104 protein-coding genes (1 of these 104 only partly in view) are annotated in these 106,145 nt (G+C 58.8%); 81 read left to right on the top strand and 23 right to left on the bottom strand.

Annotated features, from left to right (window positions below; all coding sequences use genetic code 11):
- Positions 1–417 precede the first annotated feature (417 nt).
- From Q8N04_20650 to Q8N04_20585, 14 genes are all read left to right on the top strand, one after another.
- Positions 418–1,884: an oligosaccharide flippase family protein gene (locus Q8N04_20650; GenBank protein ID MDP3093090.1), complete on the top strand. Its 1,467-nt coding sequence runs from the start codon at positions 418–420 to the stop codon at positions 1,882–1,884.
- A 233-nt stretch (positions 1,885–2,117) separates the two neighbouring features.
- Positions 2,118–3,641: an alkaline phosphatase family protein gene (locus tag Q8N04_20645; protein MDP3093089.1), complete on the top strand. Its 1,524-nt coding sequence runs from the start codon at positions 2,118–2,120 to the stop codon at positions 3,639–3,641.
- 273 nt (positions 3,642–3,914) lie between these two features.
- Positions 3,915–5,087 (top strand): glycosyltransferase family 2 protein, encoded by a 1,173-nt coding sequence (locus tag Q8N04_20640; GenBank protein ID MDP3093088.1) that lies wholly within the window; start codon positions 3,915–3,917, stop codon positions 5,085–5,087.
- Between the two features lie 57 nt (positions 5,088–5,144).
- Positions 5,145–6,086, top strand: coding sequence for a glycosyltransferase (locus Q8N04_20635; GenBank protein ID MDP3093087.1), 942 nt, complete (start codon positions 5,145–5,147; stop codon positions 6,084–6,086).
- A 66-nt stretch (positions 6,087–6,152) separates the two neighbouring features.
- Complete coding sequence (locus Q8N04_20630; protein MDP3093086.1) at positions 6,153–7,256, top strand: Gfo/Idh/MocA family oxidoreductase; 1,104 nt, start codon at positions 6,153–6,155, stop codon at positions 7,254–7,256.
- Positions 7,253–7,660 carry a hypothetical protein gene (locus Q8N04_20625; GenBank protein ID MDP3093085.1) on the top strand — a complete coding sequence of 136 codons (408 nt, stop codon included), beginning with the start codon at positions 7,253–7,255 and terminating at the stop codon, positions 7,658–7,660. Before Q8N04_20630 ends, Q8N04_20625 begins: the two co-directional genes overlap by 4 nt.
- Before the next feature lie 23 nt (positions 7,661–7,683).
- The gene (locus Q8N04_20620) at positions 7,684–8,226 is read left to right on the top strand and encodes a glycosyltransferase (protein MDP3093084.1); all 543 of its coding nucleotides are present in this window, start codon (positions 7,684–7,686) and stop codon (positions 8,224–8,226) included.
- 73 nt (positions 8,227–8,299) lie between these two features.
- A complete protein-coding gene (locus Q8N04_20615; protein ID MDP3093083.1) occupies positions 8,300–9,199 on the top strand; it encodes a glycosyltransferase in 900 nt (299 codons plus the stop codon).
- 24 nt (positions 9,200–9,223) lie between these two features.
- Complete coding sequence (locus Q8N04_20610) at positions 9,224–10,201, top strand: glycosyltransferase (GenBank protein MDP3093082.1); 978 nt, start codon at positions 9,224–9,226, stop codon at positions 10,199–10,201.
- 59 nt (positions 10,202–10,260) lie between these two features.
- Positions 10,261–11,508 carry a glycosyltransferase family 4 protein gene (locus Q8N04_20605; GenBank protein MDP3093081.1) on the top strand — a complete coding sequence of 416 codons (1,248 nt, stop codon included), beginning with the start codon at positions 10,261–10,263 and terminating at the stop codon, positions 11,506–11,508.
- Between the two features lie 80 nt (positions 11,509–11,588).
- Positions 11,589–12,344, top strand: coding sequence for an FkbM family methyltransferase (locus Q8N04_20600; GenBank protein MDP3093080.1), 756 nt, complete (start codon positions 11,589–11,591; stop codon positions 12,342–12,344).
- Positions 12,341–13,705, top strand: coding sequence for a cytochrome P450 (locus Q8N04_20595; GenBank protein MDP3093079.1), 1,365 nt, complete (start codon positions 12,341–12,343; stop codon positions 13,703–13,705). The genes Q8N04_20600 and Q8N04_20595 overlap by 4 nt, the downstream gene beginning before the upstream one ends.
- A gap of 9 nt (positions 13,706–13,714) precedes the next feature.
- Positions 13,715–14,659: a glycosyltransferase family 2 protein gene (locus Q8N04_20590; GenBank protein MDP3093078.1), complete on the top strand. Its 945-nt coding sequence runs from the start codon at positions 13,715–13,717 to the stop codon at positions 14,657–14,659.
- Positions 14,660–14,717: 58 nt separating this feature from the next.
- Positions 14,718–16,277, top strand: a complete 1,560-nt coding sequence (locus Q8N04_20585) for a hypothetical protein (GenBank protein ID MDP3093077.1) — start codon at positions 14,718–14,720, stop codon at positions 16,275–16,277.
- 101 nt (positions 16,278–16,378) lie between these two features.
- Here the strand turns inward: Q8N04_20585 and Q8N04_20580 are convergent, their stop codons facing one another.
- On the bottom strand, positions 16,379–16,738 hold the full coding sequence (locus Q8N04_20580; GenBank protein ID MDP3093076.1) for a PilZ domain-containing protein: 360 nt from the start codon (positions 16,736–16,738) through the stop codon (positions 16,379–16,381).
- 105 nt (positions 16,739–16,843) lie between these two features.
- Here Q8N04_20580 and Q8N04_20575 point away from each other — a divergent pair, with 105 nt between their 5' ends.
- Positions 16,844–17,446, top strand: coding sequence for a hypothetical protein (locus Q8N04_20575; GenBank protein ID MDP3093075.1), 603 nt, complete (start codon positions 16,844–16,846; stop codon positions 17,444–17,446).
- A gap of 130 nt (positions 17,447–17,576) precedes the next feature.
- Here the strand turns inward: Q8N04_20575 and Q8N04_20570 are convergent, their stop codons facing one another.
- The 6 genes from Q8N04_20570 to Q8N04_20545 all read right to left on the bottom strand — a co-directional run bounded on the left by Q8N04_20570 (position 17,577) and on the right by Q8N04_20545 (position 22,741).
- The gene (locus Q8N04_20570) at positions 17,577–19,508 is read right to left on the bottom strand and encodes a M48 family metallopeptidase (protein MDP3093074.1); all 1,932 of its coding nucleotides are present in this window, start codon (positions 19,506–19,508) and stop codon (positions 17,577–17,579) included.
- 185 nt (positions 19,509–19,693) lie between these two features.
- The gene (locus Q8N04_20565; protein ID MDP3093073.1) at positions 19,694–20,092 is read right to left on the bottom strand and encodes a PilZ domain-containing protein; all 399 of its coding nucleotides are present in this window, start codon (positions 20,090–20,092) and stop codon (positions 19,694–19,696) included.
- A 64-nt stretch (positions 20,093–20,156) separates the two neighbouring features.
- On the bottom strand, positions 20,157–21,221 hold the full coding sequence (locus Q8N04_20560; protein ID MDP3093072.1) for an alpha/beta hydrolase: 1,065 nt from the start codon (positions 21,219–21,221) through the stop codon (positions 20,157–20,159).
- Positions 21,211–21,858, bottom strand: a complete 648-nt coding sequence (locus Q8N04_20555) for a glutathione S-transferase family protein (protein MDP3093071.1) — start codon at positions 21,856–21,858, stop codon at positions 21,211–21,213. The genes Q8N04_20560 and Q8N04_20555 overlap by 11 nt, the downstream gene beginning before the upstream one ends.
- A gap of 302 nt (positions 21,859–22,160) precedes the next feature.
- The gene (locus Q8N04_20550; protein MDP3093070.1) at positions 22,161–22,499 is read right to left on the bottom strand and encodes a type II toxin-antitoxin system PemK/MazF family toxin; all 339 of its coding nucleotides are present in this window, start codon (positions 22,497–22,499) and stop codon (positions 22,161–22,163) included.
- The gene (locus tag Q8N04_20545) at positions 22,490–22,741 is read right to left on the bottom strand and encodes an AbrB/MazE/SpoVT family DNA-binding domain-containing protein (protein ID MDP3093069.1); all 252 of its coding nucleotides are present in this window, start codon (positions 22,739–22,741) and stop codon (positions 22,490–22,492) included. The genes Q8N04_20550 and Q8N04_20545 overlap by 10 nt, the downstream gene beginning before the upstream one ends.
- A 108-nt stretch (positions 22,742–22,849) precedes the next feature.
- On the opposite strand from Q8N04_20545, the gene Q8N04_20540 reads away from it, so the two are divergent.
- The 3 genes from Q8N04_20540 to Q8N04_20530 all read left to right on the top strand — a co-directional run bounded on the left by Q8N04_20540 (position 22,850) and on the right by Q8N04_20530 (position 26,563).
- The gene (locus Q8N04_20540) at positions 22,850–24,859 is read left to right on the top strand and encodes a carbon starvation CstA family protein (protein MDP3093068.1); all 2,010 of its coding nucleotides are present in this window, start codon (positions 22,850–22,852) and stop codon (positions 24,857–24,859) included.
- A gap of 153 nt (positions 24,860–25,012) precedes the next feature.
- Positions 25,013–25,510, top strand: coding sequence for a YajQ family cyclic di-GMP-binding protein (locus Q8N04_20535; GenBank protein MDP3093067.1), 498 nt, complete (start codon positions 25,013–25,015; stop codon positions 25,508–25,510).
- A 24-nt stretch (positions 25,511–25,534) separates the two neighbouring features.
- Positions 25,535–26,563 carry a hypothetical protein gene (locus tag Q8N04_20530; GenBank protein ID MDP3093066.1) on the top strand — a complete coding sequence of 343 codons (1,029 nt, stop codon included), beginning with the start codon at positions 25,535–25,537 and terminating at the stop codon, positions 26,561–26,563.
- Positions 26,564–26,582: 19 nt separating this feature from the next.
- Here the strand turns inward: Q8N04_20530 and Q8N04_20525 are convergent, their stop codons facing one another.
- The gene (locus Q8N04_20525) at positions 26,583–27,377 is read right to left on the bottom strand and encodes a hypothetical protein (protein MDP3093065.1); all 795 of its coding nucleotides are present in this window, start codon (positions 27,375–27,377) and stop codon (positions 26,583–26,585) included.
- A 504-nt stretch (positions 27,378–27,881) separates the two neighbouring features.
- On the opposite strand from Q8N04_20525, the gene rsmH reads away from it, so the two are divergent.
- From rsmH to Q8N04_20420, 21 genes are all read left to right on the top strand, one after another.
- The gene (rsmH, locus tag Q8N04_20520) at positions 27,882–28,886 is read left to right on the top strand and encodes a 16S rRNA (cytosine(1402)-N(4))-methyltransferase RsmH (GenBank protein ID MDP3093064.1); all 1,005 of its coding nucleotides are present in this window, start codon (positions 27,882–27,884) and stop codon (positions 28,884–28,886) included.
- Positions 28,883–29,206, top strand: coding sequence for a cell division protein FtsL (gene ftsL / locus Q8N04_20515; protein ID MDP3093063.1), 324 nt, complete (start codon positions 28,883–28,885; stop codon positions 29,204–29,206). The genes rsmH and ftsL overlap by 4 nt, the downstream gene beginning before the upstream one ends.
- Positions 29,206–30,924, top strand: coding sequence for a penicillin-binding protein 2 (locus Q8N04_20510; protein ID MDP3093062.1), 1,719 nt, complete (start codon positions 29,206–29,208; stop codon positions 30,922–30,924). Before ftsL ends, Q8N04_20510 begins: the two co-directional genes overlap by 1 nt.
- 13 nt (positions 30,925–30,937) lie before the next feature.
- Positions 30,938–32,443, top strand: coding sequence for a UDP-N-acetylmuramoyl-L-alanyl-D-glutamate--2,6-diaminopimelate ligase (locus tag Q8N04_20505; GenBank protein ID MDP3093061.1), 1,506 nt, complete (start codon positions 30,938–30,940; stop codon positions 32,441–32,443).
- Positions 32,444–32,477: 34 nt separating this feature from the next.
- Complete coding sequence (murF, locus tag Q8N04_20500; GenBank protein ID MDP3093060.1) at positions 32,478–33,926, top strand: UDP-N-acetylmuramoyl-tripeptide--D-alanyl-D-alanine ligase; 1,449 nt, start codon at positions 32,478–32,480, stop codon at positions 33,924–33,926.
- A gap of 63 nt (positions 33,927–33,989) precedes the next feature.
- Complete coding sequence (mraY, locus tag Q8N04_20495; protein ID MDP3093059.1) at positions 33,990–35,066, top strand: phospho-N-acetylmuramoyl-pentapeptide-transferase; 1,077 nt, start codon at positions 33,990–33,992, stop codon at positions 35,064–35,066.
- Positions 35,067–35,080: 14 nt separating this feature from the next.
- The gene (gene murD / locus Q8N04_20490) at positions 35,081–36,490 is read left to right on the top strand and encodes a UDP-N-acetylmuramoyl-L-alanine--D-glutamate ligase (GenBank protein ID MDP3093058.1); all 1,410 of its coding nucleotides are present in this window, start codon (positions 35,081–35,083) and stop codon (positions 36,488–36,490) included.
- A 112-nt stretch (positions 36,491–36,602) separates the two neighbouring features.
- Positions 36,603–37,733 carry a putative lipid II flippase FtsW gene (gene ftsW / locus Q8N04_20485; GenBank protein MDP3093057.1) on the top strand — a complete coding sequence of 377 codons (1,131 nt, stop codon included), beginning with the start codon at positions 36,603–36,605 and terminating at the stop codon, positions 37,731–37,733.
- On the top strand, positions 37,730–38,851 hold the full coding sequence (gene murG, locus Q8N04_20480) for an undecaprenyldiphospho-muramoylpentapeptide beta-N-acetylglucosaminyltransferase (GenBank protein MDP3093056.1): 1,122 nt from the start codon (positions 37,730–37,732) through the stop codon (positions 38,849–38,851). The genes ftsW and murG overlap by 4 nt, the downstream gene beginning before the upstream one ends.
- A 67-nt stretch (positions 38,852–38,918) precedes the next feature.
- A complete protein-coding gene (gene murC, locus Q8N04_20475; protein MDP3093055.1) occupies positions 38,919–40,307 on the top strand; it encodes a UDP-N-acetylmuramate--L-alanine ligase in 1,389 nt (462 codons plus the stop codon).
- Between the two features lie 3 nt (positions 40,308–40,310).
- Positions 40,311–41,255 (top strand): UDP-N-acetylmuramate dehydrogenase, encoded by a 945-nt coding sequence (gene murB, locus Q8N04_20470; GenBank protein ID MDP3093054.1) that lies wholly within the window; start codon positions 40,311–40,313, stop codon positions 41,253–41,255.
- A gap of 12 nt (positions 41,256–41,267) precedes the next feature.
- The gene (locus tag Q8N04_20465) at positions 41,268–42,260 is read left to right on the top strand and encodes a D-alanine--D-alanine ligase (GenBank protein MDP3093053.1); all 993 of its coding nucleotides are present in this window, start codon (positions 41,268–41,270) and stop codon (positions 42,258–42,260) included.
- Complete coding sequence (locus Q8N04_20460; protein ID MDP3093052.1) at positions 42,257–43,132, top strand: FtsQ-type POTRA domain-containing protein; 876 nt, start codon at positions 42,257–42,259, stop codon at positions 43,130–43,132. Before Q8N04_20465 ends, Q8N04_20460 begins: the two co-directional genes overlap by 4 nt.
- Before the next feature lie 5 nt (positions 43,133–43,137).
- On the top strand, positions 43,138–44,370 hold the full coding sequence (ftsA, locus tag Q8N04_20455) for a cell division protein FtsA (GenBank protein MDP3093051.1): 1,233 nt from the start codon (positions 43,138–43,140) through the stop codon (positions 44,368–44,370).
- A 53-nt stretch (positions 44,371–44,423) separates the two neighbouring features.
- Entirely contained in the window at positions 44,424–45,626 is a 1,203-nt protein-coding gene (gene ftsZ, locus Q8N04_20450) for a cell division protein FtsZ (GenBank protein ID MDP3093050.1), read from the top strand.
- Positions 45,627–45,664: 38 nt separating this feature from the next.
- Positions 45,665–46,399 carry a peptidoglycan editing factor PgeF gene (gene pgeF, locus Q8N04_20445; protein ID MDP3093049.1) on the top strand — a complete coding sequence of 245 codons (735 nt, stop codon included), beginning with the start codon at positions 45,665–45,667 and terminating at the stop codon, positions 46,397–46,399.
- Between the two features lie 103 nt (positions 46,400–46,502).
- Positions 46,503–47,213 (top strand): YggS family pyridoxal phosphate-dependent enzyme, encoded by a 711-nt coding sequence (locus tag Q8N04_20440; protein MDP3093048.1) that lies wholly within the window; start codon positions 46,503–46,505, stop codon positions 47,211–47,213.
- The gene (gene proC / locus Q8N04_20435; protein MDP3093047.1) at positions 47,206–48,024 is read left to right on the top strand and encodes a pyrroline-5-carboxylate reductase; all 819 of its coding nucleotides are present in this window, start codon (positions 47,206–47,208) and stop codon (positions 48,022–48,024) included. Before Q8N04_20440 ends, proC begins: the two co-directional genes overlap by 8 nt.
- On the top strand, positions 48,024–48,320 hold the full coding sequence (locus Q8N04_20430) for a YggT family protein (protein MDP3093046.1): 297 nt from the start codon (positions 48,024–48,026) through the stop codon (positions 48,318–48,320). The genes proC and Q8N04_20430 overlap by 1 nt, the downstream gene beginning before the upstream one ends.
- Before the next feature lie 20 nt (positions 48,321–48,340).
- Positions 48,341–48,856: a DivIVA domain-containing protein gene (locus Q8N04_20425; protein ID MDP3093045.1), complete on the top strand. Its 516-nt coding sequence runs from the start codon at positions 48,341–48,343 to the stop codon at positions 48,854–48,856.
- Between the two features lie 112 nt (positions 48,857–48,968).
- On the top strand, positions 48,969–50,105 hold the full coding sequence (locus tag Q8N04_20420) for a serine hydrolase domain-containing protein (protein ID MDP3093044.1): 1,137 nt from the start codon (positions 48,969–48,971) through the stop codon (positions 50,103–50,105).
- Here the strand turns inward: Q8N04_20420 and Q8N04_20415 are convergent.
- Positions 50,102–50,419 carry a hypothetical protein gene (locus tag Q8N04_20415; GenBank protein ID MDP3093043.1) on the bottom strand — a complete coding sequence of 106 codons (318 nt, stop codon included), beginning with the start codon at positions 50,417–50,419 and terminating at the stop codon, positions 50,102–50,104. The genes Q8N04_20420 and Q8N04_20415 overlap by 4 nt on opposite strands.
- 145 nt (positions 50,420–50,564) lie before the next feature.
- On the opposite strand from Q8N04_20415, the gene Q8N04_20410 reads away from it, so the two are divergent.
- The 23 genes from Q8N04_20410 to Q8N04_20300 all read left to right on the top strand — a co-directional run bounded on the left by Q8N04_20410 (position 50,565) and on the right by Q8N04_20300 (position 69,800).
- A complete protein-coding gene (locus tag Q8N04_20410; GenBank protein MDP3093042.1) occupies positions 50,565–51,107 on the top strand; it encodes a CDP-alcohol phosphatidyltransferase family protein in 543 nt (180 codons plus the stop codon).
- 157 nt (positions 51,108–51,264) lie between these two features.
- A complete protein-coding gene (locus tag Q8N04_20405; GenBank protein ID MDP3093041.1) occupies positions 51,265–52,479 on the top strand; it encodes a type II secretion system F family protein in 1,215 nt (404 codons plus the stop codon).
- Between the two features lie 191 nt (positions 52,480–52,670).
- Complete coding sequence (locus Q8N04_20400; GenBank protein ID MDP3093040.1) at positions 52,671–54,362, top strand: ATP-binding protein; 1,692 nt, start codon at positions 52,671–52,673, stop codon at positions 54,360–54,362.
- Complete coding sequence (locus Q8N04_20395; GenBank protein MDP3093039.1) at positions 54,347–55,732, top strand: sigma-54 dependent transcriptional regulator; 1,386 nt, start codon at positions 54,347–54,349, stop codon at positions 55,730–55,732. Before Q8N04_20400 ends, Q8N04_20395 begins: the two co-directional genes overlap by 16 nt.
- Complete coding sequence (ispE, locus tag Q8N04_20390; GenBank protein MDP3093038.1) at positions 55,725–56,648, top strand: 4-(cytidine 5'-diphospho)-2-C-methyl-D-erythritol kinase; 924 nt, start codon at positions 55,725–55,727, stop codon at positions 56,646–56,648. Before Q8N04_20395 ends, ispE begins: the two co-directional genes overlap by 8 nt.
- 210 nt (positions 56,649–56,858) lie before the next feature.
- A complete protein-coding gene (locus Q8N04_20385) occupies positions 56,859–57,800 on the top strand; it encodes a ribose-phosphate pyrophosphokinase (protein ID MDP3093037.1) in 942 nt (313 codons plus the stop codon).
- 50 nt (positions 57,801–57,850) lie between these two features.
- Complete coding sequence (locus tag Q8N04_20380; protein ID MDP3093036.1) at positions 57,851–58,624, top strand: 50S ribosomal protein L25; 774 nt, start codon at positions 57,851–57,853, stop codon at positions 58,622–58,624.
- 2 nt (positions 58,625–58,626) lie between these two features.
- Positions 58,627–59,217 (top strand): aminoacyl-tRNA hydrolase, encoded by a 591-nt coding sequence (gene pth, locus Q8N04_20375; GenBank protein MDP3093035.1) that lies wholly within the window; start codon positions 58,627–58,629, stop codon positions 59,215–59,217.
- Between the two features lie 82 nt (positions 59,218–59,299).
- Positions 59,300–59,884, top strand: a complete 585-nt coding sequence (locus Q8N04_20370) for an acyloxyacyl hydrolase (protein ID MDP3093034.1) — start codon at positions 59,300–59,302, stop codon at positions 59,882–59,884.
- A 172-nt stretch (positions 59,885–60,056) separates the two neighbouring features.
- A complete protein-coding gene (gene rpsF / locus Q8N04_20365) occupies positions 60,057–60,404 on the top strand; it encodes a 30S ribosomal protein S6 (protein ID MDP3093033.1) in 348 nt (115 codons plus the stop codon).
- Positions 60,391–60,804, top strand: coding sequence for a single-stranded DNA-binding protein (locus tag Q8N04_20360; protein MDP3093032.1), 414 nt, complete (start codon positions 60,391–60,393; stop codon positions 60,802–60,804). Before rpsF ends, Q8N04_20360 begins: the two co-directional genes overlap by 14 nt.
- A gap of 23 nt (positions 60,805–60,827) precedes the next feature.
- Positions 60,828–61,106 (top strand): 30S ribosomal protein S18, encoded by a 279-nt coding sequence (gene rpsR, locus Q8N04_20355; GenBank protein ID MDP3093031.1) that lies wholly within the window; start codon positions 60,828–60,830, stop codon positions 61,104–61,106.
- A 5-nt stretch (positions 61,107–61,111) separates the two neighbouring features.
- Complete coding sequence (locus Q8N04_20350) at positions 61,112–61,744, top strand: DUF177 domain-containing protein (protein ID MDP3093030.1); 633 nt, start codon at positions 61,112–61,114, stop codon at positions 61,742–61,744.
- A gap of 49 nt (positions 61,745–61,793) precedes the next feature.
- Complete coding sequence (rpmF, locus tag Q8N04_20345; protein ID MDP3093029.1) at positions 61,794–61,979, top strand: 50S ribosomal protein L32; 186 nt, start codon at positions 61,794–61,796, stop codon at positions 61,977–61,979.
- 293 nt (positions 61,980–62,272) lie between these two features.
- Positions 62,273–63,295 carry a phosphate acyltransferase PlsX gene (gene plsX, locus Q8N04_20340; GenBank protein MDP3093028.1) on the top strand — a complete coding sequence of 341 codons (1,023 nt, stop codon included), beginning with the start codon at positions 62,273–62,275 and terminating at the stop codon, positions 63,293–63,295.
- Positions 63,292–64,266, top strand: coding sequence for a beta-ketoacyl-ACP synthase III (locus tag Q8N04_20335; protein MDP3093027.1), 975 nt, complete (start codon positions 63,292–63,294; stop codon positions 64,264–64,266). Before plsX ends, Q8N04_20335 begins: the two co-directional genes overlap by 4 nt.
- 80 nt (positions 64,267–64,346) lie before the next feature.
- Positions 64,347–65,288, top strand: coding sequence for an ACP S-malonyltransferase (gene fabD / locus Q8N04_20330; GenBank protein ID MDP3093026.1), 942 nt, complete (start codon positions 64,347–64,349; stop codon positions 65,286–65,288).
- A 77-nt stretch (positions 65,289–65,365) separates the two neighbouring features.
- Positions 65,366–66,109 carry a 3-oxoacyl-[acyl-carrier-protein] reductase gene (fabG, locus tag Q8N04_20325; GenBank protein ID MDP3093025.1) on the top strand — a complete coding sequence of 248 codons (744 nt, stop codon included), beginning with the start codon at positions 65,366–65,368 and terminating at the stop codon, positions 66,107–66,109.
- 92 nt (positions 66,110–66,201) lie between these two features.
- The gene (gene acpP / locus Q8N04_20320) at positions 66,202–66,435 is read left to right on the top strand and encodes an acyl carrier protein (protein MDP3093024.1); all 234 of its coding nucleotides are present in this window, start codon (positions 66,202–66,204) and stop codon (positions 66,433–66,435) included.
- Between the two features lie 9 nt (positions 66,436–66,444).
- Positions 66,445–67,695 (top strand): beta-ketoacyl-ACP synthase II, encoded by a 1,251-nt coding sequence (gene fabF, locus Q8N04_20315; protein ID MDP3093023.1) that lies wholly within the window; start codon positions 66,445–66,447, stop codon positions 67,693–67,695.
- A 13-nt stretch (positions 67,696–67,708) separates the two neighbouring features.
- Entirely contained in the window at positions 67,709–68,416 is a 708-nt protein-coding gene (gene rnc, locus Q8N04_20310; protein MDP3093022.1) for a ribonuclease III, read from the top strand.
- Positions 68,417–68,474: 58 nt separating this feature from the next.
- Entirely contained in the window at positions 68,475–69,083 is a 609-nt protein-coding gene (locus Q8N04_20305; protein ID MDP3093021.1) for a peptidylprolyl isomerase, read from the top strand.
- A 276-nt stretch (positions 69,084–69,359) separates the two neighbouring features.
- A complete protein-coding gene (locus Q8N04_20300) occupies positions 69,360–69,800 on the top strand; it encodes a PilZ domain-containing protein (GenBank protein MDP3093020.1) in 441 nt (146 codons plus the stop codon).
- On the opposite strand, the gene Q8N04_20295 is transcribed toward Q8N04_20300, so the two are convergent.
- Together Q8N04_20295 and Q8N04_20290 are read right to left on the bottom strand one after the other, a co-directional pair.
- Positions 69,733–70,437: a hypothetical protein gene (locus Q8N04_20295; GenBank protein MDP3093019.1), complete on the bottom strand. Its 705-nt coding sequence runs from the start codon at positions 70,435–70,437 to the stop codon at positions 69,733–69,735. The two genes, Q8N04_20300 and Q8N04_20295, sit on opposite strands and share 68 nt — an antisense overlap.
- Positions 70,434–71,450 carry a hypothetical protein gene (locus Q8N04_20290; protein MDP3093018.1) on the bottom strand — a complete coding sequence of 339 codons (1,017 nt, stop codon included), beginning with the start codon at positions 71,448–71,450 and terminating at the stop codon, positions 70,434–70,436. Before Q8N04_20290 ends, Q8N04_20295 begins: the two co-directional genes overlap by 4 nt.
- A 217-nt stretch (positions 71,451–71,667) precedes the next feature.
- Between Q8N04_20290 and folD the strand changes: the two genes are divergently transcribed.
- The 5 genes from folD (at position 71,668) to Q8N04_20265 (ending at position 76,124) form a co-directional block, all read left to right on the top strand.
- A complete protein-coding gene (gene folD, locus Q8N04_20285) occupies positions 71,668–72,531 on the top strand; it encodes a bifunctional methylenetetrahydrofolate dehydrogenase/methenyltetrahydrofolate cyclohydrolase FolD (GenBank protein ID MDP3093017.1) in 864 nt (287 codons plus the stop codon).
- Between the two features lie 182 nt (positions 72,532–72,713).
- Positions 72,714–73,601 carry a methylenetetrahydrofolate reductase gene (locus Q8N04_20280; protein MDP3093016.1) on the top strand — a complete coding sequence of 296 codons (888 nt, stop codon included), beginning with the start codon at positions 72,714–72,716 and terminating at the stop codon, positions 73,599–73,601.
- A complete protein-coding gene (panB, locus tag Q8N04_20275) occupies positions 73,601–74,389 on the top strand; it encodes a 3-methyl-2-oxobutanoate hydroxymethyltransferase (GenBank protein ID MDP3093015.1) in 789 nt (262 codons plus the stop codon). The genes Q8N04_20280 and panB overlap by 1 nt, the downstream gene beginning before the upstream one ends.
- Before the next feature lie 152 nt (positions 74,390–74,541).
- The gene (locus Q8N04_20270; protein ID MDP3093014.1) at positions 74,542–75,186 is read left to right on the top strand and encodes a hypothetical protein; all 645 of its coding nucleotides are present in this window, start codon (positions 74,542–74,544) and stop codon (positions 75,184–75,186) included.
- A 161-nt stretch (positions 75,187–75,347) separates the two neighbouring features.
- Positions 75,348–76,124, top strand: a complete 777-nt coding sequence (locus Q8N04_20265; GenBank protein MDP3093013.1) for a sterol desaturase family protein — start codon at positions 75,348–75,350, stop codon at positions 76,122–76,124.
- Between the two features lie 36 nt (positions 76,125–76,160).
- Here Q8N04_20265 and Q8N04_20260 read toward each other — a convergent pair whose 3' ends face one another.
- The 9 genes from Q8N04_20260 to Q8N04_20220 all read right to left on the bottom strand — a co-directional run bounded on the left by Q8N04_20260 (position 76,161) and on the right by Q8N04_20220 (position 87,836).
- Entirely contained in the window at positions 76,161–76,700 is a 540-nt protein-coding gene (locus tag Q8N04_20260) for a DUF309 domain-containing protein (GenBank protein ID MDP3093012.1), read from the bottom strand.
- Positions 76,681–77,553, bottom strand: a complete 873-nt coding sequence (locus Q8N04_20255) for a symmetrical bis(5'-nucleosyl)-tetraphosphatase (protein MDP3093011.1) — start codon at positions 77,551–77,553, stop codon at positions 76,681–76,683. Before Q8N04_20255 ends, Q8N04_20260 begins: the two co-directional genes overlap by 20 nt.
- A 43-nt stretch (positions 77,554–77,596) precedes the next feature.
- On the bottom strand, positions 77,597–79,003 hold the full coding sequence (locus tag Q8N04_20250; protein MDP3093010.1) for an EAL domain-containing protein: 1,407 nt from the start codon (positions 79,001–79,003) through the stop codon (positions 77,597–77,599).
- Between the two features lie 94 nt (positions 79,004–79,097).
- Positions 79,098–80,411, bottom strand: coding sequence for a transposase (locus Q8N04_20245; protein MDP3093009.1), 1,314 nt, complete (start codon positions 80,409–80,411; stop codon positions 79,098–79,100).
- 172 nt (positions 80,412–80,583) lie between these two features.
- Positions 80,584–81,363 (bottom strand): response regulator, encoded by a 780-nt coding sequence (locus Q8N04_20240; GenBank protein MDP3093008.1) that lies wholly within the window; start codon positions 81,361–81,363, stop codon positions 80,584–80,586.
- Positions 81,364–85,734, bottom strand: coding sequence for a PAS domain S-box protein (locus Q8N04_20235; GenBank protein MDP3093007.1), 4,371 nt, complete (start codon positions 85,732–85,734; stop codon positions 81,364–81,366).
- Between the two features lie 8 nt (positions 85,735–85,742).
- A complete protein-coding gene (locus tag Q8N04_20230) occupies positions 85,743–86,885 on the bottom strand; it encodes an FIST C-terminal domain-containing protein (protein MDP3093006.1) in 1,143 nt (380 codons plus the stop codon).
- 266 nt (positions 86,886–87,151) lie between these two features.
- Positions 87,152–87,568 carry a preQ(1) synthase gene (gene queF / locus Q8N04_20225; GenBank protein MDP3093005.1) on the bottom strand — a complete coding sequence of 139 codons (417 nt, stop codon included), beginning with the start codon at positions 87,566–87,568 and terminating at the stop codon, positions 87,152–87,154.
- Between the two features lie 19 nt (positions 87,569–87,587).
- Complete coding sequence (locus tag Q8N04_20220) at positions 87,588–87,836, bottom strand: methylenetetrahydrofolate reductase C-terminal domain-containing protein (GenBank protein MDP3093004.1); 249 nt, start codon at positions 87,834–87,836, stop codon at positions 87,588–87,590.
- A 414-nt stretch (positions 87,837–88,250) separates the two neighbouring features.
- Here Q8N04_20220 and Q8N04_20215 point away from each other — a divergent pair, with 414 nt between their 5' ends.
- The 5 genes from Q8N04_20215 to Q8N04_20195 are packed head-to-tail and all read left to right on the top strand — an operon-like array spanning position 88,251 to position 92,395.
- Positions 88,251–89,153, top strand: a complete 903-nt coding sequence (locus Q8N04_20215; GenBank protein ID MDP3093003.1) for a thiamine pyrophosphate-dependent enzyme — start codon at positions 88,251–88,253, stop codon at positions 89,151–89,153.
- Positions 89,154–89,178: 25 nt separating this feature from the next.
- Positions 89,179–89,898, top strand: a complete 720-nt coding sequence (locus Q8N04_20210; protein ID MDP3093002.1) for a 2-oxoacid:acceptor oxidoreductase family protein — start codon at positions 89,179–89,181, stop codon at positions 89,896–89,898.
- A 23-nt stretch (positions 89,899–89,921) separates the two neighbouring features.
- A complete protein-coding gene (locus tag Q8N04_20205; GenBank protein ID MDP3093001.1) occupies positions 89,922–90,242 on the top strand; it encodes a hypothetical protein in 321 nt (106 codons plus the stop codon).
- Between the two features lie 26 nt (positions 90,243–90,268).
- Positions 90,269–91,033 (top strand): carbon monoxide dehydrogenase beta subunit family protein, encoded by a 765-nt coding sequence (locus Q8N04_20200; GenBank protein MDP3093000.1) that lies wholly within the window; start codon positions 90,269–90,271, stop codon positions 91,031–91,033.
- Between the two features lie 39 nt (positions 91,034–91,072).
- Positions 91,073–92,395 carry a transketolase C-terminal domain-containing protein gene (locus Q8N04_20195; protein MDP3092999.1) on the top strand — a complete coding sequence of 441 codons (1,323 nt, stop codon included), beginning with the start codon at positions 91,073–91,075 and terminating at the stop codon, positions 92,393–92,395.
- A 99-nt stretch (positions 92,396–92,494) separates the two neighbouring features.
- Here the strand turns inward: Q8N04_20195 and Q8N04_20190 are convergent, their stop codons facing one another.
- Positions 92,495–92,743 (bottom strand): hypothetical protein, encoded by a 249-nt coding sequence (locus Q8N04_20190; protein ID MDP3092998.1) that lies wholly within the window; start codon positions 92,741–92,743, stop codon positions 92,495–92,497.
- Between the two features lie 132 nt (positions 92,744–92,875).
- Between Q8N04_20190 and Q8N04_20185 the strand changes: the two genes are divergently transcribed.
- Positions 92,876–94,003 carry a small ribosomal subunit Rsm22 family protein gene (locus Q8N04_20185; protein MDP3092997.1) on the top strand — a complete coding sequence of 376 codons (1,128 nt, stop codon included), beginning with the start codon at positions 92,876–92,878 and terminating at the stop codon, positions 94,001–94,003.
- Positions 94,004–94,012: 9 nt separating this feature from the next.
- Here the strand turns inward: Q8N04_20185 and Q8N04_20180 are convergent, their stop codons facing one another.
- The gene (locus tag Q8N04_20180; GenBank protein ID MDP3092996.1) at positions 94,013–94,186 is read right to left on the bottom strand and encodes a hypothetical protein; all 174 of its coding nucleotides are present in this window, start codon (positions 94,184–94,186) and stop codon (positions 94,013–94,015) included.
- Between the two features lie 37 nt (positions 94,187–94,223).
- A complete protein-coding gene (locus Q8N04_20175; GenBank protein MDP3092995.1) occupies positions 94,224–94,583 on the bottom strand; it encodes a hypothetical protein in 360 nt (119 codons plus the stop codon).
- A 183-nt stretch (positions 94,584–94,766) separates the two neighbouring features.
- Here Q8N04_20175 and Q8N04_20170 point away from each other — a divergent pair, with 183 nt between their 5' ends.
- From Q8N04_20170 to Q8N04_20135, 8 genes are all read left to right on the top strand, one after another.
- Positions 94,767–95,162, top strand: coding sequence for a dual specificity protein phosphatase (locus Q8N04_20170; GenBank protein ID MDP3092994.1), 396 nt, complete (start codon positions 94,767–94,769; stop codon positions 95,160–95,162).
- Between the two features lie 101 nt (positions 95,163–95,263).
- Complete coding sequence (gene mutM, locus Q8N04_20165) at positions 95,264–96,103, top strand: bifunctional DNA-formamidopyrimidine glycosylase/DNA-(apurinic or apyrimidinic site) lyase (protein MDP3092993.1); 840 nt, start codon at positions 95,264–95,266, stop codon at positions 96,101–96,103.
- 232 nt (positions 96,104–96,335) lie between these two features.
- Positions 96,336–97,532, top strand: a complete 1,197-nt coding sequence (locus Q8N04_20160; protein MDP3092992.1) for an ATP citrate lyase citrate-binding domain-containing protein — start codon at positions 96,336–96,338, stop codon at positions 97,530–97,532.
- A gap of 87 nt (positions 97,533–97,619) precedes the next feature.
- Positions 97,620–99,440 (top strand): citrate/2-methylcitrate synthase, encoded by a 1,821-nt coding sequence (locus tag Q8N04_20155; GenBank protein ID MDP3092991.1) that lies wholly within the window; start codon positions 97,620–97,622, stop codon positions 99,438–99,440.
- A gap of 89 nt (positions 99,441–99,529) precedes the next feature.
- A complete protein-coding gene (locus Q8N04_20150; protein ID MDP3092990.1) occupies positions 99,530–101,776 on the top strand; it encodes an aconitate hydratase in 2,247 nt (748 codons plus the stop codon).
- Between the two features lie 23 nt (positions 101,777–101,799).
- Positions 101,800–104,031, top strand: a complete 2,232-nt coding sequence (locus Q8N04_20145; protein ID MDP3092989.1) for an NADP-dependent isocitrate dehydrogenase — start codon at positions 101,800–101,802, stop codon at positions 104,029–104,031.
- An 88-nt stretch (positions 104,032–104,119) separates the two neighbouring features.
- Positions 104,120–104,830, top strand: coding sequence for a 2Fe-2S iron-sulfur cluster-binding protein (locus Q8N04_20140; GenBank protein ID MDP3092988.1), 711 nt, complete (start codon positions 104,120–104,122; stop codon positions 104,828–104,830).
- Positions 104,831–104,853: 23 nt separating this feature from the next.
- On the top strand, positions 104,854–106,145 hold the 5' portion of the coding sequence (locus Q8N04_20135; GenBank protein MDP3092987.1) for an FAD-binding protein. The gene runs 292 nt beyond the window's last position; 1,292 of the gene's 1,584 nt are visible here — the first part of the coding sequence; its start codon is at positions 104,854–104,856; its stop codon lies off the right edge, out of view.

Here is a 106,145-nt window from a genome sequence, read left to right as displayed (position 1 = left end):
TCCCCCCAAACCGATCACAATTCCACTCATTGGCACACGTATCGGCCACACCCTTCGGCGGCGGACCGAATCGCTGCTGGTCCTGCCGTGAATCTACGTCTTGTCACGCATGGTCAGCCATTACTCGGACAGGCTCCTAGCAGTGTCATATTGAAGGCATGCCTGTTTAACCGTACTGCGGCAATCACAATTCCTCGTTCCCTTCGTCCCTCTTTTGTAGGGGAAGAACGAGGGAAGAGGTATTGGTTACCCGCCATCTTGTTTCTATACTGATCCAAAGCCTCACGCAGTTCTGTTATCCCATGGGCGCCATTGGGCAAGCAGGCAGAGGAAGGGGGGCACGTCGGTGCCAGCAAGCTGAGCGGAGCCTGTTGAGGAGATAGAGGGTTCTAGGCGCATGATATCTGAAAGGGTGGAATGAGTTTACTGACAACGACTATGGGGCGTCGCATGATGGACGGGACCGCCAGAATATTTCTGGCGGAGTTGCTGTTTCCACTCACGGCCCTCATTACGACTGGCTTCTTGACGAGACAGCTTGGCCCTCAAGGCTATGGCTTGCTGGCCCTGACGCTGACCACGATCATTTGGATCGAAAGCGCGATGAACTCGTTCTTTACAAAAGCGACGATTAAGTTTGTCGGTGAAACGAGCGATTGGAAACCGGTCGGTGCCATGGTGATTCGTCTCAGTCTGAAGATTGGTATTGCAGCGATGATTCTTGTCTGGATTCTCGCTGCACCGCTCAGCGCGCTGTTCAAAGAGCCGGATTTGGCATTCTATCTCCGCCTGTGCGCGCTCGATATTCCCCTGTTATGCGTCGGACAAGCCTATCGAAATGTGTTGATCGGAAGAGGGAATTACCGAGCCGGCGCGGCGGCCAGAGCCGGACGCTGGCTGATCCGAATGGGGCTTGTGGTGGTCCTTGTCCAGGCAGGTTTCTCTATTACGGGAGCAGTGCTGGGGGTGATCGGTTCGTCGCTGGCAGAGCTTCTGCTCAGCCGCTGGTATCTCGGAGAAGGGATGTTCGTCAAGCAAGCTCCGGTGCCTCTCCCGATTCAGCGATACGGCGCGCTGTTGTTCCTGTCCTCGATCTGTCTCATCTTTTTCAACGGGATGGATCTGTTCATGCTCAAGATCCTCGGAGGAACCGCCACGCAGGCCGGCATCTATAGTGCGGCTCAAAGTCTCTCGCTCTTGCCCGGGTTGTTCTCCTGGACATTCTCCTCGCTGTTGCTGGCTACGTTGAGCCGGCAACTTGCGGATTGCCAGGGAGAAAGAGCCAGGGAACTCGCGCGTGATGCGATGCGTGTCACGATGTTCTTCCTGCCGGTTGCGGCAATCATCGCCGGCGCGGCTCCGGAGATCGTGCAAGTCGTGTTCGGCGCCGCATTTCTCCCCGCCGGCCCGCTGTTGGCGTTGCTGATTGTCGGAGCGGTCTCGAATGTGATGTTGATGGTGTCGATTACGATCATGACGGCTGCGGGATTACCGGCCAGAACGATCGTGTTTACTGCCCCGTTGGTCCTGGTGGCATTGGCCGGTCATCTCGTACTGATTCCCCGATTCGGACAGCAGGGTGCCGCTTTGGTGACTGTTGTGGTCTCCTCTCTTGGGGCGCTCGCAGCGGGGGTAGGTGTGTATGCCTTGTGGAAGGTGTGGCCGCCGGTTGGAACCGTGATCCGGAGTCTGGCGATCGGACTCGTCGTTGGGACGGCGTCGCTCTGGTGGCCGACTTCCGGGTTCCTCGTGTTTCCCAAGCTGGTGCTGCTCGGGATCATCAGCGTGCTCGGCTATTGGTGGATCGGGGAGTTTCGTCCTGGGGAAATTGCCGCAGTGCGGGCATTGTTGCTTCGGAAGACGGAACCCGTACAGCTCACTTGAGACTCTGCCCATCATGTGTCCGACCGCCAAGTCGGACGATTCCTGCTATTTGGACTGTGCCTCGGGTAGAACGGCGCGGGGCCCTCTACATTGGTAGGGTAGACGGTGTTCCCTTGAACCGCTTATGGTGGATGAGTTGAGAAGGCCAGGTTTCACGGCGTGCCGGGGTAAAGGCTTTTGTGGCAAGTGTAAGTCTTGAGCTGTTCCCAAGGTAAGCGACAGGAGATCAGAGTATGTCCGGACCGGCTCGAGTAGTCTGCATCACGCTCGATTCGGCCGAGCAGACCCTCCTTCGTCAATGGGGCAACCAGGGCCTGCTACCGCATTTTGGAAAACTCCTCAAGGCGTCCGTTTCTTCTGCGACGCGAAATCCTGAGATTATTTATAGCGGCACCCTATGGCCCAGTTTCAACACCGGTGTATGGCCTGGTCGGCATAATCACTACTGCTACCTGCAGCCAGACGGCTACGGCTTGCGGCGCTTTCTGCCGGAACATCTATCGGTGGATTCTATCTGGAACGCCATTGCGCAACAGGGGCATCGTATCGCCCTGATCGACGTGCCCGATGCGCGGCTTGCACGTACCTCACGAACACTACAGGTATCTTTCTGGGGCGAGCACGTAGTGAGGCACCCGCTTTCCTGTTGGCCTCCCTCTTTGGAGCGGGAGGTTAGGCAGGTTGCCGGCAAAGATCCTGTGGGTGCCTGCGATCTTTTTCGCCAGCGGCCACAAGAGCTTCGCCGATTCAAAGACGGGGTGATCGAGCGGGCCACACGTCGCACGGATCTTGCGCTCGCGGTACTCGCGCGGGGCCCCTGGGATCTGTTCGTGCTCAATTTCAGCGAAGCCCATTGCGCAGGGCATCAGCTCTGGGCCACCCGCGATCCGACACATCCACAATACCAGACTGCGTTACGGTCGGTTCTTGGAGAAGACCCCCTTCTTGACGTGTACCAGGCCATCGACCACGGCTTGGGCCGAATCGTCGACGCGCTGGGTCAAGACGCGTTTCTTCTGGTCCTGGCGACTCAAGGCATGGGACCGCGCTACGACGCGACCGCAGCCCTTGATTCCGTGTTGCGCCGTCTTGATGGCATCGACGTTCCGAAGGCCTCTCGGCCGATCGAGACCGTGAGAAAGCTGTGGCTCCAATTGCCTGGTATGGTCCGGGGACCATTTCGACGTGTCGCGGACTTGCTCTACGATGCCCCGCGTCAGCGTGAACGTGCAACGCGGAGATTTTTTGCCATTCCCACCCTCGGCAACTGCGGCGGAGTTCGGTTCAACCTCAGAGGGCGTGAGCCGAAGGGTCGTGTGGAGCCAGGACCGCCCTACGATGAATTGTGTGATTGGCTCGAGCGAGAACTCCTCGCGCTCGTCAACACGGCGACCGGGGCGCCGGCTGTGAAGCGCGTGCTCCGCGGTGATCTTCTTTTTGCAGGACCGTTTCGGGACCAGTTTCCCGATCTCGTGATCGAGTGGGACCACGAAGCCCCTATTCCGGCCGTTCGCTCACAACGTGTCGGTGAGCTTCTCGTCGAGTCTCCCAACCCTCGCACGGGGGATCACCGGCAGAAGGGCCTTGTTTTAGCGAGAAGTACAGATCTGGCGCCCCGCGCCCTTGAAAGCGACATAGCGATAGTCGATCTCGCTCCGACGTTGGCGGCACGCTTGGGGGTGGAGATCTCTGGAATCGACGGAAAACCGATTCTCGATTTTCTCCCGCAACACACGCATGAGCGTCCTCATGCATAAACTCGTAGTCGCGGTTGTGATCCCTGCATATAAGGCAGGCCGCTTCCTGAACAAAACGATCGAGAGAGTGTGCGCGAAGACGATTTTGCAGTGGGAAGACAGGATCGCGGGCGAGAGGGGGACGGATGCGCCGCCAGAGTGGTTGGCATCCACCGGTATCAGATATTGGCGAAGGCCAGAGTCATGGAGCATTGTCGAGCGTAACGTAGGCGGGACACCGGTCGCGCCGGCCAGACCGGTGCTGAACGGGCGAATATTGAAGCCGAGGCTTTGATGAGCATCGTTGCAGATGTTCTAATCGGTTTCTTGGTGCTCTTCTCTGTGCGTCGGCTGTTGTGGGTCATGGCTTCGTGGCTGCGTCGCCGCACCCCGAGTGAGGCGGGCCGTTGGCCTGAGGTGCTTATAGCCGTGCCATTTCGCAACGAGCAGGACTCGCTGCCTCGCTTGTTGTCGGGCCTTGATGCCCTATCCTACGATGCCGAACGGCTCTCGATCTGTCTCGTCGACGACGCCTCAACGGACGCCAGCACCGGTCTTGCTGTAGCGTGGGCCCGTGAACGGGCCAATGTCCGGCTTATTACTTTCGACGAGAATGTAGGCAAGGCCGAGGCGCTCAATCGTGCACTCGCTTCGGCTGCCGGCCGGCCTGAGGTAATAGTGGTGTACGACGCCGACCAGTGTCCCCGTTCCGACTCGCTGCGTCGACTGATAGAGCCGTTCGCCGATTCAAGGACTGAGGCGGTGTGTGGCTATCGACGGCCTGTGTTCCGCAAGATAAACGCAATCGTGGCGTACGGATGCTTAGAAGCGTGGACGCATCAACTGGTCAATCTCGCAGCCAAGGAGGCCCTGGGCCTGGACCCGCCCACGATGGGCGGGAACTGCGCGTATCGGCGACCTGCGCTCGAACGTATCGGCGGCTTCCCTGCCGGCTCTTTCAGTGAGGATATTGAGGTGTCGTTGGCTCTTGCAGGAAGCGGCGGAAGGACCCGCTTCGTCCGTGACGCCGTCGCCGATCATATCGTCGCTGACTCGCTCCAGCACTACCTCAATCAACGACTCCGCTGGAGCCGGGGACTCATGGCGTCCCGTCACCATGTGCGCGGACTCGAGGCCGCGTTCGTGGCGGCCGGCTACCTCGACCGCGTGGTTCTGTTACTGGTTGCCGCGTGCATCGGTGGCGGCTACATCAGCCCGTGGTGGCTCGTGGTCTACGCGGTCCCAGCATTGACTGCAGTGGTCACCGCAGTGGTAAAGGCTCACCCAGAGCCCCGGCTAGCGTGCACGGTATTTGCGGTCATTCCCGTGATGTTCATCGTTGATGTGCTCGTCAGTGCGGTGGCCGTGGTGCAGGGTATCACCCGGCGACGAATTCTGTGGATCGACCGGCGGAGTGCTGGCAGTAGCCCTGCTGGTAGCGCTGAGTCGCACGACCTCAGATGCTAAAGAGTACGGACACCAAAGGGGAGATTCGAACAGCATCGTTCTATGGAGGGACAATAAATGGATAAGAAGTTACCTAGCCTATCGGTCATTGTGGTCTCTGACTACGCGGCCGGCGAGGAGAAGTCGTGGGAAGACCTCCGGCGGGCGTTACAGGCATGGGCGGAGCAGGAGGGCGCGCCGGCCGAGGAGTTCATCCTCGTTGAGTCGTCGCGATTCGAGGGCCGGATTCCGAGCGACGTATTAGGGCTCGTCTCCAATATGAAGGTGCTCCATGTCGACGCCGAGTCTTCGTATGAATTGAAGAACCGGGCGGTGGAGGCAGCCTCCGGCGACTGGCTGGCCATTGTCGATGCCGACTGTATTCCGTCCCGGTCGTGGCTGCGGGTGCTCCGCGCCGCCATTGCCGAACATCCCGACACAGCGGCCGTCAGCGCCAGGACCTTGTACCCGGGCCGGTCACGCATGGAGCGGATACTGGGTCTGTTATCGCGGTCGTATCTTGATCCGGGGCGACGTGGTCCAACCCGTTTCATCTCCGGCAATGCGGCCGCTTTCAGACGCGACGTCTACCGTCGCCATCCACTTCCCGTTGGGATGGGCGCATTTGCATCCCGGATACAGTCGGAGGCATTTCTGCGGGACGGTGAGACGCTGTGGTTCGATCCGGAGTTGGTGGTGGTGCACGATTTCGAAGGATGGCCGATGGAGCGGGACATACGCCGCAATCACGGATACAGCACCGTCATCACGCGGCTGCGCGATGATCGGTTGCCGTATGCCCGGCTCATTCGTTTCGGGGTCCCGGCCATTCCGTTGATCGTGATAGGAAAGACCGTCGACAGCATCCGTGATTGTTTCCGGTGCTTTCGCCAGTACCACGTGAAACTGTACGAGTTACCGCTGGCTATGGCATTGACCGTGGTGACGCACGTTGCCGAAATTCCGGGGATGCTGGCCGCGTACCGTGGTCAATCCCTGGGGGAGACGGCGTACCGCTGACGCCGAGGTTGTCGGGTTTCTCTGTGGGCTGGGGAACAGCGCGCGGCAGTGGGCGGAGGGGGATGGATGAGGAGTGGCAAGCCTATCAATGTTGGATTAGTCGGCTGCGGCTGGTTTGCGCAGGCAGTGCACCTGCCGATCTTGAGACGTTTGCCGGGAGTGAAACTTGCCGCGCTCGCGGAGCCCGATCCAGATCGGCGGCGAGAAGCCAGCCGATGTGTTCCGGCGGCCGTGGCCTATGCCGATTATCGCGACCTGCTGAAGATGCGAGCCCTCGATGCGGTCATTGTGAGTGTGCCGACTGCGCTCCATGCTGAGGTGGCGATCGCAGCCATGCAAGAGGGGAAGCCTGTCTATCTCGAAAAGCCGATCGCGATAAGCGTGCTCGAGGCCGATCGCGTTATCCAGGCCTGGGGGAAAGCCGGCGTCGTAGGAGTGGTCGGATTCAATTATCGATTCAATCCACTCCATGAAGCGGCGCGGCGTCACATTGATGCGGGCCGCCTCGGACCACTGGTCGAAGTCCGTTCGGTGTTTTCAACCCCGCCTCGCGACATGCCTGCGTGGAAACGGGACCGTTCAACCGGTGGGGGCGTTTTGCTTGACCTGGCTTCCCATCATATCGATCTCGTTCGGTTCCTGTTTCAGCAGGAAATTCGAGCGGTGCAGGCTGACCTTTACTCCTGCCGAACGGACCAGGATACGGCCACCCTTGATTTTCAACTGATCGACGGGCTGAAGGTGCGGTCCAGTTTCTCTCTCTGCGCGTGCGATGAAGACCGATTCGAAATCGACGGACAGTTGGGGAGCGTCACAGTCGATCGATATCGGTCCCTGAGCGTCGAAATTACCGCACGAAATCGTCCGTCGACTCGTGTCGGACGCATCGCACACATCCTGACCTCCCCTTCTCAAGCGTACTATGCCTGGCAAAAATGGCGATCCCCCTGGAATGAGCCGTCGTACCGGCGCTCGTTGCAGGCCTTTGTTTCCGCTGTGCAAGGCCAGCAGGTCGCCTCTCCTGATTTGATGGACGGCTACCGCAGTCTGGAAGTGATCGAGGCTGCAGAAGAGTCTGCGCAGACGGGCCGGGTCGTGGATGTGACGTCCAGCCTGCATTCCGGATCCCTTGTCACAGAGCGGACGCCGACCAGTGGGGAAAGTCCATGAAGGATCACGGACCAGCTGCCGAACATAAGAGGGCGATCACCTTCTGTTATCGGGGCTTTACCGCCAATTTCAGGACACGCCATGTGGTGGCGTCGATCCTTGGACAGGCCGGACATGATGTGAAGCAGATTAAAGATGGACCGGCCGATCTCTCCGCGGATAGCGTGGTGTGGATCTGGGGAAATACCAATTGGTATCCGGGCCTCTATGCACAACTTGCGGCCATGCCTCAAGCGCAACGGCCGCTGGTCGTGCTGTGGCATGCAGAGCCTCTGCCGCCTCCCAGGGCCGCCGGGTTGCCCTGGCCGCGACTGAATTGGTGGGAAACGGCGAAGAGTGTGTGCTTCGCGATGCCAATGCAACGGATGTTTACACGAATTATCTCGTCTTGCGTCGTTGGGTGAAGCAGGGGGTTCCGGATGTGCTCGTGGCGGCTACATTGGGGCGCCGTGGGTTTCTCTCTGAGCGAGGCATTGCGGCTGACTGGGTGCCCCTGGGCTATGAGCCTTCATATGGTCGCGATTTGAGATTGTCCAGGGGCATCGATGTGTTGTTTCTTGGCGCCCAGGATGTTCCCCGACGGAATCGCCTCTTGCGCGGTTTGCGCAAGAATGGAATTCAGATAGAAGCCGTCGGCAGTTACGTTGATCCGCGCTGTTGGGGAGAAGAACGGACGAAATCGTTGAACCGGACGAAGATCATGCTCAACCTGGCCAGGACGCCGGGGGAGTTTCCCGACCTCCGGTTAATATTGGGGATGGCGAATAAGGCGCTCGTCATATCCGAACCGATCTACCGACCAGACCCGTTTGTGGCTGGGCACCATTTTGTGAGTGTCTCGATAGGCGAGATGCCGGAAGCGATTCGGTATTACCTGAATCACGACACGGAGCGAGCCGTAATCAACGAAAGGGCGCACCGACTGGTCACCCAGGAGCTTACGATGGAGATCGGTCAGCCGTATTCTTGACCTCATTTCAGCGCGAGTGAATCAACGCGCACTGGTCCATCGGTCGTGTGAACGAAGCGCCCTCTGAGACATCATGACGGAGTCTAAGGCCCCAAGCTTCTCGATCGTGATTCCGACCTATAGTCGGCCGGAGCAGCTTGCCGTCTGCCTACAGGCCTGTGCTCGCATCGAGTATCCACGCGACCGTGTTGAAGTGATTGTGGTGGATGATGGAGGGACCAAGCCTTTGGACGAGATTGTCGCTGGCTTCCACGGCAAGCTTACGCTCAAGCTTTTGCAGCAGGAGAACTCGGGCCCGGCGTCGGCACGCAATAGAGGAGCGTCTGAGGCCGCAGGGGAATTTCTTGCCTTTACGGACGACGACTGCGCCCCTGCTTCGGACTGGCTCAAAGCCTTGGGAAGAGAATGCGTTGCGTCCCCGGATTGTGCCGTTGGAGGGCGTACGGTCAACGCGCTCACGGGGAACGTGTACTCCACGGCCAGCCAACTTCTGATCTCCTATTTGCTTTCCTTCTACAACGCGAGTCCTCACGATGCGCGTTTTTTCCCGTCGGGCAATCTGGCGTTCCCGACCAAGCAGTTTCGCGCCGTCGGAGGATTTGACGTGACGTACCCGCGGGCTGCCGCTGAGGATCGCGAACTGTGCGATCGCTGGCTGCATCTTGGGCATCGAATGATCTATGCCTCGGAGGCTGTGGTCTACCATGCCCACGCTCTGACGTTTCGAACTTTTCTGCGTCAACACTTTCACTATGGACAGGGCGCGTTCTGCTTTCATCGGGTCCGCGCCAGACGGCTCCAGGATCGAGTCAAGGTTGAGCCGCTGATGTTTTATATCAACATGCTGCGTTACCCGTTTGTCAGCGCACAGGGAGTGCAGGCTCCACTCTTGATGCTGCTGCTCGTGGTGACGCAAGTTGCCAACGCGGCAGGATTCTTCTGGATGCGTCTGAAGGGTGCAGCAGGAGATTGAGCGAAATAACGAGAGGAGCTCAGCATGGTAGTTCAACAAGTTCCTGCGATGTCGGTCATTGTGATCTCTCCGGACTCCTATAGCACTGTCAGGAAGACGATTCGCCGCCTTCGGGCCCAGGGCGCCTGTCACCAACTGGAAATTGTGCTGGTTATTCCTTCGGCGCAAGGCGCGGCTATCGATTATGCGGAGCTCGATAGCTTCAGCGGGATCCATATTGTCGAAATCGGCGACATGACGTCGACCGCCCGGGCTCGAGCTGCCGGCGTACAGCGCGCCACTGCGCCGGTGGTCGCCTTTGTGGAGGACCACTCCTTTCCCGCAAAGGGATGGGCTGAAGCCCTGATCCAGGCGCATCGGAAGCCCTGGGCATCGGTCGGCCCCATGATGGCTAATGCCAATCCCAACAGCCTTGTCAGCTGGACCAACCTAATTATTGAATATGCCGAATGGATGGAACCGGTTTCTGCGGGGGTGAGGGAGCATTTGCCCGGGCATAACGGGACGTATAAACGGGACTTGCTCTTGGAGTATGGCGATCGTCTGGAAGCGATGTTGGAGGCCGAGAGTATCCTCCAATGGGATCTACAGGCGAAAGGGCATCAATTGTATCTCGAACCGGCGGCGAAGACCTATCACCAGAATTTTTCGGCCCCTTTTTCTTGGATTCCGTTACGTGTAGACGGCGGCCGGTTGTTTGCGGCTTCCCGTGCGCGGACGTGGTCACCATTACGACGTGTACTGTATGCCTTCAGCGCTCCGCTCATCCCGTTCGTCCGATTTCGTCGTATCGTGAGCGAACTGCGCCGGCCAGGCCGGGCGAGGCATCTGTTTCCCCGAGTGGTGCCCTTGCTGTTTGCGGGGCTGGTCGCGGATGGCGCCGGCGAAATGATCGGGTATGCCTGTGGGGGCGGGAATGCCATGAAACGGCTGTCCGACATGGAGTTCCATCGTGAACGATACCTCACGAAGCGCGACCGGTCGGCTGAGGTGGAAGCATGATCTTGATCGCACATGCGCTTTTCCCCTCGTAGCTTGCCTTTACTGGAAGGACCGTCTTCATGCGTTTTTGCATGGTGACTACATTTTATCCCCCCTATCACTTTGGCGGGGATGCCACGTTTGTGCAGGCACTGGCCCGCGCGTTGGTGGCGAGAGGACACCATGTCGAGGTGGTGCATTGCGAAGATGCCTACCGTCTGCAGAAGGAAGAAGCATCGGTCACACCGACCGAGAGCGACGACATCGTTGTTCACCGCCTGCACAGTCCATTGGGGTTGCTCTCTCCGCTCATCACTCAGCAGACCGGACGGCCAGGATTAAAATCCCACAAACTCCATGCGATCTTGGAGCGCGATTTCGACGTGGTGAATTTTCACAACATCTCGTTGGTCGGTGGTCCAGGAGTGTTGGGCATGAGCAAGGCACCGGTGAATCTCTATACGTTGCACGAACACTGGCTGCTCTGTCCGACGCACATCTTCTGGAAGAATCGGCAACGAGCATGCGATAGTCTGCAGTGTATTCGCTGCAGCATACGTTCCGGCATACCGCCACAACTCTGGCGTTATACCGGATTGATCGAGCGGAGCTTGGCGAAAGTTGATGCGCTCTTAGCGCCGAGCGAATACACGGCAGAACGTCACCGAGCAGCTGGATTTGAGGTGCCGATTCATCTCTTGCCTTTGTTCGCAAGCCTAGAACCCGGTTCTTCGGTCAACGACGCGCTGCCGTCACGACCCTATTTTCTCTATGTGGGCCGAGTGACGGCCTCAAAGGGCGTTGCGGTGTTGGTAGAGGACTTCTTGGCGCTCCGTGATTACGATCTCTTCATTGTGGGGGACGGAGACCTGCGTGTCGCACTCCAGAGGCAATACGCCGATTATCCTCACATCCGTTTCTTAGGTCCACTATTGCATAATCAACTGGCACCTCTGTACCGGAAGGCAACCGCACTCATTCTTCCTTCTCTCGCACCGGAATCATTCGGCCTTACCGTAATCGAAGCGTTTGCGCGCGGGACACCAGCCATCGTGCACGCAGCCGGTGGCAACCGTGAAGCGATCGGCAAAGCAGGAGGCGGGTATATCTATGAAAGCCGGACAGAGCTTCACCAGGCGATCTTGGCGATCGCGGCCGATCCGCAATTGCGCGAGAGACTCGGCGAATGTGCGCGCAAGGCATATGCGCAGCATTATTCCGAGACACGATATCTGGAACATTACCTTGGGCTTGTTGAGGACATCCGAAACAAGAAAGGGGTCGCTCAAAAAATAGCGACGCCGACTCAACGGCAAGAAGGAGTGTAGGGAAGGGGGCCGAACACCCTTGCATACCACGATGCCGGGTTCGGTCGCACACTCCAGAAGAACTGACGATGACGAAGCTCATGAAATTGGTTCGTTTGATGCGAGTGGTCCGAAATTGGTCCCGGACCCTCATGGACCATCTCCAGGTCACAACGGCTGACTATGTCTGCCATCTCCGTAACGGGATCAGTGTGGAGGTCAGAGGAGGCACAGATGATCGGCATGTCATCTTTGAAGTCTTTGTCGAACAAGTCTATCCAGTTGCCTTGTCGGGAGAGAAAGTTGTCGTCGATATCGGCGCGCACATCGGCTGCTTCACCGCGCTGGCTGCCGAGCGCGGTGCACGAGTTCTGAGCTTTGAGCCATTGCCGGCCAACTTTGCGATTCTGGAGCGCAACGTGCAGCGCAACAACATTCGCAACGTGCAGCTGTTTCAGTCGGCAGTCAGTAGCAAGCATGAAACACGAGCGTTGTATCTTCCCGATAACGATGCGCACACAGGTCGGAGCAGCCTCCAAGTAGCTCGAGCCGCCCGCCGTATCGAGGTGTCGTGCCTCCCTCTCGATGACGTCATTCGCGAGAATCACCTTCAGTGCATTGATCTTCTGAAAATCGATTGCGAGGGAGGAGAGTACGAAATCCTGTTCGCGGCCAGCATGGAGTCGCTCAAGATGGTTCAGTCGATTGTGATCGAGAATGAGCCGATCACATACCAGGCACAGGGTGGGGACAGGGAGAGTCTGATAAAGCATTTGCGCACAGCAGGATTTATTGTGGAGAGTCGCAACCACTACCTCTATGCTCGGAGGGAGCAATCTTTCGGTGTGAAGCCATGATGCAAAGCTCTTTCGATCATGCCCCAATGCCGAAGGGACCTGCCGGATATCCCTTGTTAGGCCACGCCCCTCAATTTCTTCGGGATCGGTTGGGCTTTCTTTTGCGGTGCGCGTGCGAGTACGGCGAGGTTGTCACACTCAACATCGGCGGCGAGACATGTTTGCTCACGAGCCCGGAAGACATCAAGCATGTCCTCGTGAACAATCCGGACAACTACGACAAGAGTCCTCGTCTAACAGGCCCCAAAGGCAAGCTGTTGTCGGGAGAAGGATTGCTGACCAGCGTTGGCGCGGCTCACCTGCGGCAGCGACGCATGCTGCAGCCGGTATTTTATCGGAGGGTGATCGAATCGTTCGCTGAAACGGTTACGAATACAACCGAGCAGATCCTCGCAGGCTGGGAAGACGGCTCCGAAATCGATATCAACCGAGAAATGTCGACATTGACTCAACGCGTCATCATTCGAACGTTATTCGGATTGGATTTCAAGGATGAGGCAGAACGGCTTGCCGACGCGGTGACGGCGCGGAGGCGCTATTTCGAACACGTCTTTTTTTCGATGGTTCCCTTCCCTGAGCACCTACCCCCGTGGAAACGTCACGACTATCGGAAGGCCATGAACTATATCGATGAGACCATTTATAGAGAGGCTCGCACGCGTCGCGAGGCCTCGGGGCCGGGGAGCGACATGCTCTCCATGCTGTTACGCGCCCGATACGACGATGGAATGGGCATGACTGATCGACAAATTCGTGACGAGGTGATGACATTCCTGATCGCCGGCTATGAAACGATAGCGGAAGCCTTGACGTGGACATGGTATCTGCTCTCCCAACATTCGGACGCAGAGGCGAAACTCCGAGCAGAGGTTCGTCACGTGCTATGTGGCCGCACACCTGGCGCAGCGGATCTGCCGCAGCTCCAATATACGGGGATGGTGCTGTCTGAATCGATACGGTTGTATCCTCCGACATGGATCTTTATTCGCATAGCGCGGCAAGCTGATGTGTTGCCGAGCGGTGCAGCCGTCCCCGCCGGATCAAAGCTCTATCTTTGCCCCTATGTGATGCACAGGCATCCTCGATACTTTCCCGACCCAGAACGGTTCGATCCGGGTCGATTCACTGACGTGGCGAAAAAGGAGCGGCCGCAATTCTCCTATTTCCCGTTCGGCGGCGGTGCACGCGTCTGCATTGGAGAGCATTTTGCCAAGATGGAAGGCATCTTGGTGTTGGCCATGATTGCGCAAAGATTCAAACTAGCCCTGGTGCCGGGTCAGACGATCGTGCCGGAGCCGAAGATGACCTTGCGGCCGAGGAGAGGGATTCGGATGCGATTATCCCGGCGTAGTCAGGAGTAGGAGATATGCGTGGGAAAGAATGAACCGATCGTGTCCGTTGTCATTCCGACTCTGAACAGGCCACACTTGGTTGCGCGAGCGGTGCGGAGTGCGTTGGCTCAGACCCTGAACGCGATCGAAGTGATCGTCGTCGTAGACGGTCCCGATGAGGCGACCGTACAGGCTCTAGATGCAATAGAAGATCCCAGATTAATAATTGAGCTGCTGTCTCGCAATCTGGGTCCTGCAGAGGCTCGCAACCAGGGAGTCGAAGTAGCTAGAGGCCGATGGATCGCTTCTCTCGACCACGACGACGAATGGCTCCCCAACAAGCTCGACATCCAACTACGCATCGCCCAGCAGTCCACGTTCCAAGATCCCATCATCGCGTGCCGTTTTCTCAAGCGGAGTGAAACGACCGATGTCGCGTTGCCCCGCAGATTGCCGGCGCCCGGTGAGCTCATGAGTGACTATCTGTTCCGCCGAACCCGTCTGTTCGGAGGAGAAGGGCTTGTGCAGACCTCTACGATCCTTACGACCAAACAGTTATTGCAGAAGGTCCCGTTTCGAGCAGAGTCGCGGCGGCACGACGACATGGACTGGCTCCTCCGAGCCAGCATGCGTGACGAAACCGCCGTGCTATTTGTCGCGGACCCCGAACCACTTGCCATTTGGCATCGGGAGGAGAAACTCCGGACAATCAGCAGTAGCAAGGACTGGCGGTTTTCATTTTCCTGGATACAGCAAAACCGTCACCTCATGACCTCCCGAGCCTACGCGTCGTTTTTGTTGACATGGGGCAGCGCCAATGCGATCGAGCAAGGGGACCGATCGGCGTTCTGGCCGCTCCTGAAGGAGGCGTTTCGACATGGGGCTCCCGGAACCCTCGATGGCATTGTGTTCGTAGGCATCTGGCTGATTCCTCAAGAGTGGCGACGGTGGGCAGCCATCTCCTTGACCTCTTCGCGAAACTGACTTGATGCTGCATCTGCTGAAAGGTTGAAGGCAACATGATTCTGAAGGAGGGTGATCAGTGACGTTTCCTCAACTGCTGCAGATGGTTGCTCCGGCCGACACCAAGGCGCCATCTCGTCTCGAGGCCTTGATCAAGGGGCTTTGGTTCGTGGCCTGTGCCAACGTCCTGGTCTTGTTTTTCGTTCAGGGGGGCTACGATATTGCCGTTGGTCCTGTTCATCTGCACGCCTCTTCCCTGAGGAACTGGCTTGCCCTCTGCCTGGCTCTCTCCTTAGGCAAGGCCTGGATGGAAGAGAGGCGTGGCGCCAGATCGGTGTTAGAAGGGTTGCAGGCTTCGCTCCTGCTTTTCATCGGGGCGTTGACCGTGTATTACTCTAACGGGCATACCTTCGAAACGGCCGATACCTTGCCTGCGCGTTTTCTTCCGGTCAGCATCCTCACGGACCGAGATTTTTATCTCGATGAGTATGCCGCTACCATCGAACAGTACGATGAACAATACTTTGTCCGGGTCATCAACGGACATCTGATATCGACTTATCCCCCATGGGGAGCCGTCCTGTCCGTGCCGGTATATATTATTCCCGTTCTCAAAGTGGGGACGAGGCTCGCCGCTGAGACGCTGTTCGATTTGGAGAAGCGGGCAGGCATGCTCATGGTAGCGCTATCGGTGTTTACCCTATTTATCGGGCTACGGCGGGTCACGACGCCGCGCGTGGCGTGGTTCATTGCCTTCGTCTATGCTTTTGGAACAAGCAGCTTGAGTCTTATTAGTCAAGCCTCGTGGCAGCACGGTCCGAGCCAGCTGTTTTTCTCGCTCACTCTGTACTGTCTGGTAAGGGGCAGGGAGACTCCGGCTCTTATTGCATGGGCCGGGCTGGCGCTTGGTTGGGCGGTTATCTGTCGCCCGTTGAATCTCGTCATGGCGCTTCCGATTGCACTCTATGTGCTCCATAAGCATCGGGAGCAATGCGTTGGGTTCTTGCTTGCCGGTATTCCTCCGCTGCTGCTGTTTCTGTGGTACAACGACGCGTATTTCGATTCGCCTGTCCGGACCGGATTTGGTGCGACCGTTGTCACTCCGGCTTCCCTCGTGGGGCGCCATCTTTCCTGGTTCAACACCCCCTTCCTCGAAGGGCTTGCGGGCGTGCTGTTTTCCCCGGCGCGTGGGTTGTTCATCTACTCCCCGATCTTTCTCTGTTCGCTGGCCGGGATGGCGTTGGCATGGAGAGAGCCGGGACAGGTGCTACTCAGGTATCTGAGCGTGGGGACTCTTTTGTTGCTCATCCCGGTCGCGACGCTTGGGAGTTGGTGGGGAGGACATGGGTATGGTCCGAGGCTTTTGGCGGATAGCGCCCCTTTCCTCTGTTTCTTGATGGTTCCCGCCCTGGAGCACATTCATCGGAGACGCTGGATCAAATATATGGTCGTAGGGTTGACGGGCGTTTCAATCGGGATGCATGCCATTGGGTTTGCCTATTCCGGCGATTGGGGTTCAGAGCGACTCGACTTCGATACGTATCCCGAACGGGTGTGGTACTGGCGGGAAAGTCCTCCGGTCCTGTTCGGCACACAACTTCTGGAGCAGGCGTGGCAGAAGGTTGCCATGCGGTTCTGAGGTGTTGTAGGTGCAACTGAGGTATCTACGAAGGATGTGAACGAACCGCTCGCTTGCCCACGACAAGGCAGCAGGGGGACCAAGCCGAAGACCAATAGTATCTAGCGCCGCTGCTTGATGGCCTGCATCCGTTCGAGCATCCGGTCCCACACAAATCCATGGAGCCGAAGATTGGCCGCACGCTCCACCTTGCTGAATCGCACTCCGATCCGCTGCTCATCGATCCACCGCACTTCCGCTTCTTCGATCGGGAGCGATTCCTTCTGATCCGGCAGAATCAGCCGCAGCAACAGGTTCGCTGTCTGGGGCAGAATCGTCGTACATTCGATCGTGCAGCCGAGCACCGAAAGATTGGTGAGGGTGCCTTCGCCGATCGCAGAGGTGCCGGCAAACATCACGGGATAGGCCGTTGGAAGGGGTAAGCGATAATGCGCACGCTGATAGGGTTTGGTCTGTTCCATGGCAGGGTGCAGTGTAGCCTGGTGTGAGGCGGAAAAAGTATCCCTCCTTTGAGGGGCTGCGGTTGCTGTTGCTGTTGAGCGGAGTCGGATCGGTCAGGGGGTGTTGTGAGCGGGTGTGTTCTGTCGATCCAGGAAATCCATCATGAGGCGGTGATGTTCGGGCGTGATGTCGACGACACGGCCGCCGCCGTGTCTCCCTGCGGCATGAGTCAGCTTGAGTGCGCAGTGAATCCGGCTCTCGGCTTCGAGCTGACACTCGATCTCGACCCGGTCTCCGGCCAGGAGCGGGAGATCGGCAGAAATCTGGAGGCCCTGCGCGGTGAGATCTACGAGGGTGCAGAGACTGGTGGCTCCGTTGCGATGCATGAGGCCCCGCCGGTTGACCAGGATGCGAACGTGCCGGCGTGGATCGGACATGAGCGGCCTTTCTTTTTGATCGATCAGTCATCCGATGCCGGGCGACTCAGCGGCGATCGGCGGGGGTGGGAGGAATGTTGGCGATCAGCCCGGATTTCTTCCAGCGCCAGTACTCCGACCACGATTGGAAAGGGAAGCAGCGTGATCAACATGACAACCATGAGGAAAGACATCGCCGGACTCCTTTCAGCGGACAGTCGATACCGGTTTCAGTGCAAGCCGGAGACCAGCGAGAGGATTGCCCAGCCTGACCGGCTGGAAGTGTCAGATTGCGGATGTTTTGAGGAATAGCGTCGAGCGAAGGGGGATATCGCTATGATGCTGGGCGGAGGGAATCAAGGATAAGTACGGCAAAACGGCGCTGCGCAGCAAGAATTTCCTCCACCTTTCGAGGGGGGGCAGACCAGCGAAGGCGCGGGAGCTATAAAGCGGTGGTGTGGGTGCTCAGGATGGCGGATTGAGGGATGGGTCTGAGAGTGCTAATCCACCGGTGTTTCATCAGCTGGTCGGCGATGAGGATGTAGGTGTCTTCCGGGAGCGTCAGTGTCGTGCGGAGCTTCTCCAAGAGAGCCTGATTGCTGCTTTCCGCGTGCAACTCGTACCAGGCGCGGTGCGGAATGATGACCAACGCATAGCAGGGGACGCGGGTCAGGACCTGCACCTTCTTGCGGACGAGGTAGGCCGCCTGGATATCGGGTCTCGATGCCAGTTGCCGGGCGATCCCCTCAATCACTTCAGCTGGCAGCCCGTGCGGCTCGAACGAGTCCCCGGGTTTGATCGTGCTGCGTTCGGCTTCGGCATCAAGGAGCTGCTGCCGTTGCCGCTGCGCCTTGACGCGGTAGCGCATGGACTCTTTATGGTTGCCCCGGCGTTCCAGGAAAGTGGAGGCCAGTTGGCAGGCTGGAATCACCGCCTCGCGATCCGCCGCCAGGGCCTTCTCCAAATACTGCAAACCGGCTTGATCGTCTTGCGCCAAGAGGAGGCGGCCCATCGCCAAGTTCGCCGCCGCGTGAGCGGGTGCCTTCGTGAGCAATTGCTGCAGCAACGGCAGTGCTGCGCGGTCGCTTTCGAGCGCTTCCATTTGGCACGCATATTCCCACAGCTCGTCGATCGAGAGCCCGACGGTCGCAGATTTGTCGCTTAAGGCCTGGCAGCGTGCCCGCGCTGCCGCCATTTCTTCGTGCTTCTGTTGCCATTCGTCCGCCACAGACTCCGCCCAGCTGCGGTCGAGGGCTTCGCGTGTCGCGGTGGCATGCGCGTCCAGATAATAGTTTGCGGCTGTGGCCTCGTGAGGGTCGCGCAGATGGGGAAAGTCGGTCGGCGGTTCGGGGGCATTCTGTTTTTCCGGAAGTCGATCTAATGCGGCCAGTCGATCGACCAAGGCCGGATGCGTGTCGGCATAGCCGGTCGTCTGCTGCATCGCTTCGTGCATCCACTTCTGAATGCTGTCGTGAGGCGTGACGCGCTGCAACACCGTGATGAGTTCATCGAGGTGGGAGGCGGGCGGTGCAGGGTTCGTGATGGTCCGGCGATTCAATGCGGGCCAATACCGTTCGTCCATCAGATGCGCGATGATCTGGAGCGATGCTAAGGCGTCTTTCATCGCGTGCGGGCCGACCAGCCGGGCTGCCTGACGATCGGCTTCGTACTCCTGCGCGCGGGCCAGGACGAACGAGTAAGCGTTGAAGAAGGGGGCATACCAGTCCAGGAACTTGGTAAAGAACACCGAGCCCCAATGATCGCGGGCGCGCAGCTCTTCCAGCAGGCGCGACCAGATTCTGCGGGTGCGATAGATCCACCCGGAGAAGCGCCCATGAGAGTGGCCGAGGTGGCCGAACTCATGCGCGAGCACGGCCCGGAACTGGGCCGGTGCCATGGCCAACATGAGGGGGAGGCCGAGCAGCAGATAGTTCTGATACCAGCCGAAAATGCCGAGGCGCGGTCGCTGTGCGACGGCGGCATTCAGGTCGTTCACGATGAGCACATGGTGAAACGGCGGCGTGCCCAACGCAGTCGTCAGTTTGTCGATCAGGAGGAACAGGCGCGGCGCGTCTTCCCGATACACCTCATAGCCCGTCGGTGGGGCAAGGCGCACCCAGAAGGCCCGCAGGATGATCGCCGCCAGCACTCCAAGACCGAACAGCAGCTTGATGGAGCTGAGATGGCTCGATCCTCCGTCTTTCAGTGAGAGAATCAGCCAGGCGCTGACGGCCAATGCCAGGCCCAGGACGGCCAGCACATAGGCATAGCCGAGAGCGGCGACCAGCGCGACCTTCAGTTTGTACGGTGTCGGATGTTTCTGGGCGTACGTCTCGAGACGGCGCACCAATTGCTCGAACTGTGTGTCGGACATTGTGATCGGAATTCCTCCTAAGGGTCGCAACCAGTTTATGAGAAGGTCGCATGATCGCCAAGGAGTTTGTCATTTATTGATGGCGGACTCTTGAAGGATGATCTGCCTGCGCTGGGATGCAGTGGGATCAGCATGTGGGAAGGGATGTGGTGTTTGGCCCGAGTGCCGGGCAGAGGCGCCCTAGGTTATGCGGAATAGTGTTCTTGCAGGTGGTCCCGCTGAAACCGCAGGATATGTTGGATCAACACTTCCCGGTCCTGTGAGGGCATCCTGACGAAGCGAGCGTGGAGGCGATAGGTCCCTCCCGGAAAGGGGATGGGATCGAGCCGCAATACTTCGGCGAAGGATGTGAAGAGGCCATGATCGGGCAGGCGAAGCGTGACCGCGAGGATGTCGTTGGGTTGATAGACCGTGGCGACCGTGACGCCGAAGCCGCCGCCGCTGATGTTGACGGATTGCTCGATGAGGGCACCCTCCGTCGTATCCGTTTCGGGCTGAATGCGGATGGGCAGGGTGACGGTAATTCGATAAAATTCGCGGCGATCTCTTCCTGACGGCGGCGAAGCCGGTGTATCTGAGGCCATGATGCAAGGGAGTATAGCAAAGTCGGTAGACCCGAGGGTGTCAAAATGCAGGCTGCCGTTCCGATCAACGTAAGGGCGTTGGGATGGATTCCTTCTGGATTTGAGAGGGTGTCTGAGAGGCGATCATCTGCCGAATGGCCTCACTGATGAGTTCAGGCTGGTCGAAGTTGATGAAGTGGCTGCTGCGGTCGGCGAAGATTTGGCGGCTGTTGGTGGAGAGTTTGGTGAGATCGGATTGGAATTTGAGCCACATCTTTCGAAAGTGTTTGGGGTCGACGTTTGATGGCATGTCGGGCCACCAGGTTGGTCCGGTCGCGGTGATGACGGTCAAGGGCAGGTTCCCGAGCGAACCGGCCATCCCGGTTTGCCCAGCGGTCCCCTCCAGTGCCGCACCTTCGTATGTCATCGTCTTGAAGTAGCGCGACTGCGTCCATCCGGCGCGGAGGAGCGGGCGGATGTCGGCAGGCACACCGGCTTCCTGGGCGGCAAAGAACGACGGCGCAAGATCCTGCGAGATCAACAGCCGGGTCAGGCCTAGGGCCGTCACCGCGCGGATGATCGGGAACATGGATTTTCCGGGTGAGACGAATCGCATGAACTCGACTTGGTCGAATTGCCGTTCATGCCCCGCATCCACCAGCACCATCCCGACGACATCGTTTGGGTGGGCCTGGCGATATAGCCGAGCGACGAACCCGCCGAGTGAATGGCCGACGAGCACATAGGGGCCGGAGATGCCGCCGTTCGTCAGCAACTGGTGAAGCTCATCGGCCATCCGTCTGCCGATGCGTGGCAGACGGCCAGTATCGCTCCAGCCGAATCCTGCCCGGTCATAGGAGCAGACCCGTGTGATTTTCGCGATCTCCGGCTGGACCTCTGCCCAATAGACCGACCAACCAGGACCCATGGCATCCAAGATCACGGTCGGGCTGCCTTCGCCGGTGCAGTAGAGGTGAAGTTTATATCCGCCGACGTCGATAAGCTGTCCGGGCGGTGGGTACTGCTTCCGGTCCTGCACCATGCCGACAATCTGATATCCCACGCCGATCAGCGCGAACAGCAGTAAGCCGATTGTAACGTGAAGCAGCTTCCGCAGGGGGCGGAAGCGGTGCCGACGTTTAGTGAGCATGTGTCATAGCGCGGTGCCAGCGGCGGAGGTGTTTCATGGCGGGGAGCTTGGTTTTGCCGTTGAAGAGATAGTTTTCGAGCACTCCGTAGAGATTGTAATCGACGAAGAGCGGCCGGTCAGCCAGGAGAAACGGCGAGGTCGCCAACACGTTGTCGATCGGCTCCAATAGATCGGCAAACTGCGCGCACAGAGGCCGGCGCTGAGCGGTCCATTCCCGGACGCAGCCCTTTCCGAACTTCCGCTCCTTGTGGCGGATGAGCATCGTGCGTTCGACCAGCGGGCGCTTCGGGATCACGTAGGTATCGTTCACCTTGAACCCCACCATCTCCAACTCCTGCTCGATGTAGCGCGAGAGAATGAGCTGCAGGCCGTCGAACTCCTTCGGAAAGAGGTTGAGCGTGAAGCGCCGATCGACATGCCGCGCGACCTCTTGCCCGAAATCGGTGGTATCGCAGAGGGCCCGCTTCCCATCGACAATGCAAGGCACGCTGTGCCCGCGCCCTTTCGTGGCGGTAATGATGGCGGCGCGATCGTGAAAGGGAATGTTGCGCAAGTGAAACGGAATCCCATTCCGTTCGAGCATCCGTCGCACCGTGATGGCGAACGGCGACCAGGGAAACTGAATCAGAGTGAGCATGGAGCCTATATGACGTAAGTGATGAGAAACTTCAAGATTGAGGCGGTTGTAGCAATGAATCGGAGATGCCAATCAGCCATCGCACGACAGGATATTACCTGCTTGAAGTGAAAGGAAATCAAATGGAGGGGGGCAGTGGCGGCGGCGTGCATCTATGTACTGGCCTTTTGCTTTTATGGCCGCTGGCTGGCCAGGCAGGCTGTTGAGCTGAATAGTCAACGTGTGACGCCGGCTGTGCGGATGAACCACGGGGTTGAGTATTCGCGTGGGCTTGAGAAGGGAGTGAAGGACGGATCAAACAATTACGGCGTGAACATTTCCTGCAGCACCGCGAGGACGGCAGTAAGGGTTCCGGGAGTGACACGACCAAGCCGCTTGACGAGGCGCTCGCTATCAACCGTGCGCAACTGGTCTGCCGCAACAAATCCGGAGCGGTCACGAAAGCGGCATCTCACTCGCCAGGGGTAGGCTTGCCCGCCGGTGGTCATCGGCGCGACGATCACTGTCCGTAGGTGTTGATTCAATTCATCGGGAGAAACGATCAGGCAGGGCCTTGTTTTTCTGATTTCATTGCCGCGGGTCGGATCGAGATCGATCAAATAGACCTCGCCGCGTGCCGGGGATGCGTGCTCTATCGCCACTTCCAATCTTCCTTATCGAATCGTGTGGCGGTCGGCGGGTCGAGGAGGGCGTCTTCTCCTTGCGTTCGCATGCGTCGGGCGGCATCGGCCCAGCCTGCTCTCGGTTGCGCCGACTTGGAGATCAGAATTCGACCCGGTTCCGCTTGGAGCTCGACTTCATCCTCAAGCTGGGCTTCTTGAAGCAAGGTCTTGGGGAGGCGGATTCCCTTTGAGTTGCCGATCCGGACAATATGAGCTTTCATGTCAATCTCCCGCTTTGAGGCTACATTGTAATCACATCGCCCACTGAAGGCAAATCCCGGACTAACTCTTGATTTACAAGCAGCGGACGGGTTGTTAGGATGCACCGCATGAAAGCGGCTGTAAATCTGCTCTGGGTGCTGCTCTCCGTCCTTGGAGCCGTGGCGTTGGCCCACGTGGTCGGTGTCATTAATCCCTACGAAAAGGTGAACGGGCTCTGGCTGGTCGTGGCGGCGGCGTGCATCTATGTGTTGGCCTATCGCTTTTATGGCCGGTGGCTGGCTAGACAAGTTGTTGAGCTGAACAATCAGCGCGTCACGCCGGCTGTGCGGATGAACGATGGGGTGAATTTTCATCCCACTAACAAAGTCGTACTCTTCGGCCATCACTTCGCGGCGATTGCCGGGGCGGGGCCGTTGCTGGGGCCGGTACTCGCGGCGCAGTTCGGGTTTCTCCCCGGCTTTCTCTGGCTGGTGATCGGCGCGGTGCTGGCCGGGGCGGTGCAGGATTTCATCATCCTCGTGGCCTCGATGCGGCGCAACGGCCGCTCGCTCCCGGAGATCGCGCACGATGAGCTCGGGTCCATCACCGGGACGGCGACGGCGGTGGCGGTGCTCTTTATTGTGGTGGTGGCGCTGGCAGGGCTGGGCTTCGCGGTAGTGAACGCGCTCTATCACAATGCCTGGGGCACGTTCACGATTGCGATGACGATTCCCATCGGCTTCATCATGGGGTTTTATCTCCAGAAGTTTCGCCCCGGCGCAGTCGCGGAAGTCTCGGTGATCGGCGTGGTGTTGCTGATCGCGGCGGTGCTGTTCGGACGCGTGGTTGGACAGTCGTCGTTTGCCGCGTGGTTTGAATTCGAACGGCCGACGCTGGTGTGGCTCTTGGCCGGCTATGGTATTCTTGCCTCGGTGTTGCCGGGCTGGATGTTGCTGGTGCCGCGCGGGTATCTCTCGACCTTTATGAAGCTCGGCGTGGTATTTCTCCTCGGTTTTGGCGTGATCCTCATGGCGCCGACGATCGAAATGCCGCGCGTCACGGTCTTCGCCGCTGGCGGCGGGCCGATTATTCCCGGCACGCTCTTCCCGTTTCTCTTCATTACGATTGCCTGCGGGGCGGTGTCGGGCTTTCACGCGCTGGTGTCCTCCGGTACGACGCCGAAGATGATCGAGCAGGAGTCGCAGGCGGTGGTGGGCTATGCGGCGATGCTGTTGGAGAGTTTCGTCGGCGTGATGGCGTTGATTGCGGCGTCGGTGCTGATTCCCGGCGACTATCTGGCGATTAATACGACGTTAAGCGCCGAGACCCTCTCGGCAATGGGGTTCGCTCCGTCGCGCATAGCGGAACTGTCGCAACTGGTCGAAGTCGATGTTGCCGGGCGGCCTGGCGGGGCGGTCTCACTCGCGGTGGGCATGGCGTCGATCTTTGCGGCGCTGCCCGGCATGGCGGGATTGATGGCCTATTGGTATCAGTTTGCCCTGGTGTTCGAAGCGCTGTTCATTCTGACGACGATCGATACGGGGACGCGCGTGGCGCGCTACCTGATTCAGGAAATGGCGGGGCGGGTCTATGCGCCGTTTCGCCGGATGAATTGGTGGCCCGGGATGCTACTGAGCAGTGCCTTCGTGGTCGGGTCCTGGTCGTATTTAATTGGGACAGGAAGTATCTCGACGATCTGGCCGATGTTCGGCGCGGCGAATCAATTGCTGGGGACGCTGGCGCTCTGTATCGGGACGACGGTGCTGATCAAGATGTGGAAGTCGCCCTATCTCTGGGTGACGGCGGTGCCGATGGTGTTCGTCGGTGTGGTGACGCTGGCCGGGTCCTATGAGATGTTCGGGATGTTTATGAAGAAGGCCGCGACGCTGGCGGCGGGGCAGGCGTTCGCGTTGTATCTCGACGCTGCGCTGGTCGCAGTGGTGGCCGTTCTGGGATTGATCGTCTTGAGCGACAGCCTGCGACAGTGGTATGGCTATGTGATCTTGAAGAAGCCGTTCACGAGCAGTGAAGTCATCGTTATGGCCGGTGGCGGATCGGTAGGGCGGGTGCAGACGGCAATTTCTGATGGTGAAAAGGATAAATGTTTCCGGCTGCCGCACGGTGGCGGATGCTGTTAGGGGGCAGCCTGGGCAAGCTCCCTTGCTCGCGCACCCCGCACGCAAGATCGATCGAAACATGAAATTATGGGCGGTGCTCGGTGCATGCGCGCAGTGGGAGCTTGCCCAGGCTGCCCCGTCTATTTAAGGTAGAAGTAGAAGAAGGAGGGGATCGTGGCGGATCAATTTTCGTTCGATGTAGTCTCTGAAGTGAATATGCAGGAGTTGCGGAACGTGGTCGATCAGGCGACGAAGGAAGTGAAGCAGCGGTTCGACTTCAAGGATTCCAAGACGGAGATCACGCTGAAGGAGAAAGAGAAGGAACTTGTTATTCTGTCGGATGACGAATACAAGCTGAATGCGGTGATCGACATTATCAAGACGAAGTGCACGAAGCGCGGCGTGTCGCTGAAGGCATTCGATTACGGCGCCATCGAGCCGGCGCTCAGCGGGACGGTGCGGCAGACGGCCAAGATCCAAAGCGGGATCGCGACCGAGAAGGCGAAGGAAATTACGAAGGCGGTCAAGGAGTCGAAGTTGAAAGTGCAGGTCCAGATTCAAGGCGAGCAGGTGCGGGTGCTCAGCAAGAGCAAGGACGATTTGCAGGCGACGATGACATTTTTGAAAGGCAAGGACTTTGGGATCGATCTGCAGTTTACGAATTATCGATAAGGAGATGGCGATCGCCTCCGTCTCATGAAGCGCCTGCTCTCTTTGCTCCTGCTCCTCGTTTCTCTCGTCGGCTGCAATCGCAGCGATCCCATTGTCGTGCTGCAGCTTCATCCTAAGAATCCTGACATCATCTACGTTGCAACGAACGACTACATCTACAAGAGCCGCGACGCCGGGCAGACCTGGACGAATCTGTCGAAGGGGATGAGTCATTCACGCGTGATCGCGATGGCGATCGATCCGGCCTATCCTGCGACGGTGTATGCGGGGACGAAAGGCGATGCGGTCTTCAAGAGCCACGATGGCGGGCAGCGGTGGGTATCGATGCGCTCCGGGCTGGATGACGCTACGATTACGTCGGTGGTGAACCAGTTCGTCTTCGATCCGGCCGACGATCAGCACATTTTCATCGCCACTACGATGGGTGTGTTTGAGACCAAGAACGGCGGCGAGAGCTGGTCAAAGAAGATGGAGGGGATGAAAGAAGTTCTGATGGTGGTGACGTTAGGCATGGATCCAACGCGTCCAGCCATTCTCTACGCGGGGACAAGCGGGGGTGTATACAAATCGATCGATCAAGCGGGGTATTGGGAAAAAGTGAACAATGGATTGGTGCCGGCGGACATGGTGAAGACGTCGCGGGCGCTGAATGTGACGTCGGTGCTGGTCGATCCCTACGAGCCGGATACCATCTATGCGGCAACGCTCGCGGGTCTCTACAAATCAACTGATGCGGCTGCTTCGTGGAAACGAATCGGGGAATCGCTGGCGGATCAGATGATCATTGCAATGGTGCTCGATCGAACGCGCAAAGGCGCGATCTATATTACAGGGCGTGATGGTGTGCATCGAAGTGAGGATGGTGGCGCGACGTGGAGAGCAATCAACAACGGACTTGCCACAACTAACATCAGGACGATCGCGCAGAGTCCGTCAGATTCAAAGCTGTTTTATGCGGGGACGAATGGGAGCGGCTTGTATCGGAGTAAGGACGCGGGCGAAACGTGGGAGTCGATGCCGCCGCTCTATGCAGGGAATGAGATGCGTCCGTGATTGAGTGACGGAGAGAAGGTCAGCGAGTAGTGCTGCGATTCTGCAGGCTCGATCCGACTGAGGACCCGCTGAGTGATGAACCGATAGACGTGTCGTTCAGGCTCGACCCAATTGTAGATTGTCCCAGGCTCGATCCGACGGTTGTGTCGCCGATGCTCGATCCTACCGTGGACTGCTGTAGGCTCGATCCGACCGCAGATTGCTCTGAATTCAAACGAGACTCTCCGATATCCGCTCCTGCGCGGCCTGTCGCGCCGATGTCAAAGCCGGTCGGTCCGCTGGCGCCGATATTCGCTCCGCTTCGAGGAGTTGCGCCGATGTCCGCTCCTTGCGATCCTCCTGCCCCGATGTCTGCGCCGGATTTCGGCGTTTTCCCGATGCTCGTACCTACTGATGAGCTGGATCCGATGCCGGGTCCAGTTTTAGGTCCGGCCGGCAGGGAGCGGGCCTGGAAGTCCTTCTGAATGGAATCTTCCATTTCTTGAATTCGGCGCGACTCCTTGGCCGCTGATTCGTAGTCGAGCTGGCCGAGTTGGTTTCGTGCATTTCCGATCGTCTCCAGTTTGGCGTGCAATCGCTTGAGATCTGCGCGCGCCTTGGCGACGGGCGGAAGCAGTTCCGCGATGGTCCACCCCCTGAGTTTCATGTGTTCACTGAAGAGGCCTGATTGGGCCATGCTCAGCAATTCATTGACGTCGTTGCCAAGTTCTTCGACTGATTGGAGTTCCGCCAAATCGGTCCGGCAGCACTCAAGAAACTGATTGTACTTCTGTAGGAAGATGGTGACTTCCTGTTGCAGGTTCTCGATCTTCATCTGACGCGCCGATTCTTGAGGCGGGCGGGTGTCCGATGCCGGCGGATCTTTCTTCTCTATCAATGGAACGCAGCCAGCGGTGCCTTTTGAGGCTCTTAACTGCTGATCGGCAGAGCTGTGTTCGCAAAATTCAAGAAGCGGCGCCGCGTCGGCGGAAGGAGCCGAAGCAAGGGGACCTGCGAGAAAAAGCAGTGCAACGAGAATAAGCGGGAAGTTGTTACGGATAATGAGGGTCATGAAAAGATTCTCACCTCAAGAGTCTTCATTGTCAACGAATCTGCGCCAATGGGAAGGCTGTCTTTAGCGATATCGAGTGATTGAGTCAGATGCCCTTTTCGTCGCGATAGATCAAATAATCTCCTGGGTTCGTGACGCGAGGGTATCCCCCGTCCCTAACCTTATGGAGATGCAGAGGGGGATACCCCCGATGTCTTCGCGGCAAATCAGCCATCCCCTCTGAAAATTCAAAAGAATTTCCATTCTCGCAATTGATCACCTAAGTCCATGAATTTGCTATTGACAAGGAGTTCAACGGGAGTATACTCGGCCCACAAGTGGGGGAAAGTGGATACAAGTGGTGAGTCTGAAATATCGAAAAGATCAAGGCATGCTCCTGTTTTTCCTGATGAAGTAACGGCTTGGCTCGTTACGGACCGTACGAAGACTTTTTTTGACGGTACGGTGGGATATGGTGGGCATAGTGAGCGGCTTCTTGAAAAGGCTGGAGATGATGCCGTTCTCATCGGAGTCGATCGAGATGAAGAGGCGCTCGCGTATTCCCGATCTCGACTTGCCGGGTTTGCTGGTCGTGCGCAGTTACTCAAGGGGGATTTTGTTGACATGAAGCAGTTGCTGCGAACTGTCGGCGTCCCAGCAGTTGACGGAGTTCTTTTCGATCTCGGAGTTTCTTCGCCTCAGCTCGACGATCCGAATCGAGGGTTCAGCTTTCATGGAGACGGGCCCCTCGATATGCGCATGGATCAATCGGCGGGTACGACGGCTGGAGAGTTAGTAAACTCGTTGCCCGAGTCTGAATTGGCGGATCTCATTTTTCAGTATGGCGAGGAGCGATTCTCCCGGCGTATTGCGCGTGCGATTGTTCGCGCTCGTGAACGGAACGCGCTGGCGTCGACGCAAGAGCTGACGACAGTCATTAAGGAATCCGTTCCTGCTGCGTATCGGCACGGGCGCATCCACTGTGCGACGAGAACGTTTCAAGCGCTTCGTATCGCGGTCAATCGCGAGCTGGATGTGCTTGAGCCGGCCATCCGCGATGCGGTCGATATGTTGAGGCCCGGCGGCCGTATCGCCGTCATCTCGTTTCATTCGCTAGAAGATCGGATCGTGAAGCATACGTTTCGTGCCTTGGCGGAGCGGCCTCACCCGCAAGTGGCGGTGTTAACAAAGAGGCCGCAAGTTCCTTCCGAAGCGGAATGCCGGGCGAATCCGCGCGCGCGAAGCGCCAAGTTGCGGGTCGCTGAGCGCCTGTCAAAGGAGTATGCCCAATGAAAATGCTGGCAGTGACGGCCGGGCTGTGCCTCGTGTTCGTCTTTGTGTGGGAGCGGGTGGATATGGTGCGCCTGGGCTACCAGGTTGAACGGCTGAAGCACGAGAAGGTGGTGTTGGAGCGCGAGCGTGATGAATTGAAGGTGAAATTCTCAGCGCTGAGTTCGCCCGACCGGATTGCAAAAGTCGCCACGGAAAAATTCGGGATGAGCTTACCTCAGCCTGGCCAGGTTGTGATGGTTCAATTTAAGGCGAAGGACTCGCCTGCATCCGCGGTGGAACTGCGGATTGCCAGGAACGATGTGTTGAACGGGAGGCGATAGTGACTGGTGCGCCGTCACGGGCCCGACGCTATGTATTGCTGCTGGTGATGCTCTGCGGATTTGCGGTGGTGCTGTTTCGGTTGGTGAGCCTGCAGGTATTGCAGGCTGCTGAGCTCACGGCCAAAGCGGACCGGCAACATCAGAAGACTGTGTCCTTAGAGGGGGCTCGAGGGACCGTTGTGGATCGTCATGGCAAGGTGCTCGCCATGAATATGGAAGTGCCCTCCGTGTTCGGCATCCCCACTGCGCTTGAAAGTCCCGCTAAAACGGCCCGGTCTCTCTCGCCGGTGCTGCATGTTCGAACCGATGAACTGGAAAAGAAGCTGCGGCAGGATCGCAGTTTCGTGTGGCTGGCTAGGAAGCTGGATCCCGAGCAGGGGCACCGTCTCGAGCATATGCCGATGGAGGGAATTGGGCTGGTGATGGAAGGCCGGCGATTCTATCCCAAGGGACCGCTGCTGGCCCATGTGTTGGGATTCGCCGGGATGGACGGGGAGGGGCTTGAGGGAATTGAGCGGCGGTATGAGTCGCAGCTCCATGGCGAGAAGCGAGTCGTGATTCTGCAACGAGACGCCATGGGCCGGACGGTGTTTCCGAAAGGCCAGGCCGAGCAAGTCCCTGCCGCCGGGCATAGTTTGGTCATTACGGTCGACGAAGTCATTCAGTACATCGCTGAGAAGGAAGTGGAGGAGGCAGTCACGAAGGCGCATGCCAAATCGGGTACCGTCATTGTGCTCGACCCTCAGACCGGCGCCGTGCTCGCGCTGGCGATCAGTCCGCGGTTTGATCCGAATGCCGTGGCTTCCCTGACCGCGGATCGCTGGAGAAATCGGGCGTTGACGGATACCTACGAGCCCGGTTCGACGATGAAAGCCCTTGTGGCGGCTGCGGCGCTTGAAGAGAAAGTGATGAAGCCGAGCACGATGCTCTACGGAGAAAATGGGCGGATGACGATTGCGAATACGGTCATCCATGACCACGAAAAGCTTGGCTGGATGACGTTTGCGCAGGTGATTCAGAAGTCGAGCAATATCGGTGCGGCAAAAACCGGGATGGCGCTGGGCGATCAGCGTCTCTACCGGTATCTACAGGCGTTCGGATTCGGACAGAAAACGGAGATCGATCTCCCTGGAGAAGTCGGCGGTATGGTCAAGCATCCCAGAGAGTGGGGGCGCCGGTCATTGGCGTCCATTTCTATGGGACAGGAAATCGGAGTCACGCCGATTCAAATGGTATCCGCCGTGGCGGCCTTGGCGAACGGCGGGGTGTTGATGAAGCCCTATGTCGTGTCTGAAGTCCGCGATGCGCAGGGGAAAGCCCTTCGGCAGATACTTCCGCAAGTGAAGCGCCGGGTGGTGTCTCCCGAAACAGCCCGGACCGTGACGTCGATTCTTGAGAGTGTTGTAACGGATGGGACCGGCGCCAAGGCCGCGATCCCGGGGTTCAGAGTGGCCGGGAAGACGGGTACGGCGCAGAAGATCGATCCGCGTACCGGCGCCTATTCGTCGACATTGTTTGTCGGATCTTTTGTCGGATTTGTTCCTGCGGACAATCCCCGATTGGCGATGATCGTGGTGATCGACGAACCGCAGGGGGAGTCCTGGGGCGGCACCGTGGCCGCGCCCGTCTTTCGACGAGTGGGCGAACAGGTGTTGAACTATCTCGGAGTCTCGTCGGACGAACCGGTCAAGCTGGCGATGGCGTCAAACCGTCGGTAGGTCGAGTAACAGGATGATGACCTTCGAAGAATTAGCGCAGTCACTCCGCGGGCAGGTCGATGTCCTCGAGCAGGCAGGGGACGTTCGTGTATCGCTGACCGCGATCACGGATGATTCCAGAGCCGTGCAGGCGGGAAGTCTGTTTGTCGCCGTGAAGGGCGAGCAGGTCGATGGTCACCGGTATATCTCTTCCGCTCTCACGAACGGAGCGGGGGCCGTGGTTATCCAAGAGACGATTCCAGGGATTGACCGCCCGTACCTTCGGGTGGCCGATTCGCGGAAGGCGCTGGGGCATTTGGGCAGCCGGTTCTATGGAGATCCGTCCGGACGGCTGCGGATGATCGGCATCACCGGAACGAATGGGAAAACGACGACATCGTACGTTTGCAAGTCCTTGCTGGAAGCGATTGGTGGACGGGTCGGTTTAATTGGAACGGTCGCCTATCAAATCGGGAGCGAAATTATTCCGGCGTCCCACACCACGCCGGGTGCGTTGGAGCTACAGCAGCTCTTGAAGCGGATGGTCGAGGGCGGATGCTCGGCGGCGGTGATGGAAGTGTCGTCGCATGCGCTGGCGCAGGATCGAGTGAGCGGGTGTGAGTATGACGTGGCCGTGTTTTCGAACCTGACCCAGGATCACCTCGATTTCCATAAGACGATGGAGAACTATTTTCAGGCCAAGCTCCGGCTCTTTACGGGACTGACCGGAACCAAGAAGCCGAACAAGCGGGCCATCGTCAACGGTGATGATTCCAGCGGCGCCCGCATCGCGTCCTTATGCGCGGTTCCGGTGTGGACGTACGGCATCAAGGGAAAGGCCGATCTCCGAGCAGAACAGGTGCAGCTCTCGCTGAACGGCACCACATTTATGGCGGCGACGCCCGCAGGAACTTTTCCGGTCGAAAGCCACCTGGTCGGGGAGCACAACGTCTACAACATGCTCGCCGCTATCGGCGTGGCGTTGCACGAAGGGGCCACGATCGACCAAGTGCGGCAGGCCGTCACCCGCGTCACCAATGTGCCTGGACGGTTCGAGCGGGTCATGGCCGGACAGTCGTTCACCGTTGTGGTGGATTATGCTCATACGGAAGACGCGCTGGTTCGGTTGCTGACGGCAGCGCAGGCACTGAAGGCCGGCCGGATCATCACGGTTTTTGGATGCGGGGGAGATCGCGATCGCGGGAAGCGACCCAAGATGGGGCGCGCTGCCGTCCAGCAGAGCGACATGGTCATTCTCACCTCGGACAACCCGCGCACGGAAAATCCCTTGGCGATTCTCGATGAAGTGGAAGTCGGTGTGCGGGAGGCGCTGCAACAGCGATCGCACGTGAAATATCAGAAAGTGGCTGATCGGCGCGAAGCGATCGCGACGGCCATACGGGCGGCTCAACCCGGCGACATGGTCCTCATCGCGGGGAAGGGGCACGAAGATTATCAGATTATCGGGACCAAGAAATTTCACTTCGATGATCGCGAAGTCGCTCGTGATGCGATCCGTGAGTTAACACATTGTGCCTGATTCGAATGGGGCTCTGTCACAGATTGGGATGCCCATGCCGCTCTTAACCGGCGAAGAACTTCGAGAAGTGATCAGCGTAAAAATGCTTTCGGGCGATGCGTCCCGTTGGGCGAAGCAGCGCATTCGACGGCTCAGTCTCGATTCGCGGGCGATCCGCGCCGGCGATCTCTTCATCGCCATTCGCGGCGACAAATTCGACGGACATGATTATGTGGCGATGGCTCTGTCCCGCGGGGCGGTCGGCGCCATCGTGCATGACAACTATGCGGTGCCCTCCGCGCTCTTGAAGGCCGGCTCAAAGTCGTCTTCCCCCTTCATTTTGGGCGTGCGGGATCCGTTGTTTGCCTATCAACAGCTGGCGACGCATCACCGAAGCCGGTTCGACATTCCGCTGGTGGCGGTGACGGGCAGCAACGGGAAGACCACCACGAAGGAAATGGTTGCGAGTGTGATGGGGCAGCGCTGGCGTGTCTTGAAGACCGAAAGTAATTTCAATAACCGGATCGGAGTTCCTCACACACTCTTGAGATTGACGGGCCGGCATGAAGCGGCCGTCATCGAAATGGGTGTCGATAACCTCGGGCAGACGACGCGCCTGTGTGAAATCGCCCGCCCGACCATCGGCATCATCACGAATATCGGGCCGGACCACCTGGAGTTTTTCGGCAGTATGGAAGGATCGGCGCAGGCGAAGGCGGAGTTGCTCGATCTGCTTCCTCCGGACGGAACAGCCATTCTGAACGCCGATGATCCGTATTTCGACTACCTGGCGGCGCGGGCTCAGTGTCGTGTGGTGTCGTTCGGCTATTCGCCGAAAGCCGATGTGCAGGCATTGCACGAAAAGTCGGACGGACGGGATGGGACGATTTTCCGGCTGCTCCTGCCGGGGAAGGTCCGGCACACCATCGTGCGAATCAAGGTGCAGGGCTCTCACAATGTGACCAATGCCTTGGCTGCCGCGGCTGTTGGAACGGTGCTCGGCGTATCCGGCGCCGTCATTGCGCAGGGGCTCTCCCGATTCCGTCCGGCCGCGATGCGGTCGCAGGTTGTCGTGAGCCACGGGATCCGCGTGATCAACGATTGCTATAACGCCAATCCCGCGTCGATGAAGGCGGCGGTGCAGCTGCTGGCTCAGTCAGGCGCGGGACGGAGGACCATTGCGGTATTGGGCGATATGCTGGAACTCGGCTCGGGCGCGATGCGGATGCACGAAGAGGTCGGCGCGTTTGTGGCGCAGCAGGGCATCTCGCAGTTGATCGCCTGCGGGACGTTGGGGCGCGGTCTGGCGGAAGGCGCGCGTCGGGCCGGGATGGAGCCGACGAACATTCTCGAACTGCCCGATGCAACCGCCGCCGCCGCGGAGGTCAAAGCCATGGCAGTTTCCGGTGATGTGGTGTTGGTCAAGGCGTCGCGCGGCATGAAGATGGAGCAGGTGGTCGGCGCGCTACAAGGCATGAAGCGGGTCTCGAAGAAGGCATCGTAACTACTCAGGGGCAGAAACGGACTCGGCGCTGCAAGCCCCCGGCGTCGGTATGACGGTCGTCTTATGCTGTATAACTGGCTATATCCACTCCACACCGAATTCTCGTTCCTGAACGTCTTTCGCTATCAAAGCTTCCGCATCATTTATGCGGCGGTCACGGCGTTTCTCATCGCGTTTATTCTGGCCCCGTGGCTCATCCGCAAGCTGCAAGAAATCAAGTTGGGCCAGCAGATCCGCGACGACGGGCCCAAGAGTCATCTGGTGAAGAGCGGGACCCCCACGATGGGCGGGATCCTCATTCTCTTTGCGGTGGTCCTCTCCACGCTGCTGTGGGCTGACATTACGAAACCGTATGTGTGGCTGGTCCTCGCGGCGATGGTGGGGTTCGGCGCGATCGGGTTTGCCGACGACTACCTCAAATTCATCAAGCGGCAATCGAAGGGACTGTCGGCGTCGCAGAAGTTTGCCGCGCAAGTCGCGATCGCTTCGGCGATTGCGCTCACGCTGTACTTTCTTCCCGGGTATACGACGAAGCTGAGTGTGCCGTTCTTCAAGAACTTCACCCCGGATCTGGGCTGGTTCTACATCGTCTTCGCCGTGCTCGTCATCGTGGGAAGTTCCAATGCCGTCAATCTGACCGACGGCCTCGACGGCCTCGCCATCGGCCCCGTGATGATTACCGCTTTGGCGTATACGATTGTAGCCTACGTTGCCGGGCACCGATTGATGTCGGACTACCTGCTGATTCCCCACATCGAAAACGCCGGTGAAATCGCCGTGTTTACGGCGGCTATTCTGGGGTCGAGTCTCGGTTTCCTCTGGTTCAACACCTATCCCGCGTCTGTGTTCATGGGCGATGTGGGGTCGCTTCCGCTCGGCGCCGCCCTCGGCACGGTCGCCGTCATCAGCAAGCATGAATTGTTGCTGCTGCTGGTCGGCGGCGTGTTCGTGATCGAAGCGGTGTCGGTCATTTTCCAAGTCGTGTCGTTTAAGTCGCGCGGGAAACGGATCTTCTTGATGGCCCCGATTCATCATCATTTTGAGATGAAGGGGTGGGAAGAACCGAAAGTCGTGGTCCGGCTTTGGATCATCGCTATCCTGTTGGCCTTATTGAGCCTCAGCACGTTGAAGTTGCGATAACGAGCGAGAGCGAGATGGTGAGCGAAGACGTCATGCAATTGAAGGGGACCAAAGTCACGGTGGTCGGATTGGCCCGCAGCGGCGTGGCCGCTGCGCGGCTCCTCCTGGCCGTCGGGGCCCACGTCACTGTGGCCGACCGAAAAGAGCGCAGTGAGCTGGGTGCGATTCTGGCGCAGTTGGATGCCGCTCGCGTGGACATTACGGTCGGTAGCGGGTATGAAGCGGCGCTGGAGTCGGCCGAACTCGTGGTCATCAGTCCCGGGGTGCCCTATCGCATGGAGGCGCTGGAACGCGTGCGGCGACGGGGCGTGAAAGTGATCAGCGAATTGGAATTGGCGTCGCGGTTTGTGTCAGTCCCGATGCTGGCCCTCACCGGGACGAACGGCAAGAGCACGACCGTGACACTGATCGGCAAGATGTTGCAGGACAGCGGAAAACGAGTCTTTGTCGGGGGCAATCTTGGCACGGCATTGAGCGAAGCGGCGATCCAAACGGTGCTGGCATCGCAGCAAGGATTACCCAGTCCGTTCGATGTGCTCGTGGTCGAAGTCTCCAGCTTTCAGTTGGAGACGGTTGAGCAATTTCACCCTTGGATTGCGGCGTTACTCAACATCACCGTGGATCACCAAGACCGCTATGCGTCGATCGACGAATATGTCGCCGCCAAGCAACGCATTTTCGAGTGCCAGAAACCGACCGATTATGCGCTCTTCAATCTGGACGATCTGCGAGTCGCGGCGCTCCGGCACAGCGTCAAAGCCCGGGTGCTGGGATTTACCAGACAATCGGCGCTGCCAGCAGATGTCACCGGCGGCACGTATCTGGAGGGCGATCGACTTGTCACGACAGTGACGGGTGCGCGGCAGGAGATCTGTCGACGGCAGGAGATCAAGATTATCGGCGATCACAACGTGGAGAACGCGATGGTGGCCGCCACCTATGCGCTGCTGAGCGGCGGCTCGCTTGAATCGGTCCGGCGAGTGTTGCAGGCCTTCCCGGGCCTGGAGCATGCCTTAGAAATTGTGCGGGACCGTCGCGGGGTCCGGTTCGTCAACGATTCCAAAGGGACGAACGTCGATGCCACGCTCAAAGCGATTGAAGGCATCGATCAACCCATTTGGCTGATTGCCGGAGGCCGCGACAAGGGCGGGGATTTTTCCCGACTCGCGCCGGCCATTCATCAACGGGTAAAGGGCCTGATCTTGATCGGAGAGGCGACGCCGTTGATCGCCCAGGCCATGGCCGGATTCCCTGCGATCAGCCGGGCGGCGTCATTGAAAGAGGCGGTGCAGGCGGCGGCCGACAGCGCCACCTCCGGCGGGGTCGTCCTGTTTTCGCCGGCCTGTGCCAGTTTCGACATGTTTGCGGATTATCAGGATCGGGGCCGGCAGTTTAAGGCCCTCGTGCAATCCTTGCCGGCCTAAGGGCGGCGAGTCAGAGGAGATTTGACGCTGAACGATGTCACAGAGAGCTGCAGGGACCCTGGCATTGCCGTGGCCCACCACGAGCCCCCGCGCCGCGAAGAAGCGGGTGCCGATGGACCACACGCTATTGATCGTCACGATGGTGCTGGCCTTGGTCGGCCTCGTGATGGTGTTCAGTGCGAGCGCGGTCGTCGCGGGGAACCGGTTCCACGACTCCGGCTACTTCCTCAAGCGGCAGCTGGCGTGGCTGACATTCGGATTTGTGCTGCTCCACGTCGCGTCGCGGGTCGACTATGTCTGGTGGAAGCGTCTGTCGGTGCCGCTGCTGGGTTTGATGGCGCTGTTGCTGGTGATGGTCTTGATCCCATCGCTCGGGGTCGCGGCGAAAGGAGCGAGGCGCTGGTTGCGTCTCGGACCCATTTCGATTCAGCCGGCCGAGATGGTCAAGCTCGTGGCGGTGATTTATCTGGCGGCCTATCTGACCAAGAAGGAAGACCGGATTACAAGCTTCTCCTCTGGCCTGCTGCCCGTGCTGTTCGTGATCGGCCTGTTGAGCGGACTGGTGCTGTTGGAGCCGGATCTTGGGACCGTGGTCGTGATCGGTCTCGTGACGATCGGACTGCTGTTTCTCGGCGGCGCGCAAGTGAAGCATCTGTTGGGGCTGGGACTGTGCGCGGTGCCGGTCGTTTTGGTGCTCGTCCTCGGCTCGAGTTACCGGCGGCAGCGGCTCCTGACGTTTCTGGCACCCTGGAAGGACGCGTCGAACGCCGGGTTTCAGATCACCCAGTCGTTTCTCGCCTTTGGCAGCGGCGGTCCCTTCGGAGTGGGGCTGGGCGAGGGGAAGCAGAAGCTGTTCTTTCTCCCCGAAGCGCATACGGACTTTGTGTTGGCCCTGGTCGGGGAAGAGTTGGGATTAGTGGGAACGGGCGCGATCATTCTGCTCTTTGCGTTGTTTGTCGTGCGAGGCTTTCAGATTGCCGCCAGAGCGCGGATGCCGTTCGGGCGCTATTTGGGCATCGGGATCACGCTGTTGATCGGTGGGCAGGCGCTGGTGAATGCGGCTGTGGCGACGGGGATGCTGCCGACCAAAGGATTGACCTTGCCCTTCGTGAGTTACGGCGGATCGTCCCTGGTCATCAGTCTGCTGGCGGTCGGGATCTTGTTGAATATCTCGAGGGATCGCCAAGCAGGGCCTCAGGAAAGTGCCGGGCGGGGCGGGCGCGGCAGGTCTGGTCACGGATGACGATCCTCATCGCCGCAGGAGGGACGGGCGGGCACTTGTATCCGGCGGTGGCGCTGGTCCGGGAGTTTCAGCGGCGCGATCCATCGACCACGATCATCTTTGTCGGCACGGCGAAAGGGATTGAAACCAAAGTGTTGGCGCATGAAGGGCTTCCACTCGAACTCATTACGGCGAAGCCGGTGATGGGAAAAGGATTGGGAGAAGCCTTGCGGGGATTGCTGTCCGTGCCGATCGGACTCTGGCAGTCGATGCGGCTGATTACCCGGTACCGGGCGGATCTCGTCATCGGCGTGGGCGGCTACACCAGCCCGACGATGTTAGTGGCGGCGGCGTTGAAGCGGGTTGCCCGGGTCATTCTGGAGCCGAATGCCTATCCGGGCATGGCCAATATTGCGGTCGGCCCTTGTGCCCAGCGTGTGTTCTTGGGGTTTGAATCCGCTGCCGAGAAATTTGCGAAAGACAAAGTTCGCGTGTTCGGTTCACCGATTCGGCAATCATTTCTGGATGCGATTACGACATCCACTTCGGTCACAGCAGGCCGGCAGCGGCTGTTGATTTTTGGCGGCAGTCAGGGGGCGAAGGCGATCAACAGCGCAGTCATCGATGGGCTGGCGACATTGGCGCAGACGCTTCCGCGGCTCTCCATCACGCACCAGACCGGAGAGGCTGACCATGCGAGGGTTGTTGAGGCCTACCGGCAGGCAGGCGTTGAGGCCGAGGTCGTCCCGTTTCTCTATGACATGCCGACCGTGTTGCGCGCGGCGGATCTGGTGGTGGCGCGTGCCGGGGCCATGACGATTGCAGAGGTGACGGCCTGCGGGAAGCCGGCGATTCTGATCCCGCTGCCGACGGCCATTTACGATCACCAGATGAAGAATGCGCGGGCGATGGAGGCGGCGGGGGGCGCGATGGTGCTGCCGCAGCCGGAGTTGACGGGGGCGCAGTTGGCCGGTTCCATCGCCGGGCTGCTGCAGCAACCGGATCGCCTACGCACGATGCAGGCGAAGAGTCGGGCTATGAGTCGAATCGATGCGGCCGAGAGGATCGTCCACGAATGCTATGCGCTCATGGGGGTGAATCATGACGTCCACCGGACTGTTGGAGCGACGGGAGTCTAATGCGGCAGCGACGCGAGAGCAGGCGCAGCGATCATCAACAGGATCACCAGGATTGAGGCGAACGGCCATGTTTCGAAAAACACAGCATATTCATCTAGTGGGAATCGGCGGGTCAGGGATGAGCGGGATCGCAGAGGTCTTGCTGACGATGGGATACAAAGTCAGCGGCTCCGATCTGCAAGCCTCGGAAACCACCAGGCGCCTGGAGGAACTCGGAGGCAAGATCGCGATCGGCCATCACGAAGCCAATATCGGAGAGGCGCAGGTGGTGGTGATTTCCTCCGCTGTGGCGGCGACCAATCCGGAAGTGCTGGCGGCCAAGGCCAAACAAGTGCCGGTGATTCCACGGGCTGAAATGCTGGCCGAGCTGATGCGGTTGAAATTCGGTGTCGCGATTGCCGGGGCGCATGGCAAGACGACGACGACATCGATGGTCGCGAATGTGCTGGCGTCCGGCGGATTGGATCCGACGATGGTGATCGGCGGCAAGGTGAATGCCCTCGGCAGCCACGCGCGGCTCGGTCGCGGCGAGTTGCTGGTGGCGGAAGCCGATGAGAGCGACGGTTCGTTTCTTCGATTGTCCCCGACGATCGTGGCGGTGACCAATCTGGATCGCGAGCACCTCGATCACTACGGGTCGATGGAAAAGATTTACGACAGCTTTCTGGAGTTCATTAACAAGATTCCCTTCTATGGATTGGCGGTGCTGTGCTCCGACGATGAGCGGCTGCACGCGCTCTTTCCCCGCATTGTGAAGCGCTATCACACCTATGGACTACAAGAACGTCCCGGGGTGGTGCCGGATTTCAAGGCGACGGATATCGTGCTGAAGCAATGGGGCGCCGAGTTTCGTGCGCATTTCCGCGGGAAAAACCTTGGGCCTTTCCGGCTGGCCGTCCCCGGCATGCATAACGTCTCCAACGCGCTGGTGGCGATTGCGATCGGGATCGAGCTGGAGGTGCCGGTCGACTTGATCCGCAAGGGGCTGGCGGCGTTTACCGGCGTGGAGCGGCGGTTTCATCTGCGTGGAGAAGCCAACGGCATCATGGTGGTGGACGACTATGGTCACCATCCCACCGAGGTCAAGGCTACACTGGCAGCGGCGAAACAGGGATGGGATCGGCGGCTGGTGGTGCTGTTCCAACCCCACCGGTACAGCCGGACGCGCGATCTGATCACGGAGTTCACGCATGCCTTCGATCAAGCCGATTTGCTGTTCATGACGGACATCTATGCGGCTGGGGAAGCGCCGATTCCGGGTGTGTCGGGCGCCGCGCTGGCTGACAGCATCAAGGCCGCCGGCCACCAGGGCGTCACCTTCGTCGAGAAGAAGGAAACGTTGCCCGATCAGGTGCTGCCGCATTTGCAGCCGGGCGATCTGGTCGTGACGTTAGGTGCCGGTGATATCTGGAAAGCCGGGACGGGATTGCTCGCACGATTGGCTCCCAATACGTAGGCCATGGCTCGGCAAGGACGGACAGATGCACAGACCGGTCGTCGGACAAGCAGTCAGCGTCGATTGGAAGCCGCGGTCGAGGGTATTCGGGGGGCGGTGTCGTTCAATGCCCCGCTCAAGGACTACACGTCGTTCCGTATCGGGGGGCCGGCTGATGTCCTGGTCGAACCGGTTGATGTCGATGATGTGGCCCGTCTGGTCCGTCAAACCAAGGCGCAGAAGCTTCCGTTGTTTGTAGTGGGCGGGACGAATCTTCTCATTCGAGACAAGGGGATCAGAGGCGTGGTCGTTCATCTCGGCAAGCTCCGAACGATTAGAGAAGAAGCGGGAGCGGTCCTGTATGCCGAAGGAGGCGTGGGGATGCCGACGCTGATCGGGTACGCCATCCGGCATTCGCTGGCGGGGCTGGAATGGGCCGCCGGTATCCCCGGCACGGTGGCCGGGTGTGTCGTCATGAATGCCGGAACCAGGTTGGGCGAAATGAAAGACTCGGTCAAGGCCGTACGGCTCGTGAATCGCAAGGGCGAGGTTATCGATATCCCGGCGTCGGAGATTCCCTTTGCCTATCGCCGGGCCGCGTTGCCGGTCGGCATTGTCGTGGGCGTGTGGGTGCAGTTGAAGGCGGGTGTACGGGCGGAAGTCGAAAAGGTCGTGAAAGACTATCTGCACTATCGGCGCGATACGCAGCCGCTGGCGCTGCCGAGTGCCGGCTGTGTGTTCAAGAATCCTCCCAAGGACTCGGCCGGGCGGGTTATCGACTTGGCCGGGCTCAAAGGCGCCCAGGTCGGCGATGCGCAGGTATCGGAAAAGCATGCGAACTTCATCGTGAATCAGGGGCAGGCCAGCGCCAAGGATGTACTGACGCTGATCCGGAAAGTCCGAGCGGCGGTGGCGCGGAGGACCGGGGTGAAGTTGGAGTTGGAACTCAAGGTCGTGGGACAGGCCTAGGACAGGAGCGTGATGGCAGACCGACGTGTGCTGACAGATAAGCGGATCGGAGTCTTGATGGGCGGACAATCGTCCGAGCGAGAAGTCTCGCTGCGTACCGGGCAGGCGGTTCACCAGTCGCTTCTCCGCCGGGGCTATCACGCCATTGCGATTGATGTGGGCCCGAATCTGTTTCGTGATGTGACGGAGAACAAGATCGAGCTGGCGTTCCTGTCTCTGCATGGCCCGGGCGGCGAGGATGGAACGATCCAGGGATTTCTAGAGACGCTCGGAATTCCCTACACGGGGTCCGGCGTGCAGGCGAGCGCGATGGGTATGCACAAAGTCGCCACGAAAACGCTGGCGGTGTCGGCAAAAGTGCCGGTTCCGGCCGGGACGCAGATACGGCGCGGTGAACAGCCGTCGCTGGCCATGGTGCTGAAGGCGACAAAGCTGAAATTGCCGGTGGTGGTGAAGCCGGCCTCGCAGGGATCCACGATCGGCGTGTCGATTGTCCGGAAGCCCGCGCAGTGGAAAGAGGCGCTCGCCCTGGCCCATCGCTACGATCCGGATGCGATGGTCGAGGCCTACATTCCTGGACATGAAACGACGGTCTCGATCTTGGGCGGGGCGTCCGGTGTGCTGACGGTCCTGCCGGTGGTGGAAATTGTGGCGCCCGAAGGGTTCTACGATTTTTCAGCGAAGTATCAAAAGGGTAAGACGCAATACCTCTGCCCCGCTCCCCTTCCCGCGAAGATCACCAAGCAGATTACTGAGTTGGCGCGGCGAACATACGAGGCGTTGGGTTGCGAAGGGGCGGCCCGAGTGGATTTTAGAATCACCCCTCGCGGGAAGCCCTACATGTTGGAGATCAACACGGTGCCGGGCATGACGGAGACCAGCCTGTTGCCGATGGCGGCGGGCCAAGCCGGCATCGATTACGACAGTTTGGTCGAACGCATATTGCAATCGGCGTTGGACCGGGCCGACCGAATGGCGCGCGCCGAAAAAGGATTGTCAGCATGAAGCGTTGGACGATCGCTCGACGCGCCGCGCAACGTCAGGCCGGACCGCGGCTGAATCAGTGGAAAGGCACTCGTTCGAGCCAGGTGGAGGCCAAAGATCGCGTGGCGCGGCGCGCGCAGGTGGCGGCGAAAGGCCGGCAGCTCATTCGATGGAGCGCGATCGGTATCGGAGTGGTTCTTGCGGGGTGGGGATTGGTCGTCGGGGTCCAGCGCTCCGGCCCGGTGCTTCAGCGCCTTCTGGAAATCAAGGCGGTCACCGTTGAAGGAGTGCATCAGATCGGGAAGCAGGAGTTGGTGGATCGGTTGGCGCTCAAGCCCGGAACCCCGCTCCACCACATCGTGACGACGGCCATGAAGGAGCGGGTGGAGTCTCATCCATGGGTGAAGGAAGCGGTGGTGACCCGGGTGCCATTTCACGAACTGCGCATTTCTGTGGTGGAGCGCAAACCGGCGGCCATCGTGCACGCCGGTTCAGAGAATTTCTTGAGCGACGAAGATGGGCATGTGTTGGCGCGATTGGGACAGGACGACAACGCGATGTTTCCGATGGTGACAGGTCTGGATTCACGGGAACTGTTGCGCGGCGATGCGGATGTGCGCCACGCGGTGAAGTCCGGAGTCGAACTGGCCAGATTGGTCGGACAGAGTATCGACGGGCGTTTGCAGGTGAACGCAGCGAATCCTGCCAACCTGGTGGCCTCCGTTCGGGGGGTCCAATTTCAATTCGGTGACGAGGCGGTGAGCGATCAATGGGAGCGATTTCAACGGATCAAGCCTTCGCTGAAGACAGTGATGTTTGACGGCCACGGGCGGGGCGGGAATGAAATCGATCTACGATACGAGAATCGTGTGATTGTGCGAGAGAGGGGGTGATCGCGGTGCCAAAACGAGATCAAATCCTTGTCGGCTTGGATATCGGAACCACCAAGATCTGCGCGATCGTCGCGGAGATTACGGATGGCGGAATGTTGAACATCATCGGTGTCGGGGCCAGTCCCTCCCGCGGGTTACGCAAAGGGGTGGTGGTCGATATCGAGAGTACGGTGGAGTCGATCAAGAAGGCGGTCGAAGAAGCCGAACTCATGGCGGCGGTCCAGATCAACTCGGTCTACACCGGCATCGCCGGCAGCCATATCTCGGCGGAGAACTGCAAAGGCGTCGTGGCGCTGAAGAAGGCCGAAGTGACGCGTGAGGATATTCATCGAGCGATCGAAAGCGCCCGGACGTTGGCGGTGATTCCGCACGAACGGCGCATTCTGCATGTCTTGCCGCGCGAGTACATGGTCGACGGACAGGAAGGCGTCCGCGAGCCGCTCGGGCTCTCCGGAAACCGGCTCGAGGTCAATGTGCACGTGATTACCGGTGCGGTGACCTCCGCGCAAAACATCATCAAGAGTGTCAATCGCGCCGGGCTTGATGTGGTGGACATCATTCTGCAGCCGTTGGCTTCCAGCGAAGCGGTATTGAGTCAGGAAGAGCGCGATCTGGGTGTGGCCATGGTGGATCTCGGTGGCGGGACCACCGATCTGGCCATTTTCCTCGACGGCAGTATCCGGCATTCGGCGGTGCTCCCGATCGGCGGACAGAATTTGACGAAGGATCTGGCGATCGGCCTGCTGACGTCTCAAACCGAGGCCGAGAAAATCAAGATGCAGTATGGCATTGCCCGGACGGACCTGGTGACTGGGCACGAGACGGTCGAAGTGCCGTCGGTAGGCGATCGTCCGGCCCGGACCTTCTCCCGTCGGGATATTGCCGAGATACTCGAACCGCGCGTGGAAGAAATGTTCGAGCTGGTTCGGCGCGAGATCGCACGGGCCGGCTACGAAGGCATCCTGGGTGCCGGGGTCGTTTTGACCGGCGGCACATCGTTGCTCGAAGGGATGCCGGATGCGGCGGAAAAGGTGTTGAATTTACCGGCGCGTCGTGGGACGCCGTCGGGCGTCGGTGGACTCAGAGACATTGTGAGCAACCCCGGTCATGCGACCGGCGTCGGACTCTTGTTGCATGCGAGAAAGCACGCGGATGAATTGGAGACGGCGGGGCTCCGGAACGGAGGACCCTGGGCGAAGATGTTTGGATGGACGAAACGGGTGTTGGAGGTGTTCTAACTTTCGCGCGCGGCATGGTGCCGCTCGGCGATCACAGGTGAGGAGGTGCCGCAATGTTCTCATTTCAGGAAGATGCACTGTTACCGGTCAGGATCAAGGTCGTCGGAGTCGGCGGGGCTGGTTGCAACGCGGTGAATACGATGATCGGGTCGGGGCTCGCCCGGGTCGATTTCATCGCCGCGAATACCGATCTGCAAGCGCTCGACCGGTCGCTGGCACCGTACAAGATTCAATTGGGTCCTGAACGGACTCGCGGGCTCGGGGCCGGTGCCCGCCCGGAAATCGGCAAGGATGCGGCACTCGAGAGCAAAGATCATATCCGGGAATGTCTCGAAGGTGCAGATATGGTGTTTGTTACCGCTGGGATGGGCGGCGGGACCGGCACCGGCGCGGCCCCAATCGTGGCCAGCATTGCACGGGAGCAAGGCATTCTCACCGTGGGCGTGGTGACCAAGCCCTTTCAATATGAAGGACAGCGTCGCCACAAACATGCGGAAGAAGGTATTCGGGATCTTCGCCGCCATGTGGACACGCTCCTCGTGATTCCGAATCAGCGCCTGCTGGGGATTGTCGACAAGTCGACGCCTTTGCTCGAAGCCTTCAAAGTCGCCGACGATGTGTTGCGCCAGGCGATTCAAGGCATCGCCGATGTGATCACGACCACCGGTCACGTGAACGTCGACTTTGCCGATGTGCGAACGATCATGTCGCATACGGGCCGCGCCGTCATGGGCATGGGGATCGCGCGGGGAACCAATCGCGCGATCGAAGCCGCGCAACGGGCGATCTGCAGCCCGCTGCTCGAAGAAGGCAGTGTGCAGGGGGCGCGTGGCGTCCTCCTGAACATCACGGGTGGTCCGAATATGACGCTGCATGAAATTGAAGAGGCGGCTTCCATCATTCAGCAAACGGCCGATTCAGATGCCAATATCATTGTCGGCCAAGTGATCAATCCCGACATGGGCGATGATCTGGTGGTGACGGTGATCGCTACGGGCTTTGAATGTGAAGAGGAGATGGCCTCGATGACGGCGAGCGTCGAGCAGACGTCGGCCCGTGCCGCGAAGCCGGTGCAGCCGGTCTTGGCCGGTGTGGGCGTGAGCGCCGCAATGGGGATGACCGAACGGCCGATGAAAGATCTGGATCGCCCTACCTTCCTTCGCCAACGGAACGATGCCCGTGAGGCCATCGATCGGGCGTTGGTGGCGGAAGATGAATGGGATGTCCCCACGTTTCTCCGGAAGCAGGTGAACTAAGTACGAGAGTCGCTCTCGGCCGCGAGGGGATGAGACGCATGGGACGAGCATCGGTGATTACGGTGCCGGCATTTGCTTCTGCGAGAAGCGGTGTCCGGCACTTCTTTGGCACAAGGGCGCATGCCGAAAATCTGCGTTTGGGGACCGGTGCCCCGATACGTGCGCCCGGTGTTCCGGCGCCTTGGATTTTGTCGGTGAAGCAGGTGCATGGGACGGACGCGCTCGTCGTCGATCGGCCGTTGACCGATGCCGACCGGTTTGACGGCGGGTGGGATGCCCTGGTGACGGATCAGCCCGGGACGATGGTGGCGGTGCGCACCGCTGACTGCGTCCCCGTGCTGGTGCACGATGCGCGTCGGCGGGTGGTGGCCGCGATCCATGCCGGATGGCGCGGGGCCGTCGCGGGGATTGTGCCCAAGACCCTGATGCTTATGCAGACGCGATTCGGGGCAGAGCTCGGCCAGCTGCATGTCAGTATCGGCCCCTCTGCCGGTGTCTGCTGCTATGAGGTGGACGAACCGGTGCTGAACGAGGTTCGGGAGCGATTTGTTTGGTGGGAAACGGTTTTGCGTGATCATCGCGAGGGCAAAGCGCGCCTCGACTTAAAGGCGTTGATCAGGCGGCAAGTGCAGGATTGCGGGATTGGCGGCGGACAGGTCACGAGCGTGAACGTGTGTACGATTTGTCATGAAGATCTCTTTTTCTCGTACCGTCGCGAAGGCAAGGTAATCGGGACCATGGTGAGCGCGATTGGCTTGTCGGCCACGCAGTAAGAGGTGCGTGCGAGAACCCCTGCCAATTCCCGAGCGCTTCCGTTAGAATGTCGGAAGCAGCATCGATTTTTCGAGTCCAGGACTTTTGCCGGCGTAGCAATGTATGGAGCGGGTTGCCGATGATTCCCTTGCCCGACGCGTGCAGCAGATTCTGGACCGTATACGGAGCGCTGCGGAACGGGCTGGCAGATCACCGGACACCGTCCGGCTGGTGGCGGCGACCAAGACGGTTCCGGCGGAGCGGATCAGAGAGGGACTTGGTGCCGGGCTCACCCTCTTGGGGGAGAATCGGATGCAGGAGGCGCTTGCAAAGGTTGCGCTCCTCCGGGACCTGTCACCCTGCTGGCATTTTATCGGCCAGTTGCAGCGGCGGAAGGTGCGCGACGCGATCGGCATCTTTGAGCTGATTCATTCGGTCGATTCCGTGGAATTGGCCCAAGAGATCAACCGGCGAGCCGGCGCCGCCGGCGTGAAGCAGGCGGTGCTTTTGGAAGTGAACATAGCCGGCGAAGCGAGCAAGGCCGGCTTTTTGCCGCCGGTGCTGATGCAGGACTTGAGTCTTCTCGGCGACTTGCCGCATCTCGGGATTCAAGGGCTGATGACGATACCGCCTCCGACGGAACAGCCGGAAGCGGCGCGGCCCTATTTTCGAGATCTTCGCGAGCTCGGGGCGCGCATCGCCGCAAAGAATATTTCGTCTATGACGATGCAGGATTTTTCCATGGGCATGTCGCATGACTTTGAGATCGCTATCGAAGAGGGTGCGACGATGGTGCGCGTAGGCACGGCGATTTTTGGAGCGCGCCATGTCTAAGACGCGCATTCATGAAAAGATTGCCTTTATCGGCGGCGGCCAGATGGCCGAAGCGCTGATTGCCGGGCTCGTCGCGACCCATTGCTGCGAGCCGGATCAGATCTGGGCCACCGATCCTGTCGCGGAGCGCTGTGATACGCTGAAGCGCCTGCATGGTGTTCGTGTGGGTCGTTCGAATCGTGAGGCGGCGGCCTGGGCGGGAATTATTGTGCTGGCCGTCAAGCCGCAGATTCTCGACGGGGTCATGAGCGACATTGCCGAGGAGGTGAAGCGGGCGCTCACGATCTCAGTGGCCGCCGGGATTCCGATCCAGGCGATCACGAAAGCCGGCGGGACAGGAACCAGAGTGGTGCGAGCCATGCCGAACACTCCTGCCATGGTGCAGGAAGGGATGACGGCTCTGGCCCTCGGACCTGGCGTCTCTGAATCGGACGCCGGAACGGCGCGCGCAATATTTGAATCGGTCGGGAAAGTTGTGACGGTTGAAGAGCGGTTGATGGATGCAGTCACGGGACTCAGCGGCAGCGGCCCGGCCTACGTCTTTCTGGCCATCGAAGCGATGGCGGATGGGGGCGTGAAGATGGGATTGCCCCGTGCGACGGCGGAGATGCTGGCTGCGCAAACCGTTCTAGGTGCGGCAAAGATGGTGATTGAGACCGGGGAGCATCCCGCTCGACTCAAGGACAAGGTGGCGTCTCCGGGCGGAACGACGATTGCCGGTCTGCATCGTCTGGAAGTCGGCGGGATGCGCGCGACGCTTATCGATGCCATCGAGGCGGCGACGAAACGATCTCAGGAGCTCGGACGCTGATGTTTGTGTTTCGGAATGTGCTGTTGGGGACCGCCACGGTGCTGGATTATGTGCTGTGGCTGTATATGTGGATCATCATCGCTCGGGCCTTGATCTCCTGGGTCAACCCCGATCCGTGGAATCCGATTGTCCAATTTCTTGATCGTGCAACTGAACCGGTGCTCGCGCCCATTCGCCGCTGGATGGGATGGCGCATGGGCATTGACCTCTCGCCAATTATCGCCATTCTGATTTTGACGTTTCTGCAGTTCGCTGTGGTGCAGTCATTAAAAGATCTGGCGTTGCGGATGAACTGACTCAACGAACGGGGGCATTTATGAAGATCACACCACTCGACATTCAACAGATGGTGTTCCGTACGAAGCTCCGTGGCTATGATCGTGAGGAGGTCAACCGGTTTCTCGAGGAGCTGGCCCAAACCGTGGAATCGTTGAATCGCGACAATGCGATACTGCGGGAGCGGTTGGCCATGACGGAACAGCAAGTGTCCGAATTGAAACGAACCGAGACGACACTGTCGAACACCCTTGTGGCGGCGCAATCGCTGGCCGATGACGTCAAGCGCAGCGCCAACCGCGATGCGGAGTTGATCGTCAAGGAAGCGGAGCTGAAGGCCGGCGAAGTCATTCGTCAGGCGCGGGTGGAGCTGGGCGAGACGCAACGGGATCTGTCCCAATTGCAGAAACAGCGGCTGCTTATGGTCGAGCGGATGCGGGCCACACTCCATACGTTTGAGCGCATGTTGGATGTCGAGTCGGCCGAGGCCTATCAGGATAGTGGTGTCGTTCCTGAAGAGAAGATGGAAGGGGAGTCAAGTCCGACTCGTTCCTGATCTCTTCGGCTGCGTGGTGGCGTTGACTCGTTTCTGCTTCCGGTCGCCTGGTCAGGTACGGTGATGCCGTAATCACCGCGGGTTCATCATCTTCGTGAGTCAATCGCCCACCATGCCGAATGTTCCTCTCATTCAGGCGGCACTTGAGCAGGCCGTCACGGACGGAGTGTTTCCCGGGGCCGTGCTGGCTGTGCGCTATGGCGGCGGCCAGGCCGATATGTTTACCGCTGGGCTCGTGTCGACTCTTGACGCCGCTCGAGCCGTTCAGCCGGCGACGGTCTATGATCTGGCCTCGCTCACGAAGCCGTTGTCTACGGTAACGGGTTTGGTGATGCTCATCCAAGCCGGACGATGTGAGCTGCATGATCGGGTTGAATCGATACTCCCGGAGCTGGCTGGCAGTCCAATCGGCACGGCGTCGCTCTGGCATCTGTTGACGCATAGTTCGGGGCTTCCTGGTTGGCGAGGGTATTATGAGCGACTGAGTCCGACGGCCTCCATCCCCGCGACAGAAGAACGGCGCGGTCGCTCGCGTCTCGGGCTCATGAAGCTGATCCGGGACGAAGCCCTGATCTATCAGCGAGGGGCGCGAAGCCTCTACAGTGATCTGGGATTTATGCTTCTGGGAATGGTCGTGGAGCGGTGCAGCGGCGCTCCGCCCCAGGAATTCTTTCGTGACCGGATCGCTTCTCTGGCAGAAACATCGCAGATGGGATTTGTGCCGGCGGAATGGGCAGATGACTTTCTTCAATGCGCCCGTCGACGTGGGGGTGAGGTTGCGCCCACTGAACACGATGTCTGGAGGGGGCGACTATTATGCGGCGAAGTTCACGATGAAAATGCGGCGTCTCTTGGCGGTGTTGCCGGGCATGCGGGTCTCTTCGGAACGGCAGCGGCGGTGTTGGCCGTGGCAGGGGCCTGGCTGCAGGCCTATCATCGACGGTCGTCCGTTCTTGATGCGCTGCTTGTCAAAGAGTTTACCGGTCGACAGACGGCCGTGCCCGGGACGAGCTGGGCGTTGGGGTGGGATACTCCGTCGTTTCCGTCGTCGGCGGGGAGACTTCTATCCGAGGTTTCTTTTGGCCACTTAGGATATACGGGGACGTCGGTGTGGATTGATCCGCGTCATGAGCTGGAGATCGTCTTGTTGTCCAATCGGGTGCACCCGACCAGGAAGAATGAGCGGATTAAAGCGTTTCGACCGCTGATCCACGAGCTGGTCTATCGGGAATATATAGGGTGTGATTAGGCGGGGTCGGGATAGTCGATCCACGTTTCTTTTTCAGCAAGGTAGCGGGTGCCTCTGAAGTTGGCTCTCGTGCGCAAGCGTACAAACCCCATTCCCTGAAGCTTCTCAACCACCTCGCGCACGGCGACTCCGATCGTTGAGTGTGACCCGCCTTGGACGATGAGGGCTTCGTACATGATTTTCCCTGAATACCCGGCGCCGGTTCGACTCACCAGAAGGGCGCGACTAAAATAGCGATCGCTTGGATCCACGCCTTCCAGCTGATGTTTCTCAACCAGTCCTTCTTTCTTCATCATCAAGGGCAACGCGCTCATCAATTCCTCCACAGATTCCGTATTGAGACAGCGAGGGCAGATTATAGGCGGCTGGCTGCGCCACTGCAACCGCGTTGACAACCCCAAAATCCCCTCACTAAGATGGCGACCGGTAGTCCATCAGACGGAGGTTCTGCGCGGCCGCATGAACATACCTAATAGTCTGACGATCTTGCGGATCCTCCTGATCCCCGTGTTCGTGGGGTTCATGACCTATCGGCAGTATGGGTATGCGCTGGCGGCCTTACTCTGCGCCGGTCTCACCGACGCATTGGATGGACTGGTCGCGCGCTTGACCAATCAGCAGACCAAGTTGGGGGAAATTCTCGATCCATTAGCTGACAAGCTCCTGCTTACGTCGGCCTTTCTCACGCTCTCCATCCTGCACCTCGTGCCATCATGGGTTGTGATCCTGGTGGTGAGCAGGGATCTCATCTTGATGTTGGGGACAGTCGTCGCCCATGTGACGAATATTGCCATCGACATCACGCCGACGATCTTGGGCAAAGGTACGACCTTGTGCCAGCTGACCTATGTCGTGCTGGTGATTGCCATGATCTGGCGGGGAATGAAGATCGGTGCGTTGTTCCCGTTATTACTGGTCATGGTGGCGTTTACCTTAGGCTCCGGGCTGCACTACTTGTATCGAGGGTATCGACGAACCCACTTGAACGGTTCTGTCGGCTGACGCACTGATGAGGGCCATCCAACTCGCTCCCATCGCTCTCAGGCCGCATAGATAATGCATTTGTTTTGACAGGTTTTTGCCCCCCCAGTAGACTCACCACGTAGATACACGTTTGTTCCCTAACCGGCTCAGGGAGCCACAACAGGATTACACGCCTATGGCTACGTTTGCATACGTTGGACGAAGCAAGTCTGGTGCGGTCAAGAAGGGCGAGCTTGTGGCCAAGAGCCGCGATGAGGCTGTCGACCAGCTCCGGAAGCAAAGCGTGGTGGTGACCAGCCTTGAGGAGAAGGGGTCGAAAGAAGGGTTCAAGCTGAGCTTCGGCAACGGAATGACGGAAAAGGATCTCGTCGTTTTCACCCGGCAGTTTGGAACGATGATCAACGCGGGTCTGCCCTTGATCCAATGCTTGGAGATCCTCTCGACACAGTCGGAAAATGCGGCGCTTCGAAAAGCCGTTGGTGAAATCAAGGGGTCAGTTGAAGGCGGCTCGACCTTTTCCGATGCGTTGCGTCGGCATCCGAAAATCTTCGACGATCTCTACTGCAACATGGTGAACGCCGGTGAAGTCGGTGGATTGCTGGATACCATTCTCGCGCGTCTCTCCAAGCACATCGAAAAGGCGATGAAGCTGAAATCCCAGATTAAGAGCGCCATGGTCTATCCGGCAGCTATTTGCGGTATTGCTGCGATTGTCATCACGGTATTGATGATCTGGGTCATTCCCGTCTTTGAAAAGATGTTCAAGGAAATGTCTGGCGGGAAGATGGCCTTGCCAGGGCCTACTCAGCTCGTCATCGACATGAGTAACTTTGCGCAAGGGAATTGGTACATTATTCTTGGTGCGATCGTCGGCGGCGTGATCGCGTTCAAGAAGTACTACGCGACTCCTCAGGGCAGGTTAATGGTCGATAAGATTGTTCTGAGGTTGCCGGTGTTCGGCGACTTGATTCGAAAGGCGTCGGTTGCCAAGTTTACGCGGACACTGGGCACGCTGATTACGAGCGGAGTACCCCTGCTAGAGGCCTTGTCGATTTGTGCCAAGACGGCCGGGAATAAAGTCATCGAAAACGTGCTGATGGATGCACGCGTCAGCATCAGCGGAGGGAAGACGATTTCTGAGCCGCTGGCCAAGAGCGAGGCGTTTCCCAAGATGGTGACCCACATGATTGCCGTCGGCGAATCCACCGGTGCGCTCGACAATATGCTCGGGAAAATCGCCGATTTTTATGAGGACGAAGTCGATGCGGCGGTGACGAATCTGACGGCGTTACTCGAGCCGATGATGATGGTGTTTCTCGGCGTCACGGTCGGCTTCATCGTCATCGCGATGTACCTGCCGATCTTCACGATGGCGTCGGCGATTGGGTAAAGGTGCTTTCGAACGGACCGTGTGACCTAGGTGATTCAGCAGACGTCGGCGAATAGCGTGCCGACGTCTGCCGATCTGACCATGTTGGCATACCGGTTTTTCGTCAGTGCTGAATTCCATGCGGAACGGTTTCCCATCCCCTTTCTTAAGGCTTCTCTGAGCGGTTTTCTCTCCTAGGTTCCGGAGTCTCTGTGGCCGAAATCAAAGCAAGAATCCAATGGCTAATCGGCCTGAGAGTCCTCGTTGTGACTCTCCTGCTCGGGCTTTCTCTCACGTTCCAAGTCACGAGAGGGGAACAGGTCGAGACGTTCTATAGCCTGATCGTGTTCACCTACGCGATCACCATTGGGTATGCCCTCGCTCTTCGTTTTGTGACCACCACTGAGGGGTTGGTCCAACTAGCCTGGGTGCAGATCGGCATCGACTTCCTACTCGAAACAGTCTTGATCGCAAGAACCGGCGGGATCGAGAGCCCGTTTTTGGTGCTGTATGTGATCTCGGTTACGTTGGCGAGCCTGGTGCCTCGCCGGAAGGTCGGCCTCCTGACCGCCAGCCTGTGCGTCATCCTCTTCGGCCTCCTGACTAATCTTCAATTATATGGGCTCACTGAAGCCTGGGGTTGGTTGCCCAGGACACGTCTGAGTGCGCCGGAAACGCTTCAGACGTTTGGGGTTCACAGTCTGGCGTTCTTGGTGGTGGGCTTCTTGAGTGGCCTTCTGACAGAACAGCTTCAACGTGCGGATCATTCGCTCAAGGAAAAAGAGCAGGGACTCAGCCGTCTTCAGGCTTTTCATGAAAACATCATTCACAGCATCAGTAGCGGCGTATTTACTGCTGATGAGGAGGGGCGAATCACCTCCTTTAACCCTGCCGCACAGGAAGCCACCGGACATAATCTCGCGCAAGTTCAAGGGCGCCCCTGGCGAGACGTGTTTAACTGGCATCCGGATCGATCTCTGGATGTGCCGGACGAAGGGGCTGCACATATGCGGTTCGAAGTGGAGTGTACGCGCGCGGACGGGAGTCGCTTAATGCTGGGGATGACGCTGTCGCCACTCCAGGAACGTGGAAAGACGACAGGGATGGTCGGCGTCTTCAAAGACTTGACGCAGATTCGGGATCTTGAAGAGGAAATGCGCCGGAAAGATTGGCTTGCCAGTCTGGGCGAAATGTCGGCCGGGATGGCCCACGAGATCCGCAACCCGCTCGGCGCGTTGGCTGGGGCGATGCAAATGTTGCGGAAGGATCTTCATGCGGATGAGACGAGCCAGCGGCTGATGGACATCGCGATTCGGGAGGCGACGCGACTCGATACAATCATCACGGAGTTTCTCCAGTATGCACGGCCTCCGGCTTTGAATCTGGCCGAGCATGATTTGAACAAACTCCTTGCCGAGACCCTTGATCTGGTACAACATGAAGCTCGGACGAGAGCGAATATTCGGATTGAAGCCAAGCCGTCTCGTGAGGCGTTGGCCGGGCAGGTGGATCAGGATCAGTTGAAGCAGGTGTTCTGGAATCTTGCCACGAATGCGTTTGATGCCATGCCGAAGGGCGGACAATTGACGATCGCGACCAGCTGCAGAGCCATCGATGTTGGCGGGCGTAAAGGAGAGGTCATCGAGATTTCTTTCCAAGATACCGGCGAAGGGATCTCGAAGAAGAATCTCGACAACATCTTTCTTCCGTTCTTTACGACCAAAAAACAGGGGTCAGGATTGGGTCTTGCGGCGGTTCATCGGATTGTCGATTTGCATGGGGGGTGGATCAAAGTTGAGAGCAAAGAGCATGAGGGGTCTCGATTTGTGGTGTGCTTGCCCCGCTCGGCCGATGTCGGCGTGAGGCTCTGGCATGAAGGTAGGGAGCCATGGAAAAGATCTTAGTCGTTGACGATGAGCAGAGTTTGCGGGAAGTGTTGAGCATCATGCTCAAGCGGGCGGGGTATGCCGTCACGGCGGTGTCGGATGGTGAAGAGGCGATTGAACAGTTGCAGAAAGAAATTTTCGATCTCGTGATTACCGACCTGCGGATGCCCAAAGTGGATGGAATGGAAGTGCTCCGGGCCGTCAAGTCCGCCTCGCCAGAAACTGTGGTCCTGATCATTACGGCCTTTGCCACGGCGGACTCGGCCGTTGAGGCGATGAAGCAGGGCGCGTACGACTATCTTACGAAGCCGTTCCAGGTTGATGAAGTGCAATTGATCATCCGGAATGCACTCGAGAAACGGCGGTTGACGACAGAGAACATCTTGTTGAAGCGCGAGATGGCGAGTCAGTCGTCCTTTGCCCAGTTGGTGGGACAGAGTGAGGCGATGCAGAAGGTGTTCGATGTGGTGAAGAAAGTCGCCGACTCAAAGAGCAATGTGTTGATTTGCGGAGAGAGCGGGACCGGCAAAGAACTCGTCGCTCGGGCGATCCACTACAATAGTGCGCGGAGCCCCTTGCCGTTTGTGGCCGTGAATTGCAGTGCGGTGCCCGAAACGCTCTTGGAGAGCGAGTTATTCGGGCATATGAAGGGCTCGTTCACGGGTGCCATTTCCAACAAAGCCGGGCTGTTCGAAGTCGCGAACGGAGGCACGATTTTCTTGGATGAGATCGGGGACACGACGCCGACGATCCAGGTGAAGTTATTGCGGGTGATTCAGGAACGCGAATTTCGTCGAGTCGGCGGGACGCAGGATATTAAGGTCGATGTGCGCATCGTGGCTGCGACGAATAAAGATCTTGAGAAGGCCGTGGCGGATGGCTCCTTCCGTGAAGATCTGTACTACCGTTTGGATGTCATTCCGATCCGTCTCCCACCGCTTCGACTGCGTTCCGGTGATATTCCGCTGCTCGTCACGCATTTTCTCACGCGGTTTTCCAAGGAAAGCGGGAAACCGATGCCGACGATCAGCCCTGAGGCAATGCAAGTACTGTTAGGGCATGAGTGGCGTGGCAATGTGCGAGAGCTGGAAAACTTGATTGAGCGAGTGGTCGCATTCTCAACCGGGGGCCCAGTGACGGACGCTGACATGCGTGGATGGCTTCACCGGACAGTATCGCCCCAACAACAGGGCGGGGTCCCGACCGAACTGCCGGAAGATGGGTTAGACCTTGAGGGAATGATCAATGGCCTTGAGAAGGACCTCCTGCTGAAGGCGTTGGAGCGGACCCAGTGGGTGAAAAAGAAAGCGGCCAGATTGCTCCGGCTCAACACCCGATCATTCCGCTACCGGCTCGAGAAGTATGCTATAAAGGGAGGCCGTGACTAGACCGCACGAAGATTCGCCCAATCCCCCTCGATCCGCCGTTACCGTATTCGCTCCAGCCAAGGTTAATCTGATCCTGCGGGTGCTCGATCGCCGTCCGGACGGGTTTCACAATGTGTGGAGCCTCATGCAGACGGTTGGACTTGAAGACGTCGTCACCATTCGCCTGGCTCCGCAGCACACGGAGATTCGGTTAGAGTGCGACAGTCATTCGCTTAGCGTCGATCAGACCAACCTTGTCTATCGTGCCGCGGCAGCGGTGCTCGTGCAATTGCAGCGAAAGATCGGTCTCGACATCCAGATGGCAAAGCGCATTCCAATGGGCGCTGGCCTTGGTGGCGGGAGCAGCGATGCGGCGGCAACCATTCTTGGAATCGATCGACTTCTGAACGTCGGCTGGTCAGCAGCCCGGATGGCGGAAATCGGTCAAGAGCTTGGAAGCGATGTCCCGTTCTTCTTTCATGCGCCGACTGCAGTCGTTGTTGGTCGAGGCGAGCAGGTCAGGGCGATTCACCTGGCCGATGCCCGTTGGGCCGTGCTCGTAAATCCCGGCTTCCCCGTGGAAACGAAATGGGCCTATCAGCAACTGTCTGCAACGCGGCAAGGGGTGGCCCCGCTTTCCGATCGATGCACCCAGCTTGCGTCACAGAGCCGGACTGCATGGGAGGATGTGATCAGCCTGGCTTCAAACGATTTCGAAGGCCCGGTGTTCGCGACGCATCCTGTTCTTCATCAGATCAAGCGGGACTTGTTGAGCCGGGGCGCTCAGCTGGCCTTGTTGTCCGGCAGCGGTGCGACGGTGTTCGGGATATTCCAGGACGAGGCCGGCGCTCGCCGGGCGGCTGCGTACTTTCACGGGCGGCGGGAATTGAAGACATTTGTGGCGCAGACCAGTTCTGGAAAACTGCGAGTCGAGTGAGCGCCTTCCGATTTGCCGGCAATCGGTTGACAAATCCGAGGCCTTTCCGATACAGTCCGCCACTTGGTTGGCTTCTTCCGCAGCGAGCCGTGAGCAAGGTAGCAGAGCCTCTGCACTCTGCCGACGTCCGCCGGTAAGTCAATTCACCCAAGAATTTTCAAGAATTCAGTTACTTAATAGTAAGAGATTGGATCGTTTGAGAAGTCGGTGATGAACAGAGAACTGAAAATATTCTCTGGGAACGCTAATCCTGCGCTTGCCCATGAGATTTGCACCTACCTCGGGCAAAAGCTCGGGGCGGCCACCGTCTCTTCCTTTAGTGACGGCGAGATCCGGGTCAAAGTCGATGAAAATGTGCGCGGCGCTGACATCTTTGTCGTGCAGTCGACTTGTCAGCCTGTGAACGATTCACTTCTGGAGCTGTTGATCATCATCGACGCGCTGAAACGTTCGTCGGCGAACCGGATCACAGCGGTTATTCCCTACTTTGGTTATGGGCGGCAGGATCGGAAGGATCAACCGCGCGTGCCGATTTCGGCGAAGCTGGTGGCCGATTTGATCAGTACCGCGGGTGCCGATCGTGTCTTGACGATGGACCTCCATGCGGGGCAGATTCAGGGGTTTTTCAACGTGCCGGTCGATCACTTGTATGCATTGCCGGTGCTCTTGGATTACATCACCAAGAAGAAGATCAATGACTTAGTTGTGGTGTCGCCGGACGCCGGCGGGGTCGAGCGTGCGCGGGCTTTTGCCAAGCGGCTGCAGGCCAATCTCGCCATTATCGATAAACGCCGTGAAGGCCCGAATCAAGCGCAGATCATGAATATCATCGGCGATGTGCAGGGAAAGAGCGTGATGCTCCTGGACGATATGATCGACACGGCCGGAACCATTGTACAGGGCGCCCAGGCGTGCGCCGACAAAGGGGCGCGGGAAGTGTGGGCCGCCTGTACGCACGCGGTCTTGTCAGGGCCGGCGTTGGAGCGGATCACGAAGTCCTGTCTGTCGCAGGTGGTAGTGACCAATACCATTCCCTTGCGCGGGAAAGAGCAAGCTTGTCCCAAGTTGCATCAACTTTCGGTCGCGCCGTTATTGGGCGAGGCCATTCGGCGTATTCACGAAGACGAATCAGTCAGCTCATTATTTGCCTGAGTCCTTGAATCGCGGGGACCAGATCGACGTAGGAGAGACGGAGGAGCATCATGAAATTTGATTTAGCAGTGACCGTACGGGAGCAATCGGGGAAGGGTATCGCGCGCCAGCTACGACGGAGCGGCAAGATCCCCGCGGTGCTCTATGGGCAGGGAGAATGTGTGCTTCTCACGGTCAACCCCGATGAACTGGTGAAGATTCTCAAGGCGCAAGCCGGCAGCACGGTGCTCGTGTCATTGACCGTAGACGGCGCCAAGACTAAGGCGAGTCGCACGGCATTGTTGCGTGATTATCAGGTGGATCCCATTACCGGCAGTGTGTTGCATGCCGATTTGTTTGAAATCTCCATGGACAAGCCGATTCGCGTGAAAGTGCCGGTGCACGTCACCGGCGGCATTCCTGTCGGCGTAAAAGAAGGCGGCGTGTTGCATAATAATGCCCGTGAACTCCATATCGAATGTTTGCCGGCGGTGCTGCCGGACCAGATCGACGTGGATGCGTCTTCACTCGGAATCAGCCAAGGCATTCACCTGAAGGATGTGGCGCGGCGCGAGGGTATCCGATTCCTCGACGACGAAGATCTGATGATTGTAAGTGTCGCGGCGCCGATCTCCGATGCCAAGCTGGAAGCACTGCTGACTGGTGGCGCAGGCGCAGCGGCGTCCGAGCCGGAAGTTGTGGCGAAGGGCAAGGAAGCAGGCGAAGGCGGAGAGCCTGCGAAGGCGGGCGCGGCCGCAGCCGGAGATGCCAAAGGTGGCGACAAGAAAGCCGCCGGTAAGGATGCTCCGAAAGCTGAAAAGAAGGAACCTGAAAAGAAGAAGTAGCGGTGCATCTCCTCGTCGGACTGGGCAACCCAGGCAAAGCCTACGCCCGGACCCGTCACAACGTCGGTATGTGGGCCATCGAGCGGGCGGCTGCTCGATGGTCTATCCGTCTCGCCTCCCGCGGTACTGCTCAACGAGGATCCGGTCGGCTTGGGTCGGAGTTCATCGAACTCGCCGGCTTGTTGGACTGGATGAATCTCACGGGGCCTCCCCTCAAAGGTTTGCTGCGCGAGTTCAAGATCAAGCCGGACAACTTGATCCTCATTCACGATGATCTCGATTTAGAGCCCGGTCGACTGCGCATCAAGCAAGGCGGCGGGGCCGGTGGGCATAACGGGATTAAATCGGTGATCGAGGCGCTTGGGACTCCCCAGTTTATCCGGGTCAAAATCGGAATCGGTCGGCCCGCTCCTGGCATGGATGCCGCGGACTATGTTCTTCAGCCGGTGACGCAGGAGGAGGCGGCGGTTTTTACGCCATGCCTAGAACGAGCCGTTGACGCAATGGAGTGCCTGATCCACCGAGGTCTTTCCACGGCCATGAATCAATTCAATATTCGTGAGAAGGCGCCGCAAAGCGAAGAAGGGGCATAGACTGCATCGGGCGGATATGAGCTTCATGACGAGGTAGTAGTGCTCGAGCAGTAAGCCAGCATGATGGATGTGGGGTTCTTCCATGCGTAGATGTATGTGCGTGACCGTCCTGGTGCTGATGGGGCTGATATTTGTTCAGGTTGGAATTGCCGGGCCGGCTCAAGCCGGAGATTTTGCCTTCGAGTCGATCCGACTCAGGGGCGGGTTCAGCGGCGGCTCCCCGCTTGGGCGAGAGCGACAGAGTGATTTCCAGCAGGCAGACCTTGCGGCGACAGTTCGACTTCCTTGGGAGAAGGAGCTTGGCGGAGGCTGGATACTCGGCACGAGGATGCTTGCATCGATCGGCATGCTACGCGGGGCCAACGAAACTAATGGGATCATGACAATCGTGCCGCTTGATATTGTCTTGGGGCGCAAGGATGGACTGATAGCGATCGACGTCGGAGGGGGAGGGGCCCTGCTCAGCGATTATAAATTCGGCCGGCAGAATTTCGGCGGAGCCGGTCAATTCATCTGGACGTTCGGCATAACCAGCCGCGTGGCTGGACCGCTCGGAATCGGCTATCACTTTCAGCATTATTCGGATGCTACGCTCTATGGGCAAGACAGCCGCGGGGTCGATCTCCATCTCATCGAGCTGATCTATTGGTTTGATCGACGAGACTAGGCGGTCGTAATCTCTGTGCTATGGCGCAATCGGAGTGATCCTGAGCATCACTCATTCAATTGACAGCCTCTTTGCCGCTGTGATACCGTCCACCGTTCTTTACGCCTCATATAGAGGCACCTACACCTCGCTCCGGACCGGATCCGGGGCCTTTGTCCAGGAGGATTGCTGCATGGAGCTGTACGAGTCTCTGTTCATTATTCGTCCGTCCGTCTCCGACGAGGAGACCAATACCCTCATCGATAAGATGAAAGCCGTGGCCGATAAGACCGGCGCGCAATTCATCAAGGCCGAGAATTGGGGCAAGAAGAAGCTTGCCTACGAAGTGCGGCATGAGCGGAAAGGCACCTATGCCTATTTCTACTTTCGCGCCCCCAACACGACGGTCGGCGAGCTCGAGCGGGCCTACCGTTTGGAAGACAACATCCTCAAGTTCTTGACCGTCCATCTTGAAAAAGAATTAGTTCCGCCGCGTCCGTTGGAGGCCTCAGCGCAGGAGACCGACGGTGGCCGGATTTAATAAAGTCATCCTCATGGGCAATCTCACGCGGAATCCCGAGCTCCGGTATACGCCGAGCGGGACTCCGGTCGCGAGCTTCGGACTGGCGGTGAGCCGACGGTTCAAGCAGGGTGAAGAGCTGAAAGAGGAAGTCTGTTTTGTAGACATCGTGGTGTTCGGCAAGCAGGCGGAACATTGCGGACAGTATTTGAGCAAGGGCAACGGGGCGATCATTGAAGGGCGGCTCCAGCAACGCCGCTGGGAAACGGAAGACGGGCAGAAGCGCAGCAAGCACGAGGTCGTGGCCCAGAGCGTGACCTTCATGCCGAAGCGCCAGGATGGCGGCGGGACGAGCGGCGGACCGGGCGGTGAGCCGCCGATTCATGACGAACCCAGCTATGAGTTTGACGAACAGCATTGATTAGGACGAACGAGGAGGCAGTGATGGAACGAACGGGTGGCGGTGCAGGCGGTGGTGATCGCCGTGACGGTAACGGGGGCGGCGGGCGGTTGTTTCAACGGCGTCGGCCGTGCCGGTTTTGCCTGGAAAAGGCCCCGATTGATTTTAAGGATGCCGGGTTGCTTAGGAATTTTCTCACCGAGCGTGGACGAATCGTTCCGCGCCGGATCTCCGGGAACTGCATGCGGCATCAGCGTGAATTGACGATTTCGATCAAGCGCGCCCGGCATATCGCGATCATCAGCTTTGCCGAGGAGCGATAGCGCGCGTGAGTCAGCGTGACGCGATACAGGCGTGGGGAGCCGGCGTGTCGCCGGAGATCATGATGGATCTGCTCACTCCGCATCTTGCAGATATCACCGCCGACGGGTTGTCGCTGACGGGTGACGTGACCGCCGAGGAGCTGGGACTGACCGAAGCAGACACGCAGCTCGAAGGCGCGCTGGCTGTCGGATTGGATTTGACTCAGGTGGAGCGCACGATTTGTGTGACCGGAGTGGTGGAAGGGACGGCCATCCGGGAATGTGTGCGGTGCTCGGCTCATTTTTCTGAGCCGTTGGCGTTTGCGCTCCGCGTGGTGTACGAACCGGAACCGAAGGCGGTGTCGCCGGCGGCCAAGCGGGTCGATCACCGCAAGAAGGCGGTCGAGCCGGTAGACGTCGAGCCGGACGAGACGGATGACGAGATTTATCATTACGCGGGAGATCACTTGGAGCTCGCGCCGATGCTGCGAGAGCAAGTGATTTTGTCGAACCCGATGCATCCGTTGTGCAAAGTAGATTGTGCCGGGTTGTGCCAGCATTGTGGAAAGAATTTGAACGAGGGGCGGTGTGCCTGCCCGGATGAGGCGCCGACCAATCCGTTTCAAGTATTGAAGAGCTTGAAGACTGAACAGAAGTGACGTCGGGGGCCCGATCTCTCGGCGGTCTTGAACGTGGGAAGGAGTTGCCATGCCTAATCCGAAACATAAACATTCTCGCGCACGCCGCGACAAGCGACGCACACAAAAGCTGCGGATGACCCCTCCGGGGATGTCCGTATGTCCGCAGTGTCACGAGCTGAAGCTGCCGCATTACACTTGTTTGAACTGTGGGACATACAAGGGGAAGGCAGTTATTCAGGTCGAAGAGTCCTAGCAGGATCGAGAACAGCTGCGCCGAGGCCTCTTGGCCTCGGCTCTTTTCGTTCCGGTTGTGCATTTCGTGCGTCTGCGCTAAGCTCTCGGCTCATCGGGGGCAATCACGGGTGCCACGCGTGTTCAGTCACCTATTCCAATCTCGAGCACATGATTCCGCATGAAGATCGCACGTGCTGTGATCGTGCGAGACCATGGCCCCGCGCCTCTGGTGCTGCCCATCGCACAACAGGGCCCAGTGCGAGTGCTCAGCTGGCGTCGTCCGTTCACCCATTTTCGAGTACGTGACTCCCTATGAAGATTGCGCTTGATGCGATGGGGGGGGACCATGGTCCCGCACCCTGTATCGAGGGCGCCATGCAGGCCGCCAAAGAACTCGACGTCGAGGTCATTCTCGTCGGCGACGAGGCGGTCTTGAAGCGCGAATGCGCGCGCCTTGGTGCCACCGACCCTCGCCTCTCCATTCGGCATGCCCCTCAGGTCGTCGAAATGCATGAATCGCCGGCGACCGTGGCGCGCAAAAAGCGGGATTCGTCGATCTGGATCGCCACAGAGTTGGTCAAGCACGGAGAGGCCAGTGCCGTGGTCAGTCCGGGCAACACCGGTGCGAGCATGGTGTCGTCATTCTTCGTGTTGGGTTTGACCAAAGGTGTCGAGCGCCCGGCCATTGCGACCAGCTTGCCGACGTTGACGGGCGAGGCCATCATGCTGGACGTCGGCGCCAACGTCGACTGCTCGGCGAAACATCTCGAACAATTTGCCCTGATGGGGAACGAATACGGAAAGCATCTGTTTCGCAAGCCCAATCCACGCGTCGGCCTCCTGAGTATCGGTGAGGAAGACAGCAAGGGCAATGAAGTCACCAAAGAAGCCTTCAAGCTATTGAAGGCCAGCTCGTTGAACTTCATCGGCAACGTCGAGGGGCGTGAGGTCTATAGCGGAACGGCTGACGTCGTTGTCTGCGACGGGTTTATCGGGAATGTCGCGCTGAAAATTTCCGAGGGCGTGGCTGAAACCATCAAGAAGCTCCTGATCAAAGAAATTTCCGGTTCGTGGCTGGGCCGGCTGGCCTATCCGCTGATCGCGGGGCCGCTCCTCAATCTGAAACGCAAGATCGACTATGCGGAGTTCGGCGGCGCGCCGTTGCTCGGAGTCAACGGGATCACCATCATTTGCCACGGCCGCTCCTCGGCGAAAGCCATTAAGAATGCCATCCGTCGGGGCAAAGGGATGGCTGAAGGGCGTGTGCACGAACTGATTCAACGGGATATCGAAGAGAGTATTGCCAGTCCATCGCCTGCGGAGCCCTCTGCATGAAATCCCGTATCACGGGAACCGGGTCGTATGCCCCGTCTCGAGTCATGACCAATACGGAGCTCGAACGTATGGTGGCGACGTCCGATGACTGGATTCGCGAACGAACGGGAATTCGCGAACGCCATATTGCGGCATCCGGGGAAGCCTGCTCGGACCTCGCGGTTCAGGCCGGGCGGCGTGCGCTGGATGCAGCTGGTCTCGCGGCATCCGATCTCGATTTGATTCTGGTTGCCACCTGTACCGGCGACTACCCGTTGCCGGCGACTGCGTGTCTGGTGCAGCATCAACTGGGTGCGACGAAGGCGGCGGCCTGCGACCTGTCGGCGGCCTGCTGCGGATTTGTCTACGCCTTGTCGGTGGCGGATGCGTATGTACGAACCGGAATGCGGCATGTCTTGGTGATCGGTTCCGAGGTGATGTCGGCGATTACCGATTGGAGTGACCGGAATACCTGCATCCTGTTTGGTGATGGGGCGGGCGCCGCGGTGGTCAGCGCGAGCGACGATGAACGGGGGATACTCTCGACACATTTGCGGTCAGACGGGAGCCTCTGTGAGTTGATCACCGTGCCGGCCGGCGGGTCGCGTACGCCACTCTCCGAGCAGGTAATAGCCGAGCGGGCCCACTTCATCAAGATGAAGGGGAATGAGACCTTCAAAGTCGCCGTGCGGACGCTGGAGGAAATCGCCCGGGAGACGCTGGCCGCAAACCAGCTTCAGGTCGAAGATCTGGATCTCTATGTGCCGCATCAAGCCAATATGCGGATTCTCAAGGCCGTGATGGAACGGCTCGGTCTTCCTCTTGAGAAGGTGATGGTGAATCTTGAACGCTATGGGAATACGTCGGCGGCCTCGATTCCAATCGCCCTGGACGAGGCGGTTCGAGCAGGGCGGGTCCAGGAAGGGTCGCTCGTTATGTTAGGCGCATTTGGAGCCGGGTTGACCTGGGCCTCGGCGTTGATCCGATGGTAATGGCTGTGAGTCGACACGCAGCCGTCCCGCACAACTTTTCCCGTTGACATTCCACGTCATTTCTAAGATATCTACCCCCCATGAATTCAGGCATCGGATTGGTGTTCCCAGGACAAGGGTCGCAGTCGGTCGGCATGGGCAAAGCGCTTTGTGAAGCCCATCCTAGACTGAAGCAGGTCTATGACGAGGCGTCGTCCGTCCTCGGCTATGACAGTGCGGCGCTCTGCTTCGAAGGGCCGGCTGAACGATTGAATCTTACGGAGCATACGCAACCGGCCTTGCTGGTGAGCAGCATCGCGGCCCTCAAGACATTGGACTCGGTGGGTCTGAAGCCGGTGGCGGTGGCTGGGCACAGTCTTGGTGAATATTCGGCGTTGGTGGCTGCGGGCGGTGTGTCCTTTCGCGATGCCGTCGGGCTCGTGCAGAAACGCGGGCGTTATATGTCTGAAGCGGTACCACCGGGCACCGGCCAGGTGGCCGCGCTACTCGGATTGACACCGGATGTGGTTCGTGAGGTTTGCCGTGAAGCCTCCTCGGTCGGCGTAGTCGCAGCGGCCAACTTCAATTCGCCATGGCAGGTGGTCATTGCCGGAGAAAAAGCCGCCGTTGAACGAGCGATTGAACTGGCCAAAGCCAAAGGTTGCAAAAAGGCGATCCCATTGCCGGTGAGCGTCCCGGTCCATACGCCGTTGATGCAGGTGGCGGCTGACCGGTTGTCGAAAGATCTGGCGGTCGTGCAATGGACTGACTTGGCCACTCCGCTCATTAATAATGCCGAAGCCAAACCCATCAGCCGGGCCGCTGAGATTCAGCCGTCGCTCGTTCGCCAACTGCCGTCGTCGGTATTGTGGGAAGACTCGGTGCAGGCGATGGCGAAGATGGGTGTGACGACATTTATTGAAGTGGGGCCCGGGACGGTGTTGACGGGCCTGATCAAACGTATTCTTCCGGATGCGAAATTATTGAACGTCCATGATCCGAAATCGTTGGATGCGACACTGCAAAGCTTGAAAGGAAGCTGACAGGTTTACAGGAGCCACGCTGACACGGGGTTTGTGCCTCCTGTCAGGGTGCGTACTTGTCAGCTGAAAGGAATTCGATGTCATTGCAAGGACGAGTGGCGATAGTAACCGGGGCGGCACAGGGCATCGGTCGGGCGATTGCGGAAACGCTGGCGCACGCGGGGGCGGATATCGTCGTCGCGGATCTGGACCCCAGCCGGTCGCAAGAGACCGTCAAGGCGATCGAGGCGTTGGGCCGGAAAGTGCTCAACGTCAAAGTGAACGTGGCCGATGCGAATGATACCAAGGCCATGGCCGAGCAGGTCATGAAGGCGTGGGGCAAGATCGACATCCTGGTCAACAATGCCGGGATCACGCGCGACGGGCTGTTGCTTCGAATGAAAGAAGAAGATTGGAACCTGGTCCTCCAAGTCAATTTGAACGGCACGTTTAATTGTACCAAGGCGGTCTTGCAGCCGATGACCAAGCAGCGGTATGGTCGCATCGTGAATATTGCCTCGATCGTGGGTGTGATGGGGAACGCCGGTCAGGCAAATTACGCCGCGTCGAAAGCGGCCGTGATCGGCTTCACCAAGACGGTCGGGCGGGAATATGCCACGCGCAATGTCACCGTCAACGCGGTGGCGCCGGGGTTCATCGATACGGCGATGACACATGGGTTGTCGGACGACGTGAAGGAAACATTGCAGAAACAAATTCCGTTGGGACGACTGGGGACGCCGGCCGACATCGCGGCGGCGGTCCGCTTTCTTGTGTCCGATGAAGCGGCGTATATTACCGGTCATGTTTTGCATGTGAATGGCGGTATGTTAATGGTATAGATGGTCCCCAAGGTCTGGGAATAACCAGCGGCAGCATATCCCCATGTTGCCGCAGAGGGTCAGTCACGTTGGGGAAGGAGGTAGGCAGATCGATGGCAACTGTTGATGAGCGCGTAAAAAAGATTATTGCCGAGCAGCTCGGCGTTGAGGAAGATGAAGTGGTTCCCGAAGCCTCCTTCGTCGAAGACTTAGGCGCCGACTCGCTCGACACCGTCGAGTTGGTGATGGCGCTCGAAGAGGAATTCGAAATCGAAATTCCCGACGAGGATGCCGAGAAGATCCTCACGGTCGGGAAAGCGTTGGACTACATCAAGGAAAAGTCATAAGCAGGACGTATGGCTGAGCGATCGACCCGGCGCATCGTCGTGACAGGATTGGGCCTGGTCACACCTCTTGGGACCGGGGTGGACAAGACCTGGGCCGCGCTCTGTGCCGGGCAGTCCGGCATCGGGCGAATCACCAAATTCGATCCGGCTGCCTATGACGCCCAGATCGCCGGTGAAGTGCGCGATTTCGATCCGGCTCAATTCATCGAAAAAAAAGAAATCAAGAAGATGGATACGTTCATCCACTATGCCGTGGGCGCCGCCCAATTGGCCGTGGATGACGCAGGATTGAAAGTGGCTCCGGAAGAAGCCACGAAAGTCGGCGTCTATATCGGGTCCGGTATCGGCGGTCTGGGTGCGATCGAACACTACCACGATGTGCTCAAAGAAAAGGGTCCCGGTCGGGTGTCGCCGTTCTTCATTCCCATGACCATTATCAATCTGGCCTCGGGCCAGGTGGCGATTCGCATCGGCGCCAAGGGACCGAATTCCTGCGCGGTGACGGCTTGTGCGACCGGCAACCATTGCATCGGCGATGCGTTCCGCCTGATTCAGCATGGGGATGCCGATGTCATGGTTGCCGGTGGCGCGGAGGCGGCGATCACGCCGCTGGGTGTGGCAGGGTTTGCCGCAGCGAAGGCGCTCTCGTTTCGCAACGATGAACCGACCAGGGCCAGCCGGCCGTTCGACAAAGACCGCGATGGGTTCGTGCTGGGTGAGGGCGCCGGGGTCGTCGTTCTGGAAGAACTCGAGCACGCGCGTCGCCGGGGCGTCCGGATTTACGCGGAGGTGATCGGGTATGGCATGAACAGCGATGCCTACCACATTACCGCGCCGCCCGAAGAAGGCGAAGGCGCGGTGCGCTGCATGGAACTGGCGTTGAAGGATGCCGGAATCGCCAAAGACCAGATCGGCTATATCAATGCGCACGGGACCTCCACGATGGCCGATGCTATTGAGACACGCGCCATCAAGCAGGTCTTCGGCCAGCAGGCCTACAAGATCCCTGTCAGTTCGACGAAGTCGATGACGGGACATTTGCTCGGCGCCGCCGGAGGCATTGAAGCCGTCTTCAGTATTCTGGCGCTCCATCACGGCCTGTTGCCCCCCACGATCAATCTGGAAAACCCCGATCCCGCATGCGATCTCGATTATGTGCCCAATACAGCCAGGGCCGTACCGATCAAGGCGGCGCTCTCGAACTCGTTCGGGTTCGGCGGTGTGAATGCCTGTCTGATTTTCAGGCGCCTAGAGGCCTAGCGCAGTTGCGCCTATGACACCGGCTTCTCCAGCCGATCCAGTTCCATCTATCCCCCACTATCGGTTCAAGAATCCCGGTGTGCTCGCGGAAGCGTTGACGCACAAGTCTCATGTCAATGAGCGGAAGGGAGCGACGCGAACCCATAACGAGCGCCTGGAGTTTCTCGGCGATGCTGTGCTCTCGCTGATCATCAGCGACCACCTGGCGCAGCTCTATCCGCAGCTGAGCGAAGGCGCGCTCTCTAAACTGAAGGCGAATTTGGTGAGCGAATCATCGCTGGCCCAGGCGGCCCGCCGAATGAATCTCGGTGCCATATTGCGGCTGGGGCGAGGAGAAGAACTTTCGAAGGGACGAGAAAAGCCGTCCCTGTTGGCGGATGCCTTGGAGGCCGTGATTGCGGCGGTCTACCTTGACGGGGGGTTGGAGGCGAGCCGAGTCTTTACCTTGGGAGTGCTGGGAGACGAGCTGCGTCAGGCCGAAGCCCATCAAACGACGCCGGGGGAGGAAGATTACAAAACGCGACTCCAGGAATGGTGCCAGAAACAATTCGATCAGTTGCCGCACTACGTGACTGTTCGGGAGTCCGGGCCGGATCATTTAAAACACTTCGAGGTTGAAGTGCGGGTCAACGAGCTGGTGGCGGGTACCGGACGGGGTCTGAGCAAGAAAGAAGCGGAACAGATGGCTGCCCGTTGTGCGCTTGATCAGATCGAGTCTTGAAGCCGGACGCGATGGTCGTTATAGTCAGCGCAGCGGGCCCTACGGTCAAGGGAGGACGATGATGCAGAGAAGATTGAGCTGGGTGATGGGATGTGCCGTGTTGGCGGTGTGTATTCCCTTCTTATTCGGGGCGGGCGTCAGTGATGCCGTGGATAAAGCGCCGGCTCCAAAAGTTGAAGCGCCCAAGGGGCCACGGGCGATCATCAAAACGAAATTTGGTGAGATTGAGCTGAAACTATTTCCCGAACTGGCCCCCAAGCACGTCGAGAATTTTATCAAGCTGGCCAAAGAAGGGTTCTATAACGGCACAATTTTTCATCGGGTCATACCGGGGTTCATGATCCAAGGCGGCGATCCCAATACCAAGGACTCGCTCAAGAAGGATTCATATGGGCAGGGCGGTCCCGGGTATACCGTCAAACAGGAATTCAGCGATACCCCCCACAAGCGGGGCATTGTTTCGATGGCGCGGGCGAACGACCCTGATACGGCGGGGTCACAGTTCTTCATCGTAGTCGAGGATTCCCGGTTTCTCGATCGCAAGTACACGGTCTTCGGTGAAGTCACCAAAGGAATTGGCGTAGCCGATAAGATTGTGAGCTTGCCGAGAAACGATCGCGACTTGCCGAACGACCGGATTGAAATGACCGTCACGATCGTCGAGTAGAGAGAGCCTCGTCCCATATCATCGGATGAATCGAGAGGGCCCTTCCCGTTTCAGGCGAGAAGGGCCCGTTCTTTTCCGCTTGGCCTGAGGCTGAGGCCTCGTCCTGACCAGGCCTCACTTTATGGACTCCCGACACCTTAAAAATATGAGAAAGGCCGTTGATGTGGCCTAATCCCCTACCTTTGGTGGGGGCCTTTTGTGGGATTTCCCCGAGAGTGAGTCCAAGGTATGCTCACCCTATCGAAACCGAGAAGGGGGCTACCGAGGAGGCATTCCGTGAAAAACCCATCAACACGTCGCATGTACCGGCGAGTCGAGCGCGAGTGCCATGCCTGTATTCTGACGTCCAGCGCCATCCATCGCTGCACGGTGCGTGACCTTTCGTTGAGCGGGTTTCGAGTCAAACGGGAAGGCGAGGCGCCGCTGTCTCAGCACATGGCCGTCATGCTTCGCGTGTGGCTGCCAGGCCTCTCGGAACCGATCGATATCGATCAAGCGATGGTGCGGTGGGATCGGGGGAATGAGTTCGGTGTGGAGATCCAGTCCATTTCAAACGGATCGGACTTCCAGCTTGCAGGATTTATTGCGCGCGCATTGCAATCGTCAATCGGCTGCGATGCGGCCTCCAGTCAAGCGGCAGGGTCACGGCTTAGTGCTGGTGATGCTGGCAATCCGGGCCGTGGGTATGAGACTCAGCCGCGGTCGGCGGAGGCATGAACGATTGGCCTGGCAGCACGATGTGGCCCGGCTCGTGTTTCTTTTGTAAGTTCGAGGCAATCTCGGGATGATAGGCCGTGACATACCCGATCAGGCCTCCGAGAAAGCGGCGTGATTGAAAATCTTTCCCGGAAAATTCCGATACGAACTTGATGGCTCGATCGAGGATTTCCGGCGCGTTGGATGAGTCGGCAATCTGCTTGGGGTTTTGCTTCTTAAACGCGTCATATTCTTTAATCAGATGTTCGGCAAAGACGGGCATGGGGGCCGCCGGTACGTGCAGGGGGCTAAGCGTCCGGCGCAGTCCTTGAATCGCGGCGACGACTTCCGCATCCTGTCCATCACGCCGTCCCTGGAAGAAACTCACCGTAATGACTTCAATGAGATTGAAGAGCGAGATGGCCTGTTGCCCGCCGAATTCACCGAGCTCCCGATAGAATTCCCGTCGCACCGGCATGAATTGCTCGCCGAGCCGCTTTTGCTGGTAGTCGCTGCCGGTATCGAGATAGGCGCAGTCGGAGGGACAGGTCACACGGACCAGGCGATGCTCCCCGCAACACTGGCTGCAGATGAGTCCGCTGAGGCCCGGGCAGACGCGTTTGCCCTTGCGTTGCTTGCAGTAGGCGCATTGGCTCATTTAGTTGCGGCTCCTTCCTTGGAGGGCTGCGGGGGCCCTGCTGCGCCAAACCCATAGTCAGCGAGGGTACGACGGTTGTCACGGCTCTTGCCGTCCGAGGGAGCCTCCAGCCCGTTGATCTCCGCCGCGTGGGCATAGTGATAGGGGACCAGAATCAAATTATTGGCCCGGTCGATGCTGATATCGGCCGGGGAGAGGAGATACTCGGCAATCACCTGGAAGCGTTGGTCCCGGGTCATGCGCCAAATCTTTCCCCTGGAAAAATCCGAGACGTACATATTGCCCCACCGGTCGAAATCGACCCCGCTCAAATTTTGAAAGCGGCCGGTGAAAAATCCATTCGACTCCAGTTCGGAGAGCTGGCCGTCCGGCGTAATGTCGAAAATCTTGCCTTTCTCCCAACTCACGGCGATGAGATGGCCGGTTCGCGGATGGATGGCAATCCCGGATGGACCCGCGAGGCGCTCGTCGTGAAGGAGCAGACTCACACGATGACCGGCCGCTTGCTCGATCCGGTAGATCGTGTTGTTGGATTGGTCGGATACGTAGAGCATGCCGTTGGGGCCGGCCGTCACATCGGTCAAGGAGACGAGGCCCTTTGCGGGCAGCGGGGGAAAGCTGACGACGACGAGGGACTTGCCAGTCGACTTGTCGAATCCCTTCAACTGATCGAGATCGGCCACGTACAGAGTCTGATCGACGATGGCCAGGCCTTTGGGGGCATGCAGCATGACATCGACGATGCCGCCTTGGATGAACTTGAGGTTGAGGACTTTCCCCTCAGCGTCCACCTTCGTGATGAAGCCGTTATTATCCCGCGCGTCCGGCTCCCCATGCACATTGGAGATGAAGAATTCTTTGCCCTGTTGGTCGCCGACGAAGCTATTCGGCCCTTCCAATCCGGTAATCTGGGCCGCGTAGAGGAGATTCGACGATCCTAGGAGGACACACGATGCCAGTGTCGCCCTCAAGAGGGGGCCGCGAAAATTGTCGGTGGATGATCGGATGTTCAAGCTTGATTAATCAGTGTGAAGACCGAGGTGCATCGTAGCGAACGGGCGAAGAGACTGTCAAGGAATGTCAGTGAAGGGTCACGAGTCAGGGGGCATCGGAGTCTCGCCGGCCCCCTCACTCCTCACCCCTGACCGGTTTGGAGCGTTGACTTGGATAAAAATGCCCTGCTAAGGTGCCTACGGTTTTGAAGGCCAACCGCTTGAATTCAGGGAGGGAATGGTGGGAGCACGACTCATTGACGGGAAGGCACTGGCGCAGCAAGTTCGCGACCAGCTAACAATTGAATCCGCGGCAGTCCTGGCAAAGACCGGGACCAAGCCGGGTCTCGCTACCATTTTGGTCGGTGATGACCCCGCGTCGCATCAGTATGTGAAGAGCAAGCAGAAAGCCTGCGATGCGGCAGGCATCTATATCGACGACCACAAGTTACCGGCCAGCACGACGCAAGCAGAGTTGTTGTCTTTGATTGAGAAGATGAACGCAGATTCCAGGATTCACGGAATCTTAGTGCAGCTCCCGCTTCCCAAGCACATCGACAGCCGGGTCGTGCTGGAAGCGGTCTCGCCGGACAAGGATGCCGATGGATTCCACCCGTATAACTTCGGTCGGTTGGTTGAAGGGAATCCGGTCTTTGAAGCCTGCACTCCCAAAGGCGTGATCAAGATGATCGAGTCTACCGGTGTCGGCATTGAAGGCAAGCGCGCGGTGGTATTGGGTCGCAGTAACATCGTGGGAAAGCCGTTGGCGCTCATGCTGTTGCAGCGCAACGCGACCGTGACGATTTGCCATTCCAAGACCAAGGATTTGCCCGCAGTCTGCCGTGAGGCGGACCTCTTGCTGGTCGCGATCGGGAAAGCCAAATTTGTCACGGCCGACATGGTGAAAGAAGGCGCGGTCGTGATCGACGTCGGGACCAATCGGTGGACGGACGGAAAGCTCTGCGGCGATGTCGATTTCGAACCGGTGAGCCAAAAGGCGGGCTGGATCAGTCCCGTGCCCGGTGGCGTCGGTCCCATGACGATCGCCATGTTGCTTGCGAACACGGTGGAGTCAGCGAAGCGGATGGCGGGGATGTTGTAGGAGCCCGGAGGCTCTCTTGCTCGCTGCCCGTGCACGACTCGGGTGAAGCGGAGACTTGGCGACGCGGGGATGGGCGGGTGGAATTGGCTGTGCTCGGTCAATGCGCGCAGTGAAGAGCCTCCCGTCCTCCTACAACAAGGTAAGGGATGAAGTAGGGGTGTGGATAAGGGTGAGGGAGATGCATGAGTAAAGAACCGCGGCGGTTGAGCGAGGTCCTGAGTAGCGGGCAGTTTGCCGTGACGATCGAGTACAACCCGCCGAAGGGCACCAACATCTCGAAGGTGCTGGAGAGTGCCAAAGGATTGGTCGGGCGTGTGCACGGCGTCAATGTGACCGACAATACGGCGGCCGTCGTGCGCGCCGGGTCGCTGCCGGTCTGCCGGTTGCTCTATGAATTGGGCCATGATCCGGTGATGCAGCTGACCTGTCGCGACCGGAACCGGATTGCCATGCAGTCCGACCTCATGGGCGCCCATATGCTCGGCATCCGCAACATCCTTTGTCTGACCGGCGACTATCCGACCGTCGGCGACCACAAAGAAGCCAAGCCGGTCTACGATCTCGATTCCGTGCAGGTCATGCAGCTGGTGCAGGGCCTCAATGGCGGCCGCGACATGGCCGGCAATAAGTTAGACGGCTCGACGGCGTTCACCATCGGCGCAGCCGTGACGCCGGAGGCTGATCCGGTCGGGCCGATGCTGGCGAAGTTCGAAGTGAAGGTCAAAGCCGGAGCCCAGTTCTTTCAAACTCAGGCGATCTATAACCCCGATCTTTTCGCGAGCTTCATGACAGCCGTGCGGCCCTATAAGGTGAAAGTCCTGGCCGGCATTCTGCTGTTGCGGAACCACAAGATGGCCGAATTCATGAACGCCAACATTCCCGGTGTGTCGGTCCCGCAGGAGATGATCGATGAATTGAAGGCCGCCGGCGACAAGGCGGAAGATGTGGGTGTGGAGATCGCGGTGCGCACCATCAATGCGGTGCGCGCACATTGCGACGGCGTCCACATTATGGCGATCAAGGGCACGCACCGTCTCGCAGATATCATTACCAAGGCCCAGCTCGGCTGATGACGATCCCCGAATTTCAACAACACAAGCGCCAGGAGAAGAAGCTCATCGTCGTGACCGCGTACGATGCGCTCTTCACCCGTATTGTGGAGCAGGCCGGCATCAGTGCCATTCTAGTCGGAGATTCGCTGGGCGTGGTCGTACAGGGGCAGGCCAATACGCTGTCCGTCACCATGGAGGACATGCTGTACCACACCAAGCTGGTGGCCCGCGCGGCGCAACAGGCCCTGGTGATCGGCGACATGCCCTTCATGTCCTATCAAACGAGTAAAGAAGATGCGTTGCGGAATGCCGGACGTTTGATTCAGGCGGGTGCGCATGCGGTGAAGCTCGAAGGGGGGCAGGCGATGGCCGGCCGGGTCGAGGCGATGACCGCGGTGGGCATTCCCGTGATGGGGCATATCGGCATGACCCCGCAGTCGGTGAACCAATACGGCGGCTATAAGGTGCAGGGAAAGGCCAAGGATCGGGCGAAGGAGTTGTTGGCCGATGCGAAGGCGTTGGAAGCGGCCGGCGCATTCGGGATTGTCCTGGAAGCCATTCCGGCGCCGCTGGCGAAAAGCATCACGGCGGAGTTGTCCATCCCCACGATCGGGATCGGAGCCGGTCCGCATTGTGACGGGCAAGTACTGGTGCTCTACGATCTGCTTGGTCTCTTCGATGATTTCGTCCCTAAATTCGTCAAGCCGTATGCCCATCTGAAGACCGATGCGCTGCAGGCACTACGGCGGTTTAAGGAAGAAGTCGAACTCGGGAAGTTCCCCAGCGACGCCGAGTCCTATCACTGAGTCTTCTGTTCGGAGTGTGGTCATACAGTTCTCCCGATTACCGGCCAGGTCCTGTCGTCTTCGATCAGTCCACGCGAGGCCGAATCGTTGCCGTCTGATTCTGCTGACCCGTGCGGGCGCAGGGCGGCTGACCGATTCGATTGGAGTGAGGCATGACTCCTGACGAACTCCTGAAAGAAGGGCACGCACTCGCGAGGCCGTGCGTCCATCTGACTCGTCACGGAAGCGATTACTGCGGGGTCTGGGGCGGGATGGGAGTCGTTCCCCTGCGGGACGCACGATTCCGCCACTGGCTTTCGGTAGCCTGTCGGGCCGTGCCCGGAGAGCATGGATTGACCGGCTGTATCAGCGTCTATACCAATCAGGAAGACCGGGCGACAGGGCTGGTCCTCGTCAATCGGCAGGCCACGCTCCCGCCGATCCCGGACGGGATTAAGCTGTATGCGCAACCGGCCACATGCTTCCCCCCGCTGGACGCGATCTTTCGGTATGGGTCTGCAGCGGTTCAAGCCTGGCTGCGTGCGAATCAATGGCTGCCGGAATGGGGCTATAGCCCGCAGTTCAGAGACCATCCGATCACGGCGTTGTGCGCCTCGGCGTATCAGGAGCAATTGGATTTAAAGGGTCGCGCGATCGATGCGGTCCTGGGCGGCTGGCCCATGCCCTGGCGAGTCGGAGACTGGGAAGAGCGCCCTGATCGCCAGTTGCTCCTCTGGACCTGGCAAAACTCTCCGCCGTGGATAGAGCTGTGGCACGATCGCGGGCAGCTCCGTGTGGTCCAGCGCGTCGTGGAATAAGACGGTCTACTCGTTTCCCCTCACACATCCGACAGCGGAGAGCCTGCCGGTGGAGCGGCCAGGGCGTTTGGTGGAAGAGGTGCTCTCTCGAAAGAGGGGGAGGACGGTCTGAAGTAAGTCTGATACAGTGGCCCCTTATGACTGGAGGGGGGGCTGTCCGGATGGAATGGGTCGAGTGGTTGCTCAGCTGGGAATTCCGTCAATTCGTTCTTGACCACGGACTATTTGTACCCGTCCTTTTCTTGGCGAGGCTTGTCGGGGTGACGGCGATCGAACTGATCGCGCCGGCCCGGACGATTTCGTACCGTTCAGTGATGGCGTACGACCTCATCGGCTGTACGCTCGTCGGTTTCATCCTCGTGCCCGCCGCCGAGTTTCTCAGTGCCCGGGCCGCGCTTCGAGTGCATGTTCCTGAAGCCATCATGGCGTTACCGATAGCAGCGACCTTCTCCCTCTACTTTCTTGTCGGCGACTTCGGCGCGTATTGGATGCATCGGTTCATGCATCTTACGGCGGTTTGGCGCATCCATAAATGGCACCATTCGCCGATCACGATGTACTGGCTGGCGGGGTATCGAGCGTCATTTCCTCAGCAGATCTTGTTCAACCTCCCGTGGATCTTTGCGTATTCAGTGTTTGGACTGGCGCCCTGGTGGATCTGGCTGGTCGTGCTTTCCTCTCACATGTTGCTCAACGACTGGATGCATATGAATGTGTCCTGGCGATCGAATTGGATGGAATGGATCTTCGTCACGCCCCGCTATCATCACATACACCATAGCGAAGATCCGGCGCACCAGCATGCCAATTTCGGCGTGACGTTTTCAGTGTGGGATCGATTGTTCGGTACGTACGTGAATCCGGAGGAGATCAAGAAGCCCGTCTCGTTTGGAATCGGGGAAGAGGTCCCGCTCGTCCGGCTTGTGGCAGGTGTGTGACAAGGGTATTGGTTCGCGCACAAGATGACGAGTGTGCTACGCCCGGGTCGGACGATCGCGGACGGATTCTAACGTTACCAACAACGCATCAGATGAACCGGGAACCCCTGCGTCCTCAAGTCTGGTTCGCAGTTCTGCGAGGTCGATTCCCATATAGCGATCAGGTAAACCCGCAATGAGGCGAAGGCTCTTTTCCCGAAGGCTACTCGCAGCAGCCTCATGCTTGGTGAAATGTTTCAGATTCGCCGCTGCCAGTTGAATCAGCGCTTGGAAGAACCGTCCCTGTTCGGTCGTTCGTCCCACCGCATGCCAGAACCCTTCAAAGACCTCATGGCATTCCCACCCGTACGCGAAATTGTATAAATCGATTCCAAAGCGATAGTCCTTGGACTGGGACCAGTCGTCTGGTCGGCAGGGCGTTGGCCTCGGCTCGGGACATCCAAACGAATGGCCCTGGGGGTGCCGTCGCGGATGAGGATTGGTCCCTGGAACGAACCGATAGGCGGGGAAGGGGCTGGATGAGTAGCGCGGCCAATCCGGGTTGGCGGGGGAGGGCTCAACTCCGGCCGCGATCATCTGCATACTCCACCTGGAACACCTGCCGGTCTTCCAGTCGAATCGCCGTCAATTGCCGGCCCCACACACAGCCGCTGTCCAACCCCAAAAGATTTATCTCAATGTGCAAGCCGAGCGCGGCCCAGTGGCCGAAGAGAATGGTGTGATCGCTGCTCCGCCGGTTCGGAATGCGGAACCAGGGAAGGTGTCCGTGAGGGGCGTCGCTTGGAGGGCCGGAGAATCCGGACAAGGCGCCTTCCGGGGTGCAGGTGCGCAGCCGGGTGAGGGCCCGTGTGATGGCTGCCAAGCGTTCATAGCCGGTCAATGACGCATTCCACTGTGGGGTAGGTCCGTGAAAGAGAGCCTCAAGGAATGATCGCGATTCCGGTCCGGCCAGGGTGCGTTCGACTTCCCGGGCCAGGCTCCCGGCATCGTCGACCGACCATTGCGGCAGGAGGCCGGCATGAACCATGACATAGGCGCCTTCGTGATGGTGCAACGGTTGTCGCTTGAGCCAATCGATGAGCTCGGTGCGATCGTCGGCGGCAAGGATGTCTTGGATCGTGTCTTTCGGCCGCAAGGCGACGATCCCTTCCGATACGGCCAGCAAGAACAAATCGTGATTGCCGAGGACGACCTGGACGGAGGGGCCGAGCTGTTTGAGGTAGCGCAGGACGCGAAGAGAATCCGGGCCGCGATTGACCAGATCGCCGACGCACCAGAGGCGGTCTACGGAAGGATCAAACCGGATGAGTTCGAGCAAGCGCTCCAGGGAGCGCGCGCAGCCTTGGATGTCGCCGATTGCGTAGGTGGCCATCGTGTAGAAAAGGAAAGACGATGGTGCGAGGGTATCGCGCGCCGCATTCAAATACAAGCCGGCTTATGCCAGGCGTGAGAACGTCACGCGCGGCGTGGTTCTACGCGGCGCGCCGCTCGTGGTCGCTCTTCGCGCGGAGGTCGCGGATCAGCTGCTCGACACGGTCGGCCGGCAGGGGATGGCTGAAGAAGTAGCCTTGAATGGCGTCGCATCCCTGATCGCGCAGGATGTCGAGCTGCGGCTGGGTTTCGACCCCTTCGGCCAGCACGCGAAGCTTCAATCCATGGGCCATGGCGATGATGGCAATGGCGATCGCGGCCTGTTCGGATTCTGACGCGAGATCCTTGACGAAGGCCCGGTCGATCTTGATGGTGTCGATGGGGAAGCGCTTGAGATAGGCCAGCGAGGAATAGCCGGTGCCGAAGTCATCAATTGACAGGCTGAATCCCATGGTTTTGAGTTGCTGAAAGACCACGACCGCGTTTTCTGCATCGTGCATCGCGGTGCTTTCCGTCAGCTCCAGTTCCAAACGAGCGGGATTGGCCCCGGTCTCACGAACAATCGTGCGAATCGACTCCACGAGATTCGCTTGCTGAAACTGGACCCCCGACAGGTTGACCGCGATGGAAACTTCGCCGAGGCCGTAGGCCCCCCAGGCGACCTGCTGCGCGCAGGCGGTGCGCAACACCCATTGTCCGATTTGGTCGATCAACCCGACCTCTTCGGCCAGTGGAATAAACGTCATGGGAGACACCATGCCTCGTTCCGGGTGCTGCCAGCGGATGAGGGCTTCGACGCCGACGATCTCCCATCGGCGAATGTCGACCTGGGGCTGGTAATGCAGCACAAATTCGCTTCGCTCCAAAGCTTGGCGAAGATCCGATTCCAGACTCAGCCGTTCTGCCAAGGCCACATTCATCGACTGGGAATAGAACTGATAGGTGTTCCGTCCCTGCGCTTGCGCCGCATGGACGGCCGCGTCCGCGTTGCGGAGCAGCGTGTCGACTTCCTCACCATCCTGTCCGAGCAGCGCAATCCCGATGCTGGCGGTCACCACCACCTGACGGCCATCGATCTGGTAAGGGGCATTGAGGGATTCCAGGATCCGCTGGGTCACTTTCGCGGCGCTCTGTGCCGAAGCCAGATGGGTCAGGAGCACGGTGAATTCGTCCCCGCCCAGTCGGGAGAGTGTGATGGGCTCCTGATCGTCGTGGCGTGACACCGAGTCGGACTGTCGCACGCAATGGAGCAGCCGTTCGGCCACTTCGCGGAGAATCGTATCTCCGCATTTCGGGCCGAGGGTATCGTTGATGCGTTGAAACCGGTCAAGATTGACGAGGAGAATGGCGCCTTGTGTCTCGTGGCGTTTCTGAGTGGCCAGAGCCTGAGTCACGCGATCCTGGAACAGTTGGCGATTGGGCAACTGGGTGAGGCGGTCGTAGTTCGACAGGAAGTGAATCTGGGCCTCGGCTTTTTTCTGATCGGTGAGCCTGTTGCTCAAACCCATGATCGAGCTGTCTGGTGCCCAGCACGGGCTTCCTGGTGTGCCAAGCCGGGTCTCTTCTTGCTGAGACCGTGAGGGAGTGGAGCTTTCGAGAGGGTCATCCCCCTGCCTTCTTTCCCCTTCCCCGGCCACACCGCTGTGGGGCGCGGCCCGTGCGTCGACTGATCCAGCCCGCCTTTCCGTTTCGCCAGAGCTTCAGCAGATTATGCGTGGCACCGAGCAGTTTCCACTCGCTGGCACAGGCGGCCGTGCCGCGGCGCATAAATCCGTCACAGCCCCGGGCACTCTTGATCTGTCCGAACACTGGGTCCACGGTCTGGCCGCGCTTCTTGTAGAGGCGGCGGCCGTGCTTCGTCAGCAACGTGCGCTCCATGCGGTCGCGGGCCGTCAGCCCCTTCGGATAGCGGCCGCGTGGCGGCGGCTGCTCCCGCAGCGCCTTGCGCTGTTTCCAGTCCTTGTTTGTGGCAATCAACAGGGCGGGCCCGTTCGGATCTGCCTCCATCAGATGGGCCTCGCTGCAATAGCCCGCATCGGCCAGGGCCGTCCCGACCGCTTGCGGATACGCGATGGCCGTGAGATTCGCCTGCGCCCGTTCCAGCATCGGGTGCAATTGCTTGATGTCCTTCTCCTCCTGCGTCACCTCGGCCGCCACGATGATCTGGTCCTCCGTCACCACCGCTTGGGCGTTGTAGCCTTGGACGTACCCGGCCTGCGTCTTCATGATGCGGCTATCCGGATCTGTCACATTGGCCTTGGCGTCGCGGTCCGCGGCCGCCGCGGCCGCCTTCGGTTTGCGGCCTCGCTTCTTCTGCCCAGTGGCGGCCTCTTCGGCCTGCCGCGTCTCGATCTTGGCCTGCTGCTGCTCGGTGGCCGTGGCCGCCTCCTGCGTCAACCGCTCCTGGCACGCGTGCAACCGAGCCAGCCGGCTCTTCCGATCCCGCAAGTCCTCCGGCAGTTCGTCGCCGCACCGCTCCGGGCCATACGGCCGATCCTCAGCCGCATCCGTGGCCTGGGCCTCGGTCAGCATCCGGGAGACCTCTGCGGTGATCGTCTCGACCGTCCGATTCGACGCCAGCGCCGCGTTGGCCTTGATCTTCGTGCCGTCCAACGCCACCACCCCCACCTGCACCAGCCCCGCCTCCGCACAGAGCCGGAGCACCTGCGTAAACAGCTTAGCCAGTTCGATCTCGTGGGTCTGCCGGAATCGGGCTATCGTCGTGTGATCGGGGACCTGATTGGCCGTGATCACTCGAAAGGCCACATCCCGCTGGCACAGCCGCTCGATCCGTCGACTCGACCGCTCCCCCAGGCAGTACGCATAGAGCAACAGCGCCACCCTCATGGCCGGCTCGTACGCCGCCGGTCCCCAGCCATCTGCTCGATAGGTCCGGGTCATGGCCGTCAAGTTCATCTGGGCCACCGCGTCCAGGATGAACCACGCCAGATCGCCTTCCGGCAGCCAGTCCTACAACGCAGGGGGCATCAGATAGAGTTGGTCGCGCTCACCCGGCAAAAAGTGGTGGCCCATCGTGTCACCCTCTAGGAGGTCCTGGGCGCCTACTATACATAGTATTACCTAGGTGTCAAGGGGTTTGTGCAACAGGCTCGGTAATATCCTGAATCGTGCCGACGATGCTGGTCGCGGCGCCGCCTTGTTCGAAGGCCACTTCGGCATAGTGATGGACGACGCGCACGTCTCCGGTGGGCATGTGGACCCGATGATCCTGGCGGAAGGGGGCTCCGGTGGCGATGGCTTGACGGATGCCGGACTCGACCGCCGGTCGATCAGTTTCGTAAATATGACCGAGGAATTCCTCAACCGACAGCGCCGTGGAATAGGGATCCGCGTTGATGCCCAGAATGCGGAACGTTTGGGTGGAGGCGATAAACCGGTTCGTCGACAAGTTCCATTTCCAGTTGCCCAGGCGGGCGATCCGTTGGGCTTCGGCCAGACTCATCTCGCGTTCCAGAAGCTCTTCCACGGCCTGGCTGGCGCGCAGCATATAGCGGACCCGATGGCTGAGCACGAGGGCGTTCCAAGGCTTCGTCACAAAGTCGGTTGCGCCCGCGTCGTAGGCGGTGGCGATGGACTTCACATCGTCGAGGCCGGTCATGATGAGGATGGGTACAGAAGCCCCTCCGGGCAGCTTGCGGAGTGCCGCGCAGGTCGCGAACCCATCCATCCCCGGCATGACGACGTCCAAAAGGATGATGTCGGGTGTTTCCCGCTGAAAGGCCTCGAGGGCTTCCTGTCCTGTCGCGGCATCCTCGACCCGGCATCCGGCTTGTTCCAGCGCTTCCCGCGCAAGCACACGCAATGTGATGTCATCGTCAACGATCAGGGCCAGTGGGGTGGAATTCATTTACGCCGCTCTCCTCTGTCGTTCACCTTCAAAGATGTCGCAGGTTGCGGTAAAGGTCTGTTGTAACTGTCTGCCCAGCCGTTCGGCTTCGGTCCAGGCTAAGGTTTGCTCTCGTGCGCCGGTTTCCAACTGTTTACAGAGGTCCGCGACCTGCCAGGCTCCGAGCGTCGCACTGCGCGATTTCAAACTATGGGCGGTGTCCCGCAGGGAGGCGAAGTTCTTTCCTTGCGTTGCCGCTAGTATCTTATCGACCAATCCCTGCGAATCCTTGAGATAGAGGCCGATGACTTTGGCCAGCAGGTCAGGCGGTCCGGGACGTTGGAGGCTGGTGATGCTGTCCCAACTCTTTGGATCTACGGGAGATTCATTGGTTTGAGGGGCCGGGGCCGCTGGCGGAGCGGCTGATGCCTGAGCGGCATCCACCTGAGTCGGTTGTGACGGAGATGGCAGCCACCGGTGGATCACGGTCCGCAACTGTTCGATGGTGAAGGGTTTACTGAGGTAGTCGTCCATGCCAGCCGCCAGGCAGAGTTCCCGATCCCCCTGCAGGGCATGGGCCGTAAGGGCCACGATCGGAATTCTTGTGCCGGTATTCTGCTCCTGTCGACGGATCGCGCGGGTCGCTGCAAATCCGTCCATCTCCGGCATCTGGCAATCCATGAGGATCACCGAGAAGGACTGGCTCGCAAGCAACTCGATGGCCTGTCGTCCGTTTTCAACGGCTGTGGCGGTACATCCCAGCACCTCCAGCATGCCCAGGGTCACTTCTTGATTCACGGCGTTGTCCTCCGCGAGGAGGATCGAGCCTTGAGGCTTGGCAGGGGTCCGCTCTTCCTGCTCAGGATGGTGACTGAATGAGGAGACCTGGACGGTCTGTCCGGAGAGGGCCCGGTAAAGGTCGGAAGGTCTCACGGGCTTCGTGAGGGTGGCCGCGATCAGCCCGGTGTGGTCTTCCGCCGCGTCCACACGTTCGACCGGCGTCATGAGGATCACGCGGGGGTGATGGTGGCGGAGCGTGTCACGGAGAGCGCGAACGGTGTCGAGTCCGTTTATGCCGGGCATATCGAGATCGAGCACGACCGTGTCGTAGGGGAGACCGTCCTCCAAGGCATTGGCGAGGAGCTGCACCGCCGCCGTGCCTGATTCGGCGACGGTGGAGGTGATTCCCCAGCGGCGCAGCTGGCGGTCCAGCGTGAGGCGAGCCGTCGGACTGTCGTCTACGACCAGGACGCGCTGGTTCGGCAATGCCTGTTTCGAATCCAGCGCACCGGTGCTGCCCAGGTGAGAATGGGCGAGATGCACGGTAAATAAGAAGGTGGCTCCCGATCCCATCTGACTCTCGGCCCAGATTTCACCTCCCATGAACGCGACGAGCTGTTTGGCAATGGCGAGACCGAGTCCGGTGCCGCCGTATTTTCTCGTCGTGGATCCGTCGGCTTGTGAAAACGGCTGGAAAATGTTGCGCAAGGCGTCGGGGGTGATGCCGATCCCGGAGTCTTTGACCGAGAAGCAGAGGACCGATTGGTCTTCCCCCTCTGCAATACTGACGATACTCACGACCACTTCCCCTTGAGCGGTGAACTTAATGGCATTGCCGATCAGATTGATCAGGATCTGGCGGAGTCGAGCCGGGTCGCCTTTGACAAAAGCGGGGACGCTGTCGGCCACATCGGCAATGAGTTCCAGATGCTTCTGATGCGCGGGGGCCGCAAACAATTCGAGCACGTCGTCGACCAGGATGCGCAGGTGGAAATCGGTGTGTTCCAATTCCAGTTTCCCCGCTTCGATCTTCGAAAAGTCGAGAATGTCGTTGATGATATCCAGGAGCGAGTTGCCGGATCGTATGATGGTGTTCGTCAGGCGCTGTTGCTTGGGGCTCAAGGGGGTTTGCCCCAAGAGCGCCGCCAGTCCGAGGACGCCGTTCATGGGGGTCCGGATCTCGTGGCTCATGTTCGCGAGGAATTGCGATTTGGCCACGCTCGCGGCCTCCGCGGCTTCTTTGGCGGTGATCAACTCTCGTTCGACAATTTTGAGCGAGGTAATGTCTGAGGCGATCCCTAAGAATGAGGTGATGTGTCCTTCTGCATCTCGAAGAGCGGTGACGTTCAGCAGGACCGTCAGGCGAGTGCCGTCTTTCCGGATGTAGGTCCACTCATGCTCATTGGGCAGACCTCGCCGGCTTTTTTCGACGAAGACATCGAAGCCCGGTTCGATCGGGACGCCGAGTTCCGCCGAGAAGAGATGCGCGCGCGCCGACACCTCCTCCGGATCGTGGAAGACCGCGAGTGTCTGTTTCCCGATGAGTTCGTCTGTGCGATAGCCGAGTAACGATTCAGCCGCAGGATTGAAGAGGCGAATGATCCCATCGGGCGTGGTGGAAATGATGGCGTGGCCGGCGTTGTCCAGCATGGCTTTTTGAAAGGTGGATAGCTCTTGGAGTGCCGCCTCTGCTCGCTTGCGCTCACTGATATCGGCGATGAACGCGGTAAACGTGAAGCCTGCATCAATCCGGAGCGCGGTCACGGCCAATTCGGCAGGGAATTCCGCGCCATCCCGCCGAAGGGCCATGACTTCAATGCGCTGGTCGAGAATGGGCCCCGCGCCTGTGCGAAGGAAAGTCTCGATGCCTGTGTGATGAGCTGCGCGGAATCGGAGTGGAATGATCGTGTCTGCCAAATTCCGCCCGCAGGCCTCAGCGGCAGACCATCCAAAGATCGCCTCGGCTCGGGGATTCCACTCCACGATGGATCCGCGGTCATTGATCGTGACGACGGCAGCGAGGGCCGAGTTGATGATCATCCTTGTCCGGGCCTCGCTTTTTCGCAAGGCCTCTTCCGCACGCTTCTGCACGGTTACATCGCGGACGGTGGCTTGCAGACTGGTCTGGCCGTGCAAGGTGACGCGTGTGAGTAAGACGGTCGCCGGGAAGTCGGGCCCGTCGATTTTCTTATGGGTCCATTCAAAGAAGTGAGAACCCTTCTGCAGGGCTTGCATGATCATCTTCGGAGCTTTGCTCCCGGACGGTTCGCTGTCCGGTTGGACAGGGGGCGAGACGTCCCAGGGGCCGAGCGTGGCGAAATGTTCGATGCTCCGGGCTCCGAACAGCGCGACCGTGGCCGGGTTACAGGCGGAGAATTTCCAGTCCGGCGGGGAGAGGATCATGATCGCGTCTTGCGATGATTCGAACAGGCCGCGATATTTCTCTTCGTTGTCACGGAGGGCCTGCTCCGCGTTGCGGCGGTCCGAGGCTTCCAAAACGAGCGAGACGGTGTTGGCGACCGAGGTGGCGAACTGTTGTTCTTCCGCAGTCCAGACTCTGGCCGGTCCGATATGTTCGTGGCAGATGACGCCGACCATCTTCCCTTCCGACCGGATCGGGACATCCAGCATAGAGGTAATGCCGAGCGGAATGAGATAGCTGGCGGCGAATTCCGATGTCTTGGGATCGGTCTGGGCCTGGTTGGCGACAATGACATCTTCCGTTGCCAGCTCCGCAAAGTATCGGGGGAAGCCGGTGGCGGGCAGTTCCGCTCCGTTTGAATAGGTCTCGGTCGCCTGCTCGAACAGGTCGGCGCAGCGAATGGCTGAGTGCGCGTCGGTGAAAAACCAGACGCTGGCGCGAGCCACGCGCAGACTCTGCGAGGCGACCCGCGTAATGACGTGGAAGGCGTCGGAGAGTTCTCCGCGATAGAGGTCGCTATTCGTGGCTAGTTCCAGCAGCCCGGCCTGCACCCGTCGGAGCAGCGCTGCGCTCTCTGTCCGTTGTTCTTCCGCCTGTTTCTGGGCGGTGATATTCCGGAACACCAGCACGGCACCGTTCACGACGCCGTCGGTTGAGATGGGCGTGACGACGAGCGAGATCGGCATCATCTGGCCGTCGCCCCGCAAGAGAATGCCATCATCGGTGCGGAAGGGAATGCCTTGTTCGAGCGGCGGAATCGACGTGTCCGTGATGAGGCATTCGTGGCTGAACTCTTCGGGGCCCGGCGAGAGAAAGTGGTACACCGGCTGGCCTGCCAGATTCGCCAGAGGCTCGCCGAGCAACTCTTCGGCCAGCGGATTCATGAGGACGATCTTCCACTGCACATCGACGACGCAGAGCCCGTCGCCGAGCGAGTGGAGGACGGCTTCGAGTTTGTTCCGCTCCTCTGCCAACTCTGTTTCTCCGGACCGCCGGAGGTCTTCGTACAACCCCTGCATCTCCCGAGAGGTGACGTCGAGGGATTGTTCCAGCAGGGCTCTGCCTTGATCGTTTTCGACATAGCTTTGACTGACGCGATCCAGCATAGCCTGCCAGCCTGCCGGGTCCGTCGGGCAAGTTGCCGGGTCGAGGCCCAGTCGCTTCAGTTGTCGTTGCAGCAGTGGATGCATCGTCAGCCTCAGGCGGCCTCTGAAATCGTGGTCAGGGTCATGGTCTGATTGTGGAGATCGCATTGTCCCGTGCTGTAGGGCGAGATCTCGCCATAGGAATAGAATCCGATCTGTGCCGCGCCTTTAGGCAACACATCGAAGGCTGCTTCGACTTCTTCTTCGGTCCGTTCACCCAGCACGAGGCGCCGTCCGACGCAGCTGATGGCAATCGACAGCATCGGCGAAGGCTCCGTGTTCGGGGCGGCCGCCGCAGTGGCCGCGTCGGAGGCGCCTTGAATCAACCGGTCGAAATTGGCGCGCATAAACTGGGCGTAGGCTCCCTCCGGCATATCGCCCGCAAACGTCAGGGATTGAGCGCCCTCGTCGACGGCGAGGATCGTGCGGACCAGCCGTTTGGCGTCTTGCTGCGTCTGCCGGATCGCGAGGGGAAAAAGGAGCGCGGTGCCCGGCAGTCCATTCGCGAGTTCACCCAGGTAGTCTTTGTAGAGTTGGAGCGCCGGCTTCTGGTTCAACTCAAAGAGCACGTTTCCTTTGGAACGGGTGATGAGCCGTTCCGGTCCGAAGAGATCCCATCCGCCTTTGGATCCGTGGGTGAGCCGGATCGCGGAGCCATAGAGCCCGACTGCTGTGACATGACCAGCGACCGGAAGTCCGTCTTTAATGACCCAGGTCCGCTTAAACCGGTCGCCGTCGCCCGCCAAGCCTCCCGAGACCACCACCTGTGCCGGGAGTACTGCGTTCAGTCCGCGGATCAGTTCACTGCCGTTGACGCCCAGTCCGTCGGAGAGCACCAGGACGCCGCGGAGCGCGGGATCCATCAATTGATGTGCAAGCGCCTGTGCCGCTTCGAAGGAATGGCCTGGATCGGTAACCTGAGCCGACGCAGTACGGACGGTGGTGGAGTCGAACTCTACGAGTCCGACGACCAGGGTATCGTCCTGAACTTGCGTGCCGAAAATTTCCCCTGAGCTGGAGCAGCCGATGGCCGCGGCGCCGGCGTAGGCGGTCAGGACTGTTTGGATGGGGCCCGGAGCGTCCATCAAGTGCGAAGGGCCGAAGAGAATAACGAGTGTCCGCGCAGGATCCTTGAGAGGATGGCTCGCGATTGGAGTGTGATGAGATGCTGGATACGTACACGTCGAGAGTTTCATGCTGCCTCCTGTGAGAATCCCAATCTCTTTGGCTGAGCCATGCTGTCTCAAAATTCCCGGGCTCGTTGCGCAACGGCCAGAGTTCTAGATAAATGGCGGCACCCGGCAGTCGGGCACACGCATCCCTTCAAGCAGTGTATCGGTGGGTAGTGACAGTCGCTTGAGGACTGGTTGAGTTAGAAAATGAAGAAAACGAAACGGAACTTGGGTGAATCTGTAGAAACTACGGAAGTGGAGGGAGGATTATTTGTGAGAGTGGGCTGCGGCTAGGGGTATTTCGCTTCGATCTTGCTTGAGAGTCCCCCACGCGCGGTGAATCCGCCGGTGACTGTAGCCCAGACGGGTCGGCAGGACTTCACGACATCTTGGAGAATCCGATTGACGGCGTTCTCGTAGAAAATGCCGAGGTTGCGGTAGGCGTGGATATACATCTTGAGTGACTTGAGTTCGAGGCAGGCTTTGTTGGGCATGTAGTGGATGGTGACGGTGCCGAAATCGGGCAGGTTGGTCTTGGGGCAGATCGCGGTGTATTCTGGGATCTCGATCGTGATCTCGTAGCCCTTATACTGATTGGGGAAGGTTTCAATGTCGGGGAGCGCCGCGGTAATGCCGCTTTTCGCATGCCGTTCGTTGTACCCCAACTTCGTTGTTTTCGAGTTGCTTCGCGCCGCTTCACGTTTCACGAGTCACGCCTCACGTCTTTTAGAGTTGTTTCATCCAATCGGTCTGCCCGATTTTCTCGAGTTCAATAAACATCGACACCCAGGGGCATTTCATTTCCGGATAGACTTCGCAGAGGCCGCCTTTGCGCACGCCCCCGCAGGGGCCATGGGCCATGAACTTCGGGCATTCGGCCTTGAGCGTGTGATCCGGGATGGGAGGGCGCTTGTGCACACCGCCGACATGGGCTCCCGCGTCGTCTTCGCCGGGAATCAAAACTCGATTTGGCATAGTCCGTCAGTCTAACCGGATTGGCGGTGATCGGCAATCGTCAGGAGAAAATTCCCCCGGGAAGTTTCCACTGTATCCCAGAAACGGGTTCTCCTGGGGGTTCTTGTTGGGGCGAATGGCCTATCCGGTCTGCCTGGGCCTAGGCCTTCTTTCGGATGTCGTGGGCCTTCTGAGAAGTTGCGTTGAATATCAGGCCGTTATAGTATTTTCACAGTGCTGGCAGTTGAGGGGCTGATCGGAATATATAATTGACAGTCTTTTTTCAGCTTTGCTAGGATGCCGTGGCGCAATTGATAGATCAGACTCGGTTGTGTGTTGTCCATCCTCATCGTCCTACAGGGTTTATTCGTCTCTCGCGATTGAGTTGAACCATACGCAACGGTTGCCGTTGCAGTGACATAAGGGAGGTGCCTGATGAGTCTCGATTATGTGAAGTTTACAAACGGCTTTGAGAAGTTCATGCCGAAAGAATATCGGGATATGGTCGAACATGGTCCGTTCGGCAAGAAGGTTTCCGTCTCCCAGATGGGAAGTTTCAAGGAAATTTTAGAAGAGCATCCGATGTGCGCCGGCTGTGCGATGACCTTGTTCATCCGCCTGGCCATGATCGCCGTGCCGAATCCTGAAGATACGATCATGGTGGGTACTGCCGGATGCGGTCGTTTGGCGATTTCGCAGGCCGCGATCCCTTTCGTGTACGGCAACTACGGCGACCAGAATGGTGTGGCCAGCGGGTTGTCTCGCGGTCTCCGCCTCCGGTTCGGCGATAAGCCGAAGGATGTGGTCGTGATGGCCGGCGACGGCGGCACGGCCGACATCGGATTCCAGCAAGTGTTGCACTCCTGGTTCCGCAAGGAACGATTCACCACGATCATGTTGGATAACGAAGTCTACGGAAATACCGGCGGTCAGGAAAGCGGTATGACGAGCCGTGGCGCGGTATTGAAGATGGCCCCCTTGGGCAAGAAGTTCGAGAAGATGGATATGCTGCAGATGGCGAGGGTGGCCGGATGCGCCTATGTCGCCACCGTCGTCCCGAACAATCCCCGCCGTGTCGAGAGCGTCATCAAGAAAGCCGTGCTGATCGCCCGTGAAGTGGGCTCTGCTTACATTCAGGCCTACACCTCCTGCAACATTGAGTATGCGATTCCGACCGACAAGGTCATGGAAGACGCCAAGACCGTTGAAAACGATCGGTATCAGTTCACGGAGTATGTCAGCGAAGAAGCGAAGCAGTACTTGGCTGAGCGTTATGGCTATAAGGAATTTCTTCCGAAGCCGGCCGCTCCCGCAGCCGCTATTCCCAACAAAGCATAAGCCTGACCGGTAAGGAGGATTGCCCATGGCAAAGCGTTTCAACATTCGGATGGCAGGCGTCGGTGGACAGGGTGTCGTGACAGGATCGCACATCCTGAGCACCGCGGTCATCAACGCCGGCGGGGAAAGCACGATCGTTCCGTTCTACGGATCGGAAAAGCGCATGGCGCCGGTCGAGAGTTATGTGCGGGTCTCTGATGAACCGATCTACGAGATCGGCGAAATCACGTTTCCCCACATCATCATCATTTTCCATCCGCAGGTTATTACGCATGGTAAGTCCTACACGATGCCCTTCTACTTCGGTCTGAAGGAAGATGGGATCGCGCTGATCAACAACGATGGTCCGATGAACCTGCACAAGGACCAGGCGGCTGAGCTGAAAGAGCGCCGCGCGAAGCTCTACTACTTCCCGGCTACGAAGCTTTCGTTGGAAGTGGCGGGGATGGACCTTGCCACGAACATGGCCTTGATGGGCTGCATCGGAGCGATCACCGGGTTGACGAACATGGCCGGCTTGGAGCAGGCCGTGAAAGACCGGTTCCTCGGAAAAGGATTCGTCGTTTCCGGCGGAACGGCGGCGTTGGATAGCGTGGTGGAACGAAAGTTCAAGAAGAAGCAGGAATTGATTGATAAGAACGTGGCCGTGATGCGGGCCGGGTGGAACTACGCCGTTGAGCACGGATGGGCGGCTCCCGACGTGAAACGTGTCGAGACGCCAGTCGCCGCCGCTGCCAGTGCGTAATAGCGATACAGAAGGAGTTTCCCATGTATCTCGTAGCTGATATCAACGTTGAAATTTGTGCCGCAAAGAGCTGCAAGCTCTGCACGCAGTATTGCCCGGAAGCCAACACCATCCAATATAGCGAGGAGATGGGGAAGGACAAGGGCTTCAAGTACGGTTCTGCATACGTGGCGGTGGATCGTTGTAAGGGTTGTGCGCAGTGCGTGTGGGTCTGCGACAACATGGCTAAGAACAACGCCATTAAGATGATCATGATCGATCAATTACCGTTGGCCGCCATCACCGACAATATTACCTATGGCGACAAGAGCACAACGGCGGTTTTGGTAAGCCCTAGCGTCTGATCATTCGGCAAGAAAGGGGAACGGGCGTGGCAACAACGCAAGATAAGAGAGAGAGAATCATTGTTCCGGGACCGGCTGGATTTCATCCTCCGTCCGCTGCACAGCTTGGTGTGTCGCTGCCCGATCCAGGCGAAGGCTTGTTTTACGGACTGCTGGAACCCAATGAGGATAAGGTCATCGAAGAGATGGCCCGGAAGATGTTGACCAGTCCCAACGCCACGCTCTTCCCAGGGCCGATGGTGTTGTGGGCCTGGAATGAACATGCCATTGAAAAGGCCAAGGCCACGCTGGAAATTGCCGCCCAGATTCCGAACGTGATGATTATCCCGATGCCGGACTACCGGCCCAAATATCCCAAGATCGATCCGGAAGAGGTCATCAATCCCAATCACCCGAATTTGACGATTTGGGGAAATAAGATTGAGGCTTGTATCTTCATCGGCGTGCATTGCCATTATGCCAATCTGACGTTGAAGATGATCCGTGCGGGAACGAATTGCTGCACGATGGCGATCTGCGCCGAGCAGGGCCACGAAGATGCCATGTTGACGATCCGTGATTCGGATGTGCTCAAGCTGAAAAAGACCGCGCAGATCTTCAAGAAGATTCGTGAGGAAATGGAGATCAAGTTGCCGGAAAACGGCGAGAATGTTCGGTTTACCGGAACGCAGTCCAAAGTCCACGGTGGAAAGACCCACACCAATCCGTTGACCTTTATGCCCACGGTTGCCGGAGTCGGCAGCGCGGGTACGTTTGGCCATTCGGCTGAACAGATGAAGCGTGAAGGGTAAGGATCGGGATCACGGGCGCTATAGCCAAGAGGTGCAACGATGAGCGAAGCTGAAGTCAAAACGAATCCCCCGGGTGCTCCTGCTGCCACTGTGGCGCCGGCTAAGAAAGATCCGCATGCCGAAGCCAAACGGCAAAAGGTCGTCAGCCCTGAGTACTTGTTTCACGAAGCCCCGAGGACGAAGGAATTTATTACGGGCAGCGAAGCCGCGAAGGAAGCCATTCGCCGGTCGAATGTGGATCTCGCCATTGCCTACCCGATTACACCTCAGAGCGAAACCATGCAGCTCGTGGGTGTGCTCTACGGCGAAGGATATGTAAAAGAGTACTATCGCGGTGAGGAAGAAGTCGGCGTCATGGCCGCCATCGCCGGAGGATCCCGCGCAGGCGTTCGCTGCTATACCGCCACTGCGGGACCTGGGACCTTGAGAGGTCTCGAAGGCATTGCCTCGTGGCCAGGCCATCGGTTGCCGGCCGTGGCGATGTTCACCTGCCGCGTGGTCAATGCTCCGCTCGCGATTCAGCCGGATAATATTGAAGTCTCCTATCTCCTCAATTGCGGTATGATCGTGTTCCATGCTGAGAATCAGCAGGACATGTTCGATTTCACGATGGCCGGGTTCGTCATCAGCGAGAAGAACGATGTGACCCTGCCGGTCGGTGTCTGCTGCGATGGATTCTTTGTCACGCATGCTCGTGGCTATGTGCGCATGCAGGATCGCAGCATGAAGCTGCCTCCGCGTGAGGCCTGGCGCGGCGCGGTGCCCGTCCTTGATGCGGAGAATCCTCCCGCGCGTCTCTCGCGCGACGCCCCGGTTCAAAAGTCGAACTTCATGGCGTACAACATTCACGCGGTCTGGCAGCAGGAAGTGTGGGCTGCGGTTGAACGGTCCCGCAAGTATATCAATCAGTATATGGGCGGGTTGCTCACGGCCGAAAATGTGGACGGTGCCGAGGCTGTGATCATTGCGTCAGGAAGCGCCGCCGCTCAGTCCCGCGAAGCGGTCCGTATTTGCGCAGAAAAGGGCATTAAGATCGGCCTGATCAAGGTACGTTCGTTGCGGCCGTTCCCGACGCAGGAACTGCGGGAGCTCTGCGAAAATGCCAAGCTGATTGTGGTGCCCGAGTTCAATTATGTCGGTTGGCTGGCCAAGGAAGTGGCGACCGCGATTTATGGCTATTCCAAGGCCAAAATCATCGGTGGGCCGCGGGTCTATGGTGGGCAGTCCATGCCGGTCGAATTGATTGTGGACGAAGTGGAGTCCGGACTCACCGGTAAGAAATCCACGAACGTTGCGATGTCTTCTGTTATGGGCGGGGCCGTCAATCAAGACGACGTGTCCCATTTCATGCGCAGCATTTAATCGAAGCTACCCACGCAATGAAAAGGCCCGCCGGGGATCACCCGGCGGGCCTTTCGTTTTCTCGGAAGCAGTGGGCTCGATCAATCGACGCGCCGGCTGTTACCCCTGCAGATCGTCCTCGATCAGCTCCTCGCTGGCGGGCATCCCGTGAGCGACGTATTTGGCATAGGATAAATAAATCGACGCGCTGTCGCGCATGGCTTTGGTTCCGTTGCTCATGCGATGCAGTTTGTCGGATCCCGGCGGCTCCGAATTGCGAAGGTGGTCGACGTGATCATGCAGCACCAATGTAAAGCGCTCCATGGCCATCTCGACTTCCCTGTAGGCTTGCAGCAATGATTCACTCATGATTGTTCTCCTCGGGAAGTGAGCATACACTAGGTCGGTATGGCCTTCAACCAACGCCGGACAGTGGCCCGTCTCTCACCGATCCTCCTCAACGCCATTGAGCAGGTCGCCTCCAGTTCTGTCAGGAGCGGCATGGATCGCATTGCGGAAGCCGTAGCCGAACTCTCGAGACTCTTTACAAAAGATCGCGCCTCACTGAGATCCGACTATCTCGATCATCCGGGGCATGCCGCAGCCTATCTCAAATACTTCCTGCCGGTAAACCTGTCCAAGATTCAGGTTCTGCTCGACGAAATGCCGCCGGCCTGGCCGGAGCAAGCCTCCGGTCGTTCGATCCGCATTCTTGACGTGGGGTCGGGACCGGGCGCAGGGGTGCTGGCCGTCCTTGATTGGTTCCATCAGCATTGGTCGGAGCGAATCAAGGACCTCACCGTTGTCGCGGTCGATGGTTCAACAGAAGCGCTGAAACAGGCGAGGAGCCTCTGGGAGGTCTACGGCCGGGAATCTGGAGCTATTGACGGAAGACTGATTACCCATGAGGGAAATCTTGAGCGATTGCCGAATGGGGGGTGGCTCAGTCAGGTTGAACAGCACGCTCCCTATGATCTGATCATTGCGGCGAATTGCCTGAACGAACTCTACTCCCGAAATGCCGATCCTGTGCAGGCAAAAGTAGGACTCGTGACGCAGCTTCTGGCAAGGTTAGCTCCGACCGGCACGCTGATGATCGTCGAGCCGGCTTTACGGGATACCTCGAGAGCGCTGCATCAGCTACGGGATCGATTGATTCAGGAACAGCTGTGTACGCTCTATAGCCCCTGTCTCCACGAAAACAGTTGTCCGGCACTGGTAAATCCGTTCGATTGGTGCCATGAAGAGCGAGTCTGGGAGACCCCGCCAGGAATTCAACAAATTGACGACGCGGTGGGTTTTGTAAAAGACGCCTTGAAGTTTTCGTATCTCCTGCTCCGAAAAGACGGGCGAACCATCGTCGAGCGTAGGCCGGATGTCTATCGCGTCGTGAGTGAGTTGCGGGAGTTGAAAGGTGAGAAGCGGGCGTGGCTCTGCAACGAGTTGGGGCGGTCGGAAATCGGACGTCAGGATCGCTTGCAATCTGAATCGAATGCGCCGCTGGATGACTGGCATCGCGGTGCGATCGTGCGCATTGAGCGAGTCGTGCGGAAAGAGCGGGAAGGGAAAGTGTCGGCGGTGGGACGAATCGAGCGCGACGGGACCGTGCAGATAATTCGATCGATCTGATGAAGCGCGTTAGTCCGCTTCCGGCTCTGAACTGCCGTGCTGGTGGCTGACGCGGTCCTCGTCGAACATTTCTGCCATTTCGGCGGCGATCATATCGCGATCATTGGGCACGGAAATAAGGGGGATTTCCTTGCGGACCTTCGGTGCCGCCGCTGGTTCCTGCTGTTTGTTCTTATCTTCCATAATTTCAGTATACACCCGCAGGCTGACTTAAGGGGAGTTATTCGAAGGCTTCCAATGACGATTGCTCGGGGAATTGGGCCTTGCAGCCGAGACAGGTCACAAAGTAGATCGCTTCACGAACCGACATGGTAATACGAAAATCCAATGAGACTCCGCGGTGTTGACAGGTGCGGCAGGCGATTTCTTTGAGGCGATAGGGAATATCCGGCTGGGTGCGCTGGTAAAACTCCATGTCAGTATAGACAGGAAAGCTGTAGCGGCATTTTATGCAGACGCCGCGCCACTCGCCATCCGGCTGCATGAAACGGCGGTCGATCCCGAACCGATCATCCTTACAAATGGCGCAGTGGACCGAAGTCAGTCTCTGTTCAACTTCTTCCGGTGAGAGAGAAGGCATTCAGTTCCCCTTATCGTTATGAACGGATAGGTGAGTATAGCGAGGGGGTTCAGTAGACTGCAACGGCGAAGCCGATCAGCCGTGATTTCCTTGACCCGTTCCACGCAATCCTATACTTAGATTGCTATGCATGTGATTTCTGAAACCTTGATACTTGGCAATATCGACGATGCTCGGAACCCCATGCCGGGAGTTACCGGACTGTTGCTGGTGGCAGAAGAGTTTAAAGTTGAGCCTCCTGCCTGGTTGGACTACGAGTATATTCCATTTAAAGAGTTTTCAGCCGTCGACCCTGCTCGGCTCGACCGTGCGGTGACGTGGCTCGAAGCGCGTGCCGCAGGAGCCAGAACGCTGGTCTGCTGTCGTGCGGGGATGGGGCGGTCTGCGTCCGTCTTGATTGCCTATTTTTGCTGTAACCAAGGCCTGTCCTATGAAGAGGCCGTGGCGTTTGTCAAAGCCCGTCGGCCTGGAGCGATGCCGCTTCCTCAGTTGCAGACGACCATTGAGAACTTAATCAACCTGCGTGCCAATCGAGCCGGCAAGAAATCAGGATCCACGTCTGCCCCGCGTGCCGTGTAGCTCGTCTAGGTGAGGTCGTTCCAGTATTGCGTTTCCCTCCGTTCGCATGGCGTAATGATTTGTGTCGATGCGCCATCTCTTTTCATCGCGTAAAGGGCCCTATGCCTGAACTTCCCGAAGCCGAGGTCGCGGCTCGTCAACTTCGTGCGCGCTTGATTGGAGCGCAGGTTACCGGTGTCCTCGTCGGGAGGTCCGATATCGTTCGCGAGGGCGGCGATACGGATTGGTGGTATCCCGGGAGTGTAGTGACGGCGGTCGATCGATACGGCAAGAGTGTGGCGATTGAATTTGAGAAAGCGGGGGACAGGCGCTATCTCGTGGCAGAACTCGGGATGACCGGGCTGCTGCTATTCCCGGCCGTGTCGATCAAGTTCCCCCAGCATGTGCACTACACGATGCATTTCGATTCCTCGTCGACCGGTTCATTGCGCTATTGGAACCCGCGCCGGTTCGGACGGCTTTCCTTGCTGGATCGCGCGGGGCTCGATCGCTATCTGGCCAGGCGGTTTGGATGCGACCCGCTTCATGTCACCGGCGAAGAGTTTGCTCAGCTGCTCCGCCGCTCCCGACGTCGCTTGAAGGCGGTGTTGATGCATCAACAAGCGATCGCGGGTATCGGAAACATTTATGCGAATGAGGCCCTGTTTCGAGCGCGCTTGCATCCGAATGTGATCGCGAGTGAGCTTGCACCTTCTGCCGCCAGCCGTCTCCACCATGAGATGCAATCGATTCTAATACAGGCCATTGAGTGCGGGGGGTCCAGCGTGAAGGATTTCTTTGCTCCGGACGGTTCCGAAGGGACGTATAAGCAACGCCACCTCGTGTATGGCAAGGAGGGGCTCCCTTGTCCGGGGAAATGTGGGGCCCTAATCCGGCGCATACAAAGCGAGCGAAGTTCATTTATTTGCACCACCTGTCAGAAGATTCGGACGCGTCGTTGAGATTGCCCCTGAGATCATGTACGCAATGAACGAAGTGCGGCGGTGCTATCTGGAGTATATATCCTAATGATTCAATGTGTTACGTGCTGCTTGCCTATTATGGGCAAGTTGACGGACTAGGCCTTTTGAGCTTCCCCAAGTTAGTACCTCTGGTGTATTGAGTCATCCCTGCGATTTCGCTACAATCCGGCTCCCTTATCGCTGGTTTCCACTACGCTGAAGGAGTGTCGTCATGGCCAAGGTGCTTGAAGGTCCCGGAATGGGGCTGATGAAGAAGTGGGGGATCAACGTCCCCAATTACGTCGTCGTCACATCTGTCGATGAGTTGACGAAGCTGGGGCAAGCGAATGAATGGCTGAAGAAATCCAAGCTCGTCGCCAAGGCCCACGAGGCCCTTGGGTCGCGGTTTAAGCTTGGTTTGGTCAAAGTCGATCTGGATTTCAAGGCAGCGGAAGCCGCGACCAAGGAAATGATCGGCCGCCAAGTCGGGAGCATCACGGTGACGCAGGTCATCGTGTCAGAAATGATTGCCCACAAGGAAGAATATTATTGCGCCGTGAAATCCACGCGCGAGGGCAGTGAAATTCTCGTCGCGAATTGCGGCGGCATTGAAGTCGAATCGAATTGGGAACGGGTTAAGCGGCTCTGCCTCGAGATCGGGCAGGCCCCTTCCGCCGAGGCACTCGAAAAGCTTTCGAAAGAGGCGGGATTTACCGGGCCGCTGACCAAGAAAATGGCCGAGTTTGCCGGGAAAATGTTTGCCTGCTTCGATAGTGAAGATGCGCAGTACCTGGAGGTCAATCCCGTCGTGACTCGCGCGGGCGATGGCGAACTGGTGGCGCTGGATGCGGTGACTTTGCTCGACGGCGATGCCAAGTTCCGCCATCCGGATTGGAATTTTGCGTTTGCGGCCGAGTTCGGCCGGGCCTACTCCAAGCAGGAAGAGGAGGTCATGGCGGTCGACAGCAAGATCAAGGGCTCGGTCAAGTTCATCGAAATTCCCGGTGGTGATACGGCGATGCTGCCAGCCGGCGGCGGTGCCAGCGTGTACTACTCCGATGCGGTCGTGGCCCGCGGCGGTAAGTTGGCGAACTATGCCGAATACTCCGGCGATCCACCCGACTGGGCGGTTGAAGTGCTGACGGAGAAAGTCTGCTCCTTGCCTGGAATCAAGAACATCATTGTCGGCGGCGCGATTGCCAATTTCACCGACGTGGTGAAGACGTTCGGCGGCATCATCAACGGATTCCGCAAAGCCAAGGCGGAAGGGAAGCTCAAGGGCGTGAAGATCTGGGTGCGTCGCGGAGGCCCGCGAGAGAAGGAAGGGCTCGACGCGATGCGCGCGCTCAAGGACGAAGGGTTCGACATCAGTGTCTTCGATCGCAACACGCCGCTCACCGACATTGTCGATAAAGCGCTTCAGAAATAGTGACGCGTCACGCGTGACAAGTGACCAGAGGGACGATCTCGTCGCTCGTCACCAGTCACTCGTCACAGTATTGAAGAGGAGATCCCGATGAGTATCCTGGCAAACAAAGATACCTATGTGGTCATTCAGGGCGGCGTGGCAGGCGTCAACGCCGCGCGCCGGATGGCCGAGTTCTGCTATCTGATCAAGCGTTCGCTGAACGTCCTGGCCTTTGTCTATCCGCCGGATGCCGGCAAGACGCACGAGATTCCCTACGGAAGCGGTCTGGTTGCAGTCCCCATCTATAAAACGGTCGCCGAAGCCACCAAGCACCATCCTCAGATCAATACCAGCCTCGTCTACATCGGTGCCGATCGTGCCATGAAGGGTGGGATGGAAGCCCTCGACGATACGCACATCAAGGTGGTGTCGATGATCACGGAAGGCGTGCCAGAGAAGGACGCCAAGATCCTCGGGGCCCATGCCAGAAAGCTCAGCAAGGTGTTTAACGGCCCCTCGTCGATCGGTATTGTGTCGGCCGGATCCTGCCGCCTCGGTGTCATCGGCGGTGCGTTCGATAATCTCGTGTTGTCCAAGCTCTATCGCGAAGGTTCTTTTGGCGTCATCACTAAGTCTGGCGGTCTCTCCAACGAAATTATCTGGATCTGTTCGCAGTTTGCTGACGGCATTACGACGGCCATCGGCATCGGCGGCGACGCCTATCCGGGAACTGACTATGTGAGCTATCTCGAAATGTTCGAGAACGATCCGCAGACGAAAGCGGTCATCATTGTCGGCGAAATGGGCGGCGATCTCGAAGAGCGCGCGGCTGAGTGGTACGGCGCCAAGAAGCGGCGCGTGAAGTTGATGGCTGTGGTCTCCGGCTTCTGCCAGGAAAGTTTGCCGAAGGGAATGAAGTTCGGTCACGCGGGCGCGAAAGAGGGATTGAAGGGCGAAGGGTCGGCCCGGTCCAAGTCCGATGCCCTCAAAAAGTCCGGTGCGATTGTGCCGGCGACCTTCGGGGCGCTCGGTCCGGCGATCAAGGACGTCTATCAGGACATGTTGAAGTCCGGCCAGGTAAAGGAACCGGTCGAGCCGGCCTCACTGCCGAAGTTGCCCAAGAGTATTGAAGCGGCCATGAAGGCCGATGAAGTCATGGTCACTCCGTTGATTCGCACCACGATCAGCGACGATCGCGGAGACGAACCCTGCTACGACGGATATCCCGCGTCCGAGCTCATCAACAAGGGCTACGAAATTCCCCATGTCGTCGGACTCTTGTGGGACAAGCGGTTGATCTCCAAGCAGGAAGCCGAAATCATCAAGCGCATCATGATGCTCTCAGCCGACCATGGCCCCTGCGTGAGCGGTGCGTTGGGGACGATCATCGCGGCCTGCGCCGGGATCGGCCTGTCCCAGTCAGTGGCCGCGGGGCTCATCATGATCGGCCCCCGCTTCGGCGGCGCCGTCACCGATGCCGGACGCTTTTTCAAACATGCCGCCGATAACAAGATGACGGTCGATGAATTCCTGACCTACATGAAGAAGAATCATGGCCCGGTGCCCGGCATCGGCCATCGCGTGAAGAGCCTCCGCAATCCGGACAAGCGGGTGAAGGAGTTGGTGGGGTATGTGAAGAGCCTGCCCATCAAGACCCCGTGCCTCGACTTTGCGTTGCAGGTCGAGCAGGTCACGGCGGCGAAGAAGGATAACTTGATCCTCAACGTGGACGGAACGATGGCGGCCGTGTTGGTCGATATCGGATTCCCGGTCGATAGTTTGAACGGATTCTTCATCCTCTCGCGGACGATCGGCTTGATCGGCCACTGGGTGGATCAGAAGCGTCAGGACAGCCGCCTGATTCGGCTGTTCGACTATCTCGTAAACTACGCAGCCCCGAAGCGACGTGAAGTGCCGCCGCTGAAATAGTCGCGAAGCAGCGAGTGCTGTATCGTGGGTCGTCGCTCCTGCTACCGACCCATCGCTCAGGACTCAAAACTATAAAGGAGTGAACTCCCATGTCGATGGATCTAGCCAAGAAGCTCTACGCCAAGATGCCGGACGTGTTTGCCAAGGCCAGAAAGAAGTTCGGTCGCGGCCTGACGCTGGCCGACAAAATTTTGGTCTCCCACGCAGATAACTTTGACACGCAGACCTGGGAGCGCGGCAAGGCGATGTTGGCCTTGCGCCCGGATCGCGTGGCGATGCAGGATGCGACGGCGCAGATGGCTATCCTGCAGTTCATGCAGGCGAACAAGAAGCAGGCGGCTGTGCCCAGCACAATCCATTGCGATCACTTGATCCGTGCCGAGATGGGTTCCGAGAAGGACCTGCTCCGCGCGATGGACGAGAACAAGGAGGTCTATAACTTCCTCGCGTCCGCTGCGAAAAAATATGGCATCGGATTCTGGAAGCCGGGCGCCGGTATCATTCACCAGGTCGTGCTGGAGAATTACGCGTTCCCTGGCAGCTTGATCATCGGGACCGACTCCCACACGCCGAACGGCGGCGGATTGGGCGGATTGGCCATTGGAGTCGGCGGCGCGGATGCCGGCGAAGTCATGGCCGGGCTGCCCTGGGAAGTGCTCCATCCGAAGTTGATCGGTATTCGCCTGACCGGCAAGTTGAGCGGCTGGGCGTCCCCCAAAGACGTGATCCTCTATCTCTGCGGCCTGCTGACGGTCAAGGGCGGAACCAACAAGATCGTCGAGTACTTCGGGCCCGGCGCCGAGACCATCAGCGCGACCGGCAAAGGCACTATCTGCAACATGGGCGCGGAACTTGGTGCGACGACCTCCGTATTCCCCTTCGATCAGAAGATGGTGGCCTATCTGAACATCACGGATCGTGCAGACCTTGCCAATCTCGCCATGGCGAACAAAGAATTGCTCGTCGCGGATCCTGAAGTTTCGCAATCGCCGGAGAAGTATTACGACCAGATCGTCGAAGTGGACCTGTCGAAACTGGAGCCGCATGTGGTCGGTCCTCATACGCCTGACCTTGCCCGGCCCATCTCCAAGATGGCTGCCGAAGCGAAGGAAAAGGGCTACCCCATCGAGGTAAAGGCCGCCCTCATCGGCAGCTGCACGAATTCCTCCTATGAAGACATCAGCCGGTCGGCGCACATTGCCAAGCAGGGCATGAAGGCCGGTCTGAAGGCGAAGGCCTCGTTCCTCGTGTCGCCGGGCTCCGAGCGGATCTATCGCACGATGAAGCGCGACGGGTTCCTGGAGACCTTCGAGAAGATGGGCGGCACCGTCCTGTCGAATTCCTGCGGTCCCTGCATCGGTCAGTGGAAGCGCGCTGATGGTGTAAAGGGCAAGGCGGACTCGATTGTCAGTTCGTTCAATCGCAATTTCCCCGGCCGCAACGACGGCATCAACGAAACCTTGTCGTTCCTTGCCAGCCCCGAAGTGGTCACGGCCTATGCGCTCTCCGGTGACTTGGGCTTCGATCCGGTCAATGGCACGCTCAAGGGTGCGGACGGGAAAGAATTCAAGCTGGAGCCGCCGCAAGGTGAAGAGCTCCCAGCAAAGGGCTTCGCGAAGGGCGAAGAAGGCTTCGTTGCGCCGGCCGAGAATGGCGATGGACTCACCGTCGATATTCCGCCGACCAGCGAGCGCTTGCAGCTCTTGCAGCCCTTCCCCCGTTGGGACGGGAAGGATTTCGAGAAGCTCCCGCTGTTGATCAAGACCAAGGGGAAGACGACCACCGACCATATTTCGCCGGCCGGTCCCTGGCTGAAGTTCCGCGGCCACTTGGACAAGATCAGCGACAATATGTTCCTGGGCGCCAATAACGCGTTTTCGTCCGAGCCGGGCAAGGGGACCAATGTCCTCACCGGCGAGTCGAACCTGACCATCGCGCAGATTGCCCGGGCCTACAAGGCGAAAGGAATCGGCTCAATCGTGGTAGGTGACGAGAACTATGGCGAGGGCAGCAGCCGTGAGCATGCGGCGATGTCGCCGCGATTCTTGAACGTCAAAGTCGTGCTGGTCAAAGGTTTCGCACGCATCCATGAAACGAATTTGAAAAAGCAGGGGATCTTGGCGTTGACCTTCTCTGACCCGAAGGATTACGAGAAGATCGAGCAGCAGGACCGTATCAGTGTGACGGGGCTGAGCAGCTTGGCTCCCGGCAAGCCGGTGCAGGTGACGATACACAAGACGGATGGCAAGGCGCTCACCATCCAGGCGAACCACAGCATTACTGAGCAACAGATTGCGTGGTTCAAGGCTGGTTCGGCGTTGAACGCGCTGAACTAACAAATCGGGGCAGAGGGAGAGCCATGAGCACAAAAGCGGACAAGATCATCTACACCAAGACCGATGAAGCGCCGATGTTTGCGACGTATTCGTTCTTGCCGATCATCAATGCCTTCAGCAAGGCAGCCGGTGTGTCGGTGGAACTGCGGGATATCTCGCTGGCCGGCCGCATCCTCGCGGTGTTTCCGGAATACCTGACGCCGGAGCAAAAGCAGCCGGATGCACTGTCCGAATTGGGCGAACTGGCCAAGAGGCCGGAAGCCAATATCATCAAGTTGCCCAACATCAGCGCCTCGTTGCCCCAGATACAGGGAGCCATTAAGGAATTACAGAGCCAGGGTTACAAGCTGCCCGAGTACCCGGAAAATCCGAAGGACGATAAAGAGAAGGACATTAAGTCCCGTTACGACAAAGTCAAAGGCAGCGCCGTCAATCCGGTATTGCGCGAAGGCAACTCGGATCGCCGCGCGCCCTTGTCCGTCAAGGCCCACACGAGGAAACATCCGCACAAAATGGGCGCCTGGAGTCCGGACTCCAAATCGCATGTCAGCCATATGAAGGGCGGGGACTTCTTCTCGAATGAGAAGTCGATGACGACGACGGCGGCCACCGATGCCAAGATCGAGTTCGTGGGCCAGGACGGCAAGACCACGGTGCTCAAGCCGAAAGTGGCCTTGCAGGCAGGGGAAGTGGTCGACGCGACCTTCATGAGCGTCAAGGCGTTGCGCACGTTCCTCGAAGAGCAGATTCAGGATGCGGCCAAGCAGGGTGTGCTGTTCTCGCTCCATATGAAGGCTACGATGATGAAGGTCTCGGATCCTAAGATCTTCGGTCATGCCGTGACGGTCTACTACAAAGATGTGTTTGCGAAGCACGGCGAGACGCTCAAAAAGCTGGGTGTGGATCCGGACAACGGCATCGGTGACCTCTATGCGAAGATCAAGGCCTTGCCTGAGGATCAGCGTAAGGCGATCGAAGCCGACATCCAGGCGGTGTACAAGCAGCGGCCTCCGATGGCGATGGTGAACAGCGACAAGGGCATCACCAATCTGCACGTGCCGAGCGACATCATCATCGATGCCTCCATGCCGCCGGTCATTCGCGACAGCGGCAAGATGTGGGGGCCGGACGGCAAGGCGGCGGACGCGAAGTGCGTCATTCCCGATGCCAGCTATGCGCCGGTCTATCGTGAGGTGATCGATTTCTGCAAGAAGCACGGCGCCCTCGATCCGAAGACCATGGGCAGCGTGCCCAACGTCGGACTCATGGCACAGGCGGCGGAAGAGTACGGTTCACACGACAAGACCTTTAAGGTGCCGGGCAACGGCACGATCCGTGTGGTGGATGCCACAGGGAAGACATTGCTGGAACACCAGGTCGAAGAGGGCGATATCTGGCGCATGTGCCAGGTGAAGGATGCCCCGATCCGCGACTGGGTGAAGCTGGCGGTGACTCGTGCGCGGGCGACCGGCGCCCCGGCGATTTTCTGGCTGAACAAGGATCGCGCGCATGACGCGCAACTGATCACGAAGGTGAATCAGTATTTGAAGGAGCACGATACGAACGGTTTGGACATCCGGATCATGACGCCGGCGGATGCCACGCGTCTCTCGTTGGAGCGGATCAAGGAAGGCAAGGACACGATCTCTGTGACCGGGAACGTGTTACGCGATTATCTGACGGACCTGTTCCCGATTCTCGAAATCGGCACCAGCGCCAAGATGCTGTCGATTGTGCCGTTGCTCAACGGCGGCGGTCTCTTCGAGACCGGTGCGGGCGGATCCGCGCCGAAGCACGTGCAGCAGTTCCAGGAAGAGGGCTATCTCCGGTGGGACTCGCTCGGCGAGTTCCTGGCGTTGGCCGCCTCGCTGGAGCATTTGGCCAAAGTGGCCAACAATCCGGCCGCGAAGATGCTGGCGGACACCCTCGATCAAGCCAATGCCAAGTTCCTTGAGAGCAATAAATCGCCGGCGCGCAAGGTCGGCGAAATCGACAACCGCGGCAGTCATTTCTATCTGGCGTTGTACTGGGCGCAGGCATTGGCCCAGCAGACGCAGGATAAGAACCTGGCGGCGCGTTTCGTCAAGGTTGCCAAGGAGATGACGGACAATGAAGCCAAGATTGCCGGTGAATTGATCGCCGCGCAAGGGAAGCCGGTCGATACCGGTGGTTACTATCATCCTGACGATGCGAAATCCTCGAAGGCGATGCGCCCGAGCGCGACGCTGAACAAGATCATCGACGCGATTGCATAACGGCACGAGTAAGGAGTAAGGGGTAAGCAGTGAGGGGCCTGGTTTGCGCCTGCCCCTCACCCTTCACCCCTTACCAGTTTGAGGAAGCATGGCACAAGAAGACAGCAACGTAATCGATCAGCCTGAGGTGATGAAGCCCCGGATGGTCTCGATCGAAATCTCCGGCAAGAAGTATGAGGTGCCGGGGGGCATCACCGTCATCAAGGCTCTGTGGTACACGGGGCAGGAAGTGGTGCGGGGGGCCGGTTGTCTCGGCGGGTTCTGCGGCGCCTGTGCGACCTACTATCGAACGAAGGACGATCCCAAGGTACGGACATGCCTGGCCTGCCAGATGGCGGTGCAGGACGGGATGTCGTTCACGATCATGCCGCCGTTTCCCGCGCGGAAGGCGACCTACGACATCCAAACGCTCAAAGATCCCAAACAGGACCTGTTCAATCTTTATCCTGAAGCCCCGCTCTGCCGGAATTGTAACGCCTGCACCGAAGCCTGTCCCCAGAAGATCGATGTCCGCGAAGGCGTCTGGAAAGCCGTCTTCGGAGACTTCAAGAGCGTGTCCGAGATGTTTATGGACTGTGTCATGTGCGGTATGTGCACACCGGTTTGCATCGCCGACATTGCGCCCAATCTGGTGGCGCTCTATGTGAGCCGTGCGCAGGGGGCGCATTTTACGGAAAAGGCCCAAGGGCTGGAGACCCGCATTAAAGAAATTCAGGACGGACGATTCAACGATGAGTGGAAGAAGGTTCTTGCCATGAGTGAGAAGGAACTCGCCGACCACTGTGCGACCGTAAAATAGTTTTATTGCCGAGGCTACCCGAGATGGATATTCACGCGCTCCAACAGATTGTGCACAAAACTCGGGATGCTCGCCGGAAGCAAACCCTTCCCAAGTTTTCTCCTGCCGATCGCGATCAGCTGATTCACAAGTATCACCCGGACTATCGGGCGAGTGCCTATCGTCCGATCCGGTTCGGTCCCAATATCGACGAGAAGACGGTCGTCGAGTTGGCGACGTTGCTCGAAGGAGACAGCCTGATCCAGGACGATGTGGATCTGACTCCGGACTACACCACCGATGTGTTAGTGATCGGCGGCGGCGGGGCCGGTTGCGCTGCGGCGCTGCACGCGCACGGAGCCGGCGCAAAAGTCATTCTGGCCACCAAGCTCAGACTGGGCGATTCCAATAGCGTGATGGCGCAGGGCGGGATGCAGATCTCCGTGGCGCCGGAGGATTCTCCGGTCACGCATTTCCTCGATACCCTCAAGGGCGGCCACATGCACAACGACCATGATCTGTTGAAGACCATGGTGGATGACGGACCTGCGATCGCCAAGTGGCTCATCGAACTGGGGGTGTTGTTCGATCGCCAAGCCGATGGAAATCTGCATGTAAAAAAAGGCGGCGGCAGCTCCAAGCCGCGGCTTCTGACCTGCTCGGACTATACCGGTCTGGAGATCATGCGGGTGCTCAAGGACGAAGTGCTGAATCAAAAAATCCAGATGTTGGAATTCTGCGCAGCGGTGGAGTTGCTCAGCGATGAGAACGGTCAGTGCAGCGGCGCCATTTTCAAGGATTTGGACAATCACCGGTATGTCGTCGTGGCCGCAAAGTCGGTGATCCTCGCGACCGGCGGGATCGGCCGTCTCCACATCCAAGGATTCCCGACCAGCAATCACTACGGTGCGACCGGCGACGGGCTCTGTCTCTCTTACCGCATGGGTGCCAAGCTGGCGCACATCGATACGTTCCAATATCACCCCTCCGGCGCGGTTTTCCCCGAGCAGTTGGTGGGACAGTTGGTGACCGAAGGAATTCGTTCCGAAGGCGGTCATCTGGTCAATGCCAAGGGCGAACGGTTCGTGAACGAGCTCGACACCCGCGACGTCGTCTCGTCCTCCATCATCCGCGAGTGCGAAGAGGGCCGCGGTATTCGTACGATGTCGGGCCGGGTGGGTGTCTGGCTGGACACGCCGCTGCTTGATGTAGAGCACGGACCCGGCACTGTTGAGAAACACTTCCCGGCGATGCTGATGCAGTTCGACCGGTTCGGCATCGATATCAGCAAAGATCCGGTGTTGATCTATCCGACGCTGCACTATCAGAACGGCGG

The organism is Nitrospira sp. (assembly GCA_030692565.1).
In the GTDB taxonomy this organism is placed as follows: domain Bacteria; phylum Nitrospirota; class Nitrospiria; order Nitrospirales; family Nitrospiraceae; genus Nitrospira_D.
Note: the sequence above shows the minus strand (reverse complement) of the source record. Positions and strands in the feature narration are given on the sequence as shown.

Bases quoted from the DNA above. Each gene is read 5' to 3' on its own strand.
- Q8N04_20595 (MDP3093079.1), top strand. From the start codon at position 12,341: ATGATGCAAAGCTCTTTCGATCATGCCCCAATGCCGAAGGGACCTGCC.
- rpmF (MDP3093029.1), top strand. From the start codon at position 61,794: ATGCCTAATCCGAAACATAAACATTCTCGCGCACGCCGCGACAAGCGA.
- panB (MDP3093015.1), top strand. From the start codon at position 73,601: ATGACGATCCCCGAATTTCAACAACACAAGCGCCAGGAGAAGAAGCTC.
- Q8N04_20625 (MDP3093085.1), top strand. From the start codon at position 7,253: ATGAAGGATCACGGACCAGCTGCCGAACATAAGAGGGCGATCACCTTC.
- plsX (MDP3093028.1), top strand. From the start codon at position 62,273: ATGAAGATTGCGCTTGATGCGATGGGGGGGGACCATGGTCCCGCACCC.
- ftsL (MDP3093063.1), top strand. From the start codon at position 28,883: ATGAAAATGCTGGCAGTGACGGCCGGGCTGTGCCTCGTGTTCGTCTTT.
- folD (MDP3093017.1), top strand. From the start codon at position 71,668: ATGGTGGGAGCACGACTCATTGACGGGAAGGCACTGGCGCAGCAAGTT.
- mraY (MDP3093059.1), top strand. From the start codon at position 33,990: ATGCTGTATAACTGGCTATATCCACTCCACACCGAATTCTCGTTCCTG.
- murB (MDP3093054.1), top strand. From the start codon at position 40,311: ATGGCTCGGCAAGGACGGACAGATGCACAGACCGGTCGTCGGACAAGC.
- Q8N04_20155 (MDP3092991.1), top strand. From the start codon at position 97,620: ATGAGTATCCTGGCAAACAAAGATACCTATGTGGTCATTCAGGGCGGC.
- Q8N04_20175 (MDP3092995.1), bottom strand. From the start codon at position 94,583: ATGCCTTCTCTCTCACCGGAAGAAGTTGAACAGAGACTGACTTCGGTC.
- rpsR (MDP3093031.1), top strand. From the start codon at position 60,828: ATGGAACGAACGGGTGGCGGTGCAGGCGGTGGTGATCGCCGTGACGGT.
- fabD (MDP3093026.1), top strand. From the start codon at position 64,347: ATGAATTCAGGCATCGGATTGGTGTTCCCAGGACAAGGGTCGCAGTCG.
- murC (MDP3093055.1), top strand. From the start codon at position 38,919: ATGTTTCGAAAAACACAGCATATTCATCTAGTGGGAATCGGCGGGTCA.
- Q8N04_20560 (MDP3093072.1), bottom strand. From the start codon at position 21,221: ATGCTCACTAAACGTCGGCACCGCTTCCGCCCCCTGCGGAAGCTGCTT.
- Q8N04_20150 (MDP3092990.1), top strand. From the start codon at position 99,530: ATGTCGATGGATCTAGCCAAGAAGCTCTACGCCAAGATGCCGGACGTG.
- Q8N04_20170 (MDP3092994.1), top strand. From the start codon at position 94,767: ATGCCGGGAGTTACCGGACTGTTGCTGGTGGCAGAAGAGTTTAAAGTT.
- Q8N04_20415 (MDP3093043.1), bottom strand. From the start codon at position 50,419: ATGAGCGCGTTGCCCTTGATGATGAAGAAAGAAGGACTGGTTGAGAAA.
- Q8N04_20305 (MDP3093021.1), top strand. From the start codon at position 68,475: ATGATGCAGAGAAGATTGAGCTGGGTGATGGGATGTGCCGTGTTGGCG.
- Q8N04_20430 (MDP3093046.1), top strand. From the start codon at position 48,024: ATGTTTGTGTTTCGGAATGTGCTGTTGGGGACCGCCACGGTGCTGGAT.
- rpsF (MDP3093033.1), top strand. From the start codon at position 60,057: ATGGAGCTGTACGAGTCTCTGTTCATTATTCGTCCGTCCGTCTCCGAC.
- Q8N04_20545 (MDP3093069.1), bottom strand. From the start codon at position 22,741: ATGAAAGCTCATATTGTCCGGATCGGCAACTCAAAGGGAATCCGCCTC.
- Q8N04_20530 (MDP3093066.1), top strand. From the start codon at position 25,535: ATGAAGCGCCTGCTCTCTTTGCTCCTGCTCCTCGTTTCTCTCGTCGGC.
- Q8N04_20605 (MDP3093081.1), top strand. From the start codon at position 10,261: ATGCGTTTTTGCATGGTGACTACATTTTATCCCCCCTATCACTTTGGC.
- Q8N04_20335 (MDP3093027.1), top strand. From the start codon at position 63,292: ATGAAATCCCGTATCACGGGAACCGGGTCGTATGCCCCGTCTCGAGTC.
- Q8N04_20190 (MDP3092998.1), bottom strand. From the start codon at position 92,743: ATGAGTGAATCATTGCTGCAAGCCTACAGGGAAGTCGAGATGGCCATG.
- rnc (MDP3093022.1), top strand. From the start codon at position 67,709: ATGACACCGGCTTCTCCAGCCGATCCAGTTCCATCTATCCCCCACTAT.
- Q8N04_20235 (MDP3093007.1), bottom strand. From the start codon at position 85,734: ATGCATCCACTGCTGCAACGACAACTGAAGCGACTGGGCCTCGACCCG.
- Q8N04_20565 (MDP3093073.1), bottom strand. From the start codon at position 20,092: ATGGCCTCAGATACACCGGCTTCGCCGCCGTCAGGAAGAGATCGCCGC.
- Q8N04_20215 (MDP3093003.1), top strand. From the start codon at position 88,251: ATGAGTCTCGATTATGTGAAGTTTACAAACGGCTTTGAGAAGTTCATG.
- Q8N04_20140 (MDP3092988.1), top strand. From the start codon at position 104,120: ATGGCACAAGAAGACAGCAACGTAATCGATCAGCCTGAGGTGATGAAG.
- Q8N04_20615 (MDP3093083.1), top strand. From the start codon at position 8,300: ATGACGGAGTCTAAGGCCCCAAGCTTCTCGATCGTGATTCCGACCTAT.
- Q8N04_20505 (MDP3093061.1), top strand. From the start codon at position 30,938: ATGATGACCTTCGAAGAATTAGCGCAGTCACTCCGCGGGCAGGTCGAT.
- Q8N04_20160 (MDP3092992.1), top strand. From the start codon at position 96,336: ATGGCCAAGGTGCTTGAAGGTCCCGGAATGGGGCTGATGAAGAAGTGG.
- Q8N04_20540 (MDP3093068.1), top strand. From the start codon at position 22,850: ATGAAAGCGGCTGTAAATCTGCTCTGGGTGCTGCTCTCCGTCCTTGGA.
- Q8N04_20185 (MDP3092997.1), top strand. From the start codon at position 92,876: ATGGATCGCATTGCGGAAGCCGTAGCCGAACTCTCGAGACTCTTTACA.
- Q8N04_20635 (MDP3093087.1), top strand. From the start codon at position 5,145: ATGGATAAGAAGTTACCTAGCCTATCGGTCATTGTGGTCTCTGACTAC.
- Q8N04_20525 (MDP3093065.1), bottom strand. From the start codon at position 27,377: ATGAAGATCGAGAACCTGCAACAGGAAGTCACCATCTTCCTACAGAAG.
- rsmH (MDP3093064.1), top strand. From the start codon at position 27,882: ATGAATTTGCTATTGACAAGGAGTTCAACGGGAGTATACTCGGCCCAC.
- Q8N04_20270 (MDP3093014.1), top strand. From the start codon at position 74,542: ATGACTCCTGACGAACTCCTGAAAGAAGGGCACGCACTCGCGAGGCCG.
- pgeF (MDP3093049.1), top strand. From the start codon at position 45,665: ATGGGACGAGCATCGGTGATTACGGTGCCGGCATTTGCTTCTGCGAGA.
- Q8N04_20610 (MDP3093082.1), top strand. From the start codon at position 9,224: ATGGTAGTTCAACAAGTTCCTGCGATGTCGGTCATTGTGATCTCTCCG.
- ftsW (MDP3093057.1), top strand. From the start codon at position 36,603: ATGGACCACACGCTATTGATCGTCACGATGGTGCTGGCCTTGGTCGGC.
- Q8N04_20250 (MDP3093010.1), bottom strand. From the start codon at position 79,003: ATGGGTTTGAGCAACAGGCTCACCGATCAGAAAAAAGCCGAGGCCCAG.
- Q8N04_20145 (MDP3092989.1), top strand. From the start codon at position 101,800: ATGAGCACAAAAGCGGACAAGATCATCTACACCAAGACCGATGAAGCG.
- murF (MDP3093060.1), top strand. From the start codon at position 32,478: ATGCCGCTCTTAACCGGCGAAGAACTTCGAGAAGTGATCAGCGTAAAA.
- Q8N04_20210 (MDP3093002.1), top strand. From the start codon at position 89,179: ATGGCAAAGCGTTTCAACATTCGGATGGCAGGCGTCGGTGGACAGGGT.
- Q8N04_20370 (MDP3093034.1), top strand. From the start codon at position 59,300: ATGCGTAGATGTATGTGCGTGACCGTCCTGGTGCTGATGGGGCTGATA.
- fabF (MDP3093023.1), top strand. From the start codon at position 66,445: ATGGCTGAGCGATCGACCCGGCGCATCGTCGTGACAGGATTGGGCCTG.
- Q8N04_20245 (MDP3093009.1), bottom strand. From the start codon at position 80,411: ATGAACTTGACGGCCATGACCCGGACCTATCGAGCAGATGGCTGGGGA.
- Q8N04_20385 (MDP3093037.1), top strand. From the start codon at position 56,859: ATGAACAGAGAACTGAAAATATTCTCTGGGAACGCTAATCCTGCGCTT.
- Q8N04_20440 (MDP3093048.1), top strand. From the start codon at position 46,503: ATGGAGCGGGTTGCCGATGATTCCCTTGCCCGACGCGTGCAGCAGATT.
- Q8N04_20260 (MDP3093012.1), bottom strand. From the start codon at position 76,700: ATGATCGCGGCCGGAGTTGAGCCCTCCCCCGCCAACCCGGATTGGCCG.
- Q8N04_20425 (MDP3093045.1), top strand. From the start codon at position 48,341: ATGAAGATCACACCACTCGACATTCAACAGATGGTGTTCCGTACGAAG.
- Q8N04_20230 (MDP3093006.1), bottom strand. From the start codon at position 86,885: ATGAAACTCTCGACGTGTACGTATCCAGCATCTCATCACACTCCAATC.
- Q8N04_20380 (MDP3093036.1), top strand. From the start codon at position 57,851: ATGAAATTTGATTTAGCAGTGACCGTACGGGAGCAATCGGGGAAGGGT.
- Q8N04_20460 (MDP3093052.1), top strand. From the start codon at position 42,257: ATGAAGCGTTGGACGATCGCTCGACGCGCCGCGCAACGTCAGGCCGGA.
- Q8N04_20420 (MDP3093044.1), top strand. From the start codon at position 48,969: ATGCCGAATGTTCCTCTCATTCAGGCGGCACTTGAGCAGGCCGTCACG.
- mutM (MDP3092993.1), top strand. From the start codon at position 95,264: ATGCCTGAACTTCCCGAAGCCGAGGTCGCGGCTCGTCAACTTCGTGCG.
- Q8N04_20640 (MDP3093088.1), top strand. From the start codon at position 3,915: ATGAGCATCGTTGCAGATGTTCTAATCGGTTTCTTGGTGCTCTTCTCT.
- Q8N04_20205 (MDP3093001.1), top strand. From the start codon at position 89,922: ATGTATCTCGTAGCTGATATCAACGTTGAAATTTGTGCCGCAAAGAGC.
- Q8N04_20555 (MDP3093071.1), bottom strand. From the start codon at position 21,858: ATGCTCACTCTGATTCAGTTTCCCTGGTCGCCGTTCGCCATCACGGTG.
- Q8N04_20295 (MDP3093019.1), bottom strand. From the start codon at position 70,437: ATGAGCCAATGCGCCTACTGCAAGCAACGCAAGGGCAAACGCGTCTGC.
- Q8N04_20180 (MDP3092996.1), bottom strand. From the start codon at position 94,186: ATGGAAGATAAGAACAAACAGCAGGAACCAGCGGCGGCACCGAAGGTC.
- murD (MDP3093058.1), top strand. From the start codon at position 35,081: ATGGTGAGCGAAGACGTCATGCAATTGAAGGGGACCAAAGTCACGGTG.
- Q8N04_20630 (MDP3093086.1), top strand. From the start codon at position 6,153: ATGAGGAGTGGCAAGCCTATCAATGTTGGATTAGTCGGCTGCGGCTGG.
- Q8N04_20410 (MDP3093042.1), top strand. From the start codon at position 50,565: ATGAACATACCTAATAGTCTGACGATCTTGCGGATCCTCCTGATCCCC.
- Q8N04_20220 (MDP3093004.1), bottom strand. From the start codon at position 87,836: ATGCCAAATCGAGTTTTGATTCCCGGCGAAGACGACGCGGGAGCCCAT.
- Q8N04_20600 (MDP3093080.1), top strand. From the start codon at position 11,589: ATGAAATTGGTTCGTTTGATGCGAGTGGTCCGAAATTGGTCCCGGACC.
- acpP (MDP3093024.1), top strand. From the start codon at position 66,202: ATGGCAACTGTTGATGAGCGCGTAAAAAAGATTATTGCCGAGCAGCTC.
- Q8N04_20280 (MDP3093016.1), top strand. From the start codon at position 72,714: ATGAGTAAAGAACCGCGGCGGTTGAGCGAGGTCCTGAGTAGCGGGCAG.
- murG (MDP3093056.1), top strand. From the start codon at position 37,730: ATGACGATCCTCATCGCCGCAGGAGGGACGGGCGGGCACTTGTATCCG.
- ftsZ (MDP3093050.1), top strand. From the start codon at position 44,424: ATGTTCTCATTTCAGGAAGATGCACTGTTACCGGTCAGGATCAAGGTC.
- Q8N04_20240 (MDP3093008.1), bottom strand. From the start codon at position 81,363: ATGAATTCCACCCCACTGGCCCTGATCGTTGACGATGACATCACATTG.
- Q8N04_20650 (MDP3093090.1), top strand. From the start codon at position 418: ATGAGTTTACTGACAACGACTATGGGGCGTCGCATGATGGACGGGACC.
- Q8N04_20195 (MDP3092999.1), top strand. From the start codon at position 91,073: ATGAGCGAAGCTGAAGTCAAAACGAATCCCCCGGGTGCTCCTGCTGCC.
- fabG (MDP3093025.1), top strand. From the start codon at position 65,366: ATGTCATTGCAAGGACGAGTGGCGATAGTAACCGGGGCGGCACAGGGC.
- Q8N04_20645 (MDP3093089.1), top strand. From the start codon at position 2,118: ATGTCCGGACCGGCTCGAGTAGTCTGCATCACGCTCGATTCGGCCGAG.
- Q8N04_20265 (MDP3093013.1), top strand. From the start codon at position 75,348: ATGGAATGGGTCGAGTGGTTGCTCAGCTGGGAATTCCGTCAATTCGTT.
- Q8N04_20395 (MDP3093039.1), top strand. From the start codon at position 54,347: ATGGAAAAGATCTTAGTCGTTGACGATGAGCAGAGTTTGCGGGAAGTG.
- Q8N04_20405 (MDP3093041.1), top strand. From the start codon at position 51,265: ATGGCTACGTTTGCATACGTTGGACGAAGCAAGTCTGGTGCGGTCAAG.
- Q8N04_20580 (MDP3093076.1), bottom strand. From the start codon at position 16,738: ATGGAACAGACCAAACCCTATCAGCGTGCGCATTATCGCTTACCCCTT.
- proC (MDP3093047.1), top strand. From the start codon at position 47,206: ATGTCTAAGACGCGCATTCATGAAAAGATTGCCTTTATCGGCGGCGGC.
- Q8N04_20570 (MDP3093074.1), bottom strand. From the start codon at position 19,508: ATGTCCGACACACAGTTCGAGCAATTGGTGCGCCGTCTCGAGACGTAC.
- Q8N04_20465 (MDP3093053.1), top strand. From the start codon at position 41,268: ATGGCAGACCGACGTGTGCTGACAGATAAGCGGATCGGAGTCTTGATG.